This is a genomic window from Citrobacter sp. Igbk 16, assembly GCF_028069755.1.
In the GTDB taxonomy this organism is placed as follows: domain Bacteria; phylum Pseudomonadota; class Gammaproteobacteria; order Enterobacterales; family Enterobacteriaceae; genus Citrobacter.
On the sequence record NZ_JANEWJ010000005.1, the window covers coordinates 1 to 115,343 of the forward strand.

The following is a 115,343-nucleotide window of genomic DNA, read 5'->3' on the forward strand; positions in this document are numbered from 1 at the left end:
TTTGCCTGGCGGCTGTAGCGCGGTGGTCCCACCTGACCCCATGCCGAACTCAGAAGTGAAACGCCGTAGCGCCGATGGTAGTGTGGGGTCTCCCCATGCGAGAGTAGGGAACTGCCAGGCATCAAATTTAGTGTGCTGATATGGCTCAGTTGGTAGAGCGCACCCTTGGTAAGGGTGAGGTCCCCAGTTCGACTCTGGGTATCAGCACCAGTTTTTAGGTTAAAGTTCGGCACGTAGAAAAGAATTTGTCTGGCGGCTGTAGCGCGGTGGTCCCACCTGACCCCATGCCGAACTCAGAAGTGAAACGCCGTAGCGCCGATGGTAGTGTGGGGTCTCCCCATGCGAGAGTAGGGAACTGCCAGACATCAAATAAAAGCGAAAGGCCCAGTCGAAAGACTGGGCCTTTTTGCGTTTTAACGTATCAGGAAAAAGGCCGGATGTGCGTTAATGCTTTATCCAGCCTACGAGGTTGGCATTGCTGTCGGCCTGATATGTGCAGGCAATCGTGGCGTTAATGTATAACCTGCGACAAAAAAGCACGAGTTCGTTCGGATTTAGGGTGGGCAAAAAATTCATCTGGAGGCGCCTGTTCGACAATCTCACCAAGATCCATAAAGATCACCCGATCCGCTACCGTGCGGGCGAACCCCATTTCATGTGTTACACACAGCATTGTCATTCCCGATTGCGCCAGGCCAATCATCGTATCCAGCACTTCCTTTACCATTTCGGGATCTAACGCTGACGTAGGTTCGTCAAACAGCATGATTTTGGGTTTCATGCACAGTGAGCGCGCAATAGCGACACGCTGTTGCTGACCACCGGAAATTTGCCCGGGATACTTATGTGCATGTTCAGCAATGCGGACCCGCTCAAGGTAGTGCATTGCCAGCACTTCGGCTTCTTTCTTCGGCATCTTTTGCACCCAAATAGGGGCCAGTGTGCAGTTTTGCAGAACCGTTAAATGAGGGAAGAGATTAAAGTGCTGGAAGACCATGCCAACTTCCTGTCTGACACGTTCGATATTGCGGATATCTTCGTTGAGCTCGATTCCATCCACGACAATACGCCCTTGCTGATGTTCTTCCAGATGGTTAATACAGCGGATAGTCGTCGATTTTCCGGAACCTGAAGGTCCGCACAATACGATACGCTCTCCCTGTTTTACCTGCAGGTTGATATTCTTCAGGACATGAAACTGCCCATACCATTTGTTGACGTTTTCCAGCGTAATCATCGCGTCAGTGGACGGCATTACTATTTGGCTCATAAATTCCTCAGTGCGGTGTACGCCCGGTGTTAAAACGTTTTTCCAGATGCTGGCTATAGCGCGACATGCTGAAACAGAAAACCCAGTAAATCAGTGCAGCGAAAACGTATCCTTCTGTCGACATCCCCAGCCAGGCCGGATCGACAGTTGCTTGCTGGACGCTGCTAAAGAGATCGAACAGGCCGATGATGATGACCAGACTGGTATCCTTGAATAGCGCAATGATGGTATTGACCAAACCGGGAATGACCAGTTTCAGTGCCTGTGGAAGGATCACCAACCCCTGCGTTTTCCAGTACCCGAGTGCCAGTGATTCAGCCGCTTCATACTGACCTTTTGGTAAGGCCTGTAATCCCCCGCGTACCACTTCAGCAACATAGGCTGACTGGAAAAGAATGACGCCAACCAGTGCCCGAATAAGTTTGTCGATAGTTGTACCCTCCGACATAAATAGCGGGAGCATGACTGAGGACATAAACAGGACGGTTATAAGCGGTACACCACGCCAGAACTCAATGAAAATGACCGATAAAACACGTACGATCGGCATATGAGAACGGCGGCCTAACGCCAGTAAAATTCCCCATGGAAGCGCGCCCGCGATACCCACGGAGGCGATAATCAGAGTCAGTGTTAATCCCCCCCACTGCCGGGTTTCTACTCGCTCAATCCCGAGAAAACCACCGTACATCAACCACCAGACGGTAAGGGGATACACCACCGCCCAGATGGCGATATAGCGGCCACGATGGGGGATGGTTTTCAAGAACATCGGGATGATGGAAAGCAGACCAATAATCAGGGCCAGATTGACGCGCCAGCGTTGATCGTGTGGATACAGTCCATACATGAATTGCCCGAAGCGCTCATGGATGAACACCCAACAAGCCCCTGCTTTGGTACAGTCGGCCCGGGTAGAACCGACCCAGTTGGCCTGCAGGAATGCCCAGTTCAACAGCGGGGGAAGGAACGACCAAATAAGCCACACGCATAGCAATGTGAGCAGGCTGTTTGACCAACTAGAGAACAGGTTTTTACGTACCCAAAATAGAATGCGACTTGCCTGGTTACTGCTCGGGCGTGCGGGGCGAGACAGCAGTGCTTTTGTCATCATGGCTCCTTAGCGCTCAATCAGTGCGATGCGGCGGTTATAAATATTCATCAACAGAGAAATACTCAGACTGATGATCAAGTAAACCGACATGGTGATGGCGATAGTTTCGATGGCCTGCCCTGTTTGATTGAGCACGGTTCCGGCAAACAATGACACCATATCCGGGTAGCCAATGGCGGCTGCGAGAGAGGAGTTCTTGACGATATTCAGATACTGACTCGTCAGTGGGGGAATAATGACACGCAACGCCTGTGGGATGATGACCTGCCGCAGGGTTACCCGGTTTGGTAGGCCCAGAGAACGTGCCGCTTCATGCTGCCCATAAGGGACTGCCTGAATCCCCGCCCGGATAATTTCAGCAATAAATGCAGAGGTGTATACAGAAAGTGCCAGTGTCAGGGCAGCCAATTCTGGAATAAGCACCATACCGCCACGGAAGTTAAACCCACGCAGTTCAGGGATATCCCAATGCAACGCCGCGCCGAAAATCCAATGTGAAATCATCGGTAGAAACGCTATTAGCGCCAGGGCTGTTGGCCATGTTCGGCGTAACTGGCCTGTTTTGATCTGGTGCATTTTGTTGAAGCGAAATAACCCAATGGTGATGATGACGGCAATCACTATTGCGGCACTGAAAGTAATCAGACCTTCTCCCATCTGTGGCGCCGGAATGTAGAGCCCACGATTGCTCAGAAAGACCAGATCCAAGGCACTAACAGCCTGCCGTGGTCCGGGCAAATTCCGTAATACGGCAAAATACCAAAAGAAGATCTGCAGCAATGGCGGGATATTGCGGAACGTTTCGATATAAATTGTAGAGAGCTTTCGTAGCAACCAGTTATCCGACAGCCGTGCTAGTCCGAGAAAAAAGCCGAGAAATGAAGCGAAAACAATGCACAATGCGGAGACTAACAGTGTATTAAGCAGACCGACGATAAAAACGCGGCCATATGTATCGCCTTGCTCGTAATCAATCAGATGCTGGACGATACCAAATCCGGCACTGCGTTCGAGAAAAGAAAATCCCGAGGTAATACCGCGACTGCTCAGGTTATTAATGGTGTTATGAATGAGATAGACCACAATGCTAACGACTGCAATAACAGCGAGTATTTGAAATAACCAGGCGCGGACCGCAGGGTTAGAAAAGGATAACGATCCTTTTACGTTTGAGCGGCGATGGGACATAAGAAAACCTCGGTAACTATGACTCTGGGCTGAGCGCCGCAGTTGCGGCGCTCGTTGCATCACTGCGCATTAGCGCACGGGTGGTGCATACTGAATGCCACCGTTATTCCAGAGGTTGTTCTGTCCACGCTTGATCTTCAGCGGGCTTTCCGATCCAACGTTACGTTCAAAGATCTCCGAGTAGTTACCTACCTGCTTGATAATGTTGTAAGCCCATTTGTTATCAAGTTTCAGATCCTTGCCATAGTCCCCCTCTTTACCTAACAGGTGCGCCATATCCGGTGTTGCAGGATTTGCCGCTTTTTCGTCAACATTTTTCGAGTTAACGCCCATCTCTTCAGCGTTCAGCATAGCGAACAACGTCCAGCGAACAATCGAGAACCACTCGTCGTCACCACGACGCACGACTGGCCCCAGTGGTTCTTTAGAAATAACTTCTGGCAGTACAATCCATTCTGCGGGGTTGCTCAGTTTGATCCGCAGGGCGTACAACTGAGACTGGTCGGAAGCAAGCGTATCGCAGCGCCCTGATTCCAGCGCTTTAGCGGACTCATCAGAACGGTCAAAGGTGACAGGGGTATACTTCATGTTGTTGGCTTTAAAGTAGTCGGCCACATTCAATTCAGTATCTGTTCCTGCCTGAATACAAACCGTAGCGCCATCCAGTTCTTTAGCGCTCTTCAGACCCGCTTTATTATGGGTGAGAAAACCAATGCCGTCGTAATAGGTTACGCCGGTGAAAGACATGCCCATCCCCGCATCGCGAGAGGAAGTCCATGTGGTATTACGGGAAAGCATGTCGACCTCACCAGACTGTAACGCGGTGAAGCGTTCTTTGGCGGTGAGTGGGGTATATTTTACTTTGCTGTCATCACCAAATACGGCAGCGGCAACCCCGCGACATACATCGACATCAATACCAGAGAATTTACCGCTTGCATCGGCGTAAGAAAAACCAGGCAGGCCATCACTGATACCACATTGCACAAAACCTTTTTTCTTTACGGCATCGAGAGTTGCGCCGGCATGTGCCTGATTTGCAACCGCAAGCAGCACGCCGGCCGCAGCCAGGCTGGCTATTATCATCTTTTTCATAGAGCATCCTGTGTGGAGGAATTATTGTTATGGAAACGTTCTACAAACGTCTTTTACCTGTCTGTGGCTTTGGCCATACTCTTCTAAGCAAAGGTAGTGCCAGGTTTTTGCGCACGATTATTCGACGCAATATGCAGAGTGTAGACAGGAAAAAATAAATGCAGCGCCCTGAAGTGGTGCAAAATTGAAACGTAAGCCACATTTCAGCGCAAAATATTTAATTTTCAGACAGGACGCAAGATAACAATTTCGGGCGTGAATATCTGTAGCGTGAGAATAATGAAAGGGATGTGCGTTATAACGAAGAATAGAGAAAATGCTAATTTGAGGTCATGGATATGTGAAGAGAATCTATAATAATTTTATTTTATGAATGATGCCTCGAACCAACGTTTTGTCTTATATAAAAATTTAATCATTATTGCTAAAAGCGCGGCAACAGCCGCGCTTTTATGATTATTTATTTCGTCAAGGCAACTATCCCAAGCGTCAAGCCGGCAACAGCGGCAGCACCACCGGCTATCGCTCCTGCAGTTTCCCAGTTATCCTGTGTGGTGCCTTTCATACAGGTGTTGGTGTGAACCAGACGCCCTTGATCGTCATAGACAGGCACGCAAGGGGAATCGTGTGCACAGCCAGCCAGTAATGCGGTAAGCAGTGCAACGGGTATTAATCTTTTCATGGTGTTACCTCAAAAATAAGCGTTTCGCTAATTGAGCAAAGGTAAACGCTCAGCCATCTGCGAACTCGACCGCTATTTTACCACTGCTTAAAAAAAGACTGACATGAGGAATAATCTCAATTCATGTGGATTGTAAAAATAATGGATAAAATGGACGGGCCTGAAAGTTCTTTCTGCAATGTTCCAGCGGAATTAAATGTCTATCTTATTAATAAGTAAAGAACTCATCATCATGTAAAAAGGCGTCCATGGACGCCTTTATTTTACAAATTATTCGTGGTGCCGGCTAAAACGCCGTTTAACGACAACGAAGAAGACGGGAACGAAGAAGATCGCTAACAATGTTGCCGTGAGCATCCCCCCCATAACACCGGTACCAACAGCATTCTGCGCACCGCTACCTGCACCATGGCTGATAACCAGAGGCATAACCCCGAGGATAAATGCCAGGGATGTCATCAGGATAGGGCGAAGACGCATGCGGGAAGCCTCAAGAGTGGCTTCGATCAACCCTTTACCTTCTTTGTCCATCAGGTCCTTGGCAAATTCGACGATCAGGATGGCGTTTTTGGCAGAAAGTCCAATAGTCGTTAGCAGGCCTACCTGGAAGTACACGTCGTTATTCATCCCGCGAAGTGACGCTGCCAGCAATGCTCCAACAACACCGAGCGGTACAACAAGCATGACAGAGAATGGAATCGACCAGCTCTCATACAATGCCGCAAGGCAAAGGAAGACGACGATCAGCGAGATGGCATACAGCGCCGGAGCCTGGTTACCTGACAGTCGTTCCTGATAGGACATTCCCGTCCAGTCATGACCGATACCATTTGGTAGTTTTTCCGCAAGGCTTTCCATCAAGGCCATTGCCTCACCGGTACTCCTGCCTGGCGCAGCTTCTCCCAGCAACTCCATTGATGGCATACCATTGTAGCGTTCCAGTCGTGGCGAGCCGTAAATCCAATGTGCTGAACTGAATGTAGAAAATGGCACCATTTCGCCATTGGCGCTGCGGACATACAGATTATTGATGTCCTCCGGCAACATACGGAATTTAGCATCTGCCTGGACATATACTTTTTTCACGCGGCCACGGTCAATGAAGTCATTGACGTAATAGCCACCCAATGCGGCAGAGATGGTTTCGTTGATATCAGATAATGAAACACCCAGTGCTTGTGCTTTTTCCTGATCGACATCCAGCTTGAATTGCGCGGTATCCTCAAGACCGTTAGGGCGTACGCGCACCAGCAGGTCAGGGTGTTTTGCCACCATGCCCAGCAGCTGGTTACGTGCTTGGGTTAGTGCGGCATGTCCCAGCCCGCCCTGGTCAATCAGTTCAAAGTCAAAACCGGTTGCCGTACCCAGCTCAACAATGGCTGGCATGTTGAACGGGAACACTAAACCATCGCGAATCTGACTAAATGCCCGGGTTGCGCGGGCAATAACGGATTCAACGTTATTTTCGCTACCGCTACGTTCTTCCCAGGGTTTGAGGCTGACGAACGCCATCCCTGAGTTTTGTCCCTGACCGCTGAAGCTAAAGCCGTTAACCGTAAAGACGCTCTCGACATTCGCTTTTTCATTGTTCAGGTAGTAGTGAGTGACCTGATCCAGCACTTTCTGAGTGCGTTCTTGAGTTGCACCTGCCGGGAGTTGAATCATTGTCAGGAATACGCCCTGATCTTCCTCTGGCAAGAAAGAGGTTGGAAGGCGCATGAAGAGTACAGCCATCCCAATCACAATGACCAGATACACCACCAGGTAACGCCCCGTTTTGCGAATGATTCCGCTGACGCTATTGGTGTAATGGTTGACGCTGTGGTCAAATTTGGCGTTAAACCATCCAAAGAAGCCGCTTTTTTTCTCGTGATGATCGGCAGAGACTGGCTTCAGTAATGTTGCACACAGTGCCGGTGTCAGAATCAATGCGACCAGCACGGAAAGCGCCATTGCAGAAACAATAGTGATTGAGAACTGTCGGTAAATTGCCCCAGTGGAACCGCCAAAGAAGGCCATTGGGATGAATACCGCAGAGAGCACCATGGCGATACCGACCAGGGCTCCCTGAATTTGTGACATGGATTTTTCTGTCGCCTCTTTCGGCGGTAGATTATCTTCCATCATCACACGTTCTACGTTTTCCACCACGACTATCGCGTCATCAACCAACAAGCCGATGGCGAGCACCATCCCGAACATTGTTAGGGTATTTATCGAGTAGCCAAACGCGGCAAGGACGGCAAATGTTCCCAATAATACGACGGGGACCGCGATGGTCGGAATGAGCGTTGCCCGGATGTTTTGCAGGAACAAATACATGACCAGGAAGACCAGCACGATCGCTTCAAAAAGCGTTTTTACGACTTCGTGAATAGAGATCGTAACAAACGGCGTCGTGTCGTACGGATAGACGACCTTCATTCCCTGCGGGAAGAAAGGTTGCAGTTCTGCCAGTTTTGCTTTGATGGCGTTAGCGGTATCCAGTGCGTTTGCGCCGGTGGCCAGTTTAATACCGAGACCGGATGCAGGCTTACCGTTAATGCGAGCAACAACATTATAGTTTTCACCGCCCAGCTCAATACGCGCGACATCTTTCAGATGAACAACAGAGCCATCACTGTTCACACGTAAGGTGACTTTGCCGAACTCTTCTGGATCTTTCAGGCGTGTTTGCGCAATGATCGAGGCATTAAGCTGCTGATTAGGCAATGCCGGGGTACCACCTAACTGACCTGCGGCTATCTGATCGTTCTGTACTTTTAACTGATTAATGACATCGACTGGTGTGAGTTTGTACTTGTTCAGCAAGTTTGCATCCAGCCAGATGCGCATGGCGTACTGAGCACCAAACAGCTGCACGTCGCCAACGCCGTTCAGACGACTGATGGTGTCTTTAACGTTAGAGGCAACGTAATCGGAGATGTCATCCTGTGTAGTTTGCGGATTGTCAGAAACAAAACCCGCAACCATCAAAAAGCTGCTACTCGATTTCTCAACACTGATACCTTGCTGCTGGACTTCCTGCGGCAGAAGCGGTGTGGCGAGCTGCAACTTATTTTGCACCTGGACCTGCGCGATATCGGGGTCGGTCCCAGACTGGAACGTCAGTGTGATGGTCACGCTCCCGGCTGAATCGCTGGTGGAGGACATATACATCAGGTTATCGATACCGTTCATGTTCTGTTCGATAACCTGCGTTACTGTGTCCTGAACCGTCTGTGCATCCGCACCTGGGTAGGTTGCGGAAATCGCTACGGCAGGGGGCGCGATGGTAGGGTACTGTGCCACGGGCAGTTGCATGATCGCCAAAGCACCCGCCATCATTAGAATGATGGCCAGCACCCAGGCAAAGATAGGTCGCCTAATAAAAAAGTTTGCCATGTCCGCTTACCTTATTGCGCCGCAGCTGCTGCCGGGGCATCGGTAGTGGCTTTAACCTGCACGCCAGGGCGTGCTTTCTGTAAGCCGCTCACGATGACTTTATCGCCGGGTTTTAAACCGTCGCTAATCAGCCATTTGTCGCCAATGGCTTGCGCAGCGACAACGGCACGAGACTCAACCTGGCTCTTGTCGTTAACGACCATCACTGTGGCATCACCACGCGGAGTACGCGTTACACCTTGTTGTGGAACGAGAATGGCATTGGGCTGTACACCTTCATCGATACGCGCCCGAACAAACATGCCCGGTAACAGGGTGTGCTGCGGGTTAGGGAACACGGCTCTGAGGGTGATGGATCCGGTGCTTTCATCAACCGTAACGTCAGAAAATTGCAAAGAGCCTTTCAGCGGGTAGGACTGGCCATTTTCCATCACCAGTTCAACAGCGCTGCTGGTGCTGTCTTTATGCAGGCTACCTTGTTCAATGGATTGCTTGAGGCGCATAAAGTCGTTGCTGGACTGCGTGACATCGACATAAATAGGATCAAGTTGCTGAACGGTAGCTAACTCTGTTGCCTGACCATTGGTGACCAGCGCCCCTTCAGTGACGTTGGATTTACCGATACGTCCGCTAATTGGCGATGTGACTTTGGTGTAAGCAAGATTAATGCGAGCGCTTTCAACGGCTGCTTTTGCTGCAGTAACAGAAGCATCTGCCTGACGCGCATCAGCAATGGCCTGATCGTACTCTTGTTGGCTGATGTACTTAGTGCCGACCAGCGGGATGTAGCGTTTCACGGTTAAATGCGCAATGGCAGCCGCCGCTTCACTCTTCGCCAGCTCACCTTTGGCGCTGTCATAGTCTGCCTGGTAGGTTGCGGGGTCGATCTGATAGAGCGATTGACCTGCTTCAACATCACTCCCTTCGGTGAAATTCCGTTTAAGTACAATCCCACTGACCTGAGGGCGGACTTCTGCAATACGGAATGAGGTCGTTCGTCCCGGCAGTTCAGTTGTCACGGCTAAAGGGGCCGACTCAACGACATGGACAGTAACCTGTGGCTCGGCAGGATGAGCTTGTGTATCCCCCTGATCGTTACAACCGGCGAGTAATGCAGCGGAGATGATGATGAATGAGGGCAGGAGTGAGAACCTGGCATTTTTCGTCATTACTATTCCTTAAAAAACCGAAAGCTCGTTATTTACCGGGTGAGGCGAGGGAGATAACGTGCACAAAAAATAATAGTTGGCTATCCTACAAATTATTAGCTTGCGATGTAAGCAATACTTATTTATGGGGGCGATGCACGGCACGTAAAAACAAAAAAAGAGTAATCAGCTACCGACTTATTATGTCGTTAATAGCAATACTATGATGCGCATAAATACATATTGAAATGATTATGTGATTGGTGAATGTATTGGTGTTGTTTATTCGTTTTGATTATTTGTGTGTAATCAGCACAATGAAATAGTTTAGATCTCGTTTAAACAATCTCCAGGTGATACATTTATTCCGTATAGTAAATATTAAATAAGAAAGTTAATCATTCTCTACTCTGCCTCAGGCATTCGGAACTATGGCCAGAAAAACGAAAGCTGATGCCCTCAAAACGCGCCAGCTCCTGATTGAAACTGCGATAGCGCAGTTTGCCGTGCGCGGCGTAGGCAATACAACGCTAAACGACATTGCGGACGCCGCCAACGTGACGCGGGGGGCGCTTTACTGGCATTTTGAAAACAAGACCCAGCTGTTTAATGAGCTATGGTTACAACAACCTCCTCTCCGCAACCTTATTCAGGAAAAACTCATTGGTCGTTGGGGAGATAATCCTTTGCAGCGGTTGCGTGAGAAATTAGTTGTAGGTTTGCAATATATTGCTGAGAATCCTCGTCAGCAGGCATTAATGCAAATTTTATATCATAAGTGTGAATTTCATAACGATATGATATCAGAGCAGGCGATTCGCGATAAAATAGGACTGAGTCACCAAAGTATTCGTGAGTCTTTGCAGCAGTGTGCGGTTAACAATTTGATCGCTACCAGCCTTGATTTAGACGTTATCATCATTATTTTGCATGGCAGTTTTAGCGGAATAATAAAAAACTGGTTAATGAATCCAGCGAGTTATGATCTCTACCAACAAGCACCTGTATTAGTCGATAATGTATTAAAAATGTTAAGCCCTGATGGTTGCATGCTGCAATTGATTCAGGGTGAGGATCAGGCTGGCTAGTTTCTGCCGCCATGGACTGACGGCAGTTACAGAACGGTAAGCACCGGGCGCACTATTCGAGGTCGACGCAATTGACCAGCTTGAGGGGATTCACTGAGTTCATATTCCGGCACTTGTCGTGCTCTGTTGTCATTAACTCTATCCACTGAATGAGTAGTGCATCAAAAAGAAAAACAAAGACAGCAAAAACAACCAGCCACCAATACTTGCGAATCATTACCAAATCCTGTGTATTCATGCCCAAGTGTGCAGGGAATATACACGAAATCTAAAAGCTGAGAAGCAGACTTACAATGCTTTTACTTTGCTGAAATTCCATCGCTCTTTTCCGGTAATCGACTCTTTTTAGACAGGTTTTTCGTCTTGCGTTTTTTCACCTTTGCAAGCTCATTCTCTGAAAAATGGGAGCTAATACGCAGTCTCCGCAGTCCCATTTTTACGTATTCATCATTGATTTCAATACCGACAAACTGACGCCCCAAACCCACTGCGGTTGCCCCGGTAGTGAAGCTACCCGCGAACGGATCTAACACCCAGTCGTTTGGATTCGAGGAGGCCAAAATGATGCGTTCCAGCAGAGCTTTAGGCTTTTGGGTTGGATGGTTTTCGTATTCATCCATCAGGTAGCGGACGCGTGGAAATTCCCAGACATTACCCGGTACTTTTTTATGATTGTAGGGTTGAGGTGGGTTCTTTCTGTAATCGATCAGCGCGCGTTTCGCCCCCGTTTTCGCTTCAACCAAAATATCATCACGGTTAAATGTATAACTTTTTGGGTCTTTGACCATCATCAGGATCGGTTCATACATGGAGCCAAAGTACTTTTTGGCCTGTACTCCCGAGCTATCATAGGCCCACACAATACGGCTTTTGATGGTAAAAAGCTGTCGGCATTTGAGATCGATGTACGGCATGTTCTCCGTACTGTTCATGATGTACATGGTGCCTTGTGGCTTTAATATTCGATGGCATTCATCAATGCACTCGAACAGCCAGGCCAGAAAGCTCTCTTCGTCCCAGGATTCTACCAACCCGTCAAAATCTTTCCCGATGTTATAAGGCGGGTCGGCAAAGATCAGATCGATGCTTTCAGACGGCAGCTTTTTCAGTTCAGTTAGCGCATCACCCTGGATTATCTTTTTTGATTCATCACCAAAGTAGACAGGTTCACATCTTGCTTTCATCACCAAAGCCTCCGTGTGACGCGAATAAAAAAGGCGCTTCCCCATGCCGAGTAGCGCCTTTTAAAACAAACATTTCGCTGATTAGTATCAGTTCATGCCGTATTTTTTCAGTTTTTTACGCAGCGTACCACGGTTGATGCCCATCATCAGGGCAGCACGGGTCTGGTTACCGCGGGTGTATTGCATCACCATGTCCAACAGGGGCTGTTCTACTTCAGCCAGTACCAGCTCATAGAGATCGTTAACATCCTGACCATTCAATTGAGCAAAATAGTTCTTCAGTGCCTGTTTAACCGAGTCACGCAGGGGTTTTTGAGTTACCTGATCCTGAGAGTTAACGGTAGAAACGGTCAGTACGTCAGAATTTACGCGTTGTTCGAACATAGTTCTGTCAGCTCTTTATTTCTGTTTACGCAAAATTTTCGAAGTATGCCTCCAACGCCGCCAGCTGTTCGCTGGAATCTTCAATGGCGTTGAATGTGCGCCGAAACTGGTCATCTGGAGCGTGTTCCTGGAGATACCAGGATACGTGTTTACGCGCAATTCGGTACCCTTTTGCCTGACCATAAAAGTCGTGCAATTCCCGAACATGCGCACAAAGCAAGCGCTTCACCTCTGCCAGAGGCAGCGGGGGCAGCAGCTCCCCAGTGTCCAGATAATGCTGGATTTCCCGAAAGATCCAGGGTCTTCCCTGAGCTGCACGTCCTATCATCAGGGCATCCGCCCCCGTATAGTCGAGTACAGCTCTGGCTTTATGCGGGTCAGTAATGTCGCCATTCGCGATAATCGGAATGGAAACTTTCTGCTTAACTGCCCGAATACTGTCGTACTCAGCATCTCCATTGAACAAACAGGCGCGGGTGCGTCCATGAATGGTCAGAGCCTGAATGCCACAGTCTTCAGCCAGTTGGGCAATCTCTACGCAGTTACGGTGTTCCGGAGCCCAGCCGGTGCGAATCTTGAGTGTGACAGGAACGTCCACTGCATTGACGACCTCGGTTAGTATCGATTCCACTAAATCCGGGTACTGCAAGAGGGCTGAACCTGCGAGCTTGCGATTCACTTTTTTAGCCGGACACCCCATATTGATATCAATAATCTGGGCGCCGCTTTCCACGTTAATACGTGCGGCATCAGCCATCTCAACAGGGTCGCTACCGGCAATTTGCACCGTGCGAATTCCTGGCTCATCAACGTGCACCATACGTAAACGAGATTTGTCGCTTTCCCAAACCTGCGGGTTAGAAGACATCATCTCGGATACCGTCAATCCTGCTCCCATCTCATAGCACAGCGTCCTGAATGGTCTGTCAGTGATGCCAGCCATAGGTGCTGCGATCAGGCGATTTCTGAGCTGGTATTGTCCGATGCGCATGAGTTAAGAAATGACCATACTGTGACTGCAAGGCGGCGTATATTACGCATTTTTTGCATGAGATGAAAGGCCAAACTTTGACCAATCCACTGAGGTGGATCAATGAATTGCCGTAAATCTGAGCGGGTGAAAATAATTAATCATATAAATCATTGCATTATAAAAATGTGTCGATTTTATATACGCATATAATTTTGCGTAACTTCTCATTTTTTCTTCGAGGTCAGGCGGTCTGGCAAGATAATCTGCTGAATTAATCAGCAGATTATTGTGACATAGTGTGACTATGCTCTCATTTCAGAACATGATCGTAGGGTTTTTTGCGGATTACTCGACAATCACGCGGCCATTGAGCGGTTGTGCGGGGCGGTTGTTGTCGTGATGCATGGCCCGAGTGAATTTTTTTAGCTGTGTTTCGGAAAGCGTCATCGGGTGCTTCAGGATAATCCAGGTTACACCTTCGGTGCAGGGCGGTGTCGTCAGAGAACCGCTGAAGCGCCAGTAAGTCTTATCGACGGGCAGAAGCGCGTTGAGATCCATCTGCGTGGTGACGTTGATATTCTGCTCAGCTTTTTCGGGCATCACGGTCCACAGCTTATTTAATTCTGCGTTTTCAGTGCCGACATCAAACATTACCGCGACGACAGCAATATCGCCTTTTGCATCTTTGTGCACCAGGTGTGCCTCCATAGCGTAATGTTTGCCATGAATGGTGTTTTCACTCGGCGCGTGAAAATGGAACTGCTGGAGAGTAAATGGCGTGCCATCAATGGCCACAGTATCATCGGTCGAGACCTTTAGACCCGCCTGGATGGTATGACCATTGTTGATGAGCGTGACCGGCCCATCGGTATAGTGAACGCTAAGCGGTGAGAGGTGCGCTGTAAGCGCGGTGTCGATGTTGATCGGGGATTGATTCCTCCCGGTCTGGCAAGTTTTGTACTCTTCACTGAGCGCGCCCCAGTGTTCTGGAGAACCTTCTCCCTCGTAACCCCAGTGAGATGCAAAAACCGTTACGGGTATGATGCTTAGCGCTAGCAGCGCCGCCTTACCAAATGTTGCTTTCATACAATTCGTCCAATGAATAATTAATGTTATTTAATACTTTAACTTCAATGAGTTAAGTAGGGTATTTTAGCATTGCGACGGTGGCGGGGGAGGTACAAAAAAAGGGAAAACGTGGCCTACAGAGAGGCCACGGGAAAGGACTATTTTTTCTTGCCGGTAATACGACACCACTCTTCTTTTTCGATGACGGGATCGAGCGTAAAGAGATCGGCATAGGCTTCGCAGACACTGTCAGCCTGGCTGGCCAGTATCCCGGAAAGCCCCAGCAAACCGCCTTCAACGGGCAGGACGCTGATTAACGGCGCCAGTTCACGCAATGGGCCTGCCAGGATGTTGGCGACCACGACGTCGGCCTTCATCGCTTCTGGCTGGTCTTTCGGCAGGTATAACTCCAGGCGGTCAGATACGCCATTACGCTGGGCGTTATCGCGGCTTGCCTGAATGGCCTGCGGATCGATATCGACGCCAATCGCTTTTGCTGCTCCGAGTTTCAGTGCTGCAATTGCCAGGATGCCGGAGCCGCAGCCAAAGTCGATCACTGTTTTACCGTTGAGGTCGAGACCATCGAGCCACTGCAGGCACAAAGAGGTCGTTGGATGAGTGCCTGTGCCAAACGCCAGACCAGGGTCCAGCATCACATTGACGGCGTTCTCATCCGGAACATCGCGCCAGCTCGGGCAAATCCACAGACGTTCACCAAAGCGCATAGGGTGGAAATTGTCCATCCATTCGCGTTCCCAGTCTTTATCTTCAAGCTGTTCGATTTTATGCACGAAGCCTTCGCCCAGCAGCGGGTGCTGTTCCAGAATAGCAACCACTTCTTTCATGTCGGTTTCGGCATCGAACAGACCAATTACATCGGTATCGCCCCACAGGCGAGTTTCGCCCGGCAGGGGCTCGAACACAGGTGTATCATGCGTATCCTGGAAAGTGATGGAAACAGCGCCTGCTTCCATCAGTGCATCGCTTAACTCTTCTGCGTTAGCACCCGTTGTGTTCAGTTTCAGTTGGATCCATGGCATGGCAAAACTCTTTATTTATCAGTAGTCAATATGGCGGCTTGCGGGGCGGTAGAACCGAAACGGTTTCCGACCAGGAAAGCCAGCAAACTTATCAGCAACGAGGGCACAATCGGATGGAAGCCCAGGTACTGAACGTTAAAAGTAGCGAGTACGGCATACAACACGCCGCCGACAATCATGGCGCTCAATGCGCCTGCGGCGTTCGCCCGCTCCCAGTACAGGCCCAGCACCAGTGGCCACAGGAAGACCGCTTCTAACCCGCCAAACGCCAGCAGGTTGAGCCAGATAATCATCTCTGGTGGTTTCCAGGCGGCCAGCAGCAGTAATGCACCCAGCAGCAAGGTAATCACAGCGGACATGCGCTTCAGACGCGTTTCATTTTTCAGCTGTTCCGGGCGAATGTTCAGATAAAGATCTTTAATGATCGTAGCGGAACTTTGCAGCAATTGGGCATTGATCGTTGACATGATCGCAGCCATCGGCGCGGCCAGGAAGATCCCGGCGGCAAACGGTGGTAACACTTTTACCATCAGTGTCGGGATCACCAGATCGGGTACCGTCAGGTCAGGGAGAACCGCACGTCCCAACGCACCCGCCAGATGCATGCCAAACATCAGGATTGCCACCACGATAGTGCCGATAATAATCCCACGGTGTACCGCTTTACTGTCTTTATAGGAGATGCAGCGTACCGCCGTATGTGGCAGTCCAATCACGCCAAAGCACACCAGCACCCAGAACGATGTCATAAATGTGGGTGACAAAATGTCATCTGCGCCTTGTGGTGATACCAGTTTAGGATCGATGGTTTGCAGGGTTTCAACCGCATGGCTAAGGCCACCGGCAGCATGGACGACGCCTACCAGCAGGACTATCGTGCCAATCAGCATCACCATGCCCTGCATCGTGTCATTTAGTACGCTGGCGCGGAATCCGCCAAACGCCGTGTAGAGCGCAATACTGACGCCAAAGATCAGCAGGCCAGTTTCGTACGGAATGCCCGCGGCAGTTTCCAGCAAACGTGCGCCGCCGATGAACTGTACCGTCATCGCGCCAACGAAGGCGACCAGCAGGCTAAGGCTCGCCAGCCAGACCAGTAACCGGCTTTGATAGCGGGCAAACAGCATATCGTTGAGGGTTACGGCATTATAGCGTCGCGCCAGAATAGCGAATTTCTTACCGAGAATACCCAGCGAAAGCCAAACGGCAGGTAGCTGGATCATCGCCAGCAACACCCAGCCCAGCCCGTATTTATATGCCGCACCGGGACCACCAATAAAGGAGCTTGCGCTAATGTAGGTTGCGGTTAGCGTCATGGCCAATACGACCCCGCCCATCGAGCGGCTGCCGAGGAAATATTCATTCAGGAAAGTGCCGGTCGTACGTTTTCTCATGGCGTAAACAGAGAGACCGAACACCACCAGAAGATAGGCAACCAGCGGCAAAATCACTTCAAGCTGCATCGTCATCCTCCAGCGGAATGTCGCGATAGATAAACTTCACCATCGCCCAGCACAGTACTATGAAAACCAGCGGCGTAAGCAGGCAGGCCATTTCAAACCAGTGCGGTAAGCCGGTAAAACCCAGCGTTGAATCTGGTAAGTAAGCGGCCACTAACCATGTGGCAAGATATAAAAGGGTCAGCCACAGCGCCCAGCGCGCCTCTTTATGGGCCTGAACAAAACGAGCGTCCATTTTTTGTCCCTTGTGGATAAAGAAAGCGGGGATTGTACCCTATGGCACGTATGGGAGGGGAGAAAAACAAAAGGCCGGAATTTCCGGCCTTTTCGGTTAACGCGTGCTTACTTTTCCTGAAGTCCGAGTTTTTTCTCCAGGTAGTGGATGTTGGTTCCACCGTGCTGGAAGTGCTCGTCATTCATGATGCGGATCTGCAGATCAACGTTGGTTTTGATACCGTCGATGATCAGTTCCTGCAATGCGTTTTTCATACGGGCAATTGCCACGTCGCGGTTTTCACCGTAGCAAATCAGCTTACCGATCATTGAGTCATAGTACGGAGGTACAGTGTAGCCTGCGTAAATATGAGATTCCCAGCGTACACCAAAGCCACCCGGTGCGTGGAAACGCGTGATTTTGCCCGGGCTTGGCAGGAAGGTGTTCGGGTCTTCGGCGTTGATACGGCATTCTACCGCATGGCCTTTAACCACAACCTCGTCCTGCTTGATGGACAGCGGTTGGCCAGCAGCGATACGCAACTGTTCTTTGATCAGGTCAACGCCAGTGATCATCTCAGTGACCGGGTGTTCAACCTGAATACGGGTGTTCATTTCAATGAAGTAGAACTCACCGTTTTCGAACAGGAACTCGAAAGTACCTGCCCCGCGATAGCCGATATCAACACACGCTTTGGCACAACGCTCGCCGATGTAGCGACGCAGTTCCGGGGTGATACCCGGCGCAGGTGCTTCTTCGACGACTTTCTGGTGACGGCGCTGCATGGAGCAGTCACGTTCAGCCAGATAAATCGCGTTACCCTGACCGTCAGCCAGCACCTGAATTTCGATGTGGCGTGGGTTTTCCAGGTATTTCTCCATGTAGACCATGTCGTTGTTGAAAGCTGCTTTCGCTTCCGCTTTGGTCATGGAGATGGATTGCGCCAATTCGGCATCACTGCGCACGACGCGCATACCGCGTCCACCGCCGCCGCCGGAGGCTTTGATGATTACCGGATAGCCGATGCGTTTGGCATGAGCGCGGTTAGCGTCCATGTCGTCGCCCAACGGGCCGTCAGAACCTGGAACGGTCGGTACGCCAGCTTTCTTCATCGCAGTAATCGCGGACACTTTGTCACCCATCAGACGGATGGTGTCAGCTTTCGGGCCGATGAAGATAAAACCAGAACGTTCGACCTGTTCAGCGAAGTTGGCGTTCTCTGAGAGGAAGCCATAGCCCGGGTGGATTGCCACTGCGCCGGTGATTTCAGCAGCACTAATGATTGCCGGGATGTTCAGATAGCTTTTAACGGACGGAGCCGGGCCAATACAGACCGTCTCATCCGCCAGCAATACGTGTTTTAAATCGCGATCCGCGCTTGAGTGCACCGCGACAGTCTTGATGCCCAGTTCTTTACAGGCACGAAGAATACGCAGGGCAATCTCACCACGGTTAGCGATGACAATTTTATCCAACATGTTCGCCTCGTTATTCGATGACGACCAGCGGCTCGTCAAATTCTACCGGTTGACCGCTTTCTACCAGAATCGCTTTCACTACACCGGATTTGTCGGCTTCGATCTGGTTCATCATTTTCATGGCTTCAACGATGCACAGGGTATCGCCCGCATTCACTTTCTGGCCGATTTCGATGAACGCTTTCGCATCCGGGCTCGGGGTGCGGTAGAACGTACCAACCATTGGGGAGCGTACGATGTGACCACTGATTTCCGCTGCTGCCGGTGCTTCCATACTTGGAGTAGCAGTCTGTGCAACAGCGTTAGACAGAGCTGGCTGCTGCATCACTGGTGCAGCATAAGCCTGTTGCATCATTGGAAAACTTGCAGCTGGCGCTGCACGGCTGATGCGTACAGACTCTTCGCCTTCAGAAATTTCCAGTTCGGAGATGCCTGATTCTTCAACCAGCTCGATCAGTTTTTTAATCTTACGAATATCCATGAGTGGGTTCCGTACTCTTTGTTTAGTGAGATTGTGACAGGCGTTTTACCGCCGTCTGTATAGCATTTTTATAACAGTGAGTGACAAGATGCCACGCATCTCAGGCGTTGCACTGCGTGCTGCGGCCATTATATGAGATTGCCAGACTTGTTAGTCATTGTGCGGCTATCTTCTGCCATTTTCGGGTAAAAGACAAAATATACCTTCAATATGCGATTGTCACCCTTTCTGCGCTGTAAAAACGCTACCGGGGATAGCAAGGTCGCACATTATAACGATTTCGTAGCAATTGGCAGCTAAATACTGGTCTTATCAGGGAAGATAATCAACCGCTGGCATGTAAAGAACATGGGTTCGTCCGTGTTTTGCAACGTACTGCACATAACGTGAAACTACCGCCACCACTGGCGAAACTTCTTGTAGCGGCTGGCTAACAGCGCCGCTGCAAGTGCAGCATAAATAATCGGTTGCGGGGAGATAATTTTTACCGACCACAAATAATGTATGGGTGCCAGGATCGCCACAAGATAGACGAAGTTGTGCAGATACTGCCAATATTTACCCAGTTTTCGCTGGGCTGCCTGTGTAGAGGTTAAGGCGAGGGCGAATAAAATGACCCAGCTGATAATGCCCAACATCAAATAAGGTCGAGTCGTCAGTTCCCGCCCCAGCAATGCCAGGTTATTAATGCCTAATTCCAGTAGCGCATAGCTGGTTAAATGTAACGTCGCCCAGGCGAAACACCATAGCCCTAGCAGGCGGCGAGTGCGTATCAATAATGGCTGTTTAGCGTAGCGCGCCAACGGCGCGACCAGCAAGGTAGCCAGTAAGAATTTCAGCGCTGTCCGACCGGTAAAGTGCTGAATGTCTTTGACCGGATCGGCGCTCAGTCCCCCATGATTTACCGCCCAAAATAGCCAGAGAAACGGTAAAAGTCCGGCAAGATGCAGGCAAACTTTCAGCCAGGTAATCTGTTTTGCAGTCAGGCGCACTTAAAAATTCTCCCGCAGATCGAGACCTCGGTACAGAGCAGCAACGTCCTTTGCATAGCCATTAAACAGCAGTGTGGGCTGGCGCTGTACATCCAGTATGCCGCCCGCGCCGATGAAGCGTTCAGTCGCTTGTGACCAGCGGGGATGATCGACATGAGGATTCACATTGGCATAAAAACCGTACTCATCGGACGCAGCCATATTCCAGGTGGTTGGCGGGCGTTCACGCGTCAGTTTAATACTGACGATCGACTTAATGCCTTTAAACCCGTATTTCCATGGCACCGTTAAGCGTATAGGGGCACCATTTTGTGGCGGAAGTGCCTTGCCATACACGCCCACGGTAAGCAGCGTGAGCGGATGCATGGCTTCATCCAGACGCAGCCCTTCAACATAAGGATATTTTAACCCACCGCCAATAAAGCGATCTTTCTGCCCCGGCATCTCTTCAGGGGCGTAGCGTGTTTCGAACGCGACATATTTTGCATTGCTGGTGGGTTCAACCAGCGCTAGCAGTTTATGTAAAGGAAAACCAATCCACGGCACCACCATTGACCAGGCTTCCACGCAGCGCATTCGATATATACGTTCTTCCAGTGGGAAGCGGGTGGTTAAGTCATCATGATCGAGCGTCAACGGTTTAGCGACTTCACCGCTGATTTTCAGCGTCCAGGGATCGGTTTTCAGACTGCCGGCATTGGCAGCAGGATCGGCTTTGTCGAGGCCGAACTCGTAGAAGTTGTTATAGCCAGAAACCTTATCTTCTGGTGTTAAAGGAAGCGTATTTTGCCAGGCTGCCGGCTTGGTGAAATCAAGGGGGTTACCAGCAGGCGCGGGCGGACGGTCATTGCCTTTAAACCAGCTCAGAAGATCGGCCTCGGCAGAGAAGGGCAAAGACAATGCGGCGGCGCTGATACCCAGCGCTTTCAACACCTGGCGGCGCTGCATAAAAAAAGCCGACTCGGCTGTTACATCGGCTTCAGTGAATGGACGTATTTTCTTCATAACGGACTCCCGACATACGCGCAAAGGCTCATACTGGCGCGTAGTTACTATGGCAGGGAGTCCGTCAATGTGCAGAGAAATTTAGTTAATTAAATGTAAATTTGTATCTGCGAATTGTTTTATTTCACCTTCACCAGCGTACGGCCTTGCACCTGGTTATTGATGATGGCATCGGCGAACTTCGGTGCATCGGCAAGCGTGATTTCTGTCGCTGCCTGGGTATAGAACGACTCTGGCAGGTCGTTAACCAGACGTTGCCAGGCCTGTGCACGACGAGCCGGAGGCGTCATCACGGAGTCGACGCCCTGTAAGCGCACGTTGCGCAGAATAAACGGCATCACCGTGGTGGGCAGCGCAAAACCGCCAGCCAGACCACAGGCGGCAACACAACCACCATAGTTCATCTGCGCCAGTACTTTTGCCAGCACTTTGTCGCCAACGGTATCAATGGCACCCGCCCACAGTTGCTTTTCCAGCGGACGAGATTCAGCAAACTCATCACGGCCCAGAATGCGGTTGGCTCCCAGGCTTTTCAGGTAGTCGTGAGTGCTTTCGCGGCCTGATACTGCCGCAACCTGGTAACCCAGTTTGTGCAGCAGCGCAACGGCAGTACTGCCTACACCACCGCTGGCACCGGTGACGACGATTTCGCCGTCTTCCGGGCGGATACCGGCATCTTCAAGCGCCATGACGCACAGCATCGCGGTAAAACCGGCGGTGCCAATGACCATGGCTTTGCGACCGTCCAGTCCTTTTGGCTGCGCAACCAGCCAATCGCCTTTAACACGCGCGCGTTCGGCCAGCCCACCCCAATGATTCTCACCCACGCCCCATCCGGTCAGTAAGACTTCCTGGCCTGCATGAAAACGAGGATCTTCACTTGCGCGTACGGTACCGGCGAAATCGATACCAGGAATCATCGGAAAATTGCGGATAATTTTACCCTTGCCGGTGATGGCGAGGGCATCTTTATAGTTCAGGCTCGACCAGTGAACATCCACCGTCACATCGCCTTCAGGTAGCTGATTTTCGTCGAGGGGTTGAACGGATGCGAGGGTTTTTCCGTCCTGCTGTTCTAAGATCAAAGCCTGCATAACCTGTCCTCAATTCATATAGTGGATTGGAAAATTATCTGTGAAGACTATACTCGCTAATTAAAACATGATGCCGATTCTGCGCAATAAATTGCCAGATATACCTGATTTGGTAGTATGCCCACATTGTTTGTGTAAATTGACGGATTTCGCGTTCAGTTTTGCATTTTCGTGTCGCTTTTTCACTTTCACACCTGATTCATCACTGTCGGAGTTAACACAAGGATGCGATTAACGACGAAATTTTCAGCCTTTGTCACGCTGCTTACCGGGTTAACGATTTTCGTGACGCTGATAGGTTGCTCGCTGAGTTTCTATAACGCTATTCAATATAAGTTCACCACCCGCGTCCATGCCGTCGCGACGGCGATCGATACCCATCTGGTCACCCGGGATGTCGTGTCCTTAACGCCGCAAATTGATGAATTGATGATTTCGGTTGATATCGTCCGTATTGAATTGCTTCAGGGTGACAGTGTTGTTTATAGCCATTCCCGAACCAGTAGCTACCGCCCGGCGGGGACGAATAACCTTTATCGCGATCTCACCGTGCCATTGGTCAAGCACCCGGGGATGTCGCTGCGTATGGTTTACCAGGATCCGATGGGCAACTATTTCCATTCGTTGATGACCACGGCACCACTCACGCTATCGATAGGCTTTATTATCCTGATGCTGTTTTTGTCGGTGCGTTGGCTTCAACGTCAGCTTTCCGGGCAAGAACTACTGGAGATTCGCTCAACGCGGATCCTCAACGGTGAACGCGGGCCAAACGTTCGGGGAACGGTCTATGAGTGGCCAGCGCGTACCAGTAGTGCGCTCGACATGCTACTGACCGAAATTCAAAATGCTCGTGAGCAGCGCAGCAGGCTGGATACGCTAATTCGCTCCTATGTTGCCCAGGATACAAAAACGGGGCTGAGCAACCGCTTGTTCTTTGATAACCAACTGGCGACGCTGCTGGAAGATCAGGAAAAAGTCGGCTCGCATGGTGTGGTGATGATGGTTCGTCTGCCGGACTTTACGCTGCTACGCGAGAGCTGGGGTATTACCCAGGCGGAAGAACAAATTTCAACGCTTATCAATTTGTTGTCTACCTTTATGATGCGCTACCCGGGCGCACTGTTAGCGCGTTACCACCGAAGCGATTTTGCCATCCTGCTGCCACACCGCACGTTAAAAGAAGCGGAAAGCATTGCCGGGCAACTCTTGAAAGCGGTGGATGCACTTCCGGCTAACAAAATGATCGATCGTGCCGATATGGTTCATATTGGCATTTGTGTCTGTCGCAGCGGTCAATCGACTGAACAAGTTATGGATTATGCCGAAGCAGCCACCCGGAATTCAGTATTACAAGGCGGGAACAGTTGGTCGGTGTATGACGACTCTCTGCCGGAAAAAGGCCGGGGCAATGTGCGCTGGCGAACGCTGATTGAGCAGATGCTCAGTCGGGGTGGACCGCGAATTTATCAAAAACCTGCCGTAACGCGTGAAGGGCGGGTGCACCATCGCGAACTTATGTGCCGTATTTTCGATGGCAGCGAAGAAGTCATCTCGGCGGAATATATGCCGATGGTGCTGCAATTTGGTCTGGCGGAAGAGTATGACCGTCTGCAGTTAAGCCGTCTCATCCTGCTTTTGGGTTACTGGCCGCAGGAAAATCTGGCGATGCAGACGACGGTTGAATCGCTTATTCGTCCACGTTTTCAGCGTTGGCTGCGAGATACGCTGATGCAGTGCGAAAAATCGCTACGTAAACGCATAATTATTGAACTTGCTGAGGCGGATGTTTGTCAACACATCAGCCGGTTACAACCGGTTATCCGATTGATGGATGCGCTTGGCGTACGTATCGCCGTTACGCAGGCCGGTTTAACGTTGGTGAGTACCAGCTGGATCAAAGAGCTGAATGTCGAATTGTTGAAGCTTCATCCCAGCCTGGTGAGAAACATTGATAAGCGAACGGAAAATCAATTGCTGGTTCAGAGCCTGGTAGAGACGTGTATCGGAACGCCAACGCAGGTTTATGCCACGGGCGTTCGTTCGCGCAGCGAGTGGCATACCCTGACAGAACGTGGAGTCGCGGGTGGGCAGGGTGATTTTTTTGCCGCATCACAGCCACTTGACACAAACGTGAAAAAATATTCGCAAAGATACTCGGTTTAACCTGCCGTTTAATTTGTTTTCACGTAGAATAACGCGCGCTGTGCCTTCTGGGGGTGTGCTTGTCTGCTCGCCAGGTTGTAACAGCAAACATGCAGGTGAATGACCTTTGACAGGTTGCAAACAAAAGCGAGGACTGCTGCTGAGTTTTTCAGCCCTGATGGACTCAGGCCGGTTTTGTAACAAAGGAAACGAACTGCACTAATTTTCACCGTAGCAGATGATTTTTGCGCCTTGTCGCTGCTGCGTGTGGTTGGTAAAGTAAGCGGATTTTGTTTTCCGCCCCAGCTTTCAGGATTATCCCTTAGTATGTTGAAAAAATTTCGTGGCATGTTTTCCAATGACCTGTCCATTGACCTGGGTACCGCGAATACCCTTATTTATGTAAAAGGACAAGGCATCGTATTGAATGAGCCTTCCGTTGTGGCCATTCGTCAGGATCGTGCCGGTTCGCCGAAAAGCGTGGCTGCAGTAGGTCATGATGCGAAGCAGATGCTGGGTCGTACGCCGGGCAATATCGCTGCAATTCGCCCAATGAAAGACGGCGTTATCGCTGACTTCTTCGTGACTGAAAAAATGCTCCAGCACTTTATCAAACAAGTGCACAGCAACAGCTTCATGCGCCCAAGCCCGCGCGTACTGGTGTGTGTACCGGTTGGAGCAACTCAGGTTGAACGCCGTGCCATCCGTGAATCCGCTCAGGGTGCAGGTGCACGCGAAGTGTTCCTGATCGAAGAGCCGATGGCGGCAGCGATCGGTGCGGGCCTGCCAGTTTCTGAAGCAACCGGCTCAATGGTTGTCGATATCGGTGGTGGTACCACTGAAGTCGCCGTTATCTCTCTGAACGGCGTAGTTTACTCCTCCTCTGTGCGTATTGGTGGTGACCGCTTCGACGAAGCCATCATTAATTATGTTCGCCGTAACTACGGCTCTCTGATCGGTGAAGCTACCGCGGAACGTATTAAGCACGAAATCGGTTCTGCTTATCCTGGCGACGAAGTACGCGAGATCGAAGTTCGCGGTCGTAACCTGGCAGAAGGTGTTCCACGTGGCTTTACCCTGAACTCTAACGAGATCCTGGAAGCGCTGCAGGAACCCCTGACCGGTATCGTAAGCGCGGTGATGGTTGCACTGGAACAGTGTCCGCCAGAACTGGCGTCTGACATCTCAGAACGCGGTATGGTCCTGACCGGCGGCGGTGCGCTGCTGCGTAACCTTGACCGTCTGTTAATGGAAGAGACCGGTATTCCAGTTGTTGTTGCCGAAGATCCGCTGACCTGTGTGGCTCGCGGTGGCGGTAAAGCACTGGAAATGATCGATATGCACGGCGGCGACTTGTTCAGCGAAGAGTAATCGGATGCAGGAAGGGTAGCCATGGGTTGCTCTTCCGCTCTGATGCGAGAATACGCATAGACTATGAAGCCAATTTTTAGCCGTGGCCCGTCGCTACAGATTCGCCTTATTCTGGCGGTGCTGGTGGCGCTCGGCGTTATTATTGCCGACAGCCGCCTGGGTACGTTTAGCCAAATCCGAACGTACATGGATACCGCCGTCAGTCCTTTCTACTTTATCTCTAATGGTCCCCGTGAATTACTCGACGGCGTGTCGCAAACGCTGGCTTCTCGTGACCAACTCGAACTTGAAAACCGGGCGTTGCGTCAGGAACTGCTGCTGAAAAACAGTGAACTGCTGATGCTGGGGCAATATAAACAGGAGAACGCGCGTTTGCGTGAGCTGCTGGGATCGCCGCTGCGCCAGGACGAACAAAAAATGGTGACGCAGGTCATCTCAACGGTTAACGATCCTTACAGCGATCAGGTTGTGATCGACAAAGGGAGTGTTAACGGCGTTTATGAAGGTCAGCCGGTCATCAGCGATAAAGGTGTCGTGGGCCAGGTCGTTGCGGTGGCAAAACTGACCAGCCGCGTACTGCTGATTTGTGACGCGACGCATGCACTGCCAATCCAGGTATTGCGTAACGATATCCGTGTGATTGCTGCCGGTAACGGCTGCACGGACGATCTTCAGCTCGAACACCTGCCGGCTAATACTGACATTCGCGTTGGCGATGTGCTGGTTACCTCCGGTCTGGGTGGGCGTTTCCCTGAAGGCTATCCAGTCGGTGTCGTTTCCTCTGTGAAGTTGGATACCCAGCGCGCATACACCGTGATTCAGGCGCGTCCGACGGCGGGTTTACAGCGTTTGCGTTATCTTCTGCTGCTATGGGGAGCCGATCGCAATGGCGCTAACCCGATGACGCCAGAAGAAGTGCATCGTGTTGCTAATGAACGTCTGATGCAAATGATGCCGCAAGTCCTGCCAGCACCGGATGCCATGGGGCCTCCTGCGCCAGTTCCTGCTCCGGCGACAGGCGTAACGCCGGTTCCTGCAACAACCACGCCGTCACAACCTGCTCCGCGTAAGCCGGGAGGGCAGTAAGTGGCAAGTATCCGTCACCAGGGACGTTGGGTCATTTGGCTCTCGTTCCTAATTGCATTTCTGCTGCAAGTCATGCCCTGGCCGGACGAGATCCTCGTTTTCCGGCCAAACTGGGTGCTGCTCATTCTGCTGTACTGGATCCTGGCGCTGCCGCATCGCGTAAATGTGGGAACAGGATTTGTCGTGGGTGCCATACTGGATCTCATTAGTGGCTCTACGCTTGGTGTGCGGGCATTGTCGATGAGTATCATTGCTTATCTGGTCGCACTGAAATTCCAGCTCTTCCGTAACCTCGCGCTCTGGCAGCAGGCGCTGGTGGTCATGTTGTTATCACTGGTCGTGGATATTATTGTTTTCTGGGCCGAGTTTTTAGTGATCAACGTCTCTTTCAGACCTGAAGTGTTCTGGAGTAGTGTAGTAAATGGTGTGCTTTGGCCATGGCTATTCTTACTAATGCGTAAAGTTCGCCAGCAGTTTGCGGTGCAATAAGGTTGATATGAATACTCTGTATCTTGCTTCAGGTTCCCCACGTCGTCAGGAACTGTTGGCTCAGCTTGGCGTAACATTCGAACGACTGGTTCCTGGAATTGAGGAGCAGCGGCACCCGCAGGAAAGCGCCCAGCAGTATGTTGTTCGCCTGGCGCGTGAAAAAGCGCAAGCGGGCGTAGCACTGGCTGAGCGCGATTTACCTGTGCTGGGGGCGGATACCATTGTTATCCTTAATGGCGAAGTGCTGGAAAAACCACATGATGCCGACCATGCAGCCGCGATGCTGCATAAACTGTCAGGCAAAACGCATCAGGTCATGACGGCTGTCGCATTAGCCGATCGCCAGCACAGCCTGGACTGTCTGGTGGTGACGGAAGTGACATTCAGAGCACTAACAGATGAGGACATCGCCGGTTATGTTGCCAGCGGTGAGCCTATGGATAAAGCAGGTGCATACGGTATTCAAGGGTTGGGTGGCTGTTTTGTCAGGAAGATAAATGGCAGCTATCACGCCGTAGTCGGCTTACCGCTGGTAGAAACGTATGAGTTGCTGAGCAATTTTAACGCACTGCGTGAGAAAAGGGATAAACATGACGGCTGAATTGTTGGTAAACGTAACGCCATCGGAAACGCGGGTGGCGTACATTGATGGCGGTATTCTGCAGGAAATTCATATTGAACGTGAGGCGCGACGCGGAATCGTAGGCAATATCTACAAAGGTCGTGTAAGTCGTGTACTTCCGGGTATGCAGGCGGCTTTTGTAGATATTGGGCTGGATAAAGCCGCATTTCTCCACGCATCAGATATCATGCCGCATACCGAATGCGTAGCGGGTGAAGAACAAAAACAGTTCACTGTGCGCGATATCTCCGAACTGGTGCGTCAGGGGCAAGACCTGATGGTACAGGTGGTGAAAGATCCTCTGGGCACGAAAGGTGCACGCCTGACGACAGACATCACGCTTCCTTCCCGTTATCTTGTCTTTATGCCTGGCGCCTCGCACGTGGGGGTTTCCCAGCGAATCGAGAGCGAAACCGAGCGCGAACGCCTGAAAAAGGTGGTGGCGGATTACTGCGATGAGCAGGGCGGATTCATCATTCGCACGGCGGCTGAAGGCGTATGTGAAGAAGATCTGGCCTCTGATGCCGCTTACCTTAAGCGCGTCTGGACGAAGGTCATGGAGCGTAAGAAGCGCCCTCAAACGCGCTACCAGATGTATGGTGAATTGGCGCTGGCACAGCGCGTTCTGCGTGATTTTGCCGATGCTCAGTTAGACCGAATTCGCGTCGATTCCCGTCTGACTTATGAAGCATTGTTGGAATTTACTGCGGAATATATCCCGGAGATGACCAGCAAGCTGGAACACTATAGTGGACGCCAACCGATTTTCGATCTCTTCGACGTTGAGAATGAAATCCAACGTGCGCTGGAGCGCAAGGTTGAGCTGAAATCCGGTGGTTATTTGATTATCGATCAAACTGAAGCCATGACCACCGTAGATATCAACACGGGTGCATTTGTTGGGCATCGTAATCTCGATGACACTATCTTTAATACTAATATTGAAGCAACGCAGGCCATCGCACGTCAGCTGCGTCTGCGTAATCTGGGCGGCATAATCATTATCGATTTTATCGACATGAATAATGAAGATCACCGCCGCCGGGTGCTGCATTCTCTGGAACAGGCGCTGAGCAAGGATCGCGTAAAAACCAGCATTAACGGTTTTTCACAGTTGGGCCTGGTAGAGATGACACGTAAGCGCACGCGTGAGAGCGTGGAGCATGTGCTGTGTAACGAGTGCCCAACCTGCCACGGACGTGGCACGGTGAAAACGGTCGAAACCGTCTGCTATGAAATCATGCGTGAAATCGTCCGCGTGCACCATGCTTACGACTCCGATCGTTTCCTGGTGTACGCATCTCCGGCAGTGGCTGAAACCCTGAAAGGGGAAGAGTCGCATGCGCTGGCGGAAGTGGAAATCTTTGTCGGCAAACAGGTCAAAGTACAAGTCGAACCGCTCTATAACCAGGAGCAGTTTGACGTGGTAATGATGTAAATCGTGTAGTGGCACCCGCGCATGTAGGCCGGATAAGGCACAAGCGCCGCCATCCGGCAATATTCACTCAAGGGGTGTGAGTCACATTTTTTGGCAGACAAGGAGAGGCGCGTGAGGCGATTGCCGGGGATTCTACTGCTCACTGGAGCCGCATTCGTTGTCATCGCAGCGCTGCTGGTCAGCGGGCTGCGCCTTGCTCTACCGCATCTCGATAGCTGGCGTCCGACCATTCTGGATAAGATCGAATCTGCCACCGGTATGCCCGTTTCCGCCAGCCAGCTTTCTGCTAACTGGCAAAATTTTGGCCCTACGCTCGAAGCGCGCGATATTCATGCCCAACTGAAAGACGGTGGCGAATTCTCGGTAAAGCGTGTCACGCTGGCGCTGGATGTCTGGCAAAGTTTGCTGCACATGCGCTGGCAGTTTCGCGATCTCACCTTCTGGCAACTGCAGTTGCGCACCAATACACCGATCCAACGTGGCGATAGCGGCGATGGAATTGAAACCAGCCATATCAGCGATCTGTTCCTGCGCCAGTTTGATCATTTTGATCTTCGCGACAGCCAGGTCAGTTTTTTGACCCTGTCAGGCCAGCGAGCAGAACTGGCGATCCCTCAGTTAACCTGGTTGAACGGTAAAAACCGGCATCGTGCTGAAGGCCAGGTCAGCCTCTCCAGCCTGACCGGCCAGCACGGTGTTATGCAGGTGCGTATGGATCTGCGTGATGATGACGGCCTGCTGAATAATGGTCGAGTCTGGTTGCAGGCTGACGACATCGACGTTAAGCCGTGGTTGGGAAAATGGATGCAGGACAATGTTGCGCTGCAAACCGCGCGCTTTAGCCTGGAAGGCTGGATGACGCTCAGCAAAGGCGAAATCTCTGGTGGCGATGTCTGGTTGAAAAAGGGCGGCGCAAGCTGGAAGGGGGAGAGCAACATCCACACGCTGTCCGTCGACAACCTGACTGCGCAGATCAGCCGTGAGCACTCCGGTTGGTTGTTCGCTATCCCGGATACGCGCATCACGATGGATGACAAACCCTGGCCGAGTGGCGCATTAACGCTGGCCTGGTTCCCCGAGCAGGAAGTGGGGGGCGCTAATAACAAGCGCAGCGACGAATTACGTATCCGCGCCAGTAACCTGGAGTTAGCCGGGTTAGAGGGGCTACGCCCGATGGCCGCTAAGTTATCTCCGGCATTGGGCGATATCTGGCGGGCCACGCAACCGAGCGGCAAGATAAATGTGCTGGCGTTGGATATCCCGTTACAGGCGACCGAAAAAACCCGTTTCCAGTCCTCGTGGACCGATCTGGCGTGGAAACAGTGGAAGCTGTTGCCGGGAGCAGAGCATTTCTCCGGTACGTTGTCTGGCAGCGTGGAAAATGGCGCATTAACGGCCTCCATGAAGCAGGCAAAAATGCCGTATGAAACCGTCTTTCGTGCCCCGCTGGAGATAGAAAATGGCGTGGCAACGCTCAGTTGGCTGAAGAATGAAAATGGCTTTCAGCTAGACGGGCGCAATATTGACGTTAAAGCGAAAGCGGTACATGCGCGTGGCGGTTTTCGTTATCTGCAACCAACAAGCGATGAGCCGTGGCTGGGGATTCTGGCGGGGATTAGTACTCACGATGGCTCCCAGGCCTGGCGCTATTTCCCGGAAAACCTGATGGGGAAAGAGCTGGTTGATTACCTCAGTGGGGCAATTCAGGGCGGTGAAGCGGATAACGCCACGCTGGTTTATGGTGGTAACCCACATCTGTTCCCGTATCTGCATAACGAAGGTCAGTTCCAGGTGCTGGTGCCGCTGCGTCATGCAAAATTTGCCTTCCAGCCGGAATGGCCCGCACTGACTGACCTCAATATTGAACTGAACTTCATTAACGATGGTCTGTGGATGAAGACGGATAGCGTCAATCTGGGGGGGGTAAAAGCCACAAATCTGACGGCAAATATCCCTGACTACGCAAAAGAAAAACTGCTGATTGATGCCGACATCAACGGGCCGGGCAAAGCGGTTGGGCCTTATTTCGACGAAACACCGCTGAAAGAGTCGCTTGGTGCCACACTGGAACAGCTGCAAATTGACGGCGATGTGAGTGCTCGCTTACATCTTGATATCCCGTTAGATGGTTCTCTGGTTACGGCCAAAGGCGATGTGAATCTGCGAAATAACAGTCTGTTTATCAAGCCGCTCGACAGCACGCTGAAGAATTTGAACGGTAAATTCAGCTTTATCAACGGCGATCTCAAGAGTGAGCCGATGACGGCGAACTGGTTTAATCAGCCTCTGAATGTCGACTTTTCCACTACCGAGGGTGCAAAAGCTTACCAGGTTGCTGTGAATCTGAATGGCGACTGGCAGCCAACTCGTATGGGGATACTCCCCGCACAGGTGAATGATGCCTTAAGCGGCAGTATGGCGTGGAACGGTAAGGTTGGCATTGACCTGCCATATCATGCCGGAGCGACCTACAACATTGAGCTGAAAGGTGACCTGAAAAATGTAAGTAGTCACTTACCTGCTCCGTTAAACAAGGTAGCCGGCGAGTCGCTGCCGGTTAATGTTAAGGCAGAGGGCAACCTGCGCAGCTTCGATCTGACCGGTAACGCCGGAAGCAGGAACCACTTTAACAGCCGCTGGTTGCTGAATCAGAAACTGACGCTTGATCGCGCTATCTGGACTTCGGAAAGCCGTACCGTGCCAGCGCTTCCTGACCAGCAGGGTATTGAACTTAATCTTCCGCCCATGGACGGTGCGCAATGGCTGGCATTGTTCCAGAAAGGCGCGGCGGATAACGTCGGAAGTAATGCGAACTTCCCGCAGCGTATTGCGGTGCGCACGCCTTCTTTATCATTGGGCGGCCAGCAGTGGAATAACCTGAGCATAGTGTCTGAACCTGGGCTTAATGGTACCAGCGTACGGGCGCAGGGGCGTGAAATTAACGCCACATTGGCTATGCGCAATAATGCTCCGTGGCTTGCCAATATCAAGTACCTGTATTTCAACCCGAGCACTGCAACGTCATCGCCCAATACAACGCCAGCCTCGCCGTTCTCTGCCATCAATAACATCAGCTTCCGTGGCTGGCCGGATGCGCAGATACGTTGCGAAGAGTGCTGGATGTGGGGGCAAAAATATGGGCGCATTGATGCCGATGTCGCGATAAAAGGTGACACATTAACGTTGAGCAACGGTCTACTGGATACCGGGTTTGCCCGACTGACCGCCGATGGCGAATGGGTCAATGTGCCGGGCAAGGAGCGTACATCACTGAAAGGAAAGCTGAATGGCAACAAGATTGATGCAGCCGCGGGTTTCTTTGGCGTATCTACCCCGATTCGTAACTCTTCCTTTAACGTCGAGTACGATCTGCACTGGCGTAATCCGCCCTGGGACCCAGATGAAGCTTCACTGAATGGTATTTTGCGCACCCGTTTAGGCAAAGGTGAATTGACTGAACTTAGCACCGGACATGCGGGACAACTGTTACGTCTGCTGAGCTTTGATGCGCTCTTGCGTAAACTGCGTTTTGATTTTAGCGATACGTTCAGTGAAGGTTTTTACTTTGACTCTATCCGCAGTACGGCGTGGATCAAAGACGGTGTGATGCACACTGATGATACGCTGGTAGATGGCCTGGAAGCGGATATCGCCATGAAAGGTTCGGTGAATCTGGTACGTCGCGAACTGGATATGGAAGCCGTTGTCGCACCAGAAATTTCTGCCACCGTCGGGGTGGCCGCGGCGTTTGCCGTCAACCCGATTGTCGGCGCGGCGGTATTTGCCGCCAGTAAAGTTCTGGGGCCGCTGTGGAGCAAAGTTTCAATTCTGCGCTATCGCATTACCGGTCCGGTCGATAAGCCACAGATTAACGAAGTTCTGCGCCAGCCGCGCAAAGAAAGCCAGCAATGATTTGACGGGGACGAGTAATTGCCCCAATCTCAACAGAGAACTTCTACCGCAGTCCGTAGGCCGGATAAGGCGTTTACGCCGCCATCCGGGCATTGAAGCGCCTGATGGCGACGCTGGCGCGTCTTATCAGGCCTACAACAGTAACTAATGAGTAGCAAAACGATGAGTCTGAACCTGGTAAGTGAACAATTGCTAGCGGCGAATGGCCTGAAACATCAGGATCTGTTCGCCATCCTGGGCCAACTGGCCGAACGCCGTCTTGATTACGGCGATCTGTATTTTCAGTCGAGCTACCACGAATCCTGGGTTTTAGAAGACCGCATCATTAAAGATGGTTCTTACAATATTGATCAGGGCGTTGGCGTGCGTGCCATCAGCGGCGAAAAAACAGGGTTTGCCTACGCGGACCAAATAAGCCTGCTGGCGCTGGAGCAAAGTGCTCATGCCGCGCGTACTATCGTGCGTGACAGCGGTGATGGCAAAGTAAAAACGCTGGGTGCGGTAGAGCATCAGGCACTCTACACCTCGGTTGATCCATTACAGAGCATGAGCCGGGAAGAGAAACTAGATATTCTGCGTCGTGTGGACAGCGTTGCGCGTGCCGCCGACAAGCGTGTGCAGGAAGTGACGGCGAGCCTGACCGGTGTGTATGAGCTGATTCTGGTTGCGGCGACGGATGGAACACTGGCGGCAGACGTTCGTCCCCTGGTACGACTGTCCGTCAGCGTGCAGGTAGAAGAAGACGGCAAACGTGAGCGTGGTGCCAGCGGTGGCGGCGGTCGTTTCGGTTATGACTACTTCCTCGCCTCCCTTGATGGCGAAGTTCGTGCTGACGCATGGGCGAAAGAAGCCGTACGTATGGCGCTGGTCAATCTCTCTGCAGTAGCCGCGCCAGCGGGCACGTTGCCGGTGGTACTCGGCGCTGGCTGGCCTGGCGTTCTGCTGCATGAAGCGGTCGGTCATGGTCTGGAAGGGGACTTTAACCGCCGTGGCACTTCGGTATTCAGCGGTCATATGGGTGAGCTGGTGGCGTCAGAACTGTGCACCGTCGTTGATGATGGCACGATGGCAGATCGTCGTGGTTCAGTAGCTATTGATGACGAAGGAACGCCGGGTCAGTACAACGTGCTGATTGAAAACGGTATTCTGAAAGGTTATATGCAGGACAAACTGAATGCACGTTTGATGGGGGTGGCACCAACGGGGAACGGTCGCCGTGAATCTTACGCGCACCTGCCGATGCCGCGTATGACCAACACCTATATGCTGCCGGGGAAATCCACGCCGCAGGAGATCATCGAGTCTGTCGAATACGGTATTTATGCGCCTAACTTTGGCGGCGGCCAGGTGGATATCACTTCCGGGAAATTCGTGTTCTCTACCTCCGAAGCGTATCTGATTGAAAACGGTAAAGTGACCAAACCGGTGAAAGGCGCGACGCTGATTGGCTCCGGTATTGAAGCGATGCAGCAGATTTCGATGGTGGGCAACGACCTGAAACTGGATAACGGAGTGGGTGTTTGCGGTAAAGAAGGACAGAGTCTGCCGGTTGGCGTGGGCCAGCCGACGCTGAAGGTGGATAACCTGACCGTAGGTGGCACCGCGTAACATCATGATGTAAGCCCGATAAGCACCCGTGCTATCGGGCATCTTGCCGGATGCGGCGTCAACGCCTTATCCGGCAAGGACTTTTTTACTTCTCTTTTCCCCGGCCGTACATTCCCTGAAACAGTTGCGCCACATCGACAAAATAATCGGTCAGATAGTTAATCACCACCTGCACTTTGAGCGGCAGCTTATCCTTTTCGGTATATAACGCATACACCGGACGTGGATCTGACTGGTAGCGGGGGAGCAGGATCTCCACTTCGCCGCGGTTAATCTCGTTGATCACCCACATCAGCGGTACATAGGCAATGCCCGCGCCTGCCGCCAGCCAGCGCACCAGTGTCATCGGATCGTTGGTCACAAAGCGTCCCTCTGGGATCAGACGGGTAGAAATCCCCTCCGGAGCAATTAATTCGAACTCATTATCCGGGCGAACACTGTATTCCAACCACGAATGATTGCTGAGATCGGCGGGTTTCTCCGGGATACCAAACTGGGCGAGATAACTTTTTGCCGCGCAGACCACCATCGGCATAGCTCCCAGACGACGCGAAAAAAGGCTGGAGTCCTGCAGGGCACCCACGCGGATAACCACGTCCAGACCGTCGGCAATCAGGTCGGGTGCTGGTATTCCCGTCACCAGATTTACCGTCAGTCCAGGATACTCTTTGAGCATTTTTGCGGTCAATCCGGCGAGGACATTTTGTGCCATGGTTGAAGAACAACCAATGCGCAGCGTGCCGATGGGCGTGTTGTTAAAAGCATACAGTTGCTCGTGAACATCTTGCGCTTCGTGCAGCATTCGGCGGCAACCCTGATAATAAATTTTACCCGCCTCGGTAAGCCCAATGCTGCGTGTGCTGCGGTTTAGCAGCTTAACCTGCAACTCATCTTCCAGTTTGGATACCGTCTGGCTTATCGATGAAACGCTCATTTGCAACTGTCTTGCGGCGGCGGTGAAAGAGCCCAGTTCGACAACTTTGGCGAACACCGACATTCGTTTTAATCGTTCCATTGTTCACTCTGGCTTAAAAGTGATTTAGATCACATAATATAGATAACAGCATAACAGTTACGCTAATATATTATTATTCAAATAACAGCTATGTCGCTCTCGCCTGGCTCATCCTTGCCCTTCTCTGCGGTGACATACGCTAAATAATCGATCACCTGCACTCTCTTAAGCTACCAAGGTCAACATGAGTCTGTTTCCCGTTATCGTGGTGTTTGGTCTGTCCTTCCCACCGATTTTTTTCGAATTGCTTTTGTCACTGGCGATTTTCTGGCTGGTGCGCCGGGTGTTAGTTCCGACTGGCATCTATGATTTTGTCTGGCATCCGGCTCTGTTTAACACCGCGCTGTATTGCTGCCTTTTCTATTTAATATCGCGCCTGTTCGTTTGAGGTTGAAGTGAAAACACTAACAAAAAAACTCTCCCGTACGGCTATAACTCTCGTACTGGTCATTCTGGCCTTTATCGCTATTTTCCGCGCATGGGTCTATTACACCGAGTCACCGTGGACGCGTGATGCACGTTTTAGCGCTGATGTCGTCGCCATTGCACCGGATGTCGCGGGTCTTATCACCAATGTTAACGTCCATGATAACCAACTGGTGAAAAAGGATCAGGTCCTGTTCACTATCGATCAGCCACGTTATAAAAAAGCCCTCGAACAGGCGGAAGCGGACGTTGCTTATTATCAGGTTCTGGCACAGGAAAAACGCCAGGAAGCCGGTCGTCGTAACCGACTGGGCGTGCAGGCAATGTCTCGTGAAGAGATTGACCAATCAAACAACGTACTGCAAACCGTATTACACCAGTTGGCGAAAGCTCAGGCGACTCGCGATCTGGCAACATTAGATCTCGAACGTACCGTGATTCGCGCGCCGGCAGATGGCTGGGTGACTAACCTGAACGTCTATAGCGGCGAATTTATTACGCGTGGATCGACAGCGGTAGCACTGGTAAAACAGCACTCATTCTATGTACTGGCTTATATGGAAGAGACTAAGCTGGAAGGTGTACGTCCTGGGTATCGCGCTGAGATCACCCCGCTTGGCAGTAATAATGTGTTGAAAGGCACCGTCGATAGCGTGGCGGCAGGCGTGACAAATGCCAGCAGCACACGGGATGCGAAAGGTATGGCAACCATCGATTCTAATCTTGAATGGGTTCGTCTGGCGCAGCGCGTGCCGGTGCGTATTCGTCTTGACGATCAACAGGGAATGATGTGGCCGGCCGGTACTACGGCTACCGTCGTTATTACCGGTAAGCAGGATCGCGATGCCAGCCAGGAGTCGTTCTTCCGTAAAATGGCGCACCGTCTGCGCGAGTTTGGTTAATTGTGATGGGTATTTTCTCCATTGCCAATCAGCATATCCGCTTTGCGGTAAAGCTGGCATGCGCCATTGTACTGGCGTTATTTGTTGGCTTTCATTTCCAGCTTGAGACCCCTCGTTGGGCAGTCCTGACCGCAGCCATTGTGGCGGCAGGCCCAGCCTTTGCCGCCGGTGGAGAACCTTATTCAGGCGCTATCCGCTACCGCGGTATGCTGCGTATTGTCGGGACATTTATTGGCTGTATTGCCGCCCTGATCATTATTATCAGTATGATCCGTGCGCCGCTATTGATGATCCTGGTGTGCTGTATCTGGGCCGGTTTTTGTACCTGGATCTCTTCACTGGTAAAGATCGAAAACTCCTATGCCTGGGGGCTTTCGGGTTACACGGCGCTGATTATCGTCATTACCATTCAGGCGGAGCCTCTGCTGACGCCACAATTTGCGCTCGAACGCTGCAGCGAGATTGTGATGGGGATTGTCTGCGCTATCATCGCCGACCTACTCTTTTCGCCCCGTTCAGTGAAACAGGAGATAGATGTCGAGTTGGACAGCCTTCTGGTGGCGCAATATCAGCTTATGCAGCTGTGTATAAAGCATGGTGATAGCGAAGAGGTGGACAAGGCCTGGGGCACTTTAGTTCGTCGTACGGCGGCGCTGGAAGGTATGCGCAGCAACCTGAACATGGAATCCTCACGCTGGGTGCGCGCCAATCGTAGGCTCAAAGCGTTGAACACACTGTCACTGACGCTTATTACTCAGTCCTGCGAAACCTATCTTATCCAGAATACGCGACCAGAACTGATTACAGATACTTTCCGCGAGTTGTTTGATACACCGGTTGAAACGGTGCAGGACGTACATAAACAACTGAAGCGGATGCGCCGTGTGATTGCCTGGACCGGTGAGCGTGATACGCCGGTGACGATTTATAGCTGGGCCGGCGCGGCGACGCGCTACCTGCTGTTGAAACGCGGCGTGGTCAGCAATACCAAAATCAGTGCAATAGAAGAAGAGATCCTGCAGGGCGAGCCGGTGGTGAAAGTGGAATCCGCTGAACGTCACCATGCAATGGTCAACTTCTGGCGTACTACGCTGTCCTGTGTGCTGGGAACCTTATTCTGGTTGTGGACCGGCTGGACATCAGGTAGTGGCGCGATGGTAATGATAGCGGTCGTCACCTCGTTGGCCATGCGTTTGCCTAACCCCCGTATGGTAGCCATCGACTTTATCTATGGCACGCTGGCAGCATTACCGTTGGGGGCGCTCTATTTTTTGGTAATTATCCCCAATACCCAGCAAAGCATGTTATTGCTGTGTCTGAGTCTGGCGGTGCTGGGATTCTTTCTGGGTATCGAGGTGCAAAAGCGGCGTCTGGGCTCAATGGGGGCGCTGGCGAGCACCATTAACATCATCGTGCTGGATAACCCGATGACGTTCCACTTTAGCCAGTTCCTCGACAGTGCACTGGGGCAGATTGTCGGCTGCGTATTGGCGTTTATCGTTATTCTGCTGGTGCGGGATAACTCGCGTGACAGAACAGGTCGTGTGTTGCTTAACCAGTTTGTGTCGGCAGCGGTCTCCGCAATGACCACCAATGTTGTGCGCCGTAAAGAAAATCACCTTCCGGCGTTGTATCAGCAGCTGTTTTTACTGATGAACAAATTCCCCGGCGATCTGGCAAAGTTCCGCCTGGCACTGACGATGATTATTGCTCACCAGCGTTTACGTGATGCACCTGTACCAGTAAACGACGATTTATCGACGTTTCATCGCCAGCTTCGCCGTACTGCCGATCATGTTATTTCTGCAGTCAATGATGACAAACGCCGACGCTACTTTAGTCAGTTGCTGGAGGAACTTGATATCTACCAGGAAAAATTAACGCTCTGGGAAGCCCCGCCTCAGGTGACGGAACCAGTGAAACGACTCACGGGAATGTTGCACAAATACCAGCATGCACTGACCAGCAATTCATAAATCATCTAACCGGAAGAGGATATTTCTTCCGGTTTCAGTTTTACCGCCCCTGTAATGTCATGATAAACGCGTTCATTAATGTGGAAAGCGGTTCGTCGTACCAGTAGGCATAAAGATCGGCTGGAATAGGGTCATTCAACGGTAAGAAACGAACGCCTGGCCAGTGGATCAATCCGCAGGTTTCTGGCAGCAAAGAGAGGCCCATTCCTGCGCTAACCAGCGCCAGCGCGGTTTGCGGTTCGTTAACCTGGTGGGTAATCAGAGGATAAAATCCTACCTCAACACAGCGGTCATGTACCTGACGGGCGAAATTGCTTTGATTAAATGAAAGCGAAATGATGGGGCGTTCAGCGAGCATCGCCAGTGAGACGCTTTGGTGTTGGCAGAGAGGATCGTGTTCAGGTACGGCGAGAGCAACCGCTTCGCGGGAAATCAATTGGCTACGAATATTCGTCTCGGATTGGGGCAGTACGTTCCGGCTAATCGCGATATCAATCGTCCGGGCATGCAAGGCTTCAATTTGCTGATGTTGGGAAAGCTCCTGCAAGCTCCAGTTTACGTACGGCTGTTGCTTTTTAAAGCCCTTTAGACGCGTAAGCAGCGTCCCCCACAGTGCGCTACCGACTATCCCAATGTTGAAATGTTGATGTTCGCTACGGCCAATCTGTCGCACATAATTGAGGGATTGATCGGTGGTACTCAGGATACGATCGACTTCCGTTTTCAATACCTGCCCGGCTCGCGTGAGAACCACTTTACGGCTGGTACGTTCAAATAGTGTCGTTTCAAGGATCTCTTCCAGTTCTTTAATCTGCATACTCAACGGTGGTTGAGAGATGTTTAACCGGGCCGCGGCCCGGCCAAAGTGCAGCTCGTCAGCGAGAACCTGAAAATAACGCAATGTTCGAAGACGAATTCGGCTATTGGCCTGGAGATCAATCATGCTGGTTACGCGTAAGAGAGGGAGAGAAACGGCATCATGCCGTCCTCCCCAAAGCTTGTCAAACCGCAGCGGATGTCGAGCGGGCGAGACGCTCGGCCTGGCTGCAGGCAACAGCGATAACCAGCGTCAGCAGTAACACACAATAGGCGACAGTTGACGTATTCACCGCCCCCTGCAGACCAAGGTGGCTGTTTACCATGGAGGATACGCTGGCAAACAGTAGCGTGCCCACTGTACCGCACGTCAACAAGGCGGAGATCAAGGTTGGTGAACTGCGGCTCACCTGCAGTGAGCCATAGCTCATCAGGCCGGAGAATAAACCGGAGTTAAAGAAACCAAACACGCCGCACGCTACCAGAATCAGCGTGGTATTGTTGCTGTTGGCAATCAGCGCAATGGAGACCAGACCAATGCTTGCGCAGATCAGCAGGAAAGTGCGCAGCTTCATCCACTTCACGGTGAACTGATTCAGGAACAGGCCAATGGCTTTCGTCACCCAATACACAGTAGTGAACAGCGCGGCATCCTGCGCCTGAAGTGTAAAACGCGATTGCAGGTAGCCCGGTGTCCACATGGTAAAAATGGGTTCAGCCAGCAGGAAAGCAAAGAGAGTAAAACAGATTAAATAGACGGAGATCCCCCAGGGTTCTGACTCTTCCGTTTTCTCGTGTCGCTGCGGCTGCGCAACCTCTGTCGATGGGAAGCGACAACGCAGGGTAAGTGCCAACATCAGCGCGCCCAGACCGCCCATAATCCCATACATCGCAATCCAACTGGCACCCAGTTTAAACATCCAGGCTAACAGTAAAGAAAGGGTTGCTCCGGCAAAGCTGAAAAAGAAATCGGTAAAAATCAGGCTGGAAGAGCGGCTCTTTTCATCGGGATTAATACGGACCACCAGATAACTGCCGATGGTCATAAACACGCCCCCGCAGGCACCAATGCCGGCCACTGCAACGCTAAACAGTGTTAAGGTTGGTTGGATAAAAAGCACGGCGCTGATAATCACGGTGAGCGTTGCAGCAATAACTAATGGTTTTTTCAGCCCCCATTTTTTCATCAGAATGCCGCCAAGCATAATAGGCACAAACATGCCGATGTTCATCAAGGTAAAGACCTGCCCGATAAAGCTGGGGTCTTTATGAAAAGCGGCACACAGTGGCCCAAGCACAATCCCCAGTGTCGACACCAGTGCGCCAACAAAGTAATAGCTCAGGTACGAAACGGCATTGAGATTTGCGCGAGAAAACTGATTGTCTGGCATAACTTTTCTCCAGACGGAGCAGGGCGACCTGTCCGTCTACGGAACCACGATCAGGCGTACTGTTTGAGGAACTGGCTGATCAAACGAATAAAATCTTCGGTCACCATGGCTGCGCATTTCAGCGTTTGTTCATGGGAAAGCTCAACATCACTGAGGCCTTCAGCCATATTCGTGATGGCTGAAACGGCCAGTACTTTCAGGCCACAATGGCGTGCAGCTATCACTTCCGGTACCACCGACATACCGACCACATCGCCGCCCATACGTTGCATCATGCGAATCTCCGCAGCCGTCTCAAAATTAGGGCCAGGATAAGAGACGAAAACCCCTTCATGAAGCGTGATACCCAACTGCTCTGCGGCACCGTGAAGCTGCTGGCGCAGCTCGCGATCGTATGCGTTAGCGAGGCTAAAGAAGCGAGGACCAAAGCGTTCATCGTTCGGCCCGACAAGTGGGGTAGATGGCATGGTGTTGATGTGATCGTTGAGGGCAACCAGACTACCTGCAGGAATATCTACGTTCAGTGAACCCGCGGCGTTGGTACAGAATAAAAATTCGCAGCCCAACAGTTTAAAGGTACGCACGGCATGGGTCATGATGCCCATTCCCAGCCCTTCATAAAAATGCCCGCGTCCCTTCATGCAGATGAGGTCGATGCCATAAAGCGTCCCCATCACCACTTCCCCGGCATGGCCGATTACGGTGCTGACCGGAAACCCAGGTAATTGTTGATATGAAAGCGTGGTTTTATTTTCCATGCGATCGGCAAGCGCCCCCAGACCTGACCCAAGTATCAGAGCGATACGTGGATGAAAATTGGGTTTTGCTGCACGCAGAATTTCAGCCGCTTCATACGGGGTATCGTTGACAACAGACATGGACATATCGACTCCAGAGACTATTCAGTTGCAGGCATTTTGTGGAGGCTTCAATTACAAATCCAATATGATAAGTGCGGTTATTAATATGATTTTCATATTGAAAATATCATATCGATATCGGACCTATTATTTTTCAGAACGTTATGGCCAACGTGTTTCATACTGTTTCTGAAACGCAGTCATAGTCTTGCACAAAAATGTGACTTACCTCTCTTTATCTAAACAGTGAACAATTCATTCCTGGCGTATTGCGCACACTGAGGCAGCGCTATACTTAAGACGAGCATTTAGCTGGGGTGATAAACGATGCCTGGACCGCAGGAACATAAAATTTTGCTGGCGGGATACACGGGAAACAGGTTGAGGAAGACCCTGCATATCGGTGGTCTGTAGAGTAACTGGCGTCGGGATGGTGGCTATAGATGAATATCTATACGTTTGATTTTGACGAAATTGAAAATCAGAGTGATTTCTACCGTGAGTTTGCACGTACATTTGGCCTGGCCCGGGAAAAGGTGGTTGATTTAGATTCTTTGTGGGAGGTTGTGGTTGGGGAAGTCTTGCCGTTACCTCTGGAAATCGAATTTGTCCATTTACCGGATAAGTTACGCAGGCGATATGGCGCGCTGATTTTACTGTTCGATGAAGCAGAAGAAGAGCTCGAAGGGCAATTACGCTTTAACGTTCGCCACTCAAAATAGGCATAAAAAAGCCCCCGGCAGGCGGGGGCAAGTCGTCGGACTAGACGACGAGGGTTTATTTGTACAATTCTGCGGTTGCATGCCAGTGAGCACCTTCACGGAGTTCAGTGACACGATAGCTGCTGGCGCCCGCTTTTTCTGCTTTAGCGGCGATTGCCTGACGCATATCCATTGGTGAGCTACCGATCTGAGACACAGAGATAGTACCCATGGATTGCAGATTCTGTGCTTCTTGCGAGTTCACCTGATTAACAGCGGCGCTTGCACCGAAAGAGAGAACGGAGAGAAGGCTTAGCGTTGCAACAGTGGTTTTGATTTTCATGATATTTACCTCGTCGAATTCTTTTATTAGGGGTCTTTGTTTCGTGACCCTCATCACAAAATCAAGTATACACTAATCACGCGATAAATTAATACCACGCTAATTGTTTCCATGGTAATTGGGTGTTAAGAAAAGTATTTTTTATAACTATATGGAATTAAAAATACAGATTAGAGCTTCTTCTTGAAAATAAAATTAATAAATTCATACTGATACAATATTTTGCAAATTGTGCGTTTTTGATGAGTATCATTCACCGAGTGAATGTGTTTTGGCGGTGAAACGCACTATTTGTTAAATGTTCGGTAGTGGAAAACTGAGGAGGGGAACAGAAAAGAGAGATTTTTCCCCCGCCACAGGGCGTGACGGGGAAGGGAATTACAGTTCTTGTTCAAACAGTTCCAGAATGGCCTCGTACAGGTCTTTTACCGTAAAACCTTTGGCCGGTGTGGTGAAGATGGTATCGTCACCCGCAATCGTGCCAAGAATACCTTCTGCTTTACCCAGTGAATCCAGCAGGCGAGCAATCAGCTGCGCAGCCCCTGGGCTGGTATGAATAACGACAACGGCATCGTTGTAGTCGATATCCAGCACCAGATTTTTCAACGGGCTTGATGTTGTCGGGACGCCCAGCTCTGCAGGCAGGCAGTACACCATTTCCATTTTCGCATTGCGGGTACGCACGGCACCAAACTTGGTCAGCATGCGTGAAACCTTGGACTGGTTGATATTATCAAAGCCCTGATCCTGCAACGCGAGGACGATTTCGCCCTGAGAGCTGAATTTTTCTTCTTTAAGTAGCGCTTTAAACGCCTTAACTAATTCTTCTTGTTTAGCCGAGCTTCGCATAAGTCACCCGTAATATGGCGGTAGAAACAACATTATTGTGCATACAGATGAATTTTTATGCAAACGGTCTGCCTCGTTCAAGGCTGAAATAATGTTATGAAAGAGCGGGATTTTATCAAATTTCGTTATCAAGAAACATGCCTGTGTCACGGCTCGCAAATAAGATTAAAAGTAAATTAAATGTTATCAAATTGATGTTGTTTTGAGAGGGCTGTAGGGTATATTGTCAGCACCTGTTGGAAAGTTGCTCTACTGTGCGAGTGGTTTTGAATTACGTAACTTAGGTTTTATTTTACGTAAGTTAAATGCATAAAAGCCAAATTTGCGTGACTACGCATTCTTGAAGCGTGGTTATTGAATTCATTGGATTTGTGAATTAAGGTCGCCGCCGCGGAGCAATAGACATTTTGCTTATCAATATAATAAGGAGTTTAGGATGAAAGTTGCAGTCCTCGGCGCTGCTGGTGGTATCGGTCAGGCGCTAGCATTACTGTTAAAAACCCAACTGCCTTCAGGTTCAGAACTCTCCCTGTACGACATCGCTCCAGTAACTCCTGGTGTGGCCGTTGATTTGAGCCATATCCCTACTGCTGTGAAAATCAAAGGCTTCAGCGGTGAAGATGCGACCCCTGCACTGGAAGGTGCTGACGTGGTGCTGATTTCTGCGGGTGTTGCGCGTAAACCAGGTATGGACCGTTCTGACCTGTTTAACGTGAATGCTGGCATCGTGAAGAATCTGGTGCAGCAGGTTGCTACAACCTGTCCGAAAGCGTGTATCGGTATCATCACTAACCCAGTGAACACGACCGTTGCTATTGCTGCTGAAGTGCTGAAAAAAGCAGGCGTATACGATAAGAACAAACTGTTTGGCGTAACGACGCTGGACATCATCCGCTCCAACACCTTTGTGGCGGAACTGAAAGGCAAGCAGCCTGGCGATGTTGAAGTCCCGGTTATCGGTGGACACTCAGGTGTGACCATTCTGCCGCTGCTGTCACAAATTCCTGGCGTAAGCTTCACAGAACAAGAAGCGGCTGACCTGACTAAACGTATCCAGAACGCGGGTACTGAAGTTGTGGAAGCAAAAGCCGGTGGCGGGTCTGCAACCCTGTCTATGGGTCAGGCTGCAGCACGTTTCGGTCTGTCACTGGTTCGTGCGCTGAGCGGCGAAAAGGGTGTCGTGGAATGCGCTTACGTTGAAGGCGATGGTCAGTACGCTCGCTTCTTCTCTCAGCCGCTGCTGCTGGGCAAAAATGGCGTAGAAGAACGTCAGTCCATCGGTAAACTGAGCGCGTTCGAACAAAGCTCGCTGGAAGGCATGCTGGACACGCTGAAGAAAGATATCACTCTGGGCGAAGAGTTCGTTAAGTAACGCCAGGAGAGGCCAGCGTGTATTTGTTGGCCTGATAAGCGTAGTGCCATCAGGCATTACGCGCTCACTCCCTACGATATCGCCTAATAAAAACCGGAGCATATATTGTGCTCCGGTTTTTTTATGGCAAGTGAGAGGTAGACGTAGCGTTAATTGGTGGCAGGGTATTCCTGAATCGTTACCTGCAGCGTCAATTGCTTATCATCACGCATCACAACCACTGAGATAACCGAGCCGGGGCGAATCTCCGCGACCTGATCCATGGTCTCCAGCGCTGATACTGCCGGTTTATTATTTACCGAAATGATGAGGTCGTTGACCTGAATTCCGGCCTGGGCCGCCGGACCATCCGGGGCCACTTCGTTCACGACAATCCCCTGAATTTGATCCATGCCGCTACCTTGTGCGTGCAGCGGTGCAATTTCACGCCCGCTGATGCCGATGTAGCCACGAATAACGCGCCCGTCGCGAATCAGCTTATCCATGATTTTCGTCGCCAGTTGAAACGGAATTGCAAAGCCAATCCCTTCCGGCGTTTCACCATCATTGCTCTTATCAAACGACAGTGTGTTAATCCCCATTAACTCGCCCAGCGAGTTAACCAGCGCACCGCCGGAGTTACCGTGGTTAATGGAGGCATCTGTTTGCAGGAAGTTTTGCCGGCCCGTTGGGTTCAGGCCAATACGACCTGTGGCGCTGATGATCCCCTGAGTGATGGTTTGCCCAAGGTTGTACGGGTTACCGATGGCAAGCACGACATCACCAATATGCGGTACACGTTTGTTATTAATCGGGATCGTTGGTAGTCCGCCCGCTGCGTTGATTTTCAACACTGCAAGGTCGGTTAAGGTATCAGAGCCAACAAGCAGCGCTTCAAAGACACGTCCATCCTGCAACGCGACGATGATTTGGTCGGCGTCATTAATGACATGCTTGTTGGTGATGATATAGCCGCGCTGATCCATGATAACGCCTGAACCGAGCGTGCGGATCTCAAGCTGGTTATGCGTCGTGCTGTTCATACTGCGGTTGTACACGTTGACCACGGCAGGCGCAGCACGGCGAACTGCCGGGTTATAACTGGCAGGAGTTTCATCTGTGCTGTCGAACTGTGGTGCGGTAAGCGTATTAATTTTTCGCAGAGAGGGCATCGCGGCCAGCAGAATGGCGCCGACGATTAAACCAATCGCGACCGAACGTAAAAGCTTCACAAACATGATGGCGGCGTCATTAAAAAAGGGAACGGCAGCAGCATATCACGAGTTTACCGGACATCACACGGGGGGCTGATGTCCGGTTGTCCTGGTTAACGCAAAAGCAGGTAAATACTCTCGTTACCACGAACGACCTGCAAAGCAATGATTGACGGTTTCGTTTCCAGCACTTTGCGCATTTCGGCAATCGAGTTCACCCGATCGCGGTTAACGGCGATGATGACGTCATCTTTATGCAGGCCGGCCTGTGCGGCTGGGCTACTTTTCTCAACGTTATCAATTCTAATGCCTTTGGTTCCGTCTTTTAGCTGCCCGTCGCTGAGCGTGGCCCCTTGTAATGCCGGTGCAATCATTTCCGCACTGGCGGAAGATGATGTACTGGTATCCAGCGTCACTTCAACTTCCAGTGGTTTACCGTTACGCAGCAGGCCCAGTTTGACTTTGGTCCCCGGTTCGGTTGTCGCAATACGCGAACGCAGTTCGGCGAAACTACTGAGCGGTTTGCCGTTTAGACTGGTAATCACGTCACCGGATTTCACGCCCGCTTTGGCGGAACCAGAGTTAGGCAGAACTTCGCTGACAAATGCGCCACGTTGTACATCCAGTTTGAATGCTTTAGCGATATCAGCGGTCATTTCAGTACCTTTAATACCTAACAGACCACGTTTGATTTCGCCAAACTGCATTAATTGCTGCGCCAGCGTACGCGCCATGTTACTGGGGATAGCAAAACCTATCCCAATGCTGCCGCCGCCAGGTGCCAGAATGGCGGTATTTATACCAATCAGCTCACCATTCAGGTTGAGCAACGCACCGCCGGAGTTGCCGCGGTTAATTGACGCATCGGTCTGAATAAAGTTTTCCAGACCTTCCAGGTTCAGACCACTGCGACCCAATGCGGAGACGATCCCTGAGGTTGCCGTTTGTCCCAACCCAAACGGGTTGCCGACGGCGACAGCAAAGTCACCCACGCGCAGTTTGTCGGAGTCGGCGATAGCGATTTGTGTCAGGTTGCTGGGATGCTGTATTTGCAGCAGGGCGATATCGCTCTGATCGTCGCTACCGATGAGTTTGGCATCGAACTCGCGCCCATCGTTCAGCTGAACGCTAATTTTTTGCGCCTGATTAATAACGTGGTTGTTGGTCAGAACATAGCCCTTGGCAGCGTCAATGATGACGCCTGAACCCAGTCCTTCGAATGGCTGCGAGGGCTGATCGGGCAGCTCATCGCCAAAAAACTTTTTGAATTCTTCCGGGACTTTTTGCCCTTGAACGGCGGTGCCCTCGACTCTCACGCTAACCACGGCAGGTAACACTTTTTCCAGCATGGGGGCGAGGCTGGGGAGCGCTGCCTGACCGGGTACCTGGCCGGGAATCGACGCAATGGCCTGGAATGGCGCCGAGAGAGTTAACCCGACACTTAACGCTAATGCACTCAACAGCTGGGTTTGTTTTTTCATGGATCCTGCTCTCGTACCTTGAGTAAACGGAAGATGATTCAAAACAGTTTGATGTTATTGAATTTTCGGTTTGGTCACAATGAGGCTAACGACTAAATAATAGCTGGGACGGGAAGAGAAGCGGAGGGCGCAATTGCTGCGCCCCATAAATTTCTTAACGATGTGCAGTTAGTCGCGCTTTGCGCCACTACGCAGCAGGCCGGAAGCCCCTTCGGAATAGTCACGCGGCATCTGAACCGGTGCCTGATCGTTACCCGCTTCAGACTCAGCCAGACGATTGCGGAATGGGTTGTTTTCCGCTGACATGCCCGGCAGCAGGCTGCTGGAGCTTTTCGCCATATGCTGATAGATCTGACGATAATCGTCAGCCATGTTATCCAGTAGCTCAGCGCTGCGGGCAAAATGACTCACCAGCTCTTCGCGGTACTCTTCCAGTTCAGCTTTGTTCTTTTCCAGTTCGTACTGTAATGCCTGCTGTTGGCGTAATTTACGATTACCAAAACGCATGGCTACAGCACCAATAATGATACCGACGACTAACCCAATTAGCGCATATTCCCAGGTCATGAACATCTCCCGTTGTCTTTTGTTTCCGTAGGGTGTTGGCTTTAGGCTCCATGCCTGCGCCTGATTATGCCACTATAACCGCTAATCCCGTAGAAGTGGAATCCCGTGTTTATATCACGTAATGTAGAACGGCCTTTTTTTCGTCAACCGTGAGCGACGGCACATCGATTCTCAAGGAATAACAATAACATCATGCAAAGCCTTTCCCCGACATCGCGATACCTGCAGGCCCTTAACGACGGCAGTCATCAACCCGACAACGTACAAAAAGAAGCGGTGAATCGACTGGAAACGATTTACCAGGAGCTCACGACGATTGCACCTCCAGCGGTGCAGGAGAGTGGACTGATGGCCCGCTTTGGTAAATTGCTGGGTAAACGTGAGCCGAAGGAAAACACGCCGGTGCGTGGTCTGTATATGTGGGGGGGCGTAGGGCGCGGAAAAACCTGGCTGATGGATTTGTTCTACCATAGCCTGCCTGGCGCACGTAAACAGCGTTTGCACTTTCACCGCTTCATGCTGCGCGTGCATGAAGAACTGACGGCTCTGCAAGGCCAGAGCGACCCGTTGGAAGTGATTGCTGACCGCTTCAAAGCCGAAACCGATGTGCTGTGCTTTGATGAATTTTTCGTCTCGGATATTACTGACGCCATGCTGCTCGGTGGCTTAATGAAGGCGCTATTTGCTCGCGGCATTACGCTGGTGGCAACGTCCAATATTCCGCCTGATGAACTGTATCGTAACGGTTTGCAACGTGCGCGCTTCCTTCCCGCTATCGAAGCCATTAAACAGTATTGCGATATCATGAACGTGGATGCCGGCGTTGACTACCGGTTGCGTACGTTAACCCAGGCACACTTATGGCTGTCCCCGCTTAATGATGAAACGCAGCGGCAGATGGATAAGCTCTGGCTGGCCTTAGCGGGAGCGAAAGGCGATCATGCGCCGACGCTGGAGATTAACCATCGCCCGATGCAGACGCTGGCCGTTGAGAACCAAACGCTGGCGGTATCATTCACTACGCTGTGCGTCGATGCCCGCAGCCAGCACGATTACATCGCGTTATCGCGCCTGTTTCACACGGTGCTGCTGTTTGATGTACCGGTAATGACGACGCTGATGGAAAGTGAAGCACGGCGCTTTATCGCGCTGGTTGATGAGTTCTACGAACGCCACGTTAAGCTGGTGGTCAGCGCCGCAGCGCCTTTATATGAAATCTACCAGGGCGAGCGCCTGAAGTTTGAATTCCAGCGTTGTTTATCGCGTTTGCAGGAGATGCAAAGCGAGGAGTATCTGAAGCGGGAACATTTAGCCGGTTAAACCTGCCGCAAATCACATAAAGGGGTCGATCTTTGACCCTGACTTCTCTATAATCTTGCGACCCCACGTTACGAGAGAGTTTTTTTCCCAAAACTTTCTATGCGCCGGCATAGGCTATTCGAAGGGGTAGGTTTGCTGGACAATGTCGTGTGAACCTCAACTGACAAAACGTTTGGGTGTTCACCAACGTGTAACTTATTTATTTGGGTAAGCTTTTAATGAAAACTTTTACAGCTAAACCAGAAACCGTAAAACGCGACTGGTATGTTGTTGACGCGACCGGTAAAACTCTGGGCCGTCTGGCTTCCGAACTGGCTCTGCGCCTGCGCGGTAAGCACAAAGCGGAATACACTCCGCACGTAGATACTGGTGATTACATCATCGTTCTGAACGCTGACAAAGTTGCTGTAACCGGCAACAAGCGTACTGACAAAGTGTACTATCACCACACCGGCCACATCGGTGGTATCAAACAAGCGACCTTTGAAGAGATGATTGCTCGCCGTCCTGAGCGTGTGCTTGAAATCGCGGTTAAAGGCATGCTGCCAAAAGGCCCGCTGGGTCGTGCTATGTTCCGTAAACTGAAAGTTTACGCTGGCAACGAGCACAACCACGCGGCACAGCAACCGCAAGTTCTTGACATCTAATCGGGATTATAGGCAATGGCTGAAAATCAATACTACGGCACTGGTCGCCGCAAAAGTTCCGCAGCTCGCGTTTTCATCAAACCGGGTAGTGGTAAAATCGTAATCAACCAACGTTCTCTGGAACAGTACTTCGGTCGTGAAACTGCCCGCATGGTAGTTCGTCAGCCGCTGGAACTGGTCGACATGGTTGAGAAACTGGATCTGTACATCACTGTTAAAGGTGGTGGTATCTCTGGTCAGGCTGGTGCGATCCGTCACGGTATCACCCGCGCTCTGATGGAGTACGACGAATCCCTGCGTGGCGAACTGCGTAAAGCTGGCTTCGTTACTCGTGATGCTCGTCAGGTTGAACGTAAGAAAGTCGGTCTGCGTAAAGCACGTCGTCGTCCGCAGTTCTCCAAACGTTAATTGCTTTCTGCTTCGGCAGATTACAATTTGCGAAAAAACCCGCCTCGGCGGGTTTTTTTATGATTTTCATCCGCCCAAAATCACGGTAATTCGCTGATTGCCACCTCTTTTTCCCCATTTCCAGAATCGACTCACCACAAAGGTCACAAAATCTGGTAAACTATCATCCAATTTTCTGCCCAAATATCCGGTATTGTTCATTTTTTGTTTGTATTTTGAACAGTAATGACTTTCCCGAATCTGGGTGACATCACTTCTGGCTGGCCACAAAGTGGCTGGTAGCAGTAAAAATTCTGAATATACCTGGAGGTTTTCATGGCTGTCGCTGCCAACAAACGTTCGGTAATGACGCTGTTTTCTGGTCCTACTGACATCTATAGCCATCAGGTCCGCATCGTGCTGGCTGAAAAAGGTGTTAGTTTCGAGATTGAGCACGTGGAAAAGGACAATCCACCGCAGGATCTGATCGACCTCAACCCGAATCAGAGCGTCCCGACACTGGTGGATCGTGAGCTGACCCTGTGGGAATCTCGCATCATTATGGAATACCTGGATGAGCGTTTCCCGCATCCTCCGCTGATGCCGGTTTACCCGGTTGCGCGTGGTGAGAGCCGCCTGTACATGCAGCGTATTGAAAAAGACTGGTACACGCTGATGAATGTCATCGTGAATGGTTCCGCATCTGAAGCCGATGTTGCACGTAAGCGTCTGCGTGAAGAGCTGCTGGCAATTGCCCCTGTCTTTGGTCAAAAACCCTATTTCCTGAGCGATGAGTTCAGCCTGGTAGATTGCTACCTGGCACCGCTGCTGTGGCGTTTACCGCAGTTGGGTATTGAATTCAACGGCGCAGGTTCGAAAGAACTGAAAGGGTATATGACTCGCGTCTTTGAACGTGACTCTTTCCTGGCTTCTCTGACTGAGCCTGAACGTGAAATGCGTCTGGGCCGGGGTTAACCTGTATGGATTTGCCACAGCTAACGCCACGCCGTCCGTATCTGCTGCGCGCGTTCTATGAGTGGTTGCTAGACAACCAGCTCACGCCGCACCTGGTGGTGGATGTGACGCTCCAGGACGTGCAGGTTCCGATGGAATATGCACGTGATGGGCAAATTGTTTTGAATATTGCACCGCGTGCAGTTGGGAACCTGGAACTGGCTAACGATGAAGTGCGTTTCAACGCGCGCTTTGGTGGTGTGCCGCGTCAGGTTTCTGTGCCGCTGGCTGCGGTTCTGGCTATTTATGCGCGCGAAAATGGCGCGGGTACGATGTTCGAACCGGAAGCCGCTTACGACGAAGATGTCGCCAGCTTGAACGATGACGATAACGACGCGTCGGGTTTTGAGAATGAAACGGTCATGTCCGTTATTGATGGCGATAAGCCAGACAATGCCGACGACAACGACCCGGATGACACTCCACCGCCTCCTCGCGGTGGGCGTCCGGCGCTACGCGTAGTGAAATAATCAAACAGGCCCTTGCGGGCCTGTTTTGCATTCTGCGTCTGATATCAATAAAACAGCGCGATAGTGGCAATCATATTGACCACAAATCCTATCGCCATTGGGATGGCTGTCCGTTTTACTACCTCAAAAGGTGACACGCCCGCAATACCGGATGTCACGACAATCACTGCAGTAATCGGTGAAACCGCACGAGCCAGCGTGGTGGCGAAGTGCATCGGCATAATCATTACGACCGCAGGAATATGCAGCCCCGCAGCAATGTCCGGGATCAGACTGGCGAATGACATAAACGGTGCATTCCCGGATCCCATTACAATTGCGCAGGCGGCGATGACCACGGCCATAATGATCATCACACCGATACCGCCAAGCCCGGAGTGTTCCGCACCTTTAATCACCGCATCGACGGTGCCAATAGTGGTTAAGCCCTTGGCAAAGATCTCACCGGCCACCACCAGTGTGACGACGTTGGCAAACTGCGTTCCCATGCCGTCAAAAAACGCCTGCACATCATCCATAGTCTCACGCAGATTGTGTTTATGAAGAAACTCCACAAACATGGTCAGCGTCAAGCTCATTAACATCACCACAACCAGATTCAACTCTGTCTGCATTAATCCCATATGCGCCAGCAACAGCGAGCCCAACATCAGGAGCAGCGGCATCACCGGTAAAATGGCGTAATAGAGTGGCGGTACATCTTCCAGCGTCTTTTGTTCATTGAAGCCTGTGCTGTCTGGTTGTGTTTTTTGATCAAAACGGCGTTGAACGAAAAAGTGTGCGATGGCGACGGCGATGATGACGCAGGACGCGACAGGAAGTTGGTAGTGGAAGAAATAAGTGGCTATCTTCATCCCCGCAACCTGTGCGGCAAAAATTGAATTGGTTTCCAGAATGCCCCATTCAATCGACATCGAGGTGGCAATGACCGCTACCGCGGATAAACGGCTCACGCCCAGGCTGACCAGCGTTGGGAAGAGTGTAACCATCAGCAGCATGCCCAATCCGGAAGCACTGGTGATGAACTGTGCCATGATTTGACCAATGACATACGTCGCGGCAAGTACAATATAGGGTGAGCGGATGTGCTTGAGTGGGCGGCTCAACAGGCTGACCATTGCCCGGCTGGCACCCATCCTATCCATATAGCGGGCATAACCGCCTACTGCCATGATGGACAGCCCAAGACCTGCCGCCCGGTTGGAAAGCATGCGCAGAATTTCATTATAAATATCGACCAGTAGATAACCGCTGCTTTTGTCGCTGGCGACCAGTGCGCCGTACCCCAACCAGACGCCGCAGATCATCAGGAAGATCCCGGCTGCAGCCAGTACTACCTGTGGTTTGTAGTTTTTGAGGATCAGGTAACCCATCGTTAATAAAACGATGACAGAGATAATAATGCCGAACATTTTTTCACTCCATGCCAGAGAAGAAGATAAATCCGGTAATAACGCTGTTTTAAATGCGGATGTTATATTTTTTCTGGTATGTGTTTTGGAGTGGATATCGTGTTTTTATAATCGAGGATTGGTTATTTTTCGTTTTAAAATAGTAGGTTATGATTAATTTTAAAGATCATGTTCGCAGATTTCATAAAGTTAGTTTTATCCCTTGGTAATAAAAAATATCTGCTCAATCATTCATGTTGAAATATATGTATTTTATATATCATCTGTATGAGCATATCCATTACGCAGCCGCCCGCTGGCGCGTAAAAAACTGTCGAAAATGGTTGAGGGAGAACTTGAACAGATGTGTTGCAGATTAGCAGCCTGACAGAAAATATTTCGCCATACGTTTTTGCCGCAGGCTGTGAGTCTGCGGCCATGTCCGAAAAGAAAATCTAGCGCTTAAACGTTACCGCTTCTGGCTGCGCCAGGTGGAGTGTTGTCTGGCTTGGCACCGTCTCGGCAATAACCCGCCCATGACGGATGGAATAACGTGCAGGTGTCTGGCGACGAACCGCATCAAACCCATTTTCAGCAGGTAAAATCACCAGGTTAGCGGAGTTCCCAATACTCAAACCGTAGTCCTGTAAGTGCAGGGTTTTCGCGCTGTGGGTGGTGATGAGATTTAGCCCATCGTTGATTTGTCCGTACCCCATCAACTGACACACGTGTAATCCCATATGCAGAACTTGCAGCATATTCGCGGTTCCCAACGGGTACCACGGGTCAAAAACGTCATCATGCCCAAAGCAAACATTGATGTCCGCTTCCAGCATCTCTTTGACGCGGGTGATGCCACGGCGCTTAGGATAGGTGTCAAATCGTCCCTGCAGGTGAATATTCACCAGCGGATTCGCAACGAAGTTAATACCTGACATTTTCAACAGACGGAAAAGGCGGGAAGCATATGCGCCGTTATAGGAATGCATCGCCGTGGTGTGGCTGGCTGTCACGCGCGCTCCCATGCCATCACGATGCGCCAGCGCCGCGACGGTTTCAACAAAGCGCGATTGCTCATCATCAATCTCGTCACAGTGCACATCGATAAGTCGGTCATACTTCTGCGCCAGGGCGAAAGTTTTGTGCAGCGACTCAACGCCATATTCACGCGTGAATTCAAAGTGAGGGATTGCGCCAATGACGTCGGCACCCAAACGCACAGCCTCTTCTAACAGCGCTTCGCCGTTGGGATAAGAAAGAATACCTTCCTGTGGGAACGCTACAATCTGCAGCTCCACCCACGGTGCCACTTCTTGCTTTACTTCAAGCATGGCTTTCAGTGCCGTGAGCGTAGGATCGGAAACGTCTACGTGAGTTCGGACATACTGGATACCGTTGGCCATCTGCCACTTGAGGGTCTGCATGGCGCGGGTCTTCACGTCTTCGTGGGTGAGCATTGCCTTGCGTTCGGCCCAGCGCTCAATACCTTCAAACAACGTACCCGATTGGTTCCAGCTGGGCTCCCCTGCAGTTTGCGTTGTGTCCAGGTGGATGTGTGGTTCAACGAAAGGGGGAATGGCCAACCCGCCTTCGGCATCAAGCACCTCGCCCTGTGGCGCAGATGCTGTTTCCTGGGGATCAATACGGCTAAAACGCCCGTTTTCAATCGTGATTTGCCACAATCCTTCACGCCCCTGCAGACGGGTTTGAGTTAGGGTGATGGTGTTATTCTGCATGACTGACCTCCGGGGATTTTGCAAGGCTACGATTGAAAAGGGGATTCAGCAGGATATAGCTGAATACGCCGCCAAGTACGGCGTTGACCGGCACAATACCAGGGATGTAGTGTCCGGTGGCGATTCCCAGCGCGACGGACAGAATAGCTATCCAGTTGACGGGAATAAACTGTGCTGTGTTGAAGTTGGTGTACCGGCGGTGGTTTAACAGATAATCGGCAATAATCACTCCGCCAATAGGAGGGATCGCCGCCGACAGGAATGTCAGCCAGCCAACAAAGTTATTGTAAAGCCATAATGCGCACAGTGTTCCAATAATGCCGTTGGCCACGGACAACGTGCGGCTGGAAAGGCCGGTAATGTTAGCAAAGCCCAGACCGGAGGCGTACAGCGCGTTGTCATTGGTTGTCCAGATGTTCAGGCCGAGTACGACAATTGCGGGTAGCAGCAGCCCTTGCGCGATCATCACATCTGAGATATCTGCCTGTCCTACCGCGGCGGCTCCGGCTGCGCCGAAGATAAACATCAACGAGTTGCCAAGGAAAAAAGCCACCATGGCAATCAACACTGCGCCTTTGGCATTTCGCCCGAAGCGGACGAAGTCGGCGGTTAAGGTGCCTGCGCTGACAAACGATCCGACGACCAACGCCAGTGCCGTGGAAAAATCCAGCGGTGTCTGCGGCACAATGGCTTTTAAATGATCCAACCCCCCTACATCGCTCACTGCCAGCCAGACAGAGTAGCTGCCAAGAATGACGATAGCGGGAACGGCGATGATGGACAAAATGGTGAGTGCCGAGATACCAAAGAAGATGGTCATGGTCATCAGCAGACCGGAAACTGCAATCAGGATATTGACGTCAATACCCGTCGCTTTACCCACCGGGATGGCGAACATTGCCACGCCGACGCCAAACCAGCCCACCTGTGTGCCACCTAATAGCATTGAGGGAAGCCATGAACCTTTTATGCCAAATGAGTAACGTGCGAGGAGGTGGGTAGAGAGACCTGTTTTTGCGCCAATATAACCGAGAAATGCAGTGTAAATACCGAGGAGGAGATTACCGAAGAGAACTGCCAGGAAAAAATCATTATAGGAAAGACCGGTACCGAGTGTGCCTCCGGTCCACATACTGGCTGAAAAGAATGTTAACCCCAACATCACAAACGTCAGTGGTATCACGCCTTTCCGCGCTGCCAGAGGGACAGGGCCCTGGCTATAATTGTTGTCCTGCGACACAACGCCTCCTTGAATTTTGCCCAAAAAATCCGCCGCATCATATACACTTCTCAACGTAAAGCAAACGTTTTCGTCTGATTTTTTGTTGATTATTATTCATGGTGTTTATGTATTTCGAGTGTTAAGGCTATCTGCACTGTTTACAAAATGTGTTGTCAGGCTGGCTTAATCGGCAGGTTTGGCGGTATTGCGGCAGGAATTTGGCATCTCATCCACCAGGGCAGATGAGATGCCTGAAGAGGCTGACTTACACTTCCAGGTAATTCATAATTCCGTCAGCCGCTTTACGACCTTCGGCAATGGCGGTGACAACCAGATCCGAACCGCGCACGATGTCGCCACCGGCAAAGATTTTCGGGTTGCTGGTCTGGAAGGCGATCTCGCTGCGTTCCGGAGCAATAATACGCCCCTGCGAATCCAACTCGACGCTATGTTTTGCCAGCCATCCCATGCTGTGTGGGCGGAAACCAAACGCCAGTACGACGGCATCAGCCGGTACTATATGCTCGGAACCGGCGACGATCTCCGCGCGACGGCGACCTTTCGCATCCGGCTCGCCCATCTCAGTGCGCGCCATTTTCACGCCGCACACTTTGCCGTTAGCATTCACCTCAACACCTAAAGGCTGGACGTTGAACTGGAATTCGACGCCTTCTTCACGCGCATTTTTAACTTCGCGTTTCGAACCCGGCATATTCTCTTCATCGCGGCGATAGGCGCAGATAACGTGTGACGCACCCTGACGAACGGAGGTTCGCACGCAGTCCATCGCGGTGTCACCACCACCCAGTACGACAACGCGTTTACCTTCCATGCTGATGTATGGCTCGTCGCTGCTTTCGCCAAAGCCCATCAACTGTTTGGTATTGGCGATCAGGAACGGCAGGGCATCAAAGACGCCATCAGCATCTTCGTTTTCCAGCCCACCACGCATTGACTGATAGGTGCCGACGCCCAGGAACACGGCGTCATAATCCTTCAGTAACGCTTCGAGCTGCACATCACGGCCCACTTCGACGTTGAGTTTGAACTCGATGCCCATGCCGGTGAAAATTTCACGACGGCGGGTCATCACCTCTTTTTCCAGTTTGAAAGCCGGGATGCCGAAGGTCAGCAGACCCCCAATTTCCGGGTGGCGATCAAACACAACGGCCTTCACGCCGTTACGGGTTAGCACATCCGCACAGGCCAGACCTGCCGGACCCGCACCAATAATGGCGACACGTTTGTCTGTCTGACGAACGCCGGTCATATCCGGACGCCAACCCATTTCGAAGGCTTTATCGTTGATATAGCGCTCGATATTGCCGATGGTCACTGCGCCGAATTCGTCATTCAGCGTACATGAACCTTCGCACAGCCTGTCCTGCGGACAGACACGGCCGCACACTTCCGGCAGCGTGTTGGTCTGGTGAGACAGCTCTGCGGCTTCAAAGATACGCCCTTCGTTAGCCAGCTTCAGCCAGTTCGGGATGTAGTTATGTACCGGGCATTTCCACTCACAGTACGGGTTACCGCAGGACAGGCAGCGGTCTGCCTGTGCCTTAGCCTGACCTTCTGAAAATGGCTCGTAAATTTCGATAAACTCGATCTTACGGATCTTCAGCGGTTTCTTTGGCGGATCAACGCGCTGCAGGTCGATAAATTGGTATACGTTCTGACTCATTGCTGCTACCCCTTACTGCGCCTGCACACGCAGCTCAGCTGCGCTACGACTACGGTGACCCAACAGTGCTTTCACATCACTGGACTTTGGTTTTACCAGCGCGAATTTCACTGAGAACGCTGGCCAGTTTGCCAGGATCTCTTCGCCGTGCGAAGAGCCGGTATGCTGTACGTGTTCGGTAATTAAACCGCGCAGATGCTCTTCGTGGATAGCCAAAGAGTCCACGTTCAATACTTCAACCAGTTCCGGATTCACGCGTTTGCGGAATTCGCCGTCTTCGTCCAGCACGTAGGCAAAGCCGCCTGTCATACCTGCACCGAAGTTAACGCCAGTTTTCCCAAGAATACAGACGATGCCGCCGGTCATATATTCACAGCCGTTATCGCCAATGCCTTCTACCACGGTAATGGCACCCGAGTTACGCACCGCAAAGCGCTCGCCCGCACGGCCCGCGGCAAACAGACGACCGCCGGTGGCGCCGTACAGGCAGGTGTTACCGATGATGCTCGCCTCATGGCTACGGAAAGCCGAGCCAACCGGAGGACGCACTGCCAGCAGGCCGCCCGCCATGCCTTTGCCGACATAATCGTTAGCATCGCCGGTGAGGTACAGTTCTACACCGCCCGCGTTCCATACGCCGAAGCTCTGGCCTGCGGTACCGCTGAAATGCGCTTTAATGGGATCGGAAGCCAGCCCCTGATCGCCATGTGCCTGGGCAATATAACCTGATAACGATGCGCCAACTGAACGGTCGGTGTTGCGAATATCAAACCAGAAGGTTTTGCTCTGGCGCTCATCGACAAACGGTTTTGCCTGTTGCAGTAACTGCGCGTTCAGCACGCCGTTATCAAACGGCGGGTTGTTCTCGGTGCAGAACAGCGCTTTGCCGGGATGCGGCTCGGCGGTTTCCAGCAAGCGAGACAGTTCCAGCTTCTGCTGTTTGGCGGTAAATCCGTCCAGCTCTTTCAGCAGGTCGGTGCGGCCAATCAGATCCACCAGACGTTTCACGCCCAGTTGTGCCATCAGCTCGCGAACTTCACGGGCAATAAATTCAAAGTAGTTGGTCACTTTGAACGGCAGGCCGTGATAGTGATTCTTACGCAGTTTGTCGTCCTGCGTTGCCACACCGGTTGCGCAGTTGTTCAGGTGGCAAATACGCAGGTATTTACAGCCGAGCGCGACCATTGGGCCGGTACCGAAGCCAAAACTTTCTGCGCCGAGGATGGCCGCTTTGATGATGTCGACACCGGTTTTCAGACCGCCATCGACCTGCAGACGAATCTTGTGACGCAGGCCATTAGCGACCAGTGCCTGTTGAGTTTCCACCAGGCCCAGCTCCCACGGACAACCCGCGTATTTCACCGATGACAGCGGGCTTGCGCCGGTGCCGCCATCGTAACCCGCGATGGTGATCAGATCCGCGTAGGCTTTTGCCACGCCGGTGGCGATGGTGCCGACGCCCGGTTCGGAAACCAGCTTCACGGAAATCATTGCTTTCGGGTTGACCTGTTTCAGGTCGAAAATCAGCTGCGCTAAGTCCTCGATAGAGTAAATATCGTGGTGCGGCGGCGGGGAGATCAGCGTCACGCCTGGTACAGAATAACGAAGCTTCGCTATGTACGGCGTCACTTTGTCACCCGGCAACTGACCCCCTTCACCCGGCTTCGCGCCCTGAGCGACTTTAATCTGGATAACATCGGCGTTGACCAGGTATGCAGGGGTCACACCAAAGCGACCGGATGCGACCTGCTTAATGCGTGACACTTTATTCGTGCCATAACGCGCCGGATCTTCACCACCTTCGCCGGAGTTGGAGTTACCGCCGATGCTGTTCATGGCTTCAGCCAGCGCTTCGTGTGCTTCCGGGCTTAATGCGCCGATAGACATGGCCGCGGTATCAAAGCGTTTAAACAGCTCGGTTGCGGGTTCTACCTCGTCAATGCTTACGGCTTCATCACCAGGTGCGATCGCCAGCAGATCGCGCAGCGTGGCTGCCGGGCGCTCATTCACCAGCTTGGCATATTCCTGATAGTCGCTGTATTCGCCACTTTGTACCGCCTGTTGCAGCGTGCGCACTACGTCAGGGTTGTAGGCGTGATACTCACCGCCATGAACGTACTTCAGCAGCCCGCCCTGGCTAATGGGTTTGCGTGCCAGCCAGGCATGTTTGGAGAGGTTTAGCAGATCCTGCTGGAAGTCAGTAAAACCTGCACCACTGATGCGGCTAACCACGCCCTGGAAACACAGCGCAACGACATCGTCGTGGAGGCCAACGGCTTCGAACAGCTTGGAGCAACGGTAAGAGGCGATGGTCGAAATGCCCATTTTGGACATGATTTTGTACAGACCTTTGTTGATGCCGTTACGGTAGTTCTGCATCACGGTCCGGTAATCTTTGGCGATCGCCTGGGTATCGATCAGACGTCCCAGCGTTTCATAGGCGAGATACGGATAAATAGCCGTCGCGCCAAAGCCCAGCAGCACAGCAAAATGGTGGGGATCGCGGGCGCTTGCGGTTTCGACGATGATGTTGGCATCGCAACGCAGGTTTTGTTCTACCAGACGGGTTTGTACCGCCCCGACAGCCATGGGGGCAGGAACCGGTAAGCGGTTTTTCGCGATATTACGGTCAGAGAGCACCAACAGTACCGTACCGTTACGTACCATCTGTTCGGCTTTATCGCACAGGGTTTTGACTGTTTCTTCCAGCGTGGTTTCCGTCACGTCGAAGGTGATATCCAGCCGGTCGGCGCGATAGTGCTCTTCTTTCATGGTGGTGAGCTGGGTGAAATCGGAGTACAGCAGAATCGGCGATTTGAAGCTCAGGCGGTGTGCCTGGCCTTCTGCTTCGCAAAAGACGTTCATCTCACGACCGATGCTGGTGGCCAGCGACATCACGTGCGCTTCACGCAGCGGGTCGATAGGCGGGTTTGTGACCTGCGCGAACTGCTGACGGAAGTAGTCATAAATAATGCGTGGCTGGCTGGAGAGCACGGCAAACGGGGTGTCATCACCCATTGACCCAACGGCTTCCTGGCCGTTCTCTCCCAGGACCCGAATGACGGAGTCCAGCTCTTCGGCGCTGTAGTTAAATTGTTTCTGGTAGCTGGCGAGGGTATCATCGTCCAGTTCGCGGCGGCCGACCTGATCGTCTGGCAGATCTTCAAACGGCACCAGTCGGCGGACGTTCTTCTCCATCCACTCTTTATACGGGTGGCGGCTTTTCAGATCGTCATCAGTTTCGGCGGAATGCAGAATGCGTCCGCTGCGGGTATCGATAACCATCAGTTCGCCCGGGCCGACGCGACCTTTCTCGACCACTTCATCCGGCTGATAATCCCAGATCCCAACCTCAGAAGCGCAGGTGATGAGTTTGTCTTTGGTGATGACATAGCGCGCCGGGCGCAGGCCGTTACGGTCAAGGTTACAGGCGGCGAAGCGACCGTCTGACATAACAATACCTGCCGGACCGTCCCATGGTTCCATGTGCATGGAGTTAAAATCAAAGAACGCGCGCAGTTCCGGGTCCATATCCGGGTTGTTCTGCCAGGCTGGCGGTACCAGCAGGCGCATAGCACGGATGATGTCCATGCCCCCCGCCAGCAGCAGTTCCAGCATGTTATCCATAGAACTTGAATCGGAGCCGGTTTCGTTAACGAACGGCGCGGCGTCGTGCAGGTCAGGGATCAGCGGCGTCTGGAATTTATAGGTACGTGCGCGTGCCCACTGGCGGTTGCCGGTGATGGTGTTGATTTCACCGTTGTGTGCCAGGTAGCGGAACGGTTGTGCCAGCGGCCAGCGCGGCACGGTGTTGGTGGAGAAGCGTTGGTGGAACAGGCAGATGGCCGACTCCAGGCGCAGGTCCGCGAGGTCCAGGTAAAAGCGCGGCAAATCTGCCGGCATACACAGACCTTTATAGATATTAACCAGATTAGACAAGCTACAGACGTAGAAGTCTTTATCGTTCTGGAGGCGTTTTTCGATACGACGGCGTGCGATGAACAGGCGGCGTTCCATATCGCGTGGACGCCAGCCCGCAGGGGCGTTGACAAAAATTTGCTCAATACGAGGCAGGGAGGAAAGGGCGATTTCACCGAGAACTCCTTCGTTGGTTGGCACGTCGCGCCAGCCTACGATCGACAGAGTCTCCTGCTGTAATTCTTCTTCAACAATGCGACGAGATGCCGCCGCCAGTTCAGGGTCTTTATTTAAAAAGATCATGCCAACGGCGTAGTTTTTAGCTAAACGCCAGCCGCGCTCTTGCGCAACAATGCGGAAAAAGCGGTCAGGTTTTTGTAACAGCAAGCCGCAACCATCGCCGGTTTTGCCATCGGCAAGAATTGCGCCACGGTGCTGCATACGGGCCAGCGCGTGTATGGCGGTACGCACTACCTTGTGGCTAGGTTCGCCTTCTATGTGGGCGATCAGGCCGAAACCACAGTTATCCTTCTCAAGGGATTTATCGTACAACATATTAGTGAACCTCCCCAGGCTCTGCGGGACACCTCTCCGATACCGTTTGCGCACGGGCACACCAAGAGCATGGCGACGGGGTTTGCGTTTCATACGCTCACCTCGCATTCGCCCTCTTTATCCTTTTCGCATAGGTCAAACAAGTTTGAGGACTTGCTTCAGAGGGAATCTCAATTACTGCATAAATATGATGAGCAGGCTGCTCATCCAGAAAGCTTCCAGCGGATTTCCAAGTTATCGGGAATCCACACACAGGTCAAATGGCAATCTTATTTATGCAAAAATGTGCTATAGGGCGATTAACTTTATGAAGGCATTGAAAATAAAGGTATTTTTACATTGATTTAACCTGAGTGAGATCGCTGGTGAAGTGTGATCTGTCTCACTGTCAGAAAGGCCGGTTATCTCCCGTCCTCCCTTTGTTTATCTCAATGTTTGGTATTTTATGCTGGTTTGTAGACTTTCGGCGTCTTAAAGATACTGTTTTTATATGAGAGCCATCAGAAGATAAAAAAAATAGCGAGATATAAGGAAAAATAATGACTTTTTGATTGAATGAAATTTCGATTATTTTGAATGATTATTCAATGAATAAAGGCTCACCAGGGCGATTGATCCAGGTCATCGCCGACTGGGGCTAAAAATGGCAGGCTTTGGCCTCTTTTCAAGGCGCGGTCTATCAGATTATGCAGTTACAGAAATTAGTCAATATGTTTGGTGGGGATCTTTCTCGCCGTTATGGGCAAAAGGTTCATAAACTCACGCTGCACGGCGGGTTTAGCTGCCCAAATCGCGATGGCACCATTGGACGTGGCGGATGTACCTTCTGTAATGTCGCCTCCTTTGCTGACGAAGCGCAGCAGCATCATTCTATCGCTGAACAGCTTGAGCATCAGGCGCAGTTAGTGAATCGCGCAAAGCGCTATCTGGCCTATTTTCAGGCTTATACCAGTACCTTTGCGGAAGTACAGGTGCTGCGTTCGATGTACCAACAGGCGGTTAGTCAGGCCAGCATCGTCGGGCTGTGTGTTGGCACGCGCCCTGACTGTGTGCCGGATGCTGTGCTCGATCTGCTATGCGAGTACAAGGATCAGGGCTACGAAGTGTGGCTGGAACTGGGTTTGCAAACGGCCCATGACAAGACGCTGCATCGCATTAATCGTGGGCATGATTTTGCCTGCTATCAGCGTACCACCCAACTGGCACGGGAGCGTGGGCTGAAAGTATGTTCACACCTTATTGTCGGTTTGCCGGGAGAAGGGCAAGCGGAATGCCTGCAAACGATGGAACGTGTGGTCGAGACAGGCGTCGACGGTATTAAGCTGCATCCGCTGCATATCGTGAAGGGCAGTACGATGGCGAAAGCCTGGGAGGCCGGACGGTTGCACGGCATCGAACTGGATGAGTACACGCTCACCGCAGGTGAGATGATTCGCCATACGCCACCCGAGGTGATTTATCACCGCATTTCCGCCAGCGCGCGCCGTCCAACGCTGTTGGCACCGCTATGGTGTGAAAACCGCTGGACCGGGATGGTCGAACTGGATAAGTACCTTAACGAGCACGGCGTGCAAGGCTCGGCGCTGGGTACGCCGTGGATTCAGCCGGGGAACTAACCTTCTGTAGGTCGTAGGCCGGATTAGCGAAGCGACATCCGGCAATCTGCGCCTGCTTGCCTGATGGTGCCTGGCTTATCAGGCCTATGATGAACCACTCCCCAGTCATTTCACCGATAACCCCCGCATTTCTTGCACAATCTTCAACGTCACGCTGAGAATTGAGTATTATTGTGCCAAGTTGTCGTGAAGGAACCCTCTATGAAGCAAATTCGTATGCTGGCGCAATACTATGTCGACCTAATGATGAAGTTAGGTCTGGTGCGCTTTTCGCTGCTGTTGGCGCTGGCTTTGGTTGTGTTGGCAATTGTGGTGCAGATGGCTGTCACTATGGTGCTGCATGGCCAGGTAGAAAGCATTGATGTCATCCGTTCTATCTTTTTTGGCCTGTTAATTACCCCGTGGGCCGTCTACTTCTTGTCGGTGGTGGTTGAACAACTGGAGGAGTCCCGGCAACGCCTTTCACGACTGGTACAGAAGCTGGAAGAGATGCGCGAGCGCGATCTCAAGCTCAACGTGCAGTTGAAGGATAATATCGCCCAACTCAATCAGGAGATTGTCGAACGTGAAAAGGCGGAAGCGGAGCGGCAGGAGACGTTTGAACAACTGAAGGTCGAAATCAAAGAGCGTGAAGAAGCGCAGATCCAGCTTGAGCAGCAATCTTCATTTTTACGTTCTTTCCTTGATGCTTCACCGGATCTGGTTTTTTATCGTAATGAAGATAAAGAGTTTTCTGGCTGTAACCGTGCTATGGAGCTGCTGACCGGTAAGAGCGAAAAGCAACTGGTGAATCTAAAGCCGGCTGATGTGTATTCGCCAGAAGCGGCTGAAAAAGTTATTGAAACCGACGAGAAGGTATTCCGCCATAACGTTTCGCTGACCTATGAGCAATGGCTCGACTATCCGGACGGGCGCAAAGCCTGCTTTGAGATACGTAAAGTGCCTTACTACGACCGCGTCGGGAAGCGACACGGTCTGATGGGCTTTGGTCGTGATATTACCGAGCGTAAGCGCTATCAGGACGCTCTTGAGCGCGCCAGCCGTGACAAGACCACCTTTATCTCTACGATCAGCCACGAGCTGCGTACGCCGCTTAACGGTATCGTCGGTTTAAGTCGGATCCTGTTGGATACGGATTTAACCGCGGAGCAGGAAAAATATCTCAAAACTATCCATGTTTCCGCCGTGACGTTGGGGAACATTTTCAACGATATTATCGATATGGATAAGATGGAGCGGCGCAAAGTCCAGCTCGATAACCAGCCAATCGATTTCACCAGCTTTATGGCGGATCTGGAAAACCTCTCCGGTTTGCAGGCGCAACAAAAAGGATTGCGCTTTGTTCTTGAGCCGACGCTACCGCTGCCACATAAGGTCATCACAGACGGAACGCGTCTGCGTCAAATTCTGTGGAATCTGATCAGCAATGCCGTGAAATTTACCCAGCAAGGGCAGGTGACCGTACGGGCTCGCTATGACGAGGGAGACATACTGCATTTTGAAGTGGAGGATTCCGGGATCGGTATTCCACAGGATGAGCAGGATAAAATCTTCGCCATGTACTATCAGGTGAAGGACAGCCATGGTGGTAAACCGGCAACGGGAACCGGGATTGGACTGGCCGTATCGAAGCGTCTGGCGAAAAACATGGGCGGTGATATTACGGTTTCCAGCCAGGCAGGAAAAGGCTCCATCTTTACGCTAACCGTGCATGCTCCTGCCGTGGCGGAAGAGATTGAAGATGCTTTTGAAGACGATGAAATGCCGTTACCCGCCCTGAATGTGCTGCTGGTGGAAGACATTGAACTGAACGTCATCGTAGCGCGTTCGGTGCTGGAAAAACTGGGCAATAGCGTGGATGTCGCGATGACCGGGCAAGCCGCGCTGGATATGTTCAAACCGGGTGAATATGACCTGGTGCTGCTGGATATTCAGCTACCGGATATGACAGGGCTCGATATCTCCCGCGAGCTGACCCAAAAATATGCGCGCGAGGATCTCCCACCGCTGGTAGCTCTCACCGCCAACGTACTGAAAGATAAAAAAGAATATCTGGATGCAGGAATGGACGACGTGCTGAGTAAGCCGCTGTCAGTTCCGGCGTTAACCGCCATGATCAAAAAATACTGGGATACCCGAAACGAAGAGGAGAGCACTGTGACATCTGAAGAAAGCAGTAAATCGCAAGCGCTGTTAGATATTCCCATGTTGGAACAATACCTCGAACTGGTTGGGCCGAAGTTGATCACCGACGGTCTGGCGGTGTTTGAGAAAATGATGCCGGGATATTTGAGCGTGCTGGAGTCTAATCTGACTGCCCGTGATAAAAAAGGCGTGGTTGAGGAAGGCCATAAAATTAAAGGTGCAGCTGGATCTGTCGGTCTGCGCCACCTGCAACAGTTGGGGCAGCAAATTCAATCACCCGACCTTCCTGCCTGGGAAGATAACGTGGCTGAATGGATTGAAGAGATGAAGCAGGAGTGGCAGCACGACGTGGCGGTATTAAGAGCCTGGGTTGCGAGCGTGGAAAAAAAATGACCCCGGCTTGACCGGGGTGCGCGAATACTGCGCCAACACCAGGGAAATCGTGGCTGCGCCGTAAATTATTATCATTGTTTACAAGGGCGCAGCCCTAATTTTCAGGCCGCACGCAGTTAAGATAGCAAATCTTAAATAATTTGTTACATGAATCAGTTAAATGTGTGAAGCGTGGCATTCTAATCAGAATTATTAATATGCTTCAGTCAGTTGCGAAAGGAGTATCACGATGAAAAAAGTTGGCGTAGTGCTCAGCGGATGTGGCGTGTATGACGGTACAGAAATCCACGAAGCCGTACTCACGCTGCTGGCTATTGCCCGCAATGGCGCTCAGGCTATCTGCTTTGCGCCAGATAAACAGCAGGCGGATGTGATTAATCATCTGACGGGCGAGCCGATGCCGGAAACGCGCAATGTCCTGATTGAAGCTGCGCGTATTACGCGTGGTGATATTCGCCCCCTGGCCCAGGCGGTTGCAACGGAGCTGGATGCGCTAATTGTGCCGGGCGGGTTTGGCGCAGCAAAAAATCTGAGCAATTTTGCCAGCCAGGGCAGTGAATGCCGGGTTGATAGCGACTTAGCCGCGCTGGCGAAGGCGCTGCATCAGGCCGGAAAACCCCTGGGATTCATGTGTATTGCTCCTGCTATGTTACCCAAGATTTTTGACTTCCCGCTGCGTCTGACCATTGGCACTGACATCGATACAGCGGAAGTGCTGGAAGAGATGGGTGCTGAACATGTGCCTTGCCCGGTCGATGACATTGTGGTTGATGAAGATAATAAAGTTGTCACCACGCCTGCTTACATGCTGGCGCAGGATATCGCCCAGGCGGCGAGTGGGATCGACAAACTGGTCTCACGTGTTTTGGTACTGGCTGAATGAGAAAAGGGGCTATCGCCTTTCTGCGACGTCTATTTCTGCGGGCAGTTATTGTCCTCGCCGTGTTCTGGGGCGGGGGTATAGCGCTCTTCAGCGTGATGCCCGTTCCTTTCTCGGCGGTCATGATTGAGCGGCAGCTTGGTGCCTGGATACAGGGTGATTTCGGCTATGTGGCGCATTCTGACTGGGCCAGTATGGATGAGATATCACCATGGATGGGGCTGGCGGTCATTGCCGCTGAGGACCAGAAATTTCCCGACCACTGGGGATTTGATGTCTCTGCGATAGAGAAAGCGTTGGCGCATAACGAACGTAATGAAAACCGTATTCGGGGTGCCTCGACGTTATCGCAACAAACGGCAAAAAACCTCTTTTTGTGGGATGGGCGTAGCTGGGTGCGCAAAGGGCTCGAGGCCGGGTTAACGCTGGGGATAGAAACAGTCTGGAGTAAGAAACGCATCCTGACGGTTTATTTGAATATTGCGGAGTTTGGCGATGGAGTATTCGGTGTAGAGGCTGCATCACAGCGCTATTTCCATAAACCCACCAGCCGTCTTAGCCCGTCTGAAGCGGCATTGCTGGCGGCGGTTCTACCCAATCCGTTACGTTTTAAGGCGAGTGCGCCTTCCGGCTATGTGCGCAGTCGTCAGGCGTGGATCATGCGCCAAATGCGCCAGCTGGGCGGTGAGTCGTTTATGCGTGAAAATAAGCTGTATTAGCGGGGTTATCGCCGGATGCGGCGTAAACGCCTTATCCGGCCTACTGGAGTAGGTCATTGCCGTGTAGGCCTGATAAGCGTAGCGCATCAGGCACTTCACTAATCCTCGTCAAATCCCGAGTTAAACAGGGCAATTACCGCGGCCAGGGCCTCAACTTCCTGCGGACCCGTGGCTTCAACTTCTATCTGGCGTCCTTTGGCGGAATCCAGCATCAGCAGAGCGATAACGCTGTTTGCCTCGGCTTCCGTTCCTTCATCATTACGCAGCAGAACTTCTGCTTCAAAACCCTGCATTAGCTCAAACAGTTTCATTGCCGGCCGGGCATGCATGCCCAGCTTATTCGTGATTTCAACAGTTTGCTTCACGGTCATGATTTGCGTTTTTCCAACGTACGATGGCGTGACTGCACGTTTTTACCGCGTGAGCGGAAGTAGTCTGCCAGTTGCTCTGCAATATACACCGAACGGTGTTTCCCGCCGGTACAGCCGATGGCTACAGTGAGATAGCTGCGGTTGTTGGTCTCCAGCATGGGTAACCATAGCTCAAGATAGCTGCGAGTCTGGTAGATAAAATTGTGTACTTCTGTGTGTCTGTCGAGGAAGGCCGCGACGGGCCTGTCCAGACCGGTCATCGGGCGTAGCTTTGGATCCCAGTGCGGGTTAGGCAGGAAGCGGACATCAAAGACGTAATCCGCATCAATAGGGATTCCGTGTTTAAAGCCAAAGGACTCAAATACCATCGTTAATTCACGTTCACGTTTGCCCAGCAGTCGGGTACGTAACATTTCCGCCAGCTCGTGCACAGACATTTCAGAGGTGTCTACGATCAGGTCAGCGCGCGAACGCAATGGCTCCAGTAAATCGCTTTCTTTATCGATAGCGCTTTCCAGGGACAAGTTCTTGCTGGACAGCGGGTGTAAACGGCGCGTATCGCTGTAGCGGCGAATCAGCGTGTTACGGTCGGCATCAAGGAACAGCAGTTGCGGTGAGAAGCCTTCAGGCAGGTTACTCATGGCCTGCTCAAAAATCTCCGGGGACTCGGGCATGTTGCGCACGTCAATGCTGACAGCCGCAGATATCTGGCGATCGGCGAGGGTTCGAGCCAGTTCGGGCAACAACACGACGGGAAGGTTATCCACGCAGTAAAAACCCATATCTTCCAGCGCGCGCAGGGCGACAGACTTACCTGACCCTGAACGACCGCTGACGATCATCAGTACCATGTACTGTTTCTCCTCACAACGACAGAAAAGGATGCCATTGGGTTGTTATGCTTCATCCTGTCCACCTTCGGTGTCAGTGATGATTTGATACAACTCCTGGTCACTCTGCGCGGCGCGCAGGCGACGACAGATGGTTTTATCTGCCAGACGTTTTGCGACCAGTGACAACGTATGCAAATGCGTCTTGGTTTGGTCCGCCGGGACCAGCAGGGCGAAAAGCAGATCGACTGGCTGATTATCAATGGCATCGAACGCGATTGGCGTTTCAAGTTGAACAAATACACCAACCGCACGCAGGGTGTCTTCTTCCAGCTTTCCATGCGGAATGGCAATACCATTGCCAATACCGGTACTGCCCATTTTTTCACGCGTCAGAATGGCTTCAAATACCACCTGAGGAGGCAAGCTAAGTTGTTTTGCCGCCAGTTCACTGATGATTTCCAGTGCGCGTTTCTTGCTTTGGCAGTGAACGGCCGCGCGCGTACATTCCTGGTTAAGAACATTGCTCAGTTGTAGAGTCGTATCGTTATTTGTCATAATTTCACCTAAGCGCTAACTGTACAAATGGCCCGTTGTGCTGCACAACAGGCCGTCCTGCACCCGCTAACTGCCCGGACAAGTTAGTGCTGTTTCAGTTTATCTTTATGTTTTGTTAACTGCCGAGCCAGTTTATCAATTAAACCGTCAATGGCGGCGTACATATCCTGACCTTCCGCGCTGGCATGAATTTCGCCACCGTTCACATGCAGTGTTGCATCCGAGATGTGTGTGACCTTCTCCACTTTCAACACAATATAGACCTGATTAATCCGGTCGAAATATTGTTCAAGCTTGGCGAACTTTGTGGTGACAAAGTCGCGCAGGGCCTCAGTGATTTCGACGTTATTTCCAGTGATGTTGAGCTGCATAGTGTCTTCCTTATCGGTTGGGTCAAACCAGCTGTTTGCGCTGGTTAGACGGCGGAATGGATAAAGACTCTCGGTACTTCGCAACGGTGCGGCGCGCCACCATGATACCTTGTTCTGACAGCATAGAGGTTAACTTGCTGTCACTCAGCGGTTTCGCTGGGTTCTCGGCCGCAATTAATTTCTTCACCAGTGCGCGGATAGCTGTAGAAGAGGCTTCGCCTCCGCCTTCAGTGTTAACGTGACTGGAGAAGAAATACTTCAATTCAAAAATGCCGCGCGGACTGTGCAGATACTTTTGCGTGGTCACTCGGGAAATGGTCGATTCATGCATCTCGACGGCCTGGGCGATATCGGCCAGCACCATCGGTTTCATATACTCTTCGCCTTGTTCAAAGAAGGCTTGCTGTTGCTCAACGATACAGCGGCTAACGCGCAATAGCGTGTCATTGCGGCTTTCCAGACTTTTAATCAGCCATTTTGCATCCTGAAGGTTGCTACGAATGAACTGGCTGTCAGCATCATTGCGCGCGTTATTGCACAGGGCGGCGTAGTGTTGGTTGATCTGTAAACGCGGAATGCTGTCACTGTTGAGTTCGACTACCCAGCGATCGTTATGCTTACGCACCAGCACATCCGGGATGACGTACTCTGGTTCACCGGTCTGGATAGATTGTCCAGGTCTTGGGTCAAGCGACTGGATAAGATTGACGGCTTCTTTCAGCACATCTTCTTTCAGTCGGGTTACGCGCATCAGCGTACGGAAGTCATGGTTGGCGAGCAGATCAAGGTGATCGCTGATGATCAGACGTGCTTCTTCCAACCATGGAGTGGCTTTGTCAAACTGCGAAAGCTGGATCAGTAAGCAATCGCGGAGATCTTTTGCTGCCACACCCACGGGATCAAAACGCTGAACGCGTTTAAGCACGGCTTCGACTTCATCGATACCGACGTCGTCATCGCCCATGCTGTCGAGTATGTCGTCCAGCGTGACGGTGAGATAGCCCGTTTCGTCGACTGCATCCACAATTGACGTGGCAATAGCACGATCGGTATCTGAGAATGGCGTCAGTTCCACCTGCCACATCAGGTAATCTTGCAGCGATTGCGTGGTTTCACCCTGATACACAGGCAGTTCGTCGTCGATGTAATCCCCGCTGGTGCCAGACGGCGTACCTGCGGTGTAAATCTCATCCCAACTGGCATCCAGCGGTAGCTCTTCCGGCATCTCTTTTTGTTCGAGTGCGTCAGCCGTATCGAGGGATTCGCTATCCTGCTTTTCCTGGGTATCAATTTCGTCGTGAAGATCGGTTTGCTCGAGCAGTGGGTTACTTTCCAGCGCTTGCTGAAGTTCTTGCTGAAGTTCCAGCGTGGACAACTGCAACAGACGGATAGCCTGTTGTAGCTGAGGCGTCATCGCCAGTTGTTGGCTAAGCCTGAGTTGCAAACCTTGCTTCATGTTCAGAGTTGTTGTCTCCTGCGGTGACGTGAAGTCTACTACCCTATCAGAGTCTGAAGTCTTCCCCAAGGTATACGCGTTTAACGTGCTCGTCCTGCAGGATTTCTGTCGGCGTACCGTGTGCGATCAGGTGTCCCTGGCTCACAATGTAGGCGCGCTCACAAACAGCCAGCGTTTCGCGCACGTTATGGTCGGTAATCAGCACGCCAAGCCCGCTGTCGCGCAGGTGTTCAATAATACGTTTGATGTCAATGACGGAAATCGGGTCAACACCGGCAAAGGGTTCATCCAGCAGGATAAATTTGGGATTAGCGGCCAGTGCGCGGGCGATCTCCACACGGCGGCGTTCCCCACCGGAGAGTGCCTGTCCAAGGCTGTCACGCAGATGTTCGATATGGAATTCTTCCATCAGCTCATTGGCGCGATCTTCACGCTGCTCGCTGGAAAGATCGTCACGAATTTGCAGAACCGCCATCAGGTTATCAAATACACTCAGGCGACGAAAAATAGAGGCTTCCTGCGGTAAGTACCCGATACCGCGACGGGCACGCGCATGCAGAGGTAACAGACTGATATCTTCGTCATCAATGATAATGTTGCCAGCATCGCGCGGCACAATGCCGACTACCATGTAAAAGGTTGTTGTTTTGCCCGCACCGTTAGGACCGAGCAGACCGACGATCTCCCCGGAGTTGACGGTCAGGCTGACATCTTCCACCACACGACGGCCTTTGTAGGCTTTTGCAAGATTCTTTGCAGTTAATGTTGCCATAACGAATCAGTTACCTTTTTTCTCTGCCGGAGCCTTGGTCTTGTTTTTGTCCTGCAATTGCGACGGAACCAGAACGGTAGTGACGCGTTTGCCTTTCTCACTGAAGGCCTGCATTTTCTGTTCTTTTACCAGATAGGTGATCTTATCGCCCGTGATGTTGCTATCGAGCTGTTCCAGATAAGCCTTACCGGTAAGGACGACGAAATCTTTTGCCAGCTCATAGTGCATCTGTGAGGCGTGGCCTTTAACCGGTTTACCATTGTCCTGCATCTGGTAAAAGGTCGCCGGATTGCCATATCCATCAATCACTTCTTTACCGTCTTCACCGCCCGGACGCGTGACGACGACCTTATCGGCATTAATTTTGATCGTGCCCTGAGTCACGATGACATTGCCGGTAAACGTCACCACGTTGCCCTGCATATCCAGAGACTGCTGGTCCGATTCAATGTGAATCGGCTGCTCGGTATCGCCAGTGACGGCAAATGCCGGAATGCTGGCGGCCAGAAGTGAGCTGGCAAGCACAAGATTAAGGCTGAGTTTGTTTGTTTTGGATTTCATATGAGGTTCTAACCTTTTCAATCAGCTCGGCGTTCTTGCTGCGTAAATTGCCGCGCATCTTCAGTCCGCTGGAGTTAAATGTTGTTCCATACAACGTGACCAGATCATCGGAAGTGACATCTTGCGTCACAAGGTTGATCTGCGCGTTATCGGTAGTAATTCTGCGTAGTTGAGAGTCAGGCACCAGCGCGTTAACCTCAACATGGCCATACAGGTACAGCATCCGATCGTTGGTCAACTTGGCCTTATCGGCCTTGATCGACCAGGTCGGTACTTTGTCCTTATCAAACGTGGTTAACACCGGTTGGGTGAACCACGAAACTGCTTGATCTGAATAATATTCAACGTGTTGCGCGATCAAATGATAGCTCAGCGCGCCCTCAGGGCTGTACACGACGGTGTCGGTATGCTCGCTCTTATAGGTTGGCTCGTTGTTATTAACGACAACCTGGGCGGTGTCGTCTTTGTCTGCCAGGTTAATACCAATCATCACAAGGACAGCCAGCGACAGTAGAATGATAACCCAACGTCTGGTTTTGCTCATATCGATTGCCCTTTGGCCTCATCCAGTTTGCCCTGCGCCAGGAGTAATAAGTCGCAGACTTCGCGCACTGCGCCGCGCCCCCCGTCGATACGGGTGACGTAATCGGCCCGCGGGATCAGCAACGGATGAGCATCCGCTACCGCGACGCTTAATCCCACTTTTGCCATCACCGGCCAGTCGATCAGGTCATCGCCGACATACGCCACATTCTCAGGCGCGATTGCCAGTTTGCTAAGCAGATCGCCAAAGGCAACCAGTTTGTCCGACTGCCCCTGATACAGATGTGTGATCCCTAATGTGGCACAGCGATCTTCTACAAGTTTAGCCTTTCGTCCGGTAATAATGGCAACCTCAATACCGGAAGTGAGCGCGCAGCGAATTCCGTAGCCATCGCGGACGTTAAACGCCTTCAGCTCTTCACCGTTGTTGCCCATATAAATCAGACCATCAGACAGCACGCCATCCACATCAAGGATCAGCAGACGGATGTTTTCTGCCCTGGTGATGACGTCAGTGCTGACGGGTCCATAACAGGTCGCAAGCGACGCACCTGCTTTACTCATTTTCTTTATCCTTGAGTTTCTTACACTACACCTGCACGCAGCAGATCATGCATATGTAACACACCCAGTAACTGGTCGCCATCAGCAACCATTACCGAGGTTATATGGCGGGACTGCATTAAGTTCAGGGCATCAACGGCAAGAATCCCTGGACGCACGCGAATGCCCCCAGGGGTCATCACATCGGCAATGCCTAACTGGCGTACATCAACGCCCATATCGAAGACACGACGTAAATCGCCATCCGTAAAGATGCCGTCAATCTTCATCGCGTCATCGCAAATGACGGTCATGCCGAGATTTTTCCGCGTGATCTCCAGTAAGGCATCACGCAGACTGGCGCTTTTAGTCACATGCGGGATTTCGTCTCCCGTATGCATAATATCGTTTACGCGCAACAAAAGCTTACGCCCCAGTGCGCCACCAGGATGAGATAACGCAAAATCTTCTGCGGTGAAGCCGCGTGCTTTGAGTAACGCAACGGCAAGCGCATCGCCCATGACCAGCGTTGCGGTCGTACTGCTGGTCGGTGCCAGACCTAATGGGCAGGCTTCTTTGGGCACTTTAACACACAGATGGACATCTGCTGCACGCGCCATACTGCTTTCCGGACGACCCGTCATGCAAATAAGGGGGACGTGCAGGCGTTTTAACACCGGAATTAACGCTGCAATCTCATTAGATTCACCTGAGTTAGAAATGGCAATCACGACGTCCTGCGGTGACACCATACCCAGATCGCCGTGTGCGGCTTCGCCAGGATGCACAAAAAATGAGGGCGTGCCGGTACTGGCAAACGTGGCGGCCATCTTGCGCCCGATATGCCCTGATTTTCCCATTCCCATCACCACGACTTTACCCGGGCAACTGAAAATCTTTTCACAGGCGAGGGTAAAGTTCTGGTTGATGTACTGATCAAGCTCCGCCAGGCCTTCACGTTCAATTGTCAGGACTTCCTTGCCTGCTTGCTGAAAGTCAAAACCCGGTTGCAACTCTAAGTGCGACATAATGCGTTTCCAGTTATCCAACGAGAAGTGGCGATAACCAATACAGCATCGCCAGCCATATGATAAAACCGCTGGTCAGAAGCGCACCCGCGCCACGACCAATCTGGCGCGGACGTCGCCAGCAGAGTAATGCAAAAATAACGCTCACCAGCAGCATGACGCTATAGTCACGGGTGAAGGCCATCGGGTTGACCTCGCCCGGTGTAATCAGTGCAGGTAACCCAAGAACGATAACTATATTAAAAATGTTCGCGCCGATGATGTTACCAACGGCAATATCGTTTTCACCTTTACGCAAACCTGCAATGGCGGTTGCCAGTTCTGGCAGGCTGGTACCAATGGCGACCACCGTCAGCCCGATGGTGAGTTCGCTCATGGCAAAGTAATTTGCCAGTACTGTGGCGTTATCAACCACCATACGCGTTGCCATTGGCATAATGATCAGCGCTATCCCCAACCATAAAAATGCGACAGGCAATCCGCCTTCGCGAGGCAGTTCCGCTACTTGCTCCCGGGTCAGGCTGTCATTGCCCTGGCGTTCTGCCAGACGGGCGATTTTAACAATGAATAGCAGCCATAGCACGGCCAGAAGCAGAAGAAAGAAACCGTCACTACGACTCAACTGGCCGTCATACAGGACGGATGCGGCTAAAAGACTTACCAGCAACATTAGCGGTAATTCACGACGCAGAACATCAGAATGCACGGTAAAAGGATGAATCAGCGCCGACAGACCTAAAATAAGCAGAATGTTGGTAATGTTAGAGCCGATAGCTGTACCGACGGCCAGATCGAGTTGCCCATTTATTGATGCAGCCACAGAGACAATAATCTCGGGTAACGACGTCCCCACGCTGACGACGGTCATCCCAATAATAATGGGGGGGATACCGAAATTTCGACATAAAATCGATGCGGCAAATACCAGACGGTCGGCACCGTAGACCACCAGAAGTAAACCAATTATTAACAGTGCCGTCGCTAAAAGCATCTAAAGTCCTTTCTTCAGGTATACTCGCCGGTCCACGTGAAGGATCTTCTGGAAGCCGTAACGAATTCTTAATTTTGACTTTATGCGGCTAAAAAGTAAAACAAATGCCAGCTTTCGCTAACCAGGACAGGCAATAATCTGTAAATATGTCGAGTTCAGGGCTAAATTGAGCGCCAACTCTTCGATCAACGAGGCAATAGTAAAGGATGAATCAATGGGTCAGTCTGTGGCGAATCTAGTCGATATGCGCGATGTCAGCTTTTCCCGAGGTGACCGCTGCATCTTTGATAATATTTCCCTGACGGTGCCGCGCGGTAAGGTGACGGCGATCATGGGGCCATCAGGCATCGGCAAAACGACGCTGTTACGTCTGATTGGCGGGCAGATCCCGCCAGATAAGGGCGAAATCCTGTTTGACGGCGAAAACGTCCCAGCCATGTCTCGTTCACGTTTGTACACCGTGCGTAAGCGCATGAGTATGCTGTTTCAGTCCGGGGCGCTGTTTACCGACATGAACGTGTTTGACAACGTCGCCTATCCACTGCGTGAGCATACGACGCTGCCCAAGGCGTTGCTCAAGAGCACCGTGATGATGAAACTGGAAGCTGTCGGCCTGCGTGGTGCGGCAAAACTTATGCCTTCTGAATTATCCGGTGGGATGGCGCGACGTGCGGCATTAGCACGCGCCATTGCGCTGGAGCCAGATCTCATTATGTTTGATGAACCGTTCGTCGGTCAGGATCCTATCACCATGGGCGTGCTGGTGAAGCTGATTTCAGAGCTGAACAACGCGCTGGGCGTCACCTGCGTGGTGGTCTCTCACGATGTGCCAGAGGTACTGAGTATTGCGGATTACGCCTATATTATGGCGGACAAAAAGATAGTGGCCTACGGTAGTGCTCAGGCACTACAAGAAAATGCCGATCCGCGCGTGCGTCAGTTCCTCGATGGTATTGCCGATGGGCCGGTTCCGTTCCGCTACCCGGCGGGCGATTACCACACCGATTTACTTAAAACAGGGAGTTAAGCCACCCATGTTGTTAAATGCGCTGGCATCACTCGGACATCGAGGGATAAAAACCCTCAGGACGTTCGGGCGAGCCGGATTAATGTTGTTCAATGCGGTAGTCGGCAAGCCGGAGTTTCGCAAACATGCGCCGCTGCTGATCCGCCAGCTCTATAATGTCGGTGTCCTGTCGATGCTGATCATTATCGTTTCTGGCGTGTTCATCGGGATGGTGCTGGGATTGCAGGGATACCTGGTCCTGACAACCTACAGCGCAGAAACCAGTCTCGGTATGCTGGTGGCGCTGTCTTTGCTGCGAGAACTGGGGCCTGTTGTTGCGGCGCTGCTGTTCGCCGGGCGAGCCGGATCGGCGTTAACCGCTGAAATCGGCCTGATGCGGGCAACCGAGCAGCTTTCCAGCCTGGAAATGATGGCGGTTGATCCTCTGCGTCGAGTGGTCTCTCCGCGTTTTTGGGCGGGTGTCATTTCATTGCCGCTGCTGACGATTATTTTTGTCGCGGTTGGGATTTGGGGTGGCTCGCTGGTCGGCGTTAGCTGGAAGGGGATTGATGCAGGCTTTTTCTGGTCGGCTATGCAAAATGCCGTCGACTGGCGTCTGGATCTGGTCAACTGTTTGATTAAGAGCGTGGTGTTCGCCATTACGGTCACATGGATTGCATTGTTCAATGGTTATGATGCGATTCCGACCTCCGCCGGAATTAGCCGGGCTACGACACGCACCGTTGTGCACGCATCTCTTGCCGTTCTGGGGCTGGATTTTGTGCTGACCGCACTGATGTTTGGGAATTGAGTTCATGCAAACGAAAAAAAATGAAATTTGGGTCGGGGTATTCCTGCTGGTTGCACTGCTGGCGGCGCTATTTGTCTGCCTGAAAGCGGCTAATGTGACCTCCATGCGTACTGAACCAACCTACACGGTTTATGCGACCTTTGATAATATCGGCGGCCTGAGAGAGCGCTCTCCAGTGCGGATTGGTGGGGTTGTTGTGGGGCGAGTTTCGGATATCTCGTTAGATCCCAAAACGTACCTGCCACGCGTAACACTGGACATCGAATCGCGCTTTAACCATATCCCGGACACCAGCTCGCTGAGCATCCGCACCTCTGGTCTGCTGGGTGAGCAGTATCTGGCATTAAACGTGGGTTTTGAAGATCCTGAGCTGGGAACGTCTATCCTCAAAGATGGCAGTACGATTCAGGACACGAAATCCGCGATGGTGCTGGAAGACATGATTGGTCAATTCCTCTACAACAGTAACAGTAAAGGTGATGACAATAAGAATTCTGGCGATGCGCCAGCCGCAACTGAAGGCAATAATGAAGCCACTACGCCTGCGGGCGCAACGAAATAATCTCAGGAGAATCGACGTATGTTTAAACGATTGATGATGGTGGCTATGCTGGTCATTACCCCACTTAGCGTGGCAACCGCAGCGGACCAGACGAATCCGTATAAACTGATGAATGAGGCGGCGCAGAAAACGTTCGATCGTCTGAAAAACGAACAACCGAAGATCCGTTCTAACCCGGATTATCTGCGTCAGGTGGTTGATCAGGAACTGCTGCCTTATGTGCAGGTTAAGTATGCCGGTGCGCTGGTGCTGGGCCGTTACTACAAAGAGGCGACACCGGCCCAGCGTGACGCCTATTTTGCCGCATTCCGCGAATATCTGAAGCAAGCCTACGGTCAGGCGCTGGCGATGTACCACGGTCAGACCTATCAGATTGCCCCTGAACAGCCGCTGGGTGATGCGACGATTGTGCCGATCCGCGTGACGATTATCGATCCAAACGGCCGTCCGCCGGTGCGCCTGGATTTCCAGTGGCGTAAAAACTCCCAGACCGGTCACTGGCAGGCGTATGACATGATCGCCGAAGGCGTCAGCATGATCACCACCAAACAGAATGAGTGGAGCGACCTGCTGCGCACGAAAGGTATCGATGGCCTGACGGCACAGCTGAAATCTATCTCTCAGCAAAAAATCACTCTGGAAGAGAAGAAATAATGACGCAGTCACTCACCTGGACGCGTGAAGGTGACAAGCTGACGCTCGCGGGAGAGCTGGATCAGGACGTGTTAAATCCGTTATGGGATGCACGCGTTGAGGCGATGAAAGGGGTAACCTGCATCGATCTGAGCCAGGTTTCCCGGGTTGATACCGGTGGTCTGGCATTGCTGTTGCACCTGGTTGACCAGGGCAAGCAACAGGGGAATCGCGTTTCGCTTACCGGTGTTAACGATAAGGTTTATACCCTGGCACAGCTTTACAATTTGCCTGACGACGTCCTTCCGCGTTAATTTTTCCAGGCTGGATAAGGCCTTGTGCCGCCATCCGGCAAAACTCCTGAAGGGGATCTGCCACCAAAGCCTTGTCTGATTTATCAGCGAGGCTTTTTGCTTATTTATGACAGCGCCACTTTGCTCTAAGATGTTGGGCTGTTTTCACTATCTGACGAATGAAGAGCCCATGGAAAATAATGAAATTCAGAGCGTGCTGATGAACGCACTCTCCCTCCAGGAAGTCCACGTTTCTGGTGACGGCAGTCACTTTCAGGTTATTGCCGTGGGTGAGATGTTTGACGGCATGAGCCGGGTCAAGAAGCAGCAATCGGTCTATGGCCCATTGATGGAGTATATTGCGGATAACCGCATTCATGCTGTATCGATTAAAGCGTTTACCCCAGCGGAATGGGCGCGCGATCGCAAACTTAACGGTTTTTGAGCTACGGGTGATATGCCGGTAGCGAAGATGAATTCTTAACAGAGAACAGAATAATGGATAAATTCCGTGTTCAGGGGCCAACCAAGCTCCAGGGCGAAGTCACTATATCAGGCGCTAAAAACGCCGCACTGCCGATCCTTTTTGCGGCGCTGCTGGCTGAAGAACCTGTAGAAATTCAAAACGTCCCAAAACTGAAGGACGTAGATACCTCCATGAAGCTGCTGAGCCAGTTGGGGGCGAAAGTAGAGCGTAATGGGTCTGTGCACATTGATGCGCGTGACGTTAACGTCTTCTGTGCGCCGTACGATCTGGTGAAAACCATGCGTGCGTCTATCTGGGCATTGGGGCCACTGGTCGCTCGTTTTGGTCAGGGTCAGGTTTCTCTGCCGGGCGGCTGTACTATCGGCGCGCGCCCGGTTGACCTGCATATTACCGGTCTGGAGCAGTTAGGTGCCACCATCAAGCTGGAAGAAGGCTATGTGAAGGCGTCCGTAGAGGGACGTCTGAAAGGCGCACACATTGTCATGGACAAAGTGAGTGTCGGTGCGACGGTCACTATCATGTGCGCGGCAACGCTTGCAGAAGGTACCACCATCATCGAAAACGCCGCTCGCGAACCGGAAATTGTGGATACCGCTAATTTCCTGATTGCGCTGGGTGCGAAGATCACCGGGCAGGGTACCGATCGTATCACCATTGAAGGCGTTGAACGTCTCGGTGGCGGTGTGTATCGCGTTCTGCCAGACCGTATTGAAACCGGGACGTTCCTGGTGGCGGCGGCGATTTCTCGCGGCAAAATTATCTGCCGTAATGCACAACCAGACACACTGGATGCCGTTCTGGCGAAGCTGCGTGATGCCGGTGCGGATATCGAAGTCGGTGAAGACTGGATTAGCCTCGACATGCACGGCAAACGTCCTAAAGCAGTGAATGTGCGCACTGCGCCACATCCGGCTTTCCCGACTGACATGCAGGCCCAGTTCACACTGTTGAACCTGGTGGCCGAAGGTACCGGCTTCATTACGGAAACCGTGTTTGAGAATCGCTTTATGCACGTGCCTGAACTGAGCCGTATGGGTGCCCACGCGGAAATCGAAAGCAATACTGTGATTTGTCACGGCGTTGAAACGCTCTCCGGTGCACAGGTAATGGCGACCGATCTGCGTGCGTCCGCAAGTTTGGTATTAGCGGGATGTATCGCTGAAGGCACAACGGTCGTTGACCGTATTTATCACATCGATCGCGGTTATGAGCGCATCGAGGATAAATTGCGTGCTCTGGGCGCAAACATTGAGCGCATTAAAGGCGAGTAATCGCCAACGCGTGTTGTAACCCCCAGGATCGTTGATCCGGGGGTTGCTGTTTTACCGCTACTCAAGACCCTTCTTTTCTTTCCGTACTCTCATCATCCGCGTTCTGTCGATGAATTCATGCGTCCTGGCGTCATGGTAGCGTGACGGCCAAATTACCCACGGGTCTGTTCCCAGTGCTTTCGCGATAATCAATTCACCTTTCGGCCACGGTCGGGTTAACGCATTTGCCAGCGTTGATGAACTTAAGCCATTCTTACGTGACTCAGCGGCCATTGACGTACCTTTCTTACGTAGCCCCGCGATGATGTCAGCCGGATGCCAGTCAATGAATTTGCTTTCCATAGTTCCACATCTCCTTTGGTTAACCAGTGAGGTTTCACAATCAGCCTGTGGAGTTACTATACGCCTCGAGAACGAATGTTCTAAAATGTTCTAGTAAAATGCTTATATATTCAGAATATGCCAAGACTATGCGAGTAGTCTGGCTGTTTTTTGTGGGGTTTATTAGAGCTTATAAGAGCATCCCGTGCAGTGCACGGGATGCTGGGAAGCGAGATGAGGGAAATTAACGGTCGCGCTGTACGGCGATATGCGCCAGGCCAATCAGGGCTTCTTTCCACGGAGTATCTGGAAGTACCTGAAGTGCCTCGATGGCTTTGTCAGCCTCTTCTTCGGCGCGTTGACGGGTCCATTCCAGTGACCCGCAAGCATTCATCGCTTCCAGAACCGGCTCCAGCAGGTGGCGACCATTACCTTGCTCAATCGCCTGGCGAATCATTTGCGCCTGCTCAGGGGTGCCGTGGCGCATCGCATGCAGCAACGGTAGCGTAGGTTTACCTTCGTTGAGGTCATCACCCACGTTTTTACCCAACTGTTCGCCATCTGCGCTGTAATCCAGTAAATCGTCGATAAGCTGGAAAGCGGTACCGAGGTAGCGGCCATAATCCTGCAGGCCTTTCTCTTGCTCATCGCTACAACCTGCAAGGATACCTGAGCATTGGGCCGCGGCCTCAAACAGACGAGCCGTCTTGCTGTAGATAACACGCATATAGTTTTCTTCGGTGATATCCGGGTCGTTGACGTTCATTAACTGCAGGACTTCGCCTTCAGCAATGACGTTGACCGCTTTAGACATCACTTCCAGCACTTTCAGGGAGCCGAGGCTGGTCATCATCTGAAAGGCACGGGTATAGATAAAATCGCCGACCAGAACGCTGGCAGCATTACCAAACGCTGCGTTTGCCGTGGCTTTCCCACGGCGCATATCGGATTCATCCACAACATCGTCATGAAGCAGGGTTGCGGTGTGGATAAACTCGATTAAGGCAGCGATCGTGACGTGGGCATTTTCCTGATAACCAACGGCACGCGCCGCGAGTACGGCGATCATTGGGCGAATGCGTTTTCCGCCGCCGCTCACGATGTAGTACCCCAATTGATTGATCAACTGGACGTCGGAATTGAGCTGTTCAAGGATAGTCGCATTGACCCCCGCCATATCTTGCGCGGTTAACTCATTGATTTTTTCTAAATTCATCGCAAAAGCCGGGCTTCTCGCCCCGATTACCTCACTATTTGAGAAGGTAACGTCGGGTTTAGGGTTAGAAATATATGCTGATTGTACTGAAAAAACGCCGCAGATAAACGTTACGGTACACGTTGTGTTTTTTTTCTTCATGTATTGACGGTAGCACTTGTCAAAGGCTCGCGTTTTGCGTAATATTCGCGCCCTATTGTGAATATTTATAGCGCACTCTGAATCATCAAAAAGGTGTGCGCGGAAGCGGAGTTTTTTATGTACGCGGTTTTCCAAAGTGGTGGTAAACAACACCGAGTAAGCGAAGGTCAGACCGTTCGCCTGGAAAAGCTGGACATCGCAACTGGCGAATCTGTTGAATTCGCTGAAGTTCTGATGATCGCAAACGGTGAAGAAGTCAAAATCGGCGTTCCTTTCGTTGATGGCGGCGTTATCAAAGCTGAAGTCGTTGCTCACGGTCGTGGCGAGAAAGTTAAAATTGTTAAGTTTCGTCGTCGTAAACACTACCGTAAGCAGCAGGGCCATCGTCAGTGGTTCACTGATGTGAAAATCACTGGCATCAGCGCTTAAGTTAAGGGGAGCAGATTAAATGGCACATAAAAAGGCTGGCGGCTCGACTCGTAACGGTCGCGATTCAGAAGCTAAACGTCTGGGCGTAAAACGCTTCGGCGGTGAAACAGTTCTGGCTGGTAGCATCATCGTTCGTCAACGTGGTACTAAATTCCACGCTGGCTCCAACGTTGGTTGCGGCAAAGACCACACTCTGTTTGCTAAAGCAGACGGTAAAGTGAAATTTGAAGTGAAAGGCCCGAAAAACCGTAAATTCATCAGCATTGTTGCTGAATAAGTTTTTCGCGTCCCGGTAACGGATAAAAGCCCCGCAACACGTTGCGGGGCTTTTTACATTCGACGACCGGTAAATATGCTCGTCGCTCCGTGATAACCCGGAAACGAGCCCTTGCAGGGAATACGGCATGAAGCAGCAGGCAGGTATTGGTATTCTTTTAGCACTCACGACAGCTGTCTGTTGGGGGGCTTTACCAATAGCGATGAAGCAAGTGCTGGAGGTGATGGAACCTCCTACCGTCGTGTTCTACCGTTTTTTAATGGCAAGCATTGGCCTTGGCGCTATTCTTGCGGTTAAAAAAAAGCTCCCTCCATTGCGTATTTTTCGCAAAGCGCGTTGGCTGGTGCTGTTGGCTATTGCCACGGGTGGACTGTTCGGTAACTTCATTCTGTTTAGTTCGTCTTTGCAATATTTGAGCCCAACGGCTTCGCAGGTTATCGGTCAACTGTCACCTGTTGGCATGATGATCGCCAGCGTCTTTATCCTGAAGGAGAAGATGCGCGGCACGCAGATTATTGGCGCTATTATGCTTCTGAGCGGATTGGTGTTGTTTTTTAATACCAGTCTGATCGAAATTTTTACCCGGCTGACCGATTACACCTGGGGCGTGATCTTTGGTGTCGGTGCCGCGACGGTTTGGGTGTGTTATGGGGTCGCGCAAAAGGTGTTATTGCGCCGCCTGGCATCACCGCAGATCCTGTTTTTACTGTACACTTTATGTACGATAGCGTTGTTGCCGCTGGCTAAACCCGGTGTAATAACGCAACTCAGCGACTGGCAGCTTGCCTGCCTCGTGTTCTGCGGCCTGAATACACTGGTAGGATACGGTGCCCTTGCGGAAGCAATGGCTCGCTGGCAGGCGGCACAGGTGAGCGCCATAATTACGCTCACACCGCTGTTTACGTTGTTATTTTCAGATTTATTATCACTGGCCTGGCCCGATTTCTTCGCCAGACCGATGCTAAACCTTTTAGGTTATCTCGGTGCGTTTATCGTGGTTGCGGGCGCGATGTATTCCGCCATTGGTCATCGAATTTGGGGCGGTTTACGTAAGCATGAAACGGTGGTTTCGCAACCCCGCTCAGGCGAATGATTTACGGAGAGTAAAATGAAGTTTGTTGATGAAGCATCGATTCTGGTCGTTGCAGGCGATGGCGGTAACGGTTGTGTCAGCTTCCGCCGCGAAAAATACATCCCGAAAGGCGGTCCGGACGGTGGTGACGGTGGTGATGGCGGTGACGTCTGGCTGGAAGCCGACGAAAACCTGAACACGCTGATCGATTACCGTTTTGAAAAGTCATTCCGTGCGGAACGTGGTCAGAATGGCGCAAGCCGTGATTGCACCGGCAAGCGTGGTAAAGACGTTACCATCAAAGTGCCAGTAGGGACACGCGTCATCGACCAGGGTACGGGCGAAACGATGGGCGACATGACCAAACACGGTCAGCGTCTGATGGTCGCTAAAGGTGGTTGGCACGGCCTGGGTAACACCCGTTTTAAATCGTCGGTCAACCGTACCCCGCGTCAGAAAACGATGGGTACACCTGGCGATAAGCGTGACCTGATGCTGGAGCTGATGCTGTTAGCCGATGTCGGTATGCTGGGTATGCCAAACGCCGGTAAATCGACGTTTATCCGCGCGGTATCTGCGGCGAAACCGAAAGTGGCGGATTATCCGTTCACCACGCTGGTACCGAGCCTCGGCGTTGTGCGTATGGACAACGAAAAGAGCTTCGTGGTTGCTGACATCCCAGGTCTGATTGAAGGCGCTGCTGAAGGCGCTGGTCTCGGTATTCGCTTCCTGAAGCATCTGGAACGTTGCCGCGTACTGCTGCACCTCATTGATATCGATCCGATTGATGGTTCCGATCCGGTAGAAAACGCCCGTATCATTATTGGCGAACTGGAAAAATACAGTCAGGATCTGGCGTCTAAACCGCGCTGGTTAGTGTTCAACAAAATTGATTTGATGGACAAAGCTGAAGCGGAAGAAAAAGCGAAAGCCATCGCTGAAGCGCTGGGCTGGGAAGGTAAATATTACCTGATCTCTGCCGCCAGCCAGCTGGGTGTGAAGGATCTTTGCTGGGATGTGATGACCTTTATCATTGAGAACCCAATCGTTCAGGCTGAAGAAGCGAAACAGCCGGAGAAAGTTGAGTTCATGTGGGATGATTATCACCGTCAGCAGCTCGCTGAAGTCGAAGACGAAGCGGAAGATGACTGGGATGACGATTGGGACGAAGACGACGAAGAAGGCGTTGAGTTCATCTACAAGCGTTAATCTCGTAGCCGGATGACGCTTACGCTTATCCGGCCTACAAAAGCCAACGGGCCGCATTTGCGGCCCGTTTTGTTATGTTCTTTGTAGGCCGGATAAGACGCGTTAGCGTCGCCATCCGGCAATAATGCACTCAGTTATTCTGATATATATCTTTGTACAACCGACTCTCGAAGCGTACCAGTGGAATACGGCGGTTGCGCTGGTCTGCAGGCTCTACCGCATAGCCAGACAGGTACTGCACGAAGGCCATGCGTTGCCCGCTGGCGGTGGTGATGAACCCCGCGAGGTTATATACCCCTTGCAGTGAGCCTGTTTTCGCGGAAACCTTGCCATCAACACCAGCCTGATGCAGGCCTGCACGGTATTGCAGGGAGCCATCGTGGCCAGCCAGTGGCAGCATCGTGATAAAGTTGAGCTCATTGTCATGCTGCGCGATGTATTGCAGCACCTGCATCATGGTGGCGGGGGCAATCAGGTTATGGCGAGAGAGGCCAGAGCCATCGGCAATAATCGTGTTGCCGATATCGACGCCCGCCTGCTGACGCAGGATCTGACGTACGGCATCTGAACCTGCCCGCCAGGTGCCAGGTACGTTAAATCGCGCATGGCCAATCATGCGAAAAACGGTGTCGGCAATCATGTTGTCTGATTTTTTCAGCATAATCTTAAGCAGATCATGCAATGGTGCTGATTGTTTGCTGGCGACGACGGTACCCGGCTCGTTGACCTGAGTCTGACGCAGCAGCGTACCGCTGTAGGTAATACCCGCTTGTTTTAGCTCATCTTTAAGAATGGCTCCGGCATAGCTGGCACCGTCCTGAATAGCAAACGCCAGTGGCAACGGTTCGGCGCGCTGCGGCAGACACCCGGTCAGCGTAAAGCGGTTCAAATCACCGGGTACCACGTCCAGTTCACAATATTGCGCTTCCGCAGAACCACGTGCGAGGGTGCGAACCTGGCTGAACATGGTCACCGGGTAGTAAGAGGCCACGCGAATATACGCCAAATCGTTGGCTTTTTGTGCGCTGTAGAGCGATACAGAGAAGCAATTTCGGTCGACAATCGCCGCTGCTGGCGGAGCGCTAAAACATTGCGTCATGTCGTTCCAGGGCCAGCCGGGCGCTTTATCATGGCTGGCAAAAATGGAGGTGTCTATCAGGACATTTCCGGCAATTTGCGTCACCCCTGATTTTTTCAGAGTTGCTACCATATTGCGAATATCCTGACGTTTTAACGTCGGATCGGCACCAAATCTCGCAACTAAGTCACCTTTCAATATCCCATTTTCTACGTTGCCTTTTGTCTCAAGCGTCGTGGTGAAACGGAAATCAGGTCCGAGTTGAATCAATGCCGCCAGAGCGGTGATCACTTTCTGGGTACTGGCTGGGAGCGCCATCTGCTGGCTATGGTAATCAATCGTGGGCGCAGGCGCGCCAACCTTCTGTACCATAAGGGCGAGGTTGGCCCCGGCAGGAAGCTGGTTGATGTACTCGTCGACATTCGCAGCCTGAACGCTGAACGCTATACTGGCAGTTAATCCAATGGCAAATCTGGGAAATCGCATAATCTCGCGCTAACAACCTGGAAACAGGCCGTCATACTACGGCGCAACGCCCTAAAAAGTAAACGATGACCCATAGGGAACTCCAGGGTAAAATGAACATCAAATAGAGAATTGTAGCTGACCTGGGACCTCGTGCCCCGGGTCGGTATTTTTTTGCTTCTGACTCTGGCATGGCGTATGCCAGGGTGGGCTTAGCAGCCGGGGTGAGGACAACCACCCCCTACAGGAATGTTCAAGAGGTATAACAAATGCAAGCTATCCCGATGACCTTACGCGGTGCTGAAAAACTGCGCGAAGAACTGGATTTTCTCAAATCTGTGCGTCGCCCTGAAATTATTGCCGCGATCGCGGAAGCGCGTGAACACGGTGACCTGAAAGAGAACGCGGAGTATCACGCGGCTCGTGAACAGCAGGGATTCTGCGAAGGTCGCATTAAAGATATTGAAGCCAAACTGTCTAACGCGCAGGTTATTGACGTCACTAAAATGCCAAATAACGGCCGCGTTGTGTTCGGTGCGACGGTTACCGTTCTGAATCTTGATAACGATGAAGAGCAGACCTGGCGCATTGTGGGCGATGATGAGGCCGATTTTAAACAAAACCTGATTTCGGTGAACTCACCTATTGCTCGCGGCCTGATTGGTAAAGAGCAGGATGACGTGGTGGTTATCAAAACGCCGGGCGGTGAAGTTGAGTATGAAGTGACGAAGGTCGAATACCTGTAAGAATTTCCCAATACACACATCCTGGTTCACGTTGCATACGCGTTGGCTGTGCTCGAATTATTTAGTGTATCTGTAAGATGTTGATGTATTGTAAAGAAAGGAAAAAGGCCGCATAGCGGCCTTTTATCAACGAAGAGAGCGTGGCATTTTGCTCTCCTGCTAGCGGAAATTCCCGCGTTTTACACAAACTTCGTGTTCAACTTTGGGATATTCTTAGCGTGGCAGCGAGATTTTACGTTCTTTAGTCGGGCGATACAGTACCAGCGTTTTGCCGATGACCTGTACATTACAGGCGCCGGTTTCGCGTACGATAGCTTCCACGATCAAGGTTTTAGTATCGCGATCTTCCGAGGCGATTTTCACCTTGATAAGCTCATGGTGCTCTAACGCTTGTTCAATCTCGGCCAGTACCCCTTCGGTCAAACCATTATTGCCAAGCATAACTACAGGCTTGAGCGGATGTGCCAGACCTTTCAGGTGCTGTTTTTGTTTAGTACTCAGATTCATCGTATATTTTTGCTTACGTTGGGATTGAAAACGGGTCATTCTACCGCCATCTCCCATATATCGCCAAATAGCTGTGTAGATATTTACACCATTGGTTACGATGAACTGCCCGATGGGAAAGTGAAATGACAGGTAAAAAGCGTTCTGCCAGCTCGAGTCGCTGGCTTCAGGAACACTTTAGCGATAAATATGTTCAACAGGCACAGAAAAAGGGGTTACGTTCCCGCGCCTGGTTTAAACTTGATGAAATACAGCAAAGTGACAAAATTTTTAAACCGGGGATGACGATTGTTGACCTCGGCGCTGCACCCGGTGGCTGGTCGCAATATGCGGTTACGCAGATCGGAAACAGCGGCCGCATTATCGCTTGCGATCTTTTACCTATGGATCCAATCGTTGGTGTGGACTTCCTTCAGGGCGACTTTCGTGATGAATTAGTCCTGAAAGCGTTACTTGAGCGTGTAGGTGACAGTAAAGTACAAGTTGTCATGTCTGATATGGCGCCAAATATGTGTGGAACACCGGCGGTGGATATTCCCCGGGCCATGTATCTGGTTGAACTGGCACTTGGAATGGCTCGTGATGTATTAGCACCAGGTGGTAGTTTTGTAGTGAAGGTGTTCCAGGGCGAAGGCTTCGATGAGTATCTAAGAGACATTCGCTCCCTGTTTACGAAGGTCAAAGTTCGTAAGCCGGACTCTTCTCGCGCCCGTTCGCGTGAAGTGTACATTGTAGCGACCGGGCGTAAACCATAACCGGTAGATTTCAAACGAAAGTTTGAAAGACACTGGATATAGAGTATCCTGACGCTGTTTTTAACACAGTTGTAATATGAGGTTAATCCCTTGAGTGACATGGCGAAAAACCTAATACTCTGGCTGGTCATTGCCGTTGTGCTGATGTCAGTATTCCAGAGCTTTGGGCCCAGCGAGTCTAATGGCCGTAAGGTTGATTACTCTACCTTCCTGCAAGAGGTCAATCAGGACCAGGTTCGTGAAGCGCGTATCAACGGACGTGAGATTAACGTTACCAAGAAAGATAGTAACCGTTACACGACCTACATTCCGGTTAACGATCCGAAGCTGCTTGATAACCTGCTGACCAAAAACGTCAAGGTTGTTGGCGAGCCGCCTGAAGAGCCGAGCCTGCTGGCTTCTATCTTCATTTCCTGGTTCCCAATGCTGCTGCTGATTGGTGTCTGGATCTTCTTTATGCGTCAAATGCAGGGCGGTGGTGGCAAAGGTGCCATGTCGTTCGGTAAGAGCAAAGCGCGCATGTTGACCGAAGATCAGATCAAAACCACTTTTGCTGATGTCGCGGGTTGTGACGAAGCGAAAGAAGAGGTCGCTGAACTGGTTGAATACCTGCGCGAACCGAGCCGTTTCCAGAAACTGGGCGGTAAGATCCCGAAAGGCGTCCTGATGGTTGGTCCTCCGGGTACAGGTAAAACCCTGCTGGCAAAAGCTATCGCAGGTGAAGCGAAGGTTCCATTCTTCACAATTTCCGGTTCTGATTTCGTGGAAATGTTCGTCGGTGTGGGCGCATCTCGTGTGCGTGACATGTTCGAACAAGCCAAGAAAGCGGCACCGTGCATCATCTTCATCGATGAAATCGACGCCGTAGGTCGCCAGCGTGGCGCTGGTCTGGGTGGCGGTCACGATGAACGTGAACAGACGCTGAACCAGATGCTGGTTGAGATGGACGGCTTCGAAGGTAACGAAGGTATTATCGTTATCGCGGCAACTAACCGTCCTGACGTTCTTGACCCTGCGCTGCTGCGTCCAGGCCGTTTTGACCGTCAGGTTGTTGTTGGTCTGCCGGACGTTCGCGGTCGTGAACAGATTCTGAAAGTGCATATGCGTCGCGTACCGCTGTCTCCGGATATCGATGCGGCAATCATTGCTCGTGGTACGCCTGGTTTCTCAGGTGCGGATCTCGCGAACCTGGTGAACGAAGCGGCACTGTTTGCAGCGCGTGGCAACAAGCGTGTTGTATCGATGGTTGAGTTCGAGAAAGCGAAAGACAAAATCATGATGGGTGCGGAACGTCGCTCCATGGTGATGACGGAAGCGCAGAAAGAATCCACCGCGTACCACGAAGCTGGCCACGCGATTATCGGTCGCCTGGTACCGGAGCACGATCCGGTGCACAAAGTGACGATTATTCCGCGCGGTCGTGCGCTGGGTGTCACCTTCTTCCTGCCTGAAGGCGACGCAATTAGCGCCAGTCGTCAGAAACTGGAAAGTCAGATCTCCACGCTGTACGGCGGTCGTCTGGCAGAAGAGATCATCTACGGTGCTGAACATGTTTCTACCGGTGCGTCCAACGACATTAAAGTCGCGACGAACCTGGCGCGTAACATGGTCACTCAGTGGGGCTTCTCTGACAAACTGGGGCCGTTGCTGTACGCGGAAGAAGAAGGTGAAGTGTTCCTCGGTCGTTCTGTGGCGAAAGCTAAACATATGTCCGATGAAACCGCGCGTATTATCGATCAGGAAGTGAAATTGCTGATTGAACGCAACTATGACCGTGCTCGCCGTCTGTTGAACGACAACCTGGACATTCTGCACTCGATGAAAGATGCGCTCATGAAATATGAGACCATCGATGCACCGCAGATTGATGATCTGATGGCTCGCCGCGATGTACGTCCGCCAGCGGGTTGGGAAGAGTCTGGTTCATCTAACAACTCTGGCAACAATGGCACCCCGAGTGCTCCGCGTCCGGCTGAAGAGCCGCGTACGCCGAACCCGGGCAACATGTCAGAGCAGTTAGGCGACAAATAAGTTATCGTAATCTGATGACCATGTTTTAATTGAAAACCCTGGGGCTTGCTCCGGGGTTTTTCTTATCTGCTTACTCACGATTTTACCAGGGATAACACTATGAAACTCTTTGCTCAGGGATCTTCGCTGGATCTCAGCCATCCCCACGTCATGGGGATTTTAAACGTCACACCAGACTCTTTTTCTGATGGTGGAGCGCACAACTCCCTGGTTGAGGCGGTAAAACACGCAAATCTGATGATTAACGCAGGGGCGACTATCATTGATGTGGGTGGTGAGTCTACGCGACCGGGCGCGGCGGATGTTAGCGTGGAAGAAGAACTGCAGCGTGTAATCCCGGTTGTTGAGGCAATTGCTCAACGTTTTGAAGTGTGGATTTCGGTCGATACCTCAAAACCAGAGGTCATTCGTGAGTGCGCCAGAGTGGGTGCGCATATCATTAACGATATACGTTCGCTCTCGGAGCCGGGCGCGCTGGAAGCTGCGGCAGAAACTGGGTTGCCGGTTTGCCTGATGCATATGCAGGGACAGCCGAAAACGATGCAGGAAGCGCCGAAGTATGAGGATGTATTTGCCGAGGTAAATCGTTACTTTGTTGAGCAAATAGCACGTTGTGAACGGGCCGGAATCACAAAAGATAAATTGCTACTCGACCCAGGATTCGGATTCGGTAAAAATCTTACTCACAACTACACATTGCTGGCACGTCTGGCGGAATTTCATCATTTTAATCTGCCGCTGCTGGTAGGGATGTCACGAAAATCAATGGTTGGCCAATTGCTCAATGTGGGTCCATCTGAGCGTTTGAGCGGCAGCCTTGCATGCGCGGTCATTGCCGCAATGCAGGGAGCGCAGATTATTCGTGTCCATGACGTCAAAGAAACCGTAGAAGCGATGCGTGTGGTGGAAGCCACATTGTCTGCAAAGGAAAACAAACGCTATGAGTAATCGTAAATATTTTGGCACCGATGGGATTCGTGGTCGTGTAGGCGACGCTCCAATCACCCCTGACTTTGTGCTCAAGCTGGGTTGGGCGGCAGGAAAAGTGCTGGCACGTCATGGTTCACGTAAAATCATTATCGGTAAAGATACACGTATTTCCGGCTATATGCTGGAATCTGCGCTGGAAGCGGGCCTGGCTGCCGCGGGGTTGTCAGCTTCTTTCACAGGCCCCATGCCAACACCTGCCGTCGCTTATCTGACGCGTGCTTTCCGTGCTGAAGCCGGGATTGTTATCTCCGCTTCGCACAACCCATTTTATGACAACGGGATTAAATTCTTCTCCATCGACGGAACCAAACTGCCGGATGCAGTTGAAGAAGCCATTGAAGCGGAGATGGAAAAAGCAATCACCTGCGTGGATTCGGCTGAGCTGGGTAAAGCCAGTCGTATTGTCGATGCTGCCGGGCGCTATATTGAGTTCTGCAAAGGCACATTCCCGAATGAACTGAGCCTGAACGAGCTTAAAATTGTGGTGGACTGCGCTAACGGTGCAACGTACCACATTGCGCCAAATGTACTGCGCGAGCTGGGTGCTAACGTCATTGCGATTGGCTGTGAACCGAACGGCGTGAACATCAATGAAGAAGTCGGCGCGACCGATGTTCGTGCGCTGCAGGCGCGCGTCATCGCGGAAAAAGCCGATTTGGGGATTGCGCTGGACGGTGACGGCGACCGCGTCATTATGGTTGATCACGAAGGTAATAAAGTCGACGGCGACCAGATCATGTACATCATCGCTCGTGAAGCGCTGCGCCAGGGGCAACTGCGCGGCGGCGCGGTGGGTACTCTGATGAGCAACATGGGACTGGAGCTGGCGCTGAAACAACTGGGCATTCCGTTTGCCCGTGCGAAAGTAGGCGACCGTTATGTGCTGGAAAAAATGCAGGAAAAAGGCTGGCGTATTGGTGCGGAAAACTCAGGTCATGTGATCCTGCTGGATAAAACGACCACGGGCGACGGTATTGTGGCGGGTCTGCAGGTATTGGCAGCGATGGTGCGTAACCATATGAGTTTGCACGATCTGTGCAGCGGCATGAAAATGTTCCCGCAACTGCTGGTTAACGTACGTTACACCGCAGGCAGTGGCGATCCGCTGGAACATGAAAGCGTGAAAGCGGTGATGGCAGAGGTTGAAGCGGCACTGGGTAACCGTGGACGCGTACTGCTGCGTAAGTCGGGCACAGAGCCATTAATCCGTGTGATGGTTGAAGGTGAAGACGAAGCACAGGTTACGGAGTTTGCGCACCGCATTGCGGATGCAGTGAAAGCCGTTTAACCCTATCCATAAGTGCAAAAGCCGGAGTCTGAGAGACTCCGGCTTTTTTTTACTGTACTGCAAGCGGTTGTTTACGTCGGCGCTGCCAGAAGTAGCCACTGATCATCAATAGGACGAGGACGGCCAGCCACGGGAGAACCGCCAACAAGTGCCCGGATCGGGCGAATGTCAGTGCAATCATCAGCAACCATCCTCCCAGCATCGGAATTGCGGTGCGTTTAACGATATCCACCGGTGATACACCTGCGATCCCGGCGATGGCGATAATCACGCCGGCAATAGGCGACAACGTCCGTCCAATGCCCGCTGAGATCTGAATCGGCAGCATCATAACCGCCACGTCGCTGCCAATATGGCGGCTGATATCCGGCACCATCGGGGCGAAGGAGAAAAATGCTGCATTCCCAGAGCCCATTAACGCTGAAATCGCAAAGGTGATTAGCGTCATCAGCAAGATTATAGACGCTGCACTGAGGCCAAATTCTCCTGAGAGTGACAGCAGCGCATCAACCGCGCCAATCGCTTTCAGACCGGCGGAGAAAACTTCACCGGCGATAATCAGCGTGACTACCGTGGCAAACACACTGCCCATACTGTCGAAAACTTTTTGTAGGCCAGCCATCACTTCGCGAGCTTTACGATGGCGGCAATATTCGCAAATCAGGGTGACGGCCAGGCTTATCAGTACGGCGGTATCCAGCGTAATTTTGAGTGAACTGAATACTAAATCACTGCATACCAGCATCAACACCAGCGGTAACATCGGCAGGAATAGCCAGGCAACCGGCGCTTCGGCTTCTTCGGTTGCGGTTAATGTCTGCATTTGCTGCGCGGCATTGTCACCACTCTCCCGGCGATCGAAAAAGCGTTGTACAACGATATGAAGCAGAGCGATGAAAAGAATAACCGGAACGACAACCGGTAACTGATCCTGAACAAAATAGTTAACTACCTCGATACCTGCCGTTTTGGCGGCGAGAACCGAGTTCCCGGAGCCCGGGCCAAATTCAACGGCACAGGTACTGGCGATAACCGCAGCGACGGCGGCGCGGCTGCAGCCAAGACGGGTCAGCAGGGGGTAAAGTGTTGCCATCAAAAGCAGACCCAGTCCGGTGGCGCTACTGATAAACAGCGACAGAAATTGGCCCAGCAGCAGGGCCAGCCCGAGCAGTAGATAAGGGGAGTTCAGACGTTGCAAGGGGCGGGATGTGACGCGCACCAGCACCTGACTTGCACCAATAGCCGACATATAGGTGGCAAAGCCACCTATCAGCATGATTTGTAGTCCAAGACCGCCAAGACGCACGCTCAGGGTATCGCGAATAAACTCAAAGGCGTCAAAGGGACCAAATCCGGTGCTTTTTTTTACCAGGCTACTGAGAGTAGCCATCCCGCTAAAATGCGCGATAAGCAGGAGTACGATCCCGGTTAAGAGCAACACCGACTGAGGGTGATACTTTTTCAGGATCAGACGCCCGGCAAAAATAATGGCGACCAGCGCCAGTAATAATGACATTCTCAACTCCTCACTCAAAGTTGCCGGTGACCAGACACTCACCATCACGCAGCAACGGCTTTCCGGCGGCAAACAAGTGGGCCAGTGAGAGGTCGTCATTGAGCACGCAAATATCAGCTCGTTCTCCTGCGCAAAGTACGCCGCCAGAAATACCCAGTGAGCGTGCGACGTTCGCCGTCAACATCGCGATCGCCTGAGACACCGGAATACCGACATCAATCAGGCGAGGCAACAGGTTGAGGTTGCCGGCTACCGGCGCGGCGCTTAGTCCTTCCACGATGCCTTGCGCATTAAAGCGCGGCACGCTGCCATTACCATCAGAGCTAATGGTGATACGATCGGCAGGAACCTGTGATTCCAGTGCGTGGAGAATCGCTTGTTCCTGGGGCATAAATCGGCTGCCGCCAGACGTTACGTCGATATGGCCACCGCGATGTGCGAAAGCGATAGCCTGTTCGAACAATGCTTCTGTCCTCGCGACATGCGTCGGCGAAATGTGGTGAATCGGAATACCGGCATCACACAGTTCCATCAGCTGTGACATCCCTTCCGGTAGATTGCCCAGGTGTACGTGCAGCAGCCCTTTTTTTCCGGCCAGAAGTGAGGATACGCGGATGTCACTGATTATTCTTAATAACTCCTGGAAAGAGGGGTAGGAGCCACGGTGATCGGCGAGTGCGATTTTGACACCCAGGATTGCCGGGATAAATGCCATATCATCGCGAATAGATTGTGTAATTGTCGGGCTGGGTACCGCGTAGGCTCCGGTATGCATATACGCACGCAGGCCCTCCAGGTTGAGAGACTGCATTTTGGCGTACAGATCTTTCGGGGAGCGGGATATCGCATCAGTGCCCAGCACGCCGACGACCGTCGTAATACCAGCCTGAATCAGATCGCGCAGTTTGACGGCTGGCGTCCGGCTGGCAAAGCCGGCTTCACCGCCGCCGCCGGTAAGATGGACATGCTGATCGATAATTCCGGGAATTACCCACTTACCGCGGCAATCGATGACTTCTTTGACGCCATCAAAGAGTGCAATATCTTTTTCAACAGCCACAATGCGATCGGCATGTATGAGCAGGGAGCAGAGGCCTAAATCCTCTGGGGAAAATACGCGGGCATTGGTCAGTAAAGTAAACATATCGGTCCTGTCAAACGTCGAGGGTGAGAGTCGGCAGGTGAAACGGAATATTGTTGTTATGATGTCCACATTAATGCCATTACTATAACTGTGACTATTGCCGATTTGTTATCGGTGGATACGGTTATGGCATGATGGGGTATGAGACGTGGATTCGAAGTGGTTAGAAGATTTTCTGGCGTTGAGTCAGTATGGGAATTACTCCCAGGCAGCGATACAGCGGCATATCACCCAGCCCGCGCTAAGCCGACGTATAAAGGCGCTGGAAGAGATGTTGGGGGTCCCGTTGTTTGACCGCACCACGACGCCCGTTACGCTAACCTGTTATGGCGAACGTTTTGAACCTTATGCCCGGCAAGTACTCAGCACACTCACGGAGGCGCGCCATGACCTGTGTGCGATGATGCCAGCGACGGACAATACGTTGGTGATGGTGAGTCTGCATACGCTGTCAGTCAATATCCTGCCTGATATGATCAACTATCTGCGCCAGAGTGAACCGCAATTAAACTTCACGGTAAATGCCAGCATTCAGGGGATTGATAATCACTTTAATGCCCTGATAAACCGGCAAATTGATATGCTGGTGACGTACGATTTACCCTCTTCACAACCGGGGCTGGAGATTGCCGGAGGGCTGAAACGTTCTTTATGGCGATATGAGCGTTTTATCCCGGTGATTTCTGCGCAAATCGCGGACAGACTGGATGATCCGCATACCCCGATCCCCTGGCTATGCTACAGCGACTACACCTTTGTCAGACGTATTATTGATCCGGCAGAACAACGAGTGCGTCCACGGTTGAAAAAAGTGTTTGAGACTGGGCTAAGCGAAACAATACGAGAAATGGTACTGCGCCATATGGGAATGGCATGGTTACCCGAATCAATGGTGGCTGAGGAGTTGGTGAATCAGGAAATCATTCACTGTTGGCCAGAAAATTCGGATCTGATTTGTGAAATCCCTATTGTTGTTTGGGCAAACCTTGACGATCAGCGGTCAGTAATGCAGCGATGCTGGGATAAGTTGCTGCGTTTTTGATTGATGTGGCGATTTTTTCCGCACTTGATACAATGCTAACAAATTGCCCTTGCGAAGGTTATTCGCTTTGGTTAGTATTCACACCCGCTTCAGTGGGAAACAGTTGAAATTCCCGCTTTATTGGTCGAAGCATTGGTACGCGGCAACTCCGCAAGGAACAGGTTGATTATGCACGAAGCTCTTTTGGTAGTTTTCCTTATTGTAGCAATTGGCCTTGTTGGCTTGATCATGCTGCAGCAAGGTAAAGGCGCTGATATGGGAGCCTCTTTTGGCGCAGGCGCTTCTGGTACACTGTTTGGTTCAAGTGGTTCTGGTAACTTCATGACCCGTATGACAGCTGTGTTAGGGACTCTGTTCTTCATTATCAGTCTGGTGCTGGGTAACATGAACAGCAATAAGACCAATAAAGGAAGTGAGTGGGAAAATCTGAGTGCACCGGCGAAAACCGAGCAAACTCAGCCAGCTGCTCCGGCTCAGCCGACCAGCGATATCCCACATTAATAGTTGTATCTGTGCTGAGGTGGTGGAATTGGTAGACACGCTACCTTGAGGTGGTAGTGCCCTAACGGGCTTGTGGGTTCGAGTCCCATCCTCAGTACCAATATTCCAAAGAAAAGACGCTGCAAAGCGTCTTTTTTTTCGTCTGTTATTTATGGTTGTCTGTAGGTCGGATAAGGCGTTTACGCCGCCATCCGACATTATTACAACGCCAGATTGAGCTACGTTTATCAGGCCTACAGAGCATCCCTATATTCTGCGCATAAAAAAGACCGCTTTCGCGGCCTTAAAATGATGAATGTTTACTTCGCCTTGTTTTCCAGATTCTCAACCTGCGGCAGGCCGGTCGCTGAAGAGGCGGTCAACAGACCGGCTTTCGCGTAGCCGAACAGCTTCTCGCGGGTATCTGTGATATCCAGATTACGCATGGTCAGCTGACCGATACGATCGTCTGGCGAGAATACGGAATCACCTTTCTCCATGGTCAAACGTTCTGGCTTGTAGGTCAGGTTGTCAGACACGGTGTTAAGGATTGAATAGTCGTTACCGCGACGCAGTTCCAGCGTGACTTCGCCGGTAATCTGGCTGGCTACCCAACGTTGCAGACCATCACGCAGCATCAGCGCCTGTGAGTCGAACCAGCGGCCCTGGTACAGCAGTTTGCCCAGCTGACGACCATGAGAATGATATTGCTCAATGGTGTCTTCGTTATGAATACCGGTCAGCAGACGCTCGTAAGCGATATGCAGCAGCGCCATCCCTGGGGCTTCATAGATGCCACGGCTTTTCGCTTCAATAATACGGTTTTCAATCTGATCGCTCATGCCCAGACCGTGACGACCGCCGATGTGGTTGGCTTCCAGCATCATCTCAACATCGTCACTGAAAGTCTTACCGTTTAGCGCAACCGGATGGCCCTGTTCAAAACGTACGGTCACTTCTTCAGCCGGGATCTTCACGCTCTCATCCCAGAACTTCACGCCCATAATCGGGTTGACGATTTTGACGCTGGAGTTCAGGAATTCCAGATCTTTTGCTTCGTGAGTCGCGCCGAGCATATTGGAGTCAGTGGAATACGCCTTTTCGACAGACATCTTGTAGTCGAAGCCGCAGGCGATCATAAATTCGGACATCTCATGGCGACCACCGAGTTCGTCGATAAAATCGGTATCCAGCCAGGGTTTGTAAATCTGCAATTCGGCGTTGGTTAACAGGCCATAACGATAGAAACGTTCAATATCGTTACCTTTATAGGTACTACCGTCACCCCAAATGTTTACGCCATCTTCTTTCATGGCGGCAACCAGCATAGTGCCTGTCACTGCGCGGCCCAGTGGGGTGGTATTGAAATAGGTCAGTCCGCCGGTGGTGTTGTGGAACGCACCACACTGAATAGCGGCGATCCCTTCGGCAACCAACTGCTTGCGGCAATCAACCAGGCGAGCATTCTCAGCACCATATTCCATTGCACGGCGAGGAATCGCGTCATAGTCATCCTCATCCGGCTGACCCAAATTCGCAGTATATGCATATGGGACAGCCCCTTTTTGTCGCATCCACAGCAGTGCTGCACTGGTGTCCAGGCCGCCGGAAAAAGCGATACCAATACGTTGACCTACCGGGAGATGCTTGAGAATCGTCGTCATAAAATAAAACCCTGCTTGATAGACTGGTGAAGAGGTCGGCTTTTTATGTTAATTGCATTTTTATGCAAAATAAATGAGTTTTCATTTAATCATCTTTTGAGGATGACAGGAAGAGTTTAGTGATAATTTCGTTAAATAACGCTGTGGATGGCGGATTTATCTCTCTTGTCTTCCGTTGTATTTGTGCTGGTTTGCATTCATTCATTTGCATAGTAGTAACAAGGTTGACATAACGTATAGAGGATCAATATACTGTGCGCAGATTTTACGTCCCGTCCTCGGTACCAAATCCCAGCAGTATTTGCATTTTTTACCCAAAACGAGTAAAATTTGCCACGTTTCAGGCGCGGGGTGGAGCAGCCTGGTAGCTCGTCGGGCTCATAACCCGAAGGTCGTCGGTTCAAATCCGGCCCCCGCAACCACTTTCCCTTAGAGTTCTTTTTCAAATATACTGTGAAGACTTAGGCCTTCGTAGCTGGATTTGAAAAAAATTCTTTCGGAAGGTTCTCCGAACCGCAGGTGCGGTTATAGGGTTCAGTTATCTAAAGCCCCGATTTATCGGGGTTTTTTGTTATCTGACTACAGAATAACTGGGCTTTAGGCCCTTTTTTTATGTCTTGGGGGTGGGCTTGTCCACATTAGAGCAAAAATTAACAGAGATGATTACAGCGCCAGTTGAAGCCTTGGGGTACGAGCTGGTCGGCATCGAATTTATTCGCGGTCGCACATCCACACTGCGCATCTATATTGATAGTGAAGATGGCATCAATGTTGATGATTGTGCTGATGTGAGCCATCAGGTAAGCGCGGTGATGGATGTCGAAGACCCAATCACTGTTGCCTACAACCTGGAAGTCTCCTCTCCGGGTCTCGACCGTCCTCTGTTCACGGCTGAACACTACGTGCGTTTCCTGGGTGAAGAAGTCACGCTGGTTCTTCGTATGGCGGTACAAAACCGTCGTAAATGGCAGGGCGTTATCAAAGCGGTGGACGGTGAGATGATCACGGTCACAGTCGAAGGTAAAGATGAAGTGTTCGCGCTGAGTAATATCCAGAAGGCGAACCTGGTTCCCCACTTTTAACAGTCTGGATTGAGGTGAAAAGCCCGCGATGAACAAAGAAATTTTGGCTGTTGTTGAAGCCGTATCCAACGAGAAAGCGCTGCCACGCGAGAAAATTTTTGAAGCGCTGGAAAGTGCGCTGGCTACAGCAACAAAGAAAAAATATGAACAAGAGATCGATGTCCGCGTAGAGATCGATCGTAAAAGCGGTGATTTCGATACCTTCCGTCGTTGGGTTATCGTAGAAGAAGTCACTCAGCCAACTAAAGAAATTACGCTGGAAGCAGCGCGCTTTGAAGACGAAAGTCTGAACGTTGGTGAATACGTTGAAGATCAGATCGAATCTGTCACCTTTGACCGTATCACTACTCAGACCGCGAAACAGGTTATCGTACAGAAAGTACGTGAAGCTGAACGTGCGATGGTTGTCGATCAATTCCGTGAACACGAAGGCGAAATCGTCACTGGCGTGGTGAAGAAAGTCAACCGTGACAACATTTCCCTGGATCTGGGCAGCAATGCTGAAGCTGTGATCCTGCGTGAAGACATGCTGCCGCGTGAAAACTTCCGTCCTGGCGACCGTATTCGTGGTGTTCTGTACTCTGTGCGCCCGGAAGCGCGTGGTGCGCAGCTGTTTGTGACGCGTTCCAAGCCGGAAATGCTGATCGAACTGTTCCGCATTGAAGTGCCAGAAATTGGCGAAGAAGTGATTGAAATTAAAGCGGCGGCTCGCGATCCGGGTTCTCGTGCGAAAATCGCCGTTAAGACCAACGACAAGCGTATCGATCCGGTCGGTGCCTGTGTTGGTATGCGCGGTGCGCGTGTTCAGGCAGTTTCTACCGAACTGGGCGGCGAGCGTATTGATATTGTCCTGTGGGATGATAACCCGGCGCAGTTCGTGATCAACGCAATGGCGCCAGCAGACGTCGCTTCTATCGTGGTGGATGAAGACAAACACACCATGGATATTGCGGTTGAAGCCGGTAACCTGGCTCAGGCGATTGGACGTAATGGTCAGAACGTCCGCCTGGCTTCACAACTGAGCGGTTGGGAACTCAACGTCATGACCGTTGATGATCTGCAGGCTAAGCATCAGGCTGAAGCACATGCGGCCATCGATACCTTCACCAAATATCTCGATATCGATGAAGATTTCGCGACAGTTCTGGTGGAAGAAGGTTTTGCGACGCTGGAAGAACTGGCCTACGTGCCAATGAAAGAACTGCTGGAAATTGACGGCCTCGATGAACAGACCGTTGAAGCGCTGCGCGAGCGTGCTAAAAACGCACTGACCACTCTGGCACTGGCCCAGGAAGAAAGCCTCGGTGATAACAAACCGGCTGACGATCTGCTGAATCTGGAAGGATTGGATCGTGATATGGCCTTCAAACTGGCTGCCCGTGGTGTTTGTACGCTGGAAGATCTCGCTGAACAGGGCATTGATGATCTGGCTGATATCGAAGGGTTGACCGACGAGAAAGCCGGTGAGCTGATTATGGCTGCCCGTAATATTTGCTGGTTCGGCGACGAAGCGTAATAAACTGTAGCAGGAAGGAACAGTATGACAGATGTAACCGTAAAAACGCTGGCTGCAGAGATACAGACTTCCGTGGAGCGCCTGGTACAGCAATTTGCTGATGCAGGTATCCCTAAGTCTGCTGATGACTCTGTGTCCGCACAAGAGAAACAAACCTTGCTGGCGCACCTGAACCGTGAAAATGGCTCAGCGCCGGATAAGTTGACATTGCAGCGTAAAACGCGCAGTACTCTCAATATTCCAGGTACCGGTGGAAAAAGTAAATCGGTACAAATCGAAGTCCGCAAGACACGCACCTTTGTGAAACGCGATCCGCAAGAGGCTGAACGCCTTGCCGCGGAAGAGCAGGCGCAGCGTGAAGCGGAAGAGCAAGCCCGTCGTGAGGCAGAAGAAGCTGCCAAACGCGAGGCGCAACAAAAAGCCGAACGTGAGGCCGCAGAACAAGCTAAACGTGAAGCCGCTGATAAAGCGAAACGTGAAGCTGCGGAAAAAGACAAAGTGAGCAATCAACAGACCGACGATATGACAAAAACCGCCCAGGCCGAAAAAGCCCGCCGTGAAAACGAAGCCGCAGAACTGAAGCGTAAAGCGGAAGAAGAAGCACGTCGCAAGCTTGAAGAAGAAGCGCGCCGTGTGGCTGAAGAAGCCCGTCGTATGGCAGAAGAAAACGAGAAGAATGGTGTGAATAACGCTGAACCTGTTGAAGATACCAGCGATTATCACGTCACCACCTCTCAACACGCTCGCCAGGCAGAAGACGAAAACGATCGTGAAGTTGAAGGCGGTCGTGGTCGTACTCGCAGTGCGAAAGCTGCGCGTCCGGCGAAGAAAGGCAATAAACACGCCGAATCTAAAGCTGACCGTGAAGAAGCGCGTGCAGCGGTTCGTGGCGGCAAAGGCGGTAAACAGCGTAAAGGTTCCGCGCTGCAGCAGGGCTTCCAGAAGCCGGCTCAGGCCGTTAACCGTGACGTTGTGATCGGCGAAACCATCACCGTTGGCGATCTGGCGAACAAGATGGCAGTTAAAGGTTCTCAGGTCATCAAAGCGATGATGAAACTGGGTGCCATGGCGACCATCAACCAGGTTATCGACCAGGAAACTGCACAGCTGGTTGCCGAAGAGATGGGCCACAAAGTTATCCTGCGTCGTGAAAACGAACTGGAAGAAGCGGTAATGAGCGACCGTGACACTGGTGCGGCGGCTGAACCGCGTGCACCGGTAGTGACCATCATGGGTCACGTTGACCACGGTAAAACGTCTTTGCTGGATTACATTCGTTCTACGAAAGTGGCCTCAGGCGAAGCAGGCGGCATTACTCAGCACATCGGTGCGTATCACGTTGAAACAGGTAACGGTATGATCACCTTCCTGGATACCCCGGGGCACGCCGCATTTACCTCTATGCGTGCTCGTGGTGCTCAGGCAACGGATATCGTTGTTCTGGTTGTTGCTGCAGACGACGGCGTGATGCCGCAGACCATCGAAGCTATCCAGCACGCGAAAGCGGCAGGTGTGCCAGTAGTGGTTGCAGTGAACAAGATCGATAAACCAGAAGCAGACCCAGATCGCGTTAAAAATGAACTGTCCCAGTATGGCATCATGCCGGAAGAGTGGGGCGGCGAGAGCCAGTTCGTTCACGTTTCTGCAAAAGCCGGTACCGGTATCGACGAGCTGCTGGATGCTATCCTGCTGCAGGCCGAAGTACTGGAACTGAAAGCAGTACGTAAAGGTATGGCGAGCGGTGCGGTTATCGAATCCTTCCTGGATAAAGGACGTGGTCCGGTTGCTACTGTCCTGGTTCGCGAGGGTACCCTGAACAAAGGCGATATCGTACTGTGTGGCTTCGAATACGGTCGCGTTCGTGCGATGCGTAACGAACTGGGCCAGGAAGTGCTGGAAGCAGGTCCGTCCATTCCGGTGGAAATCCTCGGTCTGTCCGGTGTTCCGGCTGCAGGTGATGAAGTGACCGTCGTTCGTGACGAGAAGAAAGCACGTGAAGTTGCGCTGTATCGTCAGGGCAAATTCCGTGAAGTTAAACTGGCCCGTCAGCAGAAATCTAAACTCGAGAACATGTTCGCTAACATGACCGAAGGCGAAGTTCACGAAGTGAACATCGTACTGAAGGCTGACGTTCAGGGTTCTGTAGAAGCGATCTCCGACTCTTTACTGAAACTGTCTACCGACGAAGTCAAAGTGAAGATCATCGGTTCTGGCGTGGGTGGTATCACCGAAACCGACGCGACGCTGGCTGCGGCATCCAACGCGATTCTGGTTGGCTTCAACGTCCGTGCTGATGCTTCTGCACGTAAAGTGATCGAATCTGAAAGCCTGGATCTGCGTTACTACTCCGTCATCTACCATCTGATCGACGAAGTGAAAGCGGCGATGAGCGGCATGCTGTCTCCGGAACTGAAACAGCAGATCATCGGTCTGGCTGAAGTTCGTGATGTGTTCAAATCACCGAAATTCGGTGCCATCGCAGGCTGTATGGTTACCGAAGGTACGATTAAGCGTCACAACCCAATCCGCGTTCTGCGCGACAACGTAGTTATCTATGAAGGTGAGCTGGAATCCCTGCGCCGCTTCAAAGATGACGTCAACGAAGTCCGTAACGGCATGGAATGTGGTATCGGCGTTAAGAACTACAACGACGTTCGCGTTGGCGATATGATCGAAGTGTTCGAGATCATTGAGATCAAACGTACCATCGCATAATCTTCGTCGTCTTTTGGGCCGCAACGGCGTTGGCTGCGCTCGCTCACCCCGGTCACATAGTTATCTATGCTCCCGGGGATTTACGAGCTTGCCGCCTTGTTGCAACTCAAAATACGTAGAAGATGATTAGGCGTAGGCCGGGTAAGCGAAGCGCCACCCGGCAAGAAATTTAAAAAGGGGCTTATGGCCCCTTTTTTGTCTTTATTCTGGAGAATTTATTATGGCGAAAGAATTTGGTCGCCCGCAGCGTGTAGCGCAGGAGATGCAGAAAGAAATCGCACTGATCCTGCAACGCGAAATCAAAGACCCGCGTGTTGGTATGATGACCACCGTATCGGGCGTTGAGATGTCCCGTGACCTGGCCTATGCCAAAGTATTCGTGACGTTCCTGAACGACCAGGACGAAGCGGCCGTTAAAAATGGTATTAAGGCACTGCAGGAAGCTTCTGGCTTCATCCGCTCTCTTCTGGGGAAAGCGATGCGCCTGCGTATCGTGCCTGAGCTGACCTTCTTCTACGACAACTCACTGGTCGAAGGGATGCGCATGTCCAACCTGGTGACCAGCGTGGTGAAGCATGACGATGAACGTCGTGTGAACCCAGCGGACGACAGCAAGGAGGACTGATGAGTCGTCCTCGTCGTCGTGGTCGCGACATTCATGGTGTTTTGCTGCTGGACAAACCTCAGGGCATGTCCAGCAATGACGTACTGCAAAAAGTAAAGCGCATCTACAATGCCAACCGTGCCGGTCATACTGGCGCGTTGGATCCGCTGGCGACAGGCATGCTGCCTATCTGCCTCGGTGAAGCGACTAAGTTTTCACAGTATTTGCTGGATTCCGACAAGCGTTATCGTGTGATTGCCCGCCTGGGTCAGCGTACGGATACCTCTGATGCTGATGGACAAATCGTGCAGGAACGTCCGGTGACCTTTACGGAGGAACAGCTTGCGAGCGCGCTGGAAACTTTCCGCGGGGATATCGAGCAAATTCCATCGATGTACTCGGCGCTGAAATATCAGGGCAAGAAGCTGTACGAATATGCTCGTCAAGGCATCGAGGTGCCGCGTGAAGCACGCCCAATTACCGTTTATGAACTGCTGTTTATTCGCCACGAAGGGAATGAACTGGAGCTGGAAGTTCACTGCTCCAAAGGCACCTATATTCGTACTATTATTGACGATCTGGGTGAGAAGCTGGGATGCGGTGCACACGTAACGTATCTGCGCCGTCTGACGGTCAGCAAATACCCGGTTGACCGTATGGTCACGCTGGAACATTTGCGTGAGCTGGTAGAACAAGCTGAACAACAGAACATTCCGTCAGCGCAGTTGCTTGATCCATTGCTGATGCCAATGGACAGTCCGGCATCGGATTATCCGGTGGTTAATCTGCCTTTAACATCGTCGGTTTACTTTAAAAATGGTAATCCGGTTCGTACGACAGGCACTCCACTGGAAGGGCTGGTGCGTGTGACAGAAGGCGATGACAGTAAATTTATCGGCATGGGGGAAATGGACGATGAAGGTCGGGTTGCCCCCCGTCGACTGGTGGTTGAATATCCTGCATAGCGCTCTCTGTCTTGCGATAAGAAGGCGCTGCGAGTAGAATACTGCCGCTTAACGTCGCGTTAATTATTTAACAGTTCGCGCGGCGTGTACACAATATCATTCGAGCTGCATCAAGGCGGCAAGTCTGGGAATCCTCAGGGGCTTACTCAAGTAGGTGGCTGAAGTGAGCGGACGCAGCCAACGCAGAGTCAGTTTGAAAGATAAAGTGTATACACTGGGATTGCTGAATTAGAGATCGGCATCCTTTCATTCTTAATACTTTGGAGTTTTAAAATGTCTCTAAGTACTGAAGCTACAGCTAAAATCGTTTCTGAGTTCGGTCGTGATGCAAACGACACCGGTTCTACCGATGTTCAGGTTGCTCTGTTGACTGCACAGATTAACCACCTGCAGGGCCACTTTGCAGAGCACAAAAAAGATCACCACAGCCGTCGTGGTCTGCTGCGCATGGTTTCTCAGCGTCGTAAACTGCTCGACTACCTGAAACGTAAAGATGTTGCACGCTACACCGCGCTGATCGAGCGTCTGGGTCTGCGTCGCTAATTCTTTCGAGTTTCAGAAAGAGGGGGCCTTCATGGCCCCTTTTTTCCAGCAGATGGCAGCAATTCGCTGGAAACTAATGTATTGTTGCTATGAATGATCTTCCGTTGCAGAGGTTCGCGCGGCTAATGAGAGGCTTTACCCAATACGCATGGGTTAGGGTTGTCATTAGTCGCGAGGATGCGCAGAAGATCGGGTATTAACGATGGCACATAAATGTGCCGTCAAAAAAATAGAGAAAGGATATTATTTTGCTTAATCCGATCGTTCGTAAATTCCAGTACGGTCAGCATACCGTTACGCTGGAAACCGGCATGATGGCGCGTCAGGCGACTGCCGCTGTTATGGTTAGCATGGATGACACTGCGGTATTCGTTACCGTTGTTGGCCAGAAAAAAGCGAAACCAGGCCAGGACTTTTTCCCGCTGACCGTTAACTATCAGGAGCGTACCTACGCTGCTGGTCGTATCCCAGGTAGCTTCTTCCGTCGTGAAGGCCGTCCAAGCGAAGGCGAAACCCTGATCGCGCGTCTGATTGACCGCCCGGTTCGTCCGCTGTTCCCGGAAGGCTTCGTTAACGAAGTTCAGGTTATCGCAACCGTCGTTTCCGTTAACCCACAGGTTAACCCGGATATCGTGGCGATGATTGGTGCATCCGCTGCGCTGTCTCTGTCTGGTATTCCGTTCAACGGCCCGATCGGTGCTGCGCGTGTTGGTTATATCAATGACCAGTATGTACTGAACCCGACTCAGGACGAGCTGAAAGAAAGTAAACTGGATCTGGTTGTTGCCGGTACCGAAGCTGCCGTACTGATGGTTGAATCTGAAGCTGAACTGCTGAGTGAAGACCAGATGCTGGGTGCTGTGGTGTTCGGTCACGAACAGCAGCAGGTTGTTATCCAGGCCATCAACGAGCTGGCTAAAGAAGCGGGCAAACCACGTTGGGACTGGCAGCCAGAAGCGGTTAACGAAGCGCTGAACGCGCGCGTTGCTGCACTGGCAGAAGCGCGCCTGAGCGATGCTTACCGTATCACTGACAAACAAGAGCGTTATGCTCAGGTTGACGTGATCAAATCTGAAACCATCGCGCAGCTTACTGCAGAAGATGAAACCCTGGACGCTAACGAGCTGGGTGAAATCCTGCACGCTATCGAGAAAAACGTTGTTCGTAGCCGCGTACTGGCCGGCGAGCCGCGTATCGATGGCCGCGAAAAAGACATGATCCGTGGTCTGGACGTGCGTACTGGCGTGCTGCCGCGTACTCACGGTTCCGCACTGTTCACCCGTGGTGAAACTCAGGCGCTGGTTACCGCAACGCTGGGTACTACCCGTGATGCGCAGAACCTCGATGAACTGATGGGCGAGCGTACCGACAACTTCCTGTTCCACTACAACTTCCCTCCGTACTGTGTTGGTGAAACCGGTATGGTCGGTTCTCCGAAGCGTCGTGAAATTGGTCACGGCCGTCTGGCGAAGCGTGGCGTACTGGCAGTGATGCCGGAACTGGATAAATTCCCGTACACCGTTCGTGTCGTTTCTGAAATTACTGAATCTAACGGTTCTTCTTCCATGGCTTCCGTATGTGGTGCTTCCCTGGCGCTGATGGACGCAGGCGTGCCGATCAAAGCAGCCGTTGCGGGTATCGCGATGGGTCTGGTGAAGGAAGGCGACAACTTTGTTGTTCTGTCTGACATCCTGGGCGACGAAGACCACCTCGGCGATATGGATTTCAAAGTGGCGGGTTCCCGCGACGGTATCTCTGCACTGCAGATGGATATTAAAATTGAAGGTATCACCAAAGAGATCATGCAGGTCGCTTTGAACCAGGCTAAAGGTGCACGTCTGCACATCCTGGGTGTGATGGAACAGGCGATCAACGCGCCGCGCGGCGATATCTCTGAATTTGCTCCGCGTATCCATACCATTAAGATCAGCCCGGACAAGATCAAAGACGTTATCGGTAAAGGCGGTTCTGTTATCCGTGCCCTGACCGAAGAAACCGGCACCACCATTGAAATCGAAGATGATGGTACTGTGAAGATTGCTGCGACTGACGGCGAGAAAGCGAAATACGCTATTCGTCGCATCGAAGAAATCACCGCTGAAATCGAAGTAGGTCGTATCTACAACGGTAAAGTGACCCGTATCGTTGACTTTGGCGCATTCGTTGCCATTGGTGGCGGTAAAGAAGGTCTGGTGCACATCTCTCAGATCGCTGACAAGCGCGTTGAGAAAGTGACTGATTACCTGCAGATGGGCCAGGAAGTACCGGTCAAAGTTCTGGAAGTTGATCGCCAGGGCCGTGTACGTCTGAGCATTAAAGAAGCAACTGAGCAGTCTCAGCCTGCAGGCGAACCGGAAGCTCCGGCAAGCCAGGGCGAGTAAGGTTGCCATTGCCCTCCGTGAGAGCGGAGGGCCTTTAACCCGGCAGGATGCCTTGTTAGCAACCGGGGAACCTGGACGTTCATTCAATCGTTGTCTTCGGGAGTGGGAAATGAAGCCTTTTTTGCGCTGGTGTTTCGTTGCGACAGCACTCACGCTGGCTGGATGCAGTAATTCCGCCTGGCGTAAGAGTGAAGTCCTCGCAGTACCACTGCAACCGACTTTGCAGCAGGAAGTGATTCTGGCACGTATGGAACAAATTCTTGCCAGTCGGGCTTTAACCGATGACGAACGCGCACAGCTTTTATATGAGCGCGGAGTGTTGTATGATAGTCTCGGTCTGAGGGCACTGGCGCGAAATGATTTTTCACAAGCGCTGGCTATCCGACCAGATATGCCTGAAGTATTCAATTACTTAGGTATATATTTAACGCAGGCAGGCAATTTTGATGCTGCCTATGAAGCGTTTGATTCTGTACTTGAGCTTGATCCAACTTACAACTACGCGCACTTAAATCGCGGTATCGCATTGTATTACGGCGGTCGCGACAAGTTAGCGCAAGATGATCTGCTAGCGTTTTATCAAGACGATCCCAATGATCCTTTCCGTAGTCTGTGGCTTTATCTTGCCGAGCAGAAGCTCGATGAGAAGCAGGCTAAAGAAGCGTTGAAACAACGCTTTGAGAAATCGGATAAAGAGCAATGGGGATGGAACATTGTCGAGTTCTACCTGGGCAACATTAGCGAAGCAACGCTGATGGAACGCCTGAAGGCGGACGCAACGGATAACACCTCGCTCGCTGAGCATCTCAGTGAAACCAACTTCTATTTAGGTAAGTACTACCTAAGTCTGGGGGATTTGGACAACGCTACGGCATTGTTCAAACTGGCGGTGGCTAACAACGTTCATAACTTTGTTGAGCACCGATACGCATTGTTGGAATTATCGCTCCTGGGCCAGGACCAAGATGACCTGGCAGAATCGGACCAGCAATAGCTGACGTACACATCAGCCCGTAATCTTTTTGATTGCCATCACCTTCACGGGTGAGGGCGTTGTTGTTCGTTAATACACCTACTTTGAGCCGGTTCACACTTTTCAATGAAAATTGCAGATCAATTTCATGATGAGTTATGTAGACTGGCCGCCATTAATTTTGAGGCACACGTACTACATGGCTGAATTCGAAACCACTTTTGCAGATCTGGGCCTGAAGGCTCCTATCCTTGAAGCCCTTAACGATCTGGGTTACGAAAAACCATCTCCAATCCAGGCAGAGTGCATTCCGCATCTGCTGGGCGGTCGCGATGTTCTGGGTATGGCCCAGACAGGTAGCGGCAAAACTGCAGCGTTCTCCTTACCGCTGCTCAACAATCTTGATCCTGAGCTGAAGGCACCTCAGATTCTGGTGCTGGCACCGACCCGCGAACTGGCGGTTCAGGTTGCAGAAGCCATGACGGATTTCTCTAAACACATGCGCGGCGTGAACGTGGTTGCCCTGTACGGCGGCCAGCGTTATGACGTGCAATTACGTGCCCTGCGTCAGGGACCACAGATCGTCGTCGGTACGCCGGGCCGTCTGCTGGATCACCTGAAGCGCGGTACTCTGGACCTCTCCAAACTGAGCGGTCTGGTGCTGGACGAAGCTGACGAAATGCTGCGTATGGGCTTCATCGAAGACGTCGAAACGATTATGGCGCAGATCCCGGAAGGTCATCAGACTGCTCTGTTCTCTGCTACCATGCCGGAAGCGATTCGTCGTATTACCCGCCGCTTTATGAAAGAGCCGCAGGAAGTCCGTATTCAGTCCAGCGTTACTACACGTCCTGACATCAGCCAGAGCTACTGGACTGTATGGGGCATGCGTAAAAATGAAGCGCTGGTGCGTTTCCTGGAAGCAGAAGACTTTGATGCGGCGATTATCTTCGTTCGTACCAAAAATGCGACCCTGGAAGTGGCAGAAGCGCTGGAGCGTAGCGGTTATAGCAGCGCTGCACTGAACGGCGACATGAACCAGTCCCTGCGTGAGCAGACTCTGGAGCGTCTGAAAGATGGTCGTCTGGATATTCTGATTGCAACCGACGTTGCGGCCCGTGGCCTGGACGTTGAGCGTATCAGCCTGGTTGTTAACTACGACATCCCGATGGACTCTGAGTCTTACGTTCACCGTATCGGTCGTACCGGTCGTGCGGGTCGTGCTGGCCGTGCGCTGCTGTTCGTTGAGAACCGCGAGCGTCGTCTGCTGCGTAACATCGAACGCACCATGAAGCTGACCATTCCGGAAGTCGAGCTGCCGAATGCAGACCTGCTGGGCAAACGCCGTCTGGAAAAATTCGCCGCGAAAGTACAGCAGCAGCTGGAAAGCAGCGATCTGGATCAGTACCGCGCTCTGCTGGCGAAAATGCAGCCGGAAGAAGAGCTGGATATCGAAACACTGGCCGCAGCACTGCTGAAAATGGCTCAGGGCGAACGTCCGCTGATCCTGCCGCCAGATGCGCCGATGCGTCCGAAACGCGAATTCCGCGACCGTGATGACCGTGGTCCGCGCGACCGCAACGATCGTGGCCCGCGTGACCGCAATGACCGTGGTGGTGAAGACCGTCCGCGTCGTGAACGTCGTGACGTTGGCGATATGCAGCTGTATCGTATTGAAGTGGGTCGTGATGACGGTGTTGAAGTTCGTCATATCGTTGGCGCGATTGCTAACGAAGGTGATATCAGCAGCCGTTATATCGGTAACATCAAGCTGTTTGCTTCCCACTCCACCATCGAACTGCCGAAAGGTATGCCGGGTGACGTGCTGCAACACTTTACTCGTACTCGCATCCTGAACAAGCCGATGAACATGCAGCTGGTTGGCGATGCAGTACCGCACACCGGTGGTGAGCGTCGTGGCGGTGGTCGTTTCAGCGGTGAGCGTCGTGAAGGCGGTCGTGGTGAAGGTCGTGGCTTTAGCGGCGAACGTCGTGAAGGCGGTCGTGGTGATGGTCGTCGTTTCAGCGGCGAACGTCGTGAAGGCAACCGTGGCCCGCGTCGTGATGATTCTTCTGCTCCGCGCCGTGATGACTCCGCTGGTCGTCGTCGTTTCGGCGGTGACGCATAAGCTTCTTAGCTTATACTCTAAATAATTCGAGTTGCAGGAAGGCGGCAAGAGAGTGAGTTCCCAGGAGCATAGAAAACTATGTGACTGGGGTGAATGAACGTAGCCAACGTACATGCAACTTGAAGTATGACGAGTATAAAAGCGTAAAGTAATATATACAGCCCTGATCGAAATGATTGGGGCTTTTTTTATTTCATTTGTACTCGTGTACTGGTACAGTGCAGCACATTGAGATGTAGTCACAATACAAATGACTGGAGAGATGGCTGAATGGCAACACTAACCACCACCCAAACATCACCTTCGCTGCTTGGCGGCGTGGTGATCATCGGCGGCACCATTATTGGCGCGGGGATGTTTTCTCTGCCTGTGGTCATGTCCGGGGCGTGGTTCTTCTGGTCAATGGCGGCACTGATCTTCACTTGGTTCTGCATGCTGCACTCCGGGCTGATGATCCTCGAAGCTAACCTCAATTACCGCATTGGCTCGAGCTTCGACACCATCACCAAAGATCTGCTGGGTAAAGGCTGGAACGTCGTTAACGGCATTTCCATTGCTTTCGTACTCTATATTCTGACTTATGCCTACATTTCGGCGAGTGGTTCTATTCTGCACCACACTTTCTCTGAGATGTCGCTGAACGTTCCGGCGCGTGCGGCAGGTTTTGGCTTTGCTCTGCTGGTAGCATTTGTGGTGTGGTTAAGCACCAAAGCGGTCAGTCGCATGACGGCGATTGTGCTGGGTGCGAAGGTGATTACCTTTTTCCTGACTTTCGGTAGCCTGTTAGGGCACGTCACGCCGACCACGTTGTTTAACGTGGCAGAGAGCAATGCTTCATATACGCCGTATCTGTTGATGACGCTGCCGTTTTGTCTGGCGTCGTTCGGCTACCACGGTAACGTCCCGAGCCTGATGAAGTACTACGGTAAAGATCCGAAGACCATCGTTAAGTGCCTGGTCTACGGTACGCTGCTGGCGCTGGTGCTGTATACCGTATGGTTGCTGGGGACGATGGGCAATATCCCACGCCCAGAGTTTATCGGTATTGCACAGCAGGGCGGTAATATTGATGTGCTGGTCCAGGCGTTGAGCGGCGTGCTGAACAGTCGTAGTTTGGATCTGCTGTTGGTGGTGTTCTCCAACTTTGCCGTGGCGAGTTCGTTCCTCGGAGTGACGCTGGGTCTGTTCGACTATCTGGCAGATCTGTTCAAATTTGATGACTCTGGTATAGGACGTTTTAAAACCGCGCTGCTGACCTTCCTGCCGCCGATTGTCGGTGGCCTGCTGTGGCCGAACGGCTTCCTGTACGCTATTGGTTATGCAGGACTCGCAGCAACCATCTGGGCCGCAATTGTCCCGGCGTTGCTGGCACGTAAATCCCGTGAGCGTTTCGGTAGCCCGAAATTCCGCGTCTGGGGCGGCAAGCCGATGATTGCGCTGATTCTGGTATTCGGTATCGGTAACGCAGTTATCCACATTCTGTCGAGCTTTAATCTGTTGCCTGTGTACCAGTAATGTTGTTGTGCCGGATGGCGGCTGCGCCTTATCCGGCCTACTTATCCTGTAGGCCCGGTAAGCGAAGCGCCACCGGGCAAAACAACGCACTACCCCAACAATTCCTGCTTCACATCCATCGCCAAATCAAACGAATGCAGCCGTGCCTGATGATCAAAAATCTGGCCGTTAACCATAATTTCATCGGCCTGGGTTTCACGCAAAATCGCCTCGAGACCGTGCCGCACTTTCGCCTTATCACCGACCAGCGACATGCTCAGCGCCTGTTGTACGCCGTACTGCTCGGAAGCAGACCACAGCTGATGCATATTCTCTACCGGCGGTGGTAACTGGCCGGTTTCGCCCCGGCGCAGTTTCACAAATGCCTGCTGCATCGAGGTGAAAAGAAACTCGGCATCGCGATTGCTATCAGCGGCAATGATGTTGATGCACACCATCGCATACGGTTTCTCCAGGCGTGC

General features: G+C 51.8%; 105 protein-coding genes, 3 tRNA genes, 2 rRNA genes and 1 pseudogene (1 of these 111 running past the window's edge). 58 read left to right on the forward strand and 53 right to left on the reverse strand.

Annotation, left to right across the window (positions count from 1 at the left end; translation table 11 throughout):
• Nucleotides 1-4: 4 nt before the first annotated feature.
• The 3 genes from rrf (NNO03_RS05060) (at nucleotide 5) to rrf (NNO03_RS05070) (ending at nucleotide 364) form a co-directional block, all read left to right on the forward strand.
• Nucleotides 5-120 (forward strand): 5S ribosomal RNA (gene rrf, locus NNO03_RS05060).
• A gap of 14 nt (nucleotides 121-134) precedes the next feature.
• Nucleotides 135-210 (forward strand) — tRNA-Thr (locus NNO03_RS05065).
• A 38-nt stretch (nucleotides 211-248) separates the two neighbouring features.
• Nucleotides 249-364, forward strand: a 5S ribosomal RNA gene (gene rrf, locus NNO03_RS05070).
• A 147-nt stretch (nucleotides 365-511) separates the two neighbouring features.
• Here the strand turns inward: rrf (NNO03_RS05070) and NNO03_RS05075 are convergent.
• The 7 genes from NNO03_RS05075 to NNO03_RS05105 form a co-directional block, all read right to left on the reverse strand.
• Nucleotides 512-1,270: an amino acid ABC transporter ATP-binding protein gene (locus NNO03_RS05075; protein WP_048213472.1), complete on the reverse strand. Its 759-nt coding sequence runs from the start codon at nucleotides 1,268-1,270 to the stop codon at nucleotides 512-514.
• Between the two features lie 7 nt (nucleotides 1,271-1,277).
• On the reverse strand, nucleotides 1,278-2,381 hold the full coding sequence (locus tag NNO03_RS05080) for an amino acid ABC transporter permease (RefSeq protein WP_271441684.1): 1,104 nt from the start codon (nucleotides 2,379-2,381) through the stop codon (nucleotides 1,278-1,280).
• A 9-nt stretch (nucleotides 2,382-2,390) separates the two neighbouring features.
• On the reverse strand, nucleotides 2,391-3,572 hold the full coding sequence (locus NNO03_RS05085) for an amino acid ABC transporter permease (RefSeq protein ID WP_271448999.1): 1,182 nt from the start codon (nucleotides 3,570-3,572) through the stop codon (nucleotides 2,391-2,393).
• A gap of 69 nt (nucleotides 3,573-3,641) precedes the next feature.
• A complete protein-coding gene (locus tag NNO03_RS05090; protein ID WP_202037597.1) occupies nucleotides 3,642-4,667 on the reverse strand; it encodes an amino acid ABC transporter substrate-binding protein in 1,026 nt (341 codons plus the stop codon).
• A 460-nt stretch (nucleotides 4,668-5,127) separates the two neighbouring features.
• Nucleotides 5,128-5,349 carry a membrane protein gene (locus tag NNO03_RS05095; protein ID WP_048213468.1) on the reverse strand — a complete coding sequence of 74 codons (222 nt, stop codon included), beginning with the start codon at nucleotides 5,347-5,349 and terminating at the stop codon, nucleotides 5,128-5,130.
• Between the two features lie 270 nt (nucleotides 5,350-5,619).
• A complete protein-coding gene (locus tag NNO03_RS05100; RefSeq protein WP_271441682.1) occupies nucleotides 5,620-8,733 on the reverse strand; it encodes an efflux RND transporter permease subunit in 3,114 nt (1,037 codons plus the stop codon).
• 11 nt (nucleotides 8,734-8,744) lie between these two features.
• Nucleotides 8,745-9,902 carry an efflux RND transporter periplasmic adaptor subunit gene (locus NNO03_RS05105; RefSeq protein ID WP_271449000.1) on the reverse strand — a complete coding sequence of 386 codons (1,158 nt, stop codon included), beginning with the start codon at nucleotides 9,900-9,902 and terminating at the stop codon, nucleotides 8,745-8,747.
• Nucleotides 9,903-10,312: 410 nt separating this feature from the next.
• Here NNO03_RS05105 and envR point away from each other — a divergent pair, with 410 nt between their 5' ends.
• Entirely contained in the window at nucleotides 10,313-10,969 is a 657-nt protein-coding gene (gene envR / locus NNO03_RS05110; protein WP_271449001.1) for an acrEF/envCD operon transcriptional regulator, read from the forward strand.
• A gap of 52 nt (nucleotides 10,970-11,021) precedes the next feature.
• Here envR and NNO03_RS05115 read toward each other — a convergent pair whose 3' ends face one another.
• The 13 genes from NNO03_RS05115 to NNO03_RS05175 all read right to left on the reverse strand — a co-directional run bounded on the left by NNO03_RS05115 (nucleotide 11,022) and on the right by NNO03_RS05175 (nucleotide 22,342).
• Nucleotides 11,022-11,186 (reverse strand): DUF2556 family protein, encoded by a 165-nt coding sequence (locus tag NNO03_RS05115; protein WP_003025279.1) that lies wholly within the window; start codon nucleotides 11,184-11,186, stop codon nucleotides 11,022-11,024.
• Between the two features lie 82 nt (nucleotides 11,187-11,268).
• A complete protein-coding gene (yhdJ, locus tag NNO03_RS05120) occupies nucleotides 11,269-12,153 on the reverse strand; it encodes an adenine-specific DNA-methyltransferase (protein WP_271449061.1) in 885 nt (294 codons plus the stop codon).
• Between the two features lie 87 nt (nucleotides 12,154-12,240).
• Nucleotides 12,241-12,537 (reverse strand): DNA-binding transcriptional regulator Fis, encoded by a 297-nt coding sequence (gene fis / locus NNO03_RS05125; protein WP_000462905.1) that lies wholly within the window; start codon nucleotides 12,535-12,537, stop codon nucleotides 12,241-12,243.
• 25 nt (nucleotides 12,538-12,562) lie between these two features.
• Nucleotides 12,563-13,528, reverse strand: a complete 966-nt coding sequence (gene dusB, locus NNO03_RS05130; protein ID WP_271441679.1) for a tRNA dihydrouridine synthase DusB — start codon at nucleotides 13,526-13,528, stop codon at nucleotides 12,563-12,565.
• A gap of 327 nt (nucleotides 13,529-13,855) precedes the next feature.
• Nucleotides 13,856-14,596 (reverse strand): carbonic anhydrase, encoded by a 741-nt coding sequence (locus tag NNO03_RS05135; RefSeq protein WP_271449002.1) that lies wholly within the window; start codon nucleotides 14,594-14,596, stop codon nucleotides 13,856-13,858.
• Nucleotides 14,597-14,736: 140 nt separating this feature from the next.
• The gene (gene prmA, locus NNO03_RS05140; RefSeq protein ID WP_271449003.1) at nucleotides 14,737-15,618 is read right to left on the reverse strand and encodes a 50S ribosomal protein L11 methyltransferase; all 882 of its coding nucleotides are present in this window, start codon (nucleotides 15,616-15,618) and stop codon (nucleotides 14,737-14,739) included.
• A gap of 11 nt (nucleotides 15,619-15,629) precedes the next feature.
• A complete protein-coding gene (gene panF, locus NNO03_RS05145) occupies nucleotides 15,630-17,081 on the reverse strand; it encodes a sodium/pantothenate symporter (protein ID WP_271449004.1) in 1,452 nt (483 codons plus the stop codon).
• Nucleotides 17,071-17,313 (reverse strand): YhdT family protein, encoded by a 243-nt coding sequence (locus NNO03_RS05150; protein WP_016154721.1) that lies wholly within the window; start codon nucleotides 17,311-17,313, stop codon nucleotides 17,071-17,073. The genes panF and NNO03_RS05150 overlap by 11 nt, the downstream gene beginning before the upstream one ends.
• 107 nt (nucleotides 17,314-17,420) lie before the next feature.
• Nucleotides 17,421-18,770 (reverse strand): acetyl-CoA carboxylase biotin carboxylase subunit, encoded by a 1,350-nt coding sequence (accC, locus tag NNO03_RS05155; protein ID WP_003828838.1) that lies wholly within the window; start codon nucleotides 18,768-18,770, stop codon nucleotides 17,421-17,423.
• A 10-nt stretch (nucleotides 18,771-18,780) separates the two neighbouring features.
• On the reverse strand, nucleotides 18,781-19,251 hold the full coding sequence (gene accB / locus NNO03_RS05160; protein ID WP_005121378.1) for an acetyl-CoA carboxylase biotin carboxyl carrier protein: 471 nt from the start codon (nucleotides 19,249-19,251) through the stop codon (nucleotides 18,781-18,783).
• A 392-nt stretch (nucleotides 19,252-19,643) separates the two neighbouring features.
• The gene (msrQ, locus tag NNO03_RS05165; protein WP_271449005.1) at nucleotides 19,644-20,243 is read right to left on the reverse strand and encodes a protein-methionine-sulfoxide reductase heme-binding subunit MsrQ; all 600 of its coding nucleotides are present in this window, start codon (nucleotides 20,241-20,243) and stop codon (nucleotides 19,644-19,646) included.
• Nucleotides 20,244-21,248, reverse strand: a complete 1,005-nt coding sequence (gene msrP / locus NNO03_RS05170; RefSeq protein ID WP_271449006.1) for a protein-methionine-sulfoxide reductase catalytic subunit MsrP — start codon at nucleotides 21,246-21,248, stop codon at nucleotides 20,244-20,246. It lies immediately after the preceding gene.
• 119 nt (nucleotides 21,249-21,367) lie between these two features.
• On the reverse strand, nucleotides 21,368-22,342 hold the full coding sequence (locus NNO03_RS05175; protein ID WP_271449007.1) for an MDR family oxidoreductase: 975 nt from the start codon (nucleotides 22,340-22,342) through the stop codon (nucleotides 21,368-21,370).
• Between the two features lie 225 nt (nucleotides 22,343-22,567).
• Here NNO03_RS05175 and csrD point away from each other — a divergent pair, with 225 nt between their 5' ends.
• The 8 genes from csrD (at nucleotide 22,568) to tldD (ending at nucleotide 35,013) form a co-directional block, all read left to right on the forward strand.
• Complete coding sequence (gene csrD / locus NNO03_RS05180; RefSeq protein WP_271449008.1) at nucleotides 22,568-24,508, forward strand: RNase E specificity factor CsrD; 1,941 nt, start codon at nucleotides 22,568-22,570, stop codon at nucleotides 24,506-24,508.
• Between the two features lie 306 nt (nucleotides 24,509-24,814).
• Nucleotides 24,815-25,858 carry a rod shape-determining protein MreB gene (mreB, locus tag NNO03_RS05185; RefSeq protein WP_000913396.1) on the forward strand — a complete coding sequence of 348 codons (1,044 nt, stop codon included), beginning with the start codon at nucleotides 24,815-24,817 and terminating at the stop codon, nucleotides 25,856-25,858.
• 63 nt (nucleotides 25,859-25,921) lie between these two features.
• Nucleotides 25,922-26,944: a rod shape-determining protein MreC gene (mreC, locus tag NNO03_RS05190; protein WP_040234170.1), complete on the forward strand. Its 1,023-nt coding sequence runs from the start codon at nucleotides 25,922-25,924 to the stop codon at nucleotides 26,942-26,944.
• Nucleotides 26,945-27,433 (forward strand): rod shape-determining protein MreD, encoded by a 489-nt coding sequence (mreD, locus tag NNO03_RS05195; protein WP_137382460.1) that lies wholly within the window; start codon nucleotides 26,945-26,947, stop codon nucleotides 27,431-27,433. It abuts the gene before it with no gap.
• A gap of 7 nt (nucleotides 27,434-27,440) precedes the next feature.
• A complete protein-coding gene (locus tag NNO03_RS05200; protein WP_137382459.1) occupies nucleotides 27,441-28,034 on the forward strand; it encodes a nucleoside triphosphate pyrophosphatase in 594 nt (197 codons plus the stop codon).
• Nucleotides 28,024-29,493: a ribonuclease G gene (gene rng, locus NNO03_RS05205; protein ID WP_003828822.1), complete on the forward strand. Its 1,470-nt coding sequence runs from the start codon at nucleotides 28,024-28,026 to the stop codon at nucleotides 29,491-29,493. The genes NNO03_RS05200 and rng overlap by 11 nt, the downstream gene beginning before the upstream one ends.
• A gap of 111 nt (nucleotides 29,494-29,604) precedes the next feature.
• Nucleotides 29,605-33,405: an AsmA2 domain-containing protein YhdP gene (gene yhdP / locus NNO03_RS05210; protein ID WP_271449009.1), complete on the forward strand. Its 3,801-nt coding sequence runs from the start codon at nucleotides 29,605-29,607 to the stop codon at nucleotides 33,403-33,405.
• 162 nt (nucleotides 33,406-33,567) lie between these two features.
• A complete protein-coding gene (gene tldD / locus NNO03_RS05215; protein WP_271441670.1) occupies nucleotides 33,568-35,013 on the forward strand; it encodes a metalloprotease TldD in 1,446 nt (481 codons plus the stop codon).
• Nucleotides 35,014-35,098: 85 nt separating this feature from the next.
• Here tldD and aaeR read toward each other — a convergent pair whose 3' ends face one another.
• A complete protein-coding gene (gene aaeR / locus NNO03_RS05220; RefSeq protein ID WP_271449010.1) occupies nucleotides 35,099-36,028 on the reverse strand; it encodes an HTH-type transcriptional activator AaeR in 930 nt (309 codons plus the stop codon).
• A 184-nt stretch (nucleotides 36,029-36,212) separates the two neighbouring features.
• Between aaeR and aaeX the strand changes: the two genes are divergently transcribed.
• Genes aaeX through aaeB form a run of 3 tightly spaced genes read left to right on the forward strand, consistent with a single transcriptional unit; the run spans nucleotide 36,213 to nucleotide 39,332 of the window.
• A complete protein-coding gene (gene aaeX, locus NNO03_RS05225; protein ID WP_000051841.1) occupies nucleotides 36,213-36,416 on the forward strand; it encodes a p-hydroxybenzoic acid efflux pump operon protein AaeX in 204 nt (67 codons plus the stop codon).
• A 7-nt stretch (nucleotides 36,417-36,423) separates the two neighbouring features.
• Nucleotides 36,424-37,356, forward strand: a complete 933-nt coding sequence (aaeA, locus tag NNO03_RS05230; protein WP_271449011.1) for a p-hydroxybenzoic acid efflux pump subunit AaeA — start codon at nucleotides 36,424-36,426, stop codon at nucleotides 37,354-37,356.
• A gap of 5 nt (nucleotides 37,357-37,361) precedes the next feature.
• A complete protein-coding gene (gene aaeB / locus NNO03_RS05235; RefSeq protein WP_271449012.1) occupies nucleotides 37,362-39,332 on the forward strand; it encodes a p-hydroxybenzoic acid efflux pump subunit AaeB in 1,971 nt (656 codons plus the stop codon).
• Between the two features lie 40 nt (nucleotides 39,333-39,372).
• On the opposite strand, the gene NNO03_RS05240 is transcribed toward aaeB, so the two are convergent.
• Genes NNO03_RS05240 through xapA form a run of 3 tightly spaced genes read right to left on the reverse strand, consistent with a single transcriptional unit; the run spans nucleotide 39,373 to nucleotide 42,423 of the window.
• Entirely contained in the window at nucleotides 39,373-40,275 is a 903-nt protein-coding gene (locus NNO03_RS05240) for a LysR family transcriptional regulator (RefSeq protein WP_271441667.1), read from the reverse strand.
• Between the two features lie 58 nt (nucleotides 40,276-40,333).
• Nucleotides 40,334-41,539 (reverse strand): MFS transporter TsgA, encoded by a 1,206-nt coding sequence (gene tsgA / locus NNO03_RS05245; RefSeq protein ID WP_271441666.1) that lies wholly within the window; start codon nucleotides 41,537-41,539, stop codon nucleotides 40,334-40,336.
• 50 nt (nucleotides 41,540-41,589) lie between these two features.
• Nucleotides 41,590-42,423 carry a xanthosine phosphorylase gene (xapA, locus tag NNO03_RS05250; protein WP_137382453.1) on the reverse strand — a complete coding sequence of 278 codons (834 nt, stop codon included), beginning with the start codon at nucleotides 42,421-42,423 and terminating at the stop codon, nucleotides 41,590-41,592.
• Between the two features lie 419 nt (nucleotides 42,424-42,842).
• Between xapA and NNO03_RS05255 the strand changes: the two genes are divergently transcribed.
• A complete protein-coding gene (locus NNO03_RS05255; RefSeq protein ID WP_271449013.1) occupies nucleotides 42,843-43,121 on the forward strand; it encodes a hypothetical protein in 279 nt (92 codons plus the stop codon).
• 55 nt (nucleotides 43,122-43,176) lie between these two features.
• Here the strand turns inward: NNO03_RS05255 and yhcN are convergent, their stop codons facing one another.
• Complete coding sequence (gene yhcN / locus NNO03_RS05260; RefSeq protein WP_005121357.1) at nucleotides 43,177-43,443, reverse strand: peroxide/acid stress response protein YhcN; 267 nt, start codon at nucleotides 43,441-43,443, stop codon at nucleotides 43,177-43,179.
• 378 nt (nucleotides 43,444-43,821) lie between these two features.
• Nucleotides 43,822-44,292 carry a transcriptional regulator ArgR gene (gene argR / locus NNO03_RS05265; RefSeq protein ID WP_003025162.1) on the reverse strand — a complete coding sequence of 157 codons (471 nt, stop codon included), beginning with the start codon at nucleotides 44,290-44,292 and terminating at the stop codon, nucleotides 43,822-43,824.
• A 436-nt stretch (nucleotides 44,293-44,728) separates the two neighbouring features.
• Here argR and mdh point away from each other — a divergent pair, with 436 nt between their 5' ends.
• Nucleotides 44,729-45,664: a malate dehydrogenase gene (gene mdh / locus NNO03_RS05270; RefSeq protein ID WP_040234161.1), complete on the forward strand. Its 936-nt coding sequence runs from the start codon at nucleotides 44,729-44,731 to the stop codon at nucleotides 45,662-45,664.
• A gap of 149 nt (nucleotides 45,665-45,813) precedes the next feature.
• Here mdh and degS read toward each other — a convergent pair whose 3' ends face one another.
• The 3 genes from degS to zapG all read right to left on the reverse strand — a co-directional run bounded on the left by degS (nucleotide 45,814) and on the right by zapG (nucleotide 48,905).
• The gene (gene degS, locus NNO03_RS05275; RefSeq protein WP_005121354.1) at nucleotides 45,814-46,881 is read right to left on the reverse strand and encodes an outer membrane-stress sensor serine endopeptidase DegS; all 1,068 of its coding nucleotides are present in this window, start codon (nucleotides 46,879-46,881) and stop codon (nucleotides 45,814-45,816) included.
• Nucleotides 46,882-46,970: 89 nt separating this feature from the next.
• Nucleotides 46,971-48,338, reverse strand: coding sequence for a serine endoprotease DegQ (degQ, locus tag NNO03_RS05280; protein ID WP_271449014.1), 1,368 nt, complete (start codon nucleotides 48,336-48,338; stop codon nucleotides 46,971-46,973).
• A 168-nt stretch (nucleotides 48,339-48,506) separates the two neighbouring features.
• A complete protein-coding gene (zapG, locus tag NNO03_RS05285) occupies nucleotides 48,507-48,905 on the reverse strand; it encodes a Z-ring associated protein ZapG (protein ID WP_005121352.1) in 399 nt (132 codons plus the stop codon).
• Between the two features lie 192 nt (nucleotides 48,906-49,097).
• On the opposite strand from zapG, the gene zapE reads away from it, so the two are divergent.
• The 5 genes from zapE (at nucleotide 49,098) to sspB (ending at nucleotide 52,743) form a co-directional block, all read left to right on the forward strand.
• A complete protein-coding gene (zapE, locus tag NNO03_RS05290; RefSeq protein ID WP_271449015.1) occupies nucleotides 49,098-50,225 on the forward strand; it encodes a cell division protein ZapE in 1,128 nt (375 codons plus the stop codon).
• A 218-nt stretch (nucleotides 50,226-50,443) separates the two neighbouring features.
• Complete coding sequence (gene rplM / locus NNO03_RS05295; RefSeq protein WP_003025141.1) at nucleotides 50,444-50,872, forward strand: 50S ribosomal protein L13; 429 nt, start codon at nucleotides 50,444-50,446, stop codon at nucleotides 50,870-50,872.
• 15 nt (nucleotides 50,873-50,887) lie between these two features.
• Nucleotides 50,888-51,280: a 30S ribosomal protein S9 gene (gene rpsI / locus NNO03_RS05300; protein WP_003025138.1), complete on the forward strand. Its 393-nt coding sequence runs from the start codon at nucleotides 50,888-50,890 to the stop codon at nucleotides 51,278-51,280.
• A 315-nt stretch (nucleotides 51,281-51,595) separates the two neighbouring features.
• Nucleotides 51,596-52,234 carry a stringent starvation protein SspA gene (gene sspA / locus NNO03_RS05305; RefSeq protein WP_048213444.1) on the forward strand — a complete coding sequence of 213 codons (639 nt, stop codon included), beginning with the start codon at nucleotides 51,596-51,598 and terminating at the stop codon, nucleotides 52,232-52,234.
• A 5-nt stretch (nucleotides 52,235-52,239) separates the two neighbouring features.
• A complete protein-coding gene (gene sspB, locus NNO03_RS05310) occupies nucleotides 52,240-52,743 on the forward strand; it encodes a ClpXP protease specificity-enhancing factor (RefSeq protein WP_271441663.1) in 504 nt (167 codons plus the stop codon).
• A 44-nt stretch (nucleotides 52,744-52,787) separates the two neighbouring features.
• Here sspB and dcuC (NNO03_RS05315) read toward each other — a convergent pair whose 3' ends face one another.
• Nucleotides 52,788-54,155 (reverse strand): anaerobic C4-dicarboxylate transporter DcuC, encoded by a 1,368-nt coding sequence (gene dcuC / locus NNO03_RS05315; protein WP_271449016.1) that lies wholly within the window; start codon nucleotides 54,153-54,155, stop codon nucleotides 52,788-52,790.
• Nucleotides 54,156-54,435: 280 nt separating this feature from the next.
• Between dcuC (NNO03_RS05315) and NNO03_RS05320 the strand changes: the two are divergent.
• Nucleotides 54,436-54,501, forward strand: a pseudogene (locus tag NNO03_RS05320) (hypothetical protein); the annotation flags it as partial.
• 88 nt (nucleotides 54,502-54,589) lie between these two features.
• Here the strand turns inward: NNO03_RS05320 and NNO03_RS05325 are convergent.
• The 4 genes from NNO03_RS05325 to gltB form a co-directional block, all read right to left on the reverse strand.
• Nucleotides 54,590-55,870 (reverse strand): cytosine deaminase, encoded by a 1,281-nt coding sequence (locus NNO03_RS05325; protein WP_271440752.1) that lies wholly within the window; start codon nucleotides 55,868-55,870, stop codon nucleotides 54,590-54,592.
• Nucleotides 55,860-57,110, reverse strand: coding sequence for a cytosine permease (gene codB / locus NNO03_RS05330; RefSeq protein WP_271449017.1), 1,251 nt, complete (start codon nucleotides 57,108-57,110; stop codon nucleotides 55,860-55,862). The genes NNO03_RS05325 and codB overlap by 11 nt, the downstream gene beginning before the upstream one ends.
• A gap of 247 nt (nucleotides 57,111-57,357) precedes the next feature.
• Nucleotides 57,358-58,776, reverse strand: coding sequence for a glutamate synthase small subunit (locus NNO03_RS05335; RefSeq protein WP_271449018.1), 1,419 nt, complete (start codon nucleotides 58,774-58,776; stop codon nucleotides 57,358-57,360).
• A 12-nt stretch (nucleotides 58,777-58,788) separates the two neighbouring features.
• Nucleotides 58,789-63,249: a glutamate synthase large subunit gene (gene gltB, locus NNO03_RS05340; protein ID WP_271449062.1), complete on the reverse strand. Its 4,461-nt coding sequence runs from the start codon at nucleotides 63,247-63,249 to the stop codon at nucleotides 58,789-58,791.
• Between the two features lie 686 nt (nucleotides 63,250-63,935).
• Between gltB and NNO03_RS05345 the strand changes: the two genes are divergently transcribed.
• The 4 genes from NNO03_RS05345 to mtgA all read left to right on the forward strand — a co-directional run bounded on the left by NNO03_RS05345 (nucleotide 63,936) and on the right by mtgA (nucleotide 69,002).
• The gene (locus NNO03_RS05345; protein ID WP_271449019.1) at nucleotides 63,936-64,865 is read left to right on the forward strand and encodes a TIGR01212 family radical SAM protein; all 930 of its coding nucleotides are present in this window, start codon (nucleotides 63,936-63,938) and stop codon (nucleotides 64,863-64,865) included.
• A gap of 201 nt (nucleotides 64,866-65,066) precedes the next feature.
• Nucleotides 65,067-67,403 carry an aerobic respiration two-component sensor histidine kinase ArcB gene (gene arcB / locus NNO03_RS05350; RefSeq protein WP_137382439.1) on the forward strand — a complete coding sequence of 779 codons (2,337 nt, stop codon included), beginning with the start codon at nucleotides 65,067-65,069 and terminating at the stop codon, nucleotides 67,401-67,403.
• A gap of 229 nt (nucleotides 67,404-67,632) precedes the next feature.
• Nucleotides 67,633-68,286, forward strand: coding sequence for an isoprenoid biosynthesis glyoxalase ElbB (gene elbB / locus NNO03_RS05355; RefSeq protein WP_271449020.1), 654 nt, complete (start codon nucleotides 67,633-67,635; stop codon nucleotides 68,284-68,286).
• A complete protein-coding gene (mtgA, locus tag NNO03_RS05360) occupies nucleotides 68,283-69,002 on the forward strand; it encodes a monofunctional biosynthetic peptidoglycan transglycosylase (protein ID WP_271449021.1) in 720 nt (239 codons plus the stop codon). Before elbB ends, mtgA begins: the two co-directional genes overlap by 4 nt.
• A 98-nt stretch (nucleotides 69,003-69,100) precedes the next feature.
• Here mtgA and npr read toward each other — a convergent pair whose 3' ends face one another.
• From npr to NNO03_RS05415, 11 genes are all read right to left on the reverse strand, one after another.
• Nucleotides 69,101-69,373 (reverse strand): PTS phosphocarrier protein NPr, encoded by a 273-nt coding sequence (npr, locus tag NNO03_RS05365; protein WP_003828770.1) that lies wholly within the window; start codon nucleotides 69,371-69,373, stop codon nucleotides 69,101-69,103.
• The gene (gene rapZ, locus NNO03_RS05370; RefSeq protein ID WP_048213428.1) at nucleotides 69,370-70,224 is read right to left on the reverse strand and encodes an RNase adapter RapZ; all 855 of its coding nucleotides are present in this window, start codon (nucleotides 70,222-70,224) and stop codon (nucleotides 69,370-69,372) included. Before rapZ ends, npr begins: the two co-directional genes overlap by 4 nt.
• Nucleotides 70,225-70,269: 45 nt before the next feature.
• Complete coding sequence (ptsN, locus tag NNO03_RS05375) at nucleotides 70,270-70,761, reverse strand: PTS IIA-like nitrogen regulatory protein PtsN (RefSeq protein WP_048213427.1); 492 nt, start codon at nucleotides 70,759-70,761, stop codon at nucleotides 70,270-70,272.
• Between the two features lie 83 nt (nucleotides 70,762-70,844).
• The gene (gene hpf / locus NNO03_RS05380; RefSeq protein ID WP_005121327.1) at nucleotides 70,845-71,132 is read right to left on the reverse strand and encodes a ribosome hibernation promoting factor; all 288 of its coding nucleotides are present in this window, start codon (nucleotides 71,130-71,132) and stop codon (nucleotides 70,845-70,847) included.
• A 22-nt stretch (nucleotides 71,133-71,154) separates the two neighbouring features.
• A complete protein-coding gene (gene rpoN, locus NNO03_RS05385) occupies nucleotides 71,155-72,588 on the reverse strand; it encodes an RNA polymerase factor sigma-54 (protein WP_271440747.1) in 1,434 nt (477 codons plus the stop codon).
• Nucleotides 72,589-72,634: 46 nt separating this feature from the next.
• Entirely contained in the window at nucleotides 72,635-73,360 is a 726-nt protein-coding gene (lptB, locus tag NNO03_RS05390; protein ID WP_048213425.1) for an LPS export ABC transporter ATP-binding protein, read from the reverse strand.
• 6 nt (nucleotides 73,361-73,366) lie between these two features.
• On the reverse strand, nucleotides 73,367-73,921 hold the full coding sequence (gene lptA, locus NNO03_RS05395; RefSeq protein ID WP_040234136.1) for a lipopolysaccharide ABC transporter substrate-binding protein LptA: 555 nt from the start codon (nucleotides 73,919-73,921) through the stop codon (nucleotides 73,367-73,369).
• A complete protein-coding gene (lptC, locus tag NNO03_RS05400; protein ID WP_048213423.1) occupies nucleotides 73,890-74,465 on the reverse strand; it encodes an LPS export ABC transporter periplasmic protein LptC in 576 nt (191 codons plus the stop codon). Before lptC ends, lptA begins: the two co-directional genes overlap by 32 nt.
• On the reverse strand, nucleotides 74,462-75,028 hold the full coding sequence (kdsC, locus tag NNO03_RS05405) for a 3-deoxy-manno-octulosonate-8-phosphatase KdsC (RefSeq protein WP_005121322.1): 567 nt from the start codon (nucleotides 75,026-75,028) through the stop codon (nucleotides 74,462-74,464). Before kdsC ends, lptC begins: the two co-directional genes overlap by 4 nt.
• A 20-nt stretch (nucleotides 75,029-75,048) precedes the next feature.
• Nucleotides 75,049-76,035, reverse strand: coding sequence for an arabinose-5-phosphate isomerase KdsD (gene kdsD, locus NNO03_RS05410; RefSeq protein ID WP_048213422.1), 987 nt, complete (start codon nucleotides 76,033-76,035; stop codon nucleotides 75,049-75,051).
• 13 nt (nucleotides 76,036-76,048) lie between these two features.
• Complete coding sequence (locus tag NNO03_RS05415; protein ID WP_271449022.1) at nucleotides 76,049-77,026, reverse strand: calcium/sodium antiporter; 978 nt, start codon at nucleotides 77,024-77,026, stop codon at nucleotides 76,049-76,051.
• Between the two features lie 214 nt (nucleotides 77,027-77,240).
• On the opposite strand from NNO03_RS05415, the gene mlaF reads away from it, so the two are divergent.
• From mlaF to murA, 7 genes are all read left to right on the forward strand, one after another.
• A complete protein-coding gene (gene mlaF, locus NNO03_RS05420; RefSeq protein WP_048213420.1) occupies nucleotides 77,241-78,053 on the forward strand; it encodes a phospholipid ABC transporter ATP-binding protein MlaF in 813 nt (270 codons plus the stop codon).
• A gap of 7 nt (nucleotides 78,054-78,060) precedes the next feature.
• Entirely contained in the window at nucleotides 78,061-78,843 is a 783-nt protein-coding gene (mlaE, locus tag NNO03_RS05425) for a lipid asymmetry maintenance ABC transporter permease subunit MlaE (protein WP_048213419.1), read from the forward strand.
• Nucleotides 78,844-78,847: 4 nt separating this feature from the next.
• Entirely contained in the window at nucleotides 78,848-79,405 is a 558-nt protein-coding gene (mlaD, locus tag NNO03_RS05430; RefSeq protein ID WP_048213507.1) for an outer membrane lipid asymmetry maintenance protein MlaD, read from the forward strand.
• Nucleotides 79,406-79,423: 18 nt separating this feature from the next.
• Complete coding sequence (gene mlaC / locus NNO03_RS05435) at nucleotides 79,424-80,059, forward strand: phospholipid-binding protein MlaC (RefSeq protein WP_271449023.1); 636 nt, start codon at nucleotides 79,424-79,426, stop codon at nucleotides 80,057-80,059.
• A complete protein-coding gene (gene mlaB / locus NNO03_RS05440) occupies nucleotides 80,059-80,352 on the forward strand; it encodes a lipid asymmetry maintenance protein MlaB (protein WP_271449024.1) in 294 nt (97 codons plus the stop codon). The genes mlaC and mlaB overlap by 1 nt, the downstream gene beginning before the upstream one ends.
• A 169-nt stretch (nucleotides 80,353-80,521) precedes the next feature.
• A complete protein-coding gene (ibaG, locus tag NNO03_RS05445; protein ID WP_005121314.1) occupies nucleotides 80,522-80,776 on the forward strand; it encodes a BolA family iron metabolism protein IbaG in 255 nt (84 codons plus the stop codon).
• Between the two features lie 53 nt (nucleotides 80,777-80,829).
• Nucleotides 80,830-82,089 carry a UDP-N-acetylglucosamine 1-carboxyvinyltransferase gene (murA, locus tag NNO03_RS05450; protein ID WP_040234132.1) on the forward strand — a complete coding sequence of 420 codons (1,260 nt, stop codon included), beginning with the start codon at nucleotides 80,830-80,832 and terminating at the stop codon, nucleotides 82,087-82,089.
• A gap of 57 nt (nucleotides 82,090-82,146) precedes the next feature.
• Here the strand turns inward: murA and sfsB are convergent, their stop codons facing one another.
• Both sfsB and ispB read right to left on the reverse strand, forming a co-directional pair.
• Nucleotides 82,147-82,431 (reverse strand): DNA-binding transcriptional regulator SfsB, encoded by a 285-nt coding sequence (sfsB, locus tag NNO03_RS05455; RefSeq protein WP_271440745.1) that lies wholly within the window; start codon nucleotides 82,429-82,431, stop codon nucleotides 82,147-82,149.
• A gap of 223 nt (nucleotides 82,432-82,654) precedes the next feature.
• A complete protein-coding gene (gene ispB, locus NNO03_RS05460; protein WP_271449025.1) occupies nucleotides 82,655-83,626 on the reverse strand; it encodes an octaprenyl diphosphate synthase in 972 nt (323 codons plus the stop codon).
• Between the two features lie 258 nt (nucleotides 83,627-83,884).
• Here ispB and rplU point away from each other — a divergent pair, with 258 nt between their 5' ends.
• From rplU to cgtA, 4 genes are all read left to right on the forward strand, one after another.
• On the forward strand, nucleotides 83,885-84,196 hold the full coding sequence (gene rplU / locus NNO03_RS05465) for a 50S ribosomal protein L21 (protein ID WP_003025032.1): 312 nt from the start codon (nucleotides 83,885-83,887) through the stop codon (nucleotides 84,194-84,196).
• 19 nt (nucleotides 84,197-84,215) lie between these two features.
• Nucleotides 84,216-84,473, forward strand: a complete 258-nt coding sequence (rpmA, locus tag NNO03_RS05470) for a 50S ribosomal protein L27 (protein WP_003025030.1) — start codon at nucleotides 84,216-84,218, stop codon at nucleotides 84,471-84,473.
• Between the two features lie 127 nt (nucleotides 84,474-84,600).
• Nucleotides 84,601-85,566: a DMT family transporter gene (locus NNO03_RS05475; RefSeq protein ID WP_199970411.1), complete on the forward strand. Its 966-nt coding sequence runs from the start codon at nucleotides 84,601-84,603 to the stop codon at nucleotides 85,564-85,566.
• Nucleotides 85,567-85,581: 15 nt separating this feature from the next.
• Nucleotides 85,582-86,754 (forward strand): Obg family GTPase CgtA, encoded by a 1,173-nt coding sequence (gene cgtA, locus NNO03_RS05480; protein ID WP_003828732.1) that lies wholly within the window; start codon nucleotides 85,582-85,584, stop codon nucleotides 86,752-86,754.
• 130 nt (nucleotides 86,755-86,884) lie between these two features.
• Here the strand turns inward: cgtA and dacB are convergent, their stop codons facing one another.
• Entirely contained in the window at nucleotides 86,885-88,318 is a 1,434-nt protein-coding gene (gene dacB / locus NNO03_RS05485; protein ID WP_271449026.1) for a serine-type D-Ala-D-Ala carboxypeptidase, read from the reverse strand.
• Nucleotides 88,319-88,566: 248 nt separating this feature from the next.
• On the opposite strand from dacB, the gene greA reads away from it, so the two are divergent.
• The gene (gene greA, locus NNO03_RS05490; protein ID WP_003025019.1) at nucleotides 88,567-89,043 is read left to right on the forward strand and encodes a transcription elongation factor GreA; all 477 of its coding nucleotides are present in this window, start codon (nucleotides 88,567-88,569) and stop codon (nucleotides 89,041-89,043) included.
• A gap of 213 nt (nucleotides 89,044-89,256) precedes the next feature.
• Here the strand turns inward: greA and yhbY are convergent, their stop codons facing one another.
• On the reverse strand, nucleotides 89,257-89,550 hold the full coding sequence (gene yhbY, locus NNO03_RS05495) for a ribosome assembly RNA-binding protein YhbY (protein ID WP_003025016.1): 294 nt from the start codon (nucleotides 89,548-89,550) through the stop codon (nucleotides 89,257-89,259).
• Between the two features lie 125 nt (nucleotides 89,551-89,675).
• Here yhbY and rlmE point away from each other — a divergent pair, with 125 nt between their 5' ends.
• From rlmE to glmM, 4 genes are all read left to right on the forward strand, one after another.
• Nucleotides 89,676-90,305 (forward strand): 23S rRNA (uridine(2552)-2'-O)-methyltransferase RlmE, encoded by a 630-nt coding sequence (rlmE, locus tag NNO03_RS05500; protein WP_137382431.1) that lies wholly within the window; start codon nucleotides 89,676-89,678, stop codon nucleotides 90,303-90,305.
• A gap of 99 nt (nucleotides 90,306-90,404) precedes the next feature.
• A complete protein-coding gene (ftsH, locus tag NNO03_RS05505; RefSeq protein ID WP_271449027.1) occupies nucleotides 90,405-92,336 on the forward strand; it encodes an ATP-dependent zinc metalloprotease FtsH in 1,932 nt (643 codons plus the stop codon).
• A gap of 99 nt (nucleotides 92,337-92,435) precedes the next feature.
• Nucleotides 92,436-93,284: a dihydropteroate synthase gene (folP, locus tag NNO03_RS05510; protein WP_048213410.1), complete on the forward strand. Its 849-nt coding sequence runs from the start codon at nucleotides 92,436-92,438 to the stop codon at nucleotides 93,282-93,284.
• Nucleotides 93,277-94,614 carry a phosphoglucosamine mutase gene (gene glmM, locus NNO03_RS05515; protein WP_101741911.1) on the forward strand — a complete coding sequence of 446 codons (1,338 nt, stop codon included), beginning with the start codon at nucleotides 93,277-93,279 and terminating at the stop codon, nucleotides 94,612-94,614. Before folP ends, glmM begins: the two co-directional genes overlap by 8 nt.
• A gap of 49 nt (nucleotides 94,615-94,663) precedes the next feature.
• Here the strand turns inward: glmM and dcuC (NNO03_RS05520) are convergent, their stop codons facing one another.
• Together dcuC (NNO03_RS05520) and iadA are read right to left on the reverse strand one after the other, a co-directional pair.
• Nucleotides 94,664-96,130: a C4-dicarboxylate transporter DcuC gene (gene dcuC, locus NNO03_RS05520; protein ID WP_271449028.1), complete on the reverse strand. Its 1,467-nt coding sequence runs from the start codon at nucleotides 96,128-96,130 to the stop codon at nucleotides 94,664-94,666.
• Nucleotides 96,131-96,140: 10 nt separating this feature from the next.
• A complete protein-coding gene (iadA, locus tag NNO03_RS05525; protein ID WP_271440742.1) occupies nucleotides 96,141-97,274 on the reverse strand; it encodes a beta-aspartyl-peptidase in 1,134 nt (377 codons plus the stop codon).
• A 148-nt stretch (nucleotides 97,275-97,422) separates the two neighbouring features.
• Here iadA and NNO03_RS05530 point away from each other — a divergent pair, with 148 nt between their 5' ends.
• The 3 genes from NNO03_RS05530 (at nucleotide 97,423) to NNO03_RS05540 (ending at nucleotide 98,917) form a co-directional block, all read left to right on the forward strand.
• Nucleotides 97,423-98,316, forward strand: a complete 894-nt coding sequence (locus NNO03_RS05530) for a LysR family transcriptional regulator (protein WP_271449029.1) — start codon at nucleotides 97,423-97,425, stop codon at nucleotides 98,314-98,316.
• Between the two features lie 168 nt (nucleotides 98,317-98,484).
• Nucleotides 98,485-98,817, forward strand: coding sequence for a preprotein translocase subunit SecG (gene secG / locus NNO03_RS05535; protein WP_006687886.1), 333 nt, complete (start codon nucleotides 98,485-98,487; stop codon nucleotides 98,815-98,817).
• Nucleotides 98,818-98,830: 13 nt separating this feature from the next.
• Nucleotides 98,831-98,917, forward strand: a tRNA-Leu gene (locus NNO03_RS05540).
• Between the two features lie 199 nt (nucleotides 98,918-99,116).
• On the opposite strand, the gene argG is transcribed toward NNO03_RS05540, so the two are convergent.
• Nucleotides 99,117-100,460, reverse strand: a complete 1,344-nt coding sequence (argG, locus tag NNO03_RS05545) for an argininosuccinate synthase (protein ID WP_271449030.1) — start codon at nucleotides 100,458-100,460, stop codon at nucleotides 99,117-99,119.
• Between the two features lie 345 nt (nucleotides 100,461-100,805).
• Here argG and NNO03_RS05550 point away from each other — a divergent pair.
• The 12 genes from NNO03_RS05550 to mtr all read left to right on the forward strand — a co-directional run bounded on the left by NNO03_RS05550 (nucleotide 100,806) and on the right by mtr (nucleotide 114,882).
• Nucleotides 100,806-100,882 (forward strand) — tRNA-Met (locus tag NNO03_RS05550).
• Between the two features lie 207 nt (nucleotides 100,883-101,089).
• The gene (gene rimP / locus NNO03_RS05555) at nucleotides 101,090-101,542 is read left to right on the forward strand and encodes a ribosome maturation factor RimP (RefSeq protein ID WP_003024996.1); all 453 of its coding nucleotides are present in this window, start codon (nucleotides 101,090-101,092) and stop codon (nucleotides 101,540-101,542) included.
• Between the two features lie 28 nt (nucleotides 101,543-101,570).
• The gene (nusA, locus tag NNO03_RS05560; RefSeq protein WP_260861734.1) at nucleotides 101,571-103,058 is read left to right on the forward strand and encodes a transcription termination factor NusA; all 1,488 of its coding nucleotides are present in this window, start codon (nucleotides 101,571-101,573) and stop codon (nucleotides 103,056-103,058) included.
• Nucleotides 103,059-103,082: 24 nt separating this feature from the next.
• Nucleotides 103,083-105,773, forward strand: coding sequence for a translation initiation factor IF-2 (infB, locus tag NNO03_RS05565; protein WP_271440740.1), 2,691 nt, complete (start codon nucleotides 103,083-103,085; stop codon nucleotides 105,771-105,773).
• 220 nt (nucleotides 105,774-105,993) lie between these two features.
• Nucleotides 105,994-106,398, forward strand: coding sequence for a 30S ribosome-binding factor RbfA (gene rbfA, locus NNO03_RS05570; protein WP_003024988.1), 405 nt, complete (start codon nucleotides 105,994-105,996; stop codon nucleotides 106,396-106,398).
• Nucleotides 106,398-107,342 (forward strand): tRNA pseudouridine(55) synthase TruB, encoded by a 945-nt coding sequence (gene truB / locus NNO03_RS05575; RefSeq protein ID WP_271449031.1) that lies wholly within the window; start codon nucleotides 106,398-106,400, stop codon nucleotides 107,340-107,342. Before rbfA ends, truB begins: the two co-directional genes overlap by 1 nt.
• A gap of 273 nt (nucleotides 107,343-107,615) precedes the next feature.
• Nucleotides 107,616-107,885, forward strand: coding sequence for a 30S ribosomal protein S15 (gene rpsO / locus NNO03_RS05580; protein ID WP_000059465.1), 270 nt, complete (start codon nucleotides 107,616-107,618; stop codon nucleotides 107,883-107,885).
• Nucleotides 107,886-108,133: 248 nt separating this feature from the next.
• On the forward strand, nucleotides 108,134-110,266 hold the full coding sequence (pnp, locus tag NNO03_RS05585) for a polyribonucleotide nucleotidyltransferase (RefSeq protein ID WP_271440738.1): 2,133 nt from the start codon (nucleotides 108,134-108,136) through the stop codon (nucleotides 110,264-110,266).
• A gap of 109 nt (nucleotides 110,267-110,375) precedes the next feature.
• Entirely contained in the window at nucleotides 110,376-111,260 is an 885-nt protein-coding gene (gene nlpI / locus NNO03_RS05590; protein ID WP_003024982.1) for a lipoprotein NlpI, read from the forward strand.
• Nucleotides 111,261-111,365: 105 nt separating this feature from the next.
• Nucleotides 111,366-111,446 carry a protein YrbN gene (gene yrbN / locus NNO03_RS05595; RefSeq protein ID WP_010723222.1) on the forward strand — a complete coding sequence of 27 codons (81 nt, stop codon included), beginning with the start codon at nucleotides 111,366-111,368 and terminating at the stop codon, nucleotides 111,444-111,446.
• Nucleotides 111,439-113,367: a DEAD/DEAH family ATP-dependent RNA helicase gene (locus tag NNO03_RS05600; RefSeq protein WP_137382414.1), complete on the forward strand. Its 1,929-nt coding sequence runs from the start codon at nucleotides 111,439-111,441 to the stop codon at nucleotides 113,365-113,367. The genes yrbN and NNO03_RS05600 overlap by 8 nt, the downstream gene beginning before the upstream one ends.
• 270 nt (nucleotides 113,368-113,637) lie before the next feature.
• Nucleotides 113,638-114,882, forward strand: coding sequence for a tryptophan permease (gene mtr, locus NNO03_RS05605; protein WP_271440737.1), 1,245 nt, complete (start codon nucleotides 113,638-113,640; stop codon nucleotides 114,880-114,882).
• 89 nt (nucleotides 114,883-114,971) lie between these two features.
• On the opposite strand, the gene NNO03_RS05610 is transcribed toward mtr, so the two are convergent.
• Nucleotides 114,972-115,343 carry the 3' portion of a luciferase-like monooxygenase gene (locus NNO03_RS05610; protein WP_271449032.1) on the reverse strand. It continues 636 nt past the right edge of the window, so only the last 372 of its 1,008 coding nucleotides appear in the window; the start codon falls outside the window, past its right edge — the gene reads right to left on this strand; the stop codon is at nucleotides 114,972-114,974.

Excerpts from the sequence above, each read along its gene's own strand:
- rpsI (WP_003025138.1), top strand. The coding sequence starts at position 50,888 with ATGGCTGAAAATCAATACTACGGCACTGGTCGCCGCAAAAGTTCCGCA.
- dcuC (WP_271449016.1), bottom strand. The coding sequence starts at position 54,155 with ATGTTCGGCATTATTATCTCTGTCATCGTTTTATTAACGATGGGTTAC.
- mtgA (WP_271449021.1), top strand. The coding sequence starts at position 68,283 with ATGAGAAAAGGGGCTATCGCCTTTCTGCGACGTCTATTTCTGCGGGCA.
- NNO03_RS05475 (WP_199970411.1), top strand. The coding sequence starts at position 84,601 with ATGAAGCAGCAGGCAGGTATTGGTATTCTTTTAGCACTCACGACAGCT.
- rlmE (WP_137382431.1), top strand. The coding sequence starts at position 89,676 with ATGACAGGTAAAAAGCGTTCTGCCAGCTCGAGTCGCTGGCTTCAGGAA.
- msrP (WP_271449006.1), bottom strand. The coding sequence starts at position 21,248 with ATGAAGAAAATACGTCCATTCACTGAAGCCGATGTAACAGCCGAGTCG.
- sfsB (WP_271440745.1), bottom strand. The coding sequence starts at position 82,431 with ATGGAAAGCAAATTCATTGACTGGCATCCGGCTGACATCATCGCGGGG.
- NNO03_RS05415 (WP_271449022.1), bottom strand. The coding sequence starts at position 77,026 with ATGCTTTTAGCGACGGCACTGTTAATAATTGGTTTACTTCTGGTGGTC.
- NNO03_RS05095 (WP_048213468.1), bottom strand. The coding sequence starts at position 5,349 with ATGAAAAGATTAATACCCGTTGCACTGCTTACCGCATTACTGGCTGGC.
- nusA (WP_260861734.1), top strand. The coding sequence starts at position 101,571 with ATGAACAAAGAAATTTTGGCTGTTGTTGAAGCCGTATCCAACGAGAAA.
- rplU (WP_003025032.1), top strand. The coding sequence starts at position 83,885 with ATGTACGCGGTTTTCCAAAGTGGTGGTAAACAACACCGAGTAAGCGAA.
- dcuC (WP_271449028.1), bottom strand. The coding sequence starts at position 96,130 with ATGTCATTATTACTGGCGCTGGTCGCCATTATTTTTGCCGGGCGTCTG.
- elbB (WP_271449020.1), top strand. The coding sequence starts at position 67,633 with ATGAAAAAAGTTGGCGTAGTGCTCAGCGGATGTGGCGTGTATGACGGT.
- kdsC (WP_005121322.1), bottom strand. The coding sequence starts at position 75,028 with ATGAGTAAAGCAGGTGCGTCGCTTGCGACCTGTTATGGACCCGTCAGC.
- argR (WP_003025162.1), bottom strand. The coding sequence starts at position 44,292 with ATGCGAAGCTCGGCTAAACAAGAAGAATTAGTTAAGGCGTTTAAAGCG.
- zapG (WP_005121352.1), bottom strand. The coding sequence starts at position 48,905 with ATGACCTGGGAATATGCGCTAATTGGGTTAGTCGTCGGTATCATTATT.
- mreB (WP_000913396.1), top strand. The coding sequence starts at position 24,815 with ATGTTGAAAAAATTTCGTGGCATGTTTTCCAATGACCTGTCCATTGAC.
- NNO03_RS05175 (WP_271449007.1), bottom strand. The coding sequence starts at position 22,342 with ATGCAGGCTTTGATCTTAGAACAGCAGGACGGAAAAACCCTCGCATCC.
- NNO03_RS05240 (WP_271441667.1), bottom strand. The coding sequence starts at position 40,275 with ATGATTGATCTCCAGGCCAATAGCCGAATTCGTCTTCGAACATTGCGT.
- hpf (WP_005121327.1), bottom strand. The coding sequence starts at position 71,132 with ATGCAGCTCAACATCACTGGAAATAACGTCGAAATCACTGAGGCCCTG.
- xapA (WP_137382453.1), bottom strand. The coding sequence starts at position 42,423 with ATGTCCATGTCTGTTGTCAACGATACCCCGTATGAAGCGGCTGAAATT.
- accC (WP_003828838.1), bottom strand. The coding sequence starts at position 18,770 with ATGTTGGATAAAATTGTCATCGCTAACCGTGGTGAGATTGCCCTGCGT.
- NNO03_RS05345 (WP_271449019.1), top strand. The coding sequence starts at position 63,936 with ATGCAGTTACAGAAATTAGTCAATATGTTTGGTGGGGATCTTTCTCGC.
- yrbN (WP_010723222.1), top strand. The coding sequence starts at position 111,366 with ATGAAAATTGCAGATCAATTTCATGATGAGTTATGTAGACTGGCCGCC.
- NNO03_RS05325 (WP_271440752.1), bottom strand. The coding sequence starts at position 55,870 with ATGCAGAATAACACCATCACCCTAACTCAAACCCGTCTGCAGGGGCGT.
- yhbY (WP_003025016.1), bottom strand. The coding sequence starts at position 89,550 with ATGAATCTGAGTACTAAACAAAAACAGCACCTGAAAGGTCTGGCACAT.
- panF (WP_271449004.1), bottom strand. The coding sequence starts at position 17,081 with ATGCAGCTTGAAGTGATTTTGCCGCTGGTTGCCTATCTTCTGGTGGTG.
- NNO03_RS05080 (WP_271441684.1), bottom strand. The coding sequence starts at position 2,381 with ATGACAAAAGCACTGCTGTCTCGCCCCGCACGCCCGAGCAGTAACCAG.
- rpsO (WP_000059465.1), top strand. The coding sequence starts at position 107,616 with ATGTCTCTAAGTACTGAAGCTACAGCTAAAATCGTTTCTGAGTTCGGT.
- ibaG (WP_005121314.1), top strand. The coding sequence starts at position 80,522 with ATGGAAAATAATGAAATTCAGAGCGTGCTGATGAACGCACTCTCCCTC.
- mlaC (WP_271449023.1), top strand. The coding sequence starts at position 79,424 with ATGTTTAAACGATTGATGATGGTGGCTATGCTGGTCATTACCCCACTT.
- secG (WP_006687886.1), top strand. The coding sequence starts at position 98,485 with ATGCACGAAGCTCTTTTGGTAGTTTTCCTTATTGTAGCAATTGGCCTT.
- aaeR (WP_271449010.1), bottom strand. The coding sequence starts at position 36,028 with ATGGAACGATTAAAACGAATGTCGGTGTTCGCCAAAGTTGTCGAACTG.
- cgtA (WP_003828732.1), top strand. The coding sequence starts at position 85,582 with ATGAAGTTTGTTGATGAAGCATCGATTCTGGTCGTTGCAGGCGATGGC.
- dusB (WP_271441679.1), bottom strand. The coding sequence starts at position 13,528 with ATGCGCATCGGACAATACCAGCTCAGAAATCGCCTGATCGCAGCACCT.
- rbfA (WP_003024988.1), top strand. The coding sequence starts at position 105,994 with ATGGCGAAAGAATTTGGTCGCCCGCAGCGTGTAGCGCAGGAGATGCAG.
- lptC (WP_048213423.1), bottom strand. The coding sequence starts at position 74,465 with ATGAGCAAAACCAGACGTTGGGTTATCATTCTACTGTCGCTGGCTGTC.
- NNO03_RS05085 (WP_271448999.1), bottom strand. The coding sequence starts at position 3,572 with ATGTCCCATCGCCGCTCAAACGTAAAAGGATCGTTATCCTTTTCTAAC.
- mlaE (WP_048213419.1), top strand. The coding sequence starts at position 78,061 with ATGTTGTTAAATGCGCTGGCATCACTCGGACATCGAGGGATAAAAACC.
- NNO03_RS05600 (WP_137382414.1), top strand. The coding sequence starts at position 111,439 with ATGGCTGAATTCGAAACCACTTTTGCAGATCTGGGCCTGAAGGCTCCT.
- npr (WP_003828770.1), bottom strand. The coding sequence starts at position 69,373 with ATGACCGTGAAGCAAACTGTTGAAATCACGAATAAGCTGGGCATGCAT.
- NNO03_RS05200 (WP_137382459.1), top strand. The coding sequence starts at position 27,441 with ATGAATACTCTGTATCTTGCTTCAGGTTCCCCACGTCGTCAGGAACTG.
- glmM (WP_101741911.1), top strand. The coding sequence starts at position 93,277 with ATGAGTAATCGTAAATATTTTGGCACCGATGGGATTCGTGGTCGTGTA.
- truB (WP_271449031.1), top strand. The coding sequence starts at position 106,398 with ATGAGTCGTCCTCGTCGTCGTGGTCGCGACATTCATGGTGTTTTGCTG.
- ptsN (WP_048213427.1), bottom strand. The coding sequence starts at position 70,761 with ATGACAAATAACGATACGACTCTACAACTGAGCAATGTTCTTAACCAG.
- NNO03_RS05090 (WP_202037597.1), bottom strand. The coding sequence starts at position 4,667 with ATGAAAAAGATGATAATAGCCAGCCTGGCTGCGGCCGGCGTGCTGCTT.
- degS (WP_005121354.1), bottom strand. The coding sequence starts at position 46,881 with ATGTTTGTGAAGCTTTTACGTTCGGTCGCGATTGGTTTAATCGTCGGC.
- infB (WP_271440740.1), top strand. The coding sequence starts at position 103,083 with ATGACAGATGTAACCGTAAAAACGCTGGCTGCAGAGATACAGACTTCC.
- gltB (WP_271449062.1), bottom strand. The coding sequence starts at position 63,249 with ATGTTGTACGATAAATCCCTTGAGAAGGATAACTGTGGTTTCGGCCTG.
- tsgA (WP_271441666.1), bottom strand. The coding sequence starts at position 41,539 with ATGCCAGACAATCAGTTTTCTCGCGCAAATCTCAATGCCGTTTCGTAC.
- fis (WP_000462905.1), bottom strand. The coding sequence starts at position 12,537 with ATGTTCGAACAACGCGTAAATTCTGACGTACTGACCGTTTCTACCGTT.
- mdh (WP_040234161.1), top strand. The coding sequence starts at position 44,729 with ATGAAAGTTGCAGTCCTCGGCGCTGCTGGTGGTATCGGTCAGGCGCTA.
- arcB (WP_137382439.1), top strand. The coding sequence starts at position 65,067 with ATGAAGCAAATTCGTATGCTGGCGCAATACTATGTCGACCTAATGATG.
- nlpI (WP_003024982.1), top strand. The coding sequence starts at position 110,376 with ATGAAGCCTTTTTTGCGCTGGTGTTTCGTTGCGACAGCACTCACGCTG.
- NNO03_RS05135 (WP_271449002.1), bottom strand. The coding sequence starts at position 14,596 with ATGAAAGCAACATTTGGTAAGGCGGCGCTGCTAGCGCTAAGCATCATA.
- aaeX (WP_000051841.1), top strand. The coding sequence starts at position 36,213 with ATGAGTCTGTTTCCCGTTATCGTGGTGTTTGGTCTGTCCTTCCCACCG.
- NNO03_RS05075 (WP_048213472.1), bottom strand. The coding sequence starts at position 1,270 with ATGAGCCAAATAGTAATGCCGTCCACTGACGCGATGATTACGCTGGAA.
- iadA (WP_271440742.1), bottom strand. The coding sequence starts at position 97,274 with ATGTTTACTTTACTGACCAATGCCCGCGTATTTTCCCCAGAGGATTTA.
- yhdJ (WP_271449061.1), bottom strand. The coding sequence starts at position 12,153 with ATGAAAGCAAGATGTGAACCTGTCTACTTTGGTGATGAATCAAAAAAG.
- mtr (WP_271440737.1), top strand. The coding sequence starts at position 113,638 with ATGGCAACACTAACCACCACCCAAACATCACCTTCGCTGCTTGGCGGC.
- ftsH (WP_271449027.1), top strand. The coding sequence starts at position 90,405 with ATGGCGAAAAACCTAATACTCTGGCTGGTCATTGCCGTTGTGCTGATG.
- argG (WP_271449030.1), bottom strand. The coding sequence starts at position 100,460 with ATGACGACGATTCTCAAGCATCTCCCGGTAGGTCAACGTATTGGTATC.
- aaeB (WP_271449012.1), top strand. The coding sequence starts at position 37,362 with ATGGGTATTTTCTCCATTGCCAATCAGCATATCCGCTTTGCGGTAAAG.
- sspA (WP_048213444.1), top strand. The coding sequence starts at position 51,596 with ATGGCTGTCGCTGCCAACAAACGTTCGGTAATGACGCTGTTTTCTGGT.
- prmA (WP_271449003.1), bottom strand. The coding sequence starts at position 15,618 with ATGCCATGGATCCAACTGAAACTGAACACAACGGGTGCTAACGCAGAA.
- ispB (WP_271449025.1), bottom strand. The coding sequence starts at position 83,626 with ATGAATTTAGAAAAAATCAATGAGTTAACCGCGCAAGATATGGCGGGG.
- sspB (WP_271441663.1), top strand. The coding sequence starts at position 52,240 with ATGGATTTGCCACAGCTAACGCCACGCCGTCCGTATCTGCTGCGCGCG.
- yhcN (WP_005121357.1), bottom strand. The coding sequence starts at position 43,443 with ATGAAAATCAAAACCACTGTTGCAACGCTAAGCCTTCTCTCCGTTCTC.
- lptA (WP_040234136.1), bottom strand. The coding sequence starts at position 73,921 with ATGAAATCCAAAACAAACAAACTCAGCCTTAATCTTGTGCTTGCCAGC.
- mlaF (WP_048213420.1), top strand. The coding sequence starts at position 77,241 with ATGGGTCAGTCTGTGGCGAATCTAGTCGATATGCGCGATGTCAGCTTT.
- rapZ (WP_048213428.1), bottom strand. The coding sequence starts at position 70,224 with ATGGTACTGATGATCGTCAGCGGTCGTTCAGGGTCAGGTAAGTCTGTC.
- mreC (WP_040234170.1), top strand. The coding sequence starts at position 25,922 with ATGAAGCCAATTTTTAGCCGTGGCCCGTCGCTACAGATTCGCCTTATT.
- envR (WP_271449001.1), top strand. The coding sequence starts at position 10,313 with ATGGCCAGAAAAACGAAAGCTGATGCCCTCAAAACGCGCCAGCTCCTG.
- csrD (WP_271449008.1), top strand. The coding sequence starts at position 22,568 with ATGCGATTAACGACGAAATTTTCAGCCTTTGTCACGCTGCTTACCGGG.
- rpmA (WP_003025030.1), top strand. The coding sequence starts at position 84,216 with ATGGCACATAAAAAGGCTGGCGGCTCGACTCGTAACGGTCGCGATTCA.
- kdsD (WP_048213422.1), bottom strand. The coding sequence starts at position 76,035 with ATGTCGCACTTAGAGTTGCAACCGGGTTTTGACTTTCAGCAAGCAGGC.
- NNO03_RS05105 (WP_271449000.1), bottom strand. The coding sequence starts at position 9,902 with ATGACGAAAAATGCCAGGTTCTCACTCCTGCCCTCATTCATCATCATC.
- folP (WP_048213410.1), top strand. The coding sequence starts at position 92,436 with ATGAAACTCTTTGCTCAGGGATCTTCGCTGGATCTCAGCCATCCCCAC.
- zapE (WP_271449015.1), top strand. The coding sequence starts at position 49,098 with ATGCAAAGCCTTTCCCCGACATCGCGATACCTGCAGGCCCTTAACGAC.
- greA (WP_003025019.1), top strand. The coding sequence starts at position 88,567 with ATGCAAGCTATCCCGATGACCTTACGCGGTGCTGAAAAACTGCGCGAA.
- lptB (WP_048213425.1), bottom strand. The coding sequence starts at position 73,360 with ATGGCAACATTAACTGCAAAGAATCTTGCAAAAGCCTACAAAGGCCGT.
- rplM (WP_003025141.1), top strand. The coding sequence starts at position 50,444 with ATGAAAACTTTTACAGCTAAACCAGAAACCGTAAAACGCGACTGGTAT.
- mlaD (WP_048213507.1), top strand. The coding sequence starts at position 78,848 with ATGCAAACGAAAAAAAATGAAATTTGGGTCGGGGTATTCCTGCTGGTT.
- NNO03_RS05100 (WP_271441682.1), bottom strand. The coding sequence starts at position 8,733 with ATGGCAAACTTTTTTATTAGGCGACCTATCTTTGCCTGGGTGCTGGCC.
- NNO03_RS05255 (WP_271449013.1), top strand. The coding sequence starts at position 42,843 with ATGAATATCTATACGTTTGATTTTGACGAAATTGAAAATCAGAGTGAT.
- rng (WP_003828822.1), top strand. The coding sequence starts at position 28,024 with ATGACGGCTGAATTGTTGGTAAACGTAACGCCATCGGAAACGCGGGTG.
- NNO03_RS05115 (WP_003025279.1), bottom strand. The coding sequence starts at position 11,186 with ATGATTCGCAAGTATTGGTGGCTGGTTGTTTTTGCTGTCTTTGTTTTT.
- dacB (WP_271449026.1), bottom strand. The coding sequence starts at position 88,318 with ATGCGATTTCCCAGATTTGCCATTGGATTAACTGCCAGTATAGCGTTC.
- rpoN (WP_271440747.1), bottom strand. The coding sequence starts at position 72,588 with ATGAAGCAAGGTTTGCAACTCAGGCTTAGCCAACAACTGGCGATGACG.
- mlaB (WP_271449024.1), top strand. The coding sequence starts at position 80,059 with ATGACGCAGTCACTCACCTGGACGCGTGAAGGTGACAAGCTGACGCTC.
- tldD (WP_271441670.1), top strand. The coding sequence starts at position 33,568 with ATGAGTCTGAACCTGGTAAGTGAACAATTGCTAGCGGCGAATGGCCTG.
- degQ (WP_271449014.1), bottom strand. The coding sequence starts at position 48,338 with ATGAAAAAACAAACCCAGCTGTTGAGTGCATTAGCGTTAAGTGTCGGG.
- murA (WP_040234132.1), top strand. The coding sequence starts at position 80,830 with ATGGATAAATTCCGTGTTCAGGGGCCAACCAAGCTCCAGGGCGAAGTC.
- NNO03_RS05150 (WP_016154721.1), bottom strand. The coding sequence starts at position 17,313 with ATGGACGCTCGTTTTGTTCAGGCCCATAAAGAGGCGCGCTGGGCGCTG.
- accB (WP_005121378.1), bottom strand. The coding sequence starts at position 19,251 with ATGGATATTCGTAAGATTAAAAAACTGATCGAGCTGGTTGAAGAATCA.
- NNO03_RS05335 (WP_271449018.1), bottom strand. The coding sequence starts at position 58,776 with ATGAGTCAGAACGTATACCAATTTATCGACCTGCAGCGCGTTGATCCG.